The sequence below is a fragment of the Butyrivibrio sp. genome, from assembly GCF_015056685.1.
Classification (GTDB): Bacteria; Bacillota; Clostridia; order Lachnospirales; family Lachnospiraceae; genus Butyrivibrio.
Genome location: NZ_SVFW01000001.1, coordinates 1 through 115,343 on the forward strand (window position 1 = coordinate 1; position 115,343 = coordinate 115,343).

A 115,343-nucleotide genomic window follows, 5' to 3' on the forward strand; every position below is an offset into this window, starting at 1 on the left:
ATGGACGTCAAGGATGGCGAACACAGCCACTACTTTTAAATCAGGAAATCATTTTACACCACATTTAGGACTTGACCGTTTTATCCTATATCTCAGAAAATCGTTGTTAATAAAATCATTCCTTACGTATAACGATCAATATAATAGAAAAAATACCGTTTTGGGCATATAGCAGCTTTTTGCGATGCCAACCACCCCGATATTGTCTTTATAAAAGAGAAATTGGGCATATAGGCCGATTTCAAAACTCGAGCCACCTGTTAAAAGGTGGCTGCGGACGGATAATTACCGTATATGCCCAATTGCCTACGATAAAAGCTATAATTAAGGGTGGCTGAAAGCCTGAAATCAGGCTATGAGCCCAAAACCGGTTTAATTGCAGGTGGCTGAGATATTGAAAACGAGCTATATGCCCAAAGCAGAATTGCAGCTCTCCTACAGCGGGAACCACGGGCATATAGCCCTATACATTTTGGAAAGTATCCGTACCTGCAATTCTTAGTCCTACATATTCTAGGAAGTATCCGCATCTACTATTCTTAGCCATACTCAGCCTTAAAAGTAGCCGCCCCTACTGTTCTCGGAGTCAGAGCCCGAGGCAATAACGCCCAGCCACACCGAAGGTGCTTGCCATTGACGGGTTCTGAGGAAAACGCTACAATGCTGAATCCGACGGTGCATGAATCTAACTACTGTTCCCATCATCCTCACCGTCTGCTCGCAGACCAAGGCGTTTTCCTCAGGTTCAGTCAATGGTGGCGGACGGAGCCAATTACTTACGCATATACAATGGGAGAGTATTTTGATATAAGCAAAAGCCTAATTTCAAAATACTCTCCCAATTCTACACTTCAAAGCAAATCACATTTCTTTTAAAAACTTAAATGATAGTAAATATCTCATTATCCTGTAACTTTTGTTGATTTTTGTTCCAGTGCATTTGGCTCTAACAGCTGTGTAAGCTTAGCAGAATTCTCTTTTTCCATAGCTGCAAGAATATCGCCTCTATTTTCAACACTCATCTGAGCAAGTATCCTGGCAACAAGTTCAATCTGATTCTCTGCAACCATCTCATCGAAAATTTCAGCTGCTTTTTTTGCTTTCATACCTGAATAGGTAGTTGCAAATGCCTTTATAGCAGCATCATCCACATCTCCCTGGATGATCTTTTTATAGATCTCAGCAGCTGTATCAGGATCGATCATAGCATAATACGAAGCATAGGCTGCTGCATCAGGAGCATAATCGCCATAAACTATGCTCTCGTAAAAAGATGCACGCTCCTCATAGAATTGCTTTTGCTGCTGCTCAAAGGGTTCAAGTCTTGCAACCTCAGCCTGAAGCTTTTCAATTGAAGAAGCATAGCTGCTGTTCTGTTCCATCTCAGCCTGCAGTGCCTGCTCAAGTCGTTTTATATATGCCTGGGCTTCATCAATACTTTCAATTCCAGCAGCGCTGGACCCGGCATTACTGTAATCCACTACCGCTTCAGGATTTGTAGTCTGTACTGATCCTTCTGGAAGGATCAGATTGACATAAGGAATATCCCTAAGTAGTGGTGCCAAAATCTCAGAACCAAAATGACCAACATCCAGTTTGATCAAAAGTGCCATTATGGCAAGCCAGATGAGGACTATGAGAAAAGAAATAACTAAAGTAGCAAGACCTCCGGCATTATCACCATTGATCTCTGCTGATCGTTCAGCAAATTCCTGCTCCTTTTCCTTTTGCTCTTTTCTCTGTTCTTTTAGTCTTTTCTTATATTCTTTTTTATCAGCTGCAAGTTTTTTCTTGGCCGCCTTAGGATCATCAGGCGTCATAGTCAAATTGTTATCAGCCATTATCTGGTCTTATCTCCTCTTTGTCCATAGGTAAAGCTGGTTCGCTGATCATTCTCTTTAGCTTCTTCCTGTTTTTCTTCTTCCAAATACTCTGCATAAGCCCTGTCGCGAAGGGTCTCCTGCATTTTTCTCTCCTGTATTGCCCTTGTTAATCTTACTCTTACTCTTTCGACTCTTTGTTCATATTCCTTAACCACTTTTGTCTGAGATGCGATCATTACATCCATCTGAGCAGTGGCATACTGGTTATCCAATATATCCTGAAGCTTTAAACTATCAGCATTTCTAAGTTCTTCGGCTTCCAAAAGATAATTCTCTTTTCGTCTGATATATTCATCCAGAATATCAAGCTGTTTATTCAATTCTGACTGAGCGGCAGCAAATTCCATTTTCACCTGCCCCTCAGTTTTCTGCTTGATATTAAGGACACTCTGCATACGGTAGTTAAATCTTGCCATAGGCTATCAATCCCTGAACATATCTATAAGAGTCTGTCTTATTTCTTCAAAGGTAAACTTTTGATCAGTCTCCTGCATTAGAAAAGAATTGACAAGCTCTATTTTAGAAACTGCGTAATCAATATTTTTATTGGCTCCACTCCTGTATGCACCAATATTTATGAGGTCCTCAGCATCATTATAAGTAGCAAGAACATTTTTAAGCTTTCCTGCAGCTTTTTTATGCTCAGGATCCGCAATTGCTGACATACATCTGGAAATACTTGCAAGAACATCTATCGCAGGATAATGGTTCTTTTGCGCAAGCTTACGATTAAGGACTATATGCCCATCCAATATGCCTCTGGCAGTATCAGTGATGGGCTCATTCATATCATCACCATCAACAAGAACAGTATAAAGACCTGTAATAGAGCCTGTTCTAGACTTTCCGGCTCTTTCAAGGAGCTTGGGCATTTCTGCATATACACTTGGCGGATACCCTCTTGAAACAGGGGGCTCACCACTTGCCAGTCCTATTTCCCTCTGAGCCATTGAAAAACGGGTAAGGGAATCCATCATAAGAAGCACATCTTTTCCCTTGTCTCTAAAATACTCCGCAATAGAAGTTGCCGTCTTTGCAGCTTTTAATCTCTCAAGAGCCGGTTTATCAGAGGTGGCACAGACAACAATAGACCTCCTCATACCTTCTTCTCCGAGATCTCTTTCTATAAACTCTCTGACTTCCCTGCCTCGCTCTCCAATAAGAGCAATAACATTTATGTCAGCCTGAGTGTTTCTTGCAAACATTCCAAGAAGTGTGGATTTACCAACACCAGATCCTGCAAATATACCGATTCTCTGGCCTTTACCAACTGTTAAAAGGCCATCAACAGCTTTTACACCAAGAGGCAAAACATCAGATATTGGATCTCTTGTCATGGGATCCGGTGGTTGATTCTCAACAGAATATGCGACACCACCTTCAAGGGCTACTCCTTTTCCATAGCTTGTGCCATCAATTCTCCCAAGACCATCAAGCGTTTTTCCAAGAAGTCCATCTCCAACATTTACTCGTAGAGGTGAATCTGTATTTTCAACTATAGACCCATTTCCAATGCCACTTGTGTTCTCGTAAGGCATCAGCTGCACATGATTGTCCTTAAAGCCCACAACTTCGGCCATAGCAGGCTTAGGCTGATTCTCATTTCCTGTATCAGAGTCCTTCTTTTTGGGATAGATAAGACATATGTCGCCAAGCTTTGCATCCGGACCTGCAGACTCTATTGTCAGCCCAATAACATTGACAACTTTACCACGAGTGCGGTAAAATGGCGCATTTTGCATCTTTTTATATTTTGACAAATCAACTGAAGATACCAGCATATCTATCTCTTCTTTCTGTCAAAAGATAATAATTTAAGCTTTCTGGAAATCTCTGAAAGCTCAACTCCGAGGCTACAATCAAATACTCCGCTGTCTGACTCTATCATGCATTCATTTTCCTTTAGAAGAGGGTCTTCTATGATTTCCATTGTAGTGTTCGGAGACGTAACACATGCATTCAAAGCCTCTTTTTCATCCATTACTTCATCGTAATCATCAGACGAAACATGGACTATAAGGTCATTTCCCGGCTCTATCCTGGAAAGTGTATTCTTAAGAAGATGAAGGATTATCCCCTTATCATCCCTAAGCTCTATTCCAAGCACGTGCTCATAAATCTGTGTGAGAACATCGACCATTTCAGGTTCAAGCTCATCAACAAGCATCTGATATTCCTTCTCAAGCCCATCTCTTTGAGCTTCAATATCAGCTTTAAGGCTTTCTACAGCAGCCATACCTTCCTGGTAACCAGCATCATAACCTTCCTGATGACCCTGTTCTATAGCTCCCTGTTTTATTTCCTCTGCCTGATTTTGTGCGTCGTTTATAATGGCTTCAGCCTGCTCTGAGGCCTGCTGAAGTTTAAAATCAATTTCAGCCTGCATGGCTTCCATATCGAATTGAGGATCCTCGTTAGGAGCGCCAAGAATACTCTGATCTTCTGTGAGCTGATCAAGCTGCTCCATATCAATCCCGGGAGAAAAATCAGAGTTTTCGTCTCCCTCAGGTGAAAAGCCTTCATCTTCGGCCATCATTGCTCTTTGTCTTTTGAGCTCCTGCTCCTGAAACTCTTCGATCTTCTTATTTGCAAGCTCATTGTTGTCAATTATCCGGGCGTCTGATTCATCAAAGCTTATAAAAGCTCCTTTAAAAAGATTAGACAACTAGCTCATCACCTCCGCCTCTGGAAATAACAATTTCACCGGAATCTTCAAGCTTTCTGATAACGTTAACGATCTTCTGCTGAGCTTCCTCAACATCCTTCATACGAACAGGCCCCATGAAGTCCATATCTTCCTTGATCATGGCTGCAAGACGCTTTGAAAGGTTGTTAAAGATAGCAGTCTGTACATTCTCGGTTGCGCCCTTAAGAGCAAGACCAAGGTCAGCATTTTCAACCTCACGCAGCACTCTCTGTATTGAACGGTCGTCCAAAAGAAGTACATCCTCGAATACGAACATTTTCTTTCTGATCTCGTCTGCAAGTTCCGGCTCTTCGATCTCGAGAGTTTCCATGATATGTTTTTCGGTTGCACGGTCTACAGTGTTCAAGATCTCTACGACTGCATCTACGCCACCGATAATTGTAAAGTCCTGATTTACCAAAGAAGCAAGCTTTGATTCTAACACTTTTTCAACTTCCTTTATTGTATCCGGGCTCGTTCTATCCATTGCTGCTATACGCTTTGCAACATCAGCCTGCCTGTCAGGTGGAAGTGCTGACAAAATAAGGGCACTCTGTGCAGGAGACATGTAGGATAAAACAAGAGCAATTGTCTGAGGATGCTCATCCTGAATGAATGTAAGTATCTGAGATGGCTCTGTCTTTCTGATAAACTCGAAAGGCTTAACCTGAAGTGAAGCAGTGAGCTTACTAATAACATCAAGAGCCTTGTCTTCACCAAGAGCTTTTTCAAGAAGTTCCTTAGCATAACTGATACCACCTTCTGCAATATATTGCTGAGCAAGGCAGACGCCATAAAACTCCTCAAGAACAGCTTCCTTGATCTGCGAAGTAACACTTCGTGTATTTGCAATCTCCAGGGTCAGCTCCTCTATCTCCTCGTCCTTTAGATGCTTAAATATAGCAGATGATTTCTCTGGTCCCAACGCAATCAGAAGAATTGCTGCCTTTTGTGTACCGGTAAAGCCCTCGAGTAAGGAGCCTTCTCCAGCAGAAACTTCAGTATCCATCATACCTTTTCCCCTTTAGTTATAGACCGTAGTCTTCATTAAGCCAGTTACGTAAAAGAACTGCAGCAGCTTCCGGATTTTCATCAACAAACTTCTCAATAAGTTTCTTTGTTTCAGAACCCGTATCCATCTCAATATCCTCGAGGGATTCTTCAGGCTGCGATTCAAGAAGCTGTTCCACAGACAAAGGTTCCGGTTCTGCTTCTTCCTGCGTCTGTTTCTTTGTCCACATGCTTCTGACAATAATGAATGCAAGAAGTCCAAGGATTATCAGAATCATTACAATCTGCAGGATATCTGTGACAGTTATGTTTGCTCCTGTTCTGTCAAAAAATACATACTCAGTATATGCAGCCATTGCAACATTTGCGGAATCTATACCCGTTGCTTTGGATACTACATCAATAACTTCAACAGGAACAGTTAAAACTGCTGGTTCTGCATTGGCAAGTTTATATTCTTTCCAGGTCATGTTATTATTGGCTGCGCTGTCGTAATCCTCTTCCTTTACAACAACGTAGTTAATAGCTGTGACAGAAATTGATGAACTTGCATATTGAATAGCTCCAGGCTGATTGGTTCTTGTAGTTATTTTTTCATTTGGAAGATAATCTCTTGATTCTTCAGTTATAGTCGATGTTGAATTAGTATTATCCTGAGTTACATAAGTAGTTTCATCATCTGCATTTGTATCAGTTCCAGGAATACCGCTCACCCCATTAACATTTTCAGCATTATATGTATCTTCATGTGATAAAACGCCCTGTGTCTGATCCTCAGCAGGTGTATAGTTATGCTCTGTTGTTTCCTCATGTGAAAAATCCATCACAAGATTACTTGCAACTTCAATATTATCGTAAAGCTTAGTTCCCAAAAGAACTTTCTTAACTTCATTTTTTACCAGTTGCTCTGCTTTTGCTTTTAAAGAAAGCTGCGTACTTGCCATACCGGAAATAGTACTGTCCTCGTCACCAGCAAAAAGCATATTTCCATTAGTATCAAGGATAACTATATCTTTTGTAGAAGAATTGCCTATTGCCTTGGCAACAGCCCTTGCAAGAAATGCTGCATTGTCTTCATTAAAGGTAGCATTATCATCAAGCTCAAGCAAAATACTTGCTGAGGACTCTTCCTGATTGCCAATAAGTGTGCCATCATTATCAGGAATATGAAGCTGGACATTAGCACTCTTAATATCAGTGAATCTGCTTATAAAATCCGACTCCAGCCGGCTTTCCAGATATAATACATATTTTTTCTGTTTATCTGATTCTGTGGTGGAAAAACTGCCGTCAGTAACATTATCAATAGTGTAAGCATAAGATTGGATGTCATTAGCACCCAAAAGAAGGCTTGCATTGCCCTGATCTTTTTTCAGAACTTTAAATTCCAAGCCATCATCTGACATCTTATAATTTATGGAATTAGAATCAAGAAGCTCTTTTATCTCTGAAGCTTCTTTTGTAGAATTGGCATTGACCAATAACACATATTGAGGTTTGTTCAGAACAGAAACCAAAATGATAATGGTAAGCAGTATTACCGAGCCGGCCCCCACAATCAGGGTCTTTTGCTTGGCAGTAAACTGATTCCACCAGTCGAGAATTTTTTGCCACAGGGCCTTTAATCTATCAGCCATGCATTCTCCCTCCCCATAAACTTAAGAAAACTAATAGTATTGAGCGATATACGGATTGCTCCGCTTCGCTCTCGCAATCCTACGTACATTCAGTCATTTCATAAATATGATGATTTGTGCAAGCACATCATCATATTTACTCATTCCTTATATCGCTCAGATCTGCATCTGAGTGATCTCTCTGTATGCAGAAAGGACACGGTCCCTCACAGCTACTGTGTATTGCAGTGCTGTCTGTGCCTTCTGAAGTGCAATAGAAAGATCATGTGTATTATCCGTCTGTCCCAAAGACCACTTTATCTCTTCATTTTCTGCATCTGACAAATAAGCATTCGTAGTATGAATATTCTCTACAGCTCTGTCAAAAATAATTGAAAAAGCCTGCTCATTCCCCTTGCCATCATCGCCTAGCACGTTGTAAACTCTGCTATTCAACTTTTCTGCATTTTTTACAGCTCCTGATGTTACATTTCGAAGCTGAGAGATATCAATAGATGCCATAAGCTATCCTCCATTAACCCTGTCCAAGTTCAAGGCCTCTTGAAGCCAGGTTTTTGCTTGCATTAAAAGCAGTTGCATTTGCCTCATACGATCTGCTTGCATCGATCAGGTTTGTCATCTCTGTAACAGTATTTACATTTGGATATGTTACGTATCCATTTGCATCTGCGTCAGGATGTGAAGGATCATATACAACATTCATCTGAGTCCAGGTATCATCCTGAACTGTTGTTACCTTAACTCCGGTTCCAGAGTAATGATCCAGTCGTTCATTAAGAATTCTTGAAAAAGGAGTCTGTGTGCCCTTTTCTTCAAATCTAACAACCTTTCTGACGTAAGGAGTACCATCTTCAGTTCTTGTTGTATTAGCATTGGCAATATTTTCAGATATGATATCCATTCTAAAGCGCTGGGCTGTCATACCTGATGAGTTAATGTTAAAAGAATCAAATATGCTCATACCTTAATCCTCCTTTATGAAGATTTCGAAACCAACTGTAGATTTGAAAACTCAGATTTTATTCCGGCCATTAAGCCTTGATATTTAATCTGATTTGCTGCAAGCATTACGTTTTCAGTATCAATATCTACATTGTTCTTATCATATCTGTATGAGAAACCTGAATAGTCATTAACTACCCTTGCCTGTAAATGCTTGTCCTTAAGATTCGAAACTTTGGCATCCATACTTTTGTATCTTGAATGTCCAAGAGCCCTCTCAAGCTCATCTTCAAAATTCAGATCCTGACGTTTATATCCCGGTGTGTCCACATTAGCAATATTGTTGGCAATAATCTCGTTCCTGGTCCAGGAAGCATCTGCCGCCTTATCCATAACATTAATATAGTCAAATACATTACTATTGATCATAGAGCCCCCTTATTAAATCAGAACACAATACGGTCAATTTAACTTATATATATTAATAATATGATTTTTATTAACAAAATACAAGTAAAACATACTTCATATTGTGTTTATCCATGTTTGGTTATACAAAATAAAGTAAACAAAAAAGGATTTACCTTATGTAGATAAATCCTTTCATCAATATCCATCCTGATATATATTTTTCACATATATTATCGGCTGCTTAGAGTTCCTGTTTAAGCTTCTTGATCTCAGAGAAAACAACATCATTTGTGACTTTAATATATGTTCCCTTCATGCCTGAAGATCTTGATTCTATAACACCGGCACTCTCAAATTTCCTGAGTGCATTTACGATCACGCTTCTTGTGATTCCTACTCTGTCTGCAATCTTACTTGCAACAAGTACGCCTTCCATTCCGTCAAGCTCATCAAATATATGAATGATTGCCTGCATCTCAGAGAAAGAAAGTGTACTTATAGCAGATTTTACAACAGCAAGTTTTCTACTCTCCTCTGCATTTTCTTCATTGACAGCCCTGAGCATCTCAAGTCCAACTACTGTTGTCCCATACTCACAAAGAATAATATCGTCTATATCGTATGGTACATCTGTTTTATAGATAAAAAGCGTTCCAAGTCTCTCACCTGCGATCTCAATAGGTGTAATTATCGCCTGGAATTTTGAAGAATCTATTCCTTCAAAGCCAAGAGTTTCAAGGTTAACATTTTCTTTTGTTGAAAGAATCGTAAGAAGTCTTTCATTTAACATTGGATCAATAAAAGAACCAACATTATCTACCAAAAGTTCACTAAGCGACTCAACTCCTGCGCTTTCACCAATACCCAACACTTTACCTTTTTTACTGATAACAAACATATTTGAGGATAAAATGTCGCAAAGAACCCTGCAAATATCGTTAAAAACAACTTTTCCGGAATTGCTGTTATGCAACAGTTTTCCAATTTTGCGGGTTTTATCCAGTAGCTGTACACTACTCATGACGTTTCTCCTTTAGAATGTATTTCCCCCTTAGTTGAAATTGTGTACGTTATTACGTATATTGCACAATTACACTATCGTTATCATATCATAAAAAAATAGGCGCTTCAAACCTTGAAGCGCCTACAATTATGAAAAAAAGCTAAAGATTTCTGAAAATTATTATTTACTTCTTAAGTTCACCGACATATCCGCAATCCGGATTTGTGCAGGTTACCTTGTTACTCTTTGCAACCATAAATGAGCCACACTTAGGACATTTCTCTGCAACAGGCTTTGTCCAGGACATGAAATCACAATCAGGATTATCTATGCATCCATAGAATATACGGCCCTTTCTAGTTCTCTTAAGAACAACATCCTTTCCACACTTAGGACATGCAACACCAATCTTCTCATAATATGGCTTGGTGTTTTTGCACTCAGGGAAACCTGGACAGGCAAGGAATTTACCATGAGGACCATATTTGATAACCATGTTTCTTCCGCAGTTATCACAGATCTCATCTGTAACTTCATCCTGAACCTGTATCTTTTCCATCTCCTGTTCAGCTGCTTTAACCGCTTCCTCAAGATCAGGATAAAAATTCTCAATAACAGTCTTCCATTTAACATTACCATCGGCAATACCATCAAGAAGCGCTTCCATGTTAGATGTGAAGTTTACATCGACGATCTGAGGGAAAGCTTCCATCATCATCTTGTTAACTGCCTGTCCAAGCTCAGTTATATAAAGACTCTTATTCTCTTTTGTAATATAGTGTCTTGCCATGATCGTTGAAATTGTCGGAGCATAGGTACTAGGTCTTCCGATACCAAGGGCTTCAAGATCATGAACAAGTGAAGCTTCTGTATAGTGAGGAGCAGGCTGTGTAAAGTGCTGTGCGCTTTCAAAAGAATCAAAGGAAAGCTTTGTATCTGTATCCAGATTCTTCATGAGCACATTCTTTTCAATCTGATCATCTTCGTCAGTATAAACATTTAAGAAACCATCAAATACTGTCTTTGAAGCTGATACAGTAAATCTGCTCTCTCCTGCATCAATCTTAACTGATGTAGTCTCGTATTTGGCAGCTGCCATACGGCTTGCCATAAATCTTCTCCAGATAAGCTGGTAGAGCCTAAACTGATCTCTTGAAAGGAAATCCTTAACCTTTACAGGAGTATTTGTAATGATTGAAGGTCTGATCGCTTCATGAGCATCCTGAATCTTTACATCGCTCTTTTTAGCTGCCAAACCTTCAGCAATATATTTCTCACCGAAGTTCTCTAAAATATATTCATTGGCTGATGCCACTGCTTCATCAGATACTCTGGTTGAATCAGTTCTAAGATATGTGATAAGACCTACAGTTCCCTGACTGCCAAGATCTATTCCTTCATAGAGCTGCTGAGCAACACGCATTGTCTTTTGTGTTGAGAAATTAAGCACTTTTGAAGCTTCCTGCTGAAGAGTTGATGTTGTAAATGGAAGTGGAGCCTTCTTGGTCCTTTCACCCTTCTTTACATCTGAAACTGTATATTTTGCGCCCTCTAAAGACTTCATTATCTTTTCGAGCTGCTCTTTATTCTCAATCTCTTTTTTATCATTGCCACTTCCGTAGTAGTGAGCAACGAGAGGTTTCTTTTCACCCTGAACTTTAAGATTAACATCAAGTGTCCAGTATTCCTTTGGTATAAAAGAATCTATCTCTTCTTCTCTGTCTGCAATGATCCTGAGGGCTACAGACTGAACTCGACCTGCGCTGAGACCTCTTTTGATCTTGTTCCAAAGAAGTGGTGAAATACTATATCCAACCATTCTGTCAAGGACACGTCTTGCCTGCTGTGCATCTACAAGATTCATATCAATATCTCTTGGATGCTTCATGGCTTCCTTAACAGCGTTTTTAGTGATCTCATTAAATGTAACTCGCTGAATCTTGGCATCTGCCTGATCTAACTTAAGGGCAGAAATAAGATGCCAGGAAATAGCCTCACCTTCACGGTCCGGGTCGGTTGCAAGGTATACTTTATCTGCTTTTTTGACCTGTCTTCTAAGGGCTGCCAAAATATCGCCCTTACCGCGAATTGTTATATATTTAGGCTCAAAATCATTATTTACGTCAACACCCATCTGACTTCTCGGAAGATCTCTTACGTGACCGTTTGACGCAGCTACTTCGTAACCTGAGCCAAGAAACTTCTTGATAGCCTTAACCTTTGTAGGTGACTCAACTATAAGAAGTGATGTTTTCTTTTCTGATGTCTTTTTACTAGTTGCCATTAGGATAGCTTACCCCTTCATAAAAAATTTAAGTTCAACTTTCTTATTAATAAACATTTTTAAGGATTAAGTCAAGTACAGATTATAACGTACCTGACTTAATCCTTAGTTAATTTATCATTTTTCAATTAAATTACTTATCAGAAAGCCATGCTGTCTCTTTAGGAGTCTTTTTAACAAATGGTCTGCTGACTGCCTGCTTAATGCCATTAGGAAGAATATATTTAAGCTTATCTTCCGCCTTACGCATTGTAGAGCAATCAGGGTTATCTCTTGTAAGCTTGATGGCGTCAAATTCGCAACGTGTTGTGCAAAGTCCACAGCCAACACACTTGTTAGGATCAACAATTGATGCACCACAGCCAAGACAACGAGATGTCTCTTTCTTGACCTGTTCCTCTGTGAATACAAGCTTTGTATCACGGAATGAAAGTTTACCATCTTCAGGCTTCTTTATACCTGCCTGCTGACGTCCAACATGATCATAATCCTTAACTAAGATATCATCTTTATCAAGTTCAATGAAGAAGTTAGGATCACGGCCAATTGTAAGTGATGAATGAGGCTGTACAAATCTATGGATTGACTCAGCGCCTTCTTTACCACATGCAATTGCATCGATGGCAAATCTTGGTCCATAGAACATATCACCGCCTACGAATATATCCTTTACAGTTGTCTGGAAAGTAATCTTATCAGCTACAGGAGCGGGTCCTCTAAATTCAACATTCTCGTCCTTAAGAAGATCGCCCCAGATAGTAGCCTGACCAACAGAGAGAATAACGTTGGAACATGCAATTTCCATTGTCTCATTCTCATCATACTTAGGATCAAACTTTCCTTCTGCATTCTTAACCTGAGTACATTTCTTGAATACGATACCCTTAACTTTTCCATTTTCAGTGAGGATTTCTTTTGGTCCCCAACCGCCCTTAAACTCAATTCCTTCAGACTCAGCAATCTCGATTTCTTCAGGAAGAGCAGGCATAATATCACGTGTCTCAAGAGAAACCTGTGTGATCTTAGGTGAGCCACAGCGGATTGCAGTACGGCTGACATCGATAGCAACGTTACCACCACCGATTACAACTGTATCACCTGTAAGCTTGTAGCTCTCATCATCTATTACAGCGTGAAGGATATCAACACCCTTAAGTACGCCCTCAGCATCTTCTCCAGGAACGTTTACACCACGGCCACCCTGACATCCGATAGCGATATAGAAGGCCTTGTATCCCTGCTCACGAAGCTCTTTAAGGGTAATGTCCTTACCAACTTCAACTCCAAGACGAATATCTACGCCAAGTTCTCTCAATACATCAACTTCTGCTTCAACAACATCTTTTTCAAGAACGAATGATGGAATACCATAAGTTACCATTCCGCCAGGTTTCTTATTCTTTTCAAAGATAGTTGGCTTGTATCCCTTAAGTGCAAGATAGTAAGCACAAGAAATACCTGCAGGACCTGCACCGATAATAGCAATCTTTTCATCGAAGCCGCCACCAATCTTAGGAATTACCTTTTCAGGTATGTAACGAGTCTCAGACTTAAGATCACGCATTGATACAAATTTCTTAACTTCATCGATAGCGATAGCCTGATCAATTGTTCCTCTTGTACAAGCATCCTCACAACGACGGTTACATACATGACCACAAACAGCAGGAAGTGGGTTGTACTTCTTTATAAGAGCAAGCGCTTCTTCATATCTTCCCTGAGCAGCCATCTTAAGGTATCCCTGAACAGGAATATGTGCAGGACAAGCAGTCTTACATGGCGCAGTACCTGTTTTGTGAGTATTGATACGGTTGATATCACGATAATCTTCAGTCCACATATCCTGAGACCACTTTTTCTCAGTTGGAAGTGGCATCTTAGGATAAACAACTTCGCTTCCATCCTTTTTGCAGAGCTTCTGTCCAAGAGTTGCTGCTCCGGCAGGACAAACCTCAACGCATCGTCCACATGCAACACACTTCTCCTTATCAACGTGAGCAATATAAGCTGAACGTGACATATTAGGTGTGTTAAAGAGCTGTGATGTACGAAGGGCATAACATACATTTACATTACAGTTACAGATAGCAAAGATCTTGTGTTGTCCGTCAATGTTTGTGATCTGGTGAACAAAGCCATTGTCCTCAGCCTGCTTGAAGATCTCAAGAGCTTCTTCCTTGGTAATATAGCGACCGTCCTTCTGAGTTTCAACTACGTAGTCAGCCATATCGCCTACAGCAATACACCATCCTTCCGGATCATCAGCGCAGCCCTGATCAAATGTTTTTCTTGATCTTCTGCATGAGCATGGAGAAGCTGCATATTTACCTTCATAGTAATCAAGCCAGTATGAAATATGCTCAAGGTCAATTGACTCTCCCTGCATATTGATAGCTTTTTCTACAGGAATAACATGCATTCCAACGCCTGCTCCGCCCATAGGAACCATATGAGTAAGTCCTTCAAGCGGAATACGGCTCATTCTCTCAAAGAAAGGTCCAACCTCTGGATGAGCCTCAATAACTCTTGAGTTCATGTTGCCAAATTCAGCAGAACCAGGAACATACATAGGAAGAACGTACTGTTTCTCACGTTTTTCATTTTCGTAGTTCCACTCTATAACACCGTTATAAGACATCTCATCGAGCTGTTTCTGAAGCTCTTCTTTTGAGTACTCAGGGCAAAGAGCTGCAATTTCCTCAAATGTCTTTGGTTTACGTTTTTCCATCTTAAGTGCAATCTCACACTGAGCGTCAGTGATAAGATTGTAAAGGCCCCAGTATTCAGGGCTTTCTTTTGTTATTTTTTCAATTCCAAGTTTGATATTTTTTCTGTCAGTAACTACCTTCGCAAACTTTGCCAGTGGTTCACGAAAAGGTGCATTCATATCAACCCATTCAGGGATGATTCCAGCCCTTGGATCTACCTTATTACGTCCCGGATCAAGGGAATATGGAGTTGTTAAATCCTTCATATCCATATCATTCATATTCATCTCTCTACCTACCATTTTCCTTTTAAAAACTCATTACGTAGCCGCTATCTCTTTTATCATAAATTCGTTGCCTTTTAAGAGATATGTGTGCTCACTGCCACAGTTAGGGCAGATCTTACCATGCGCTACAGTTTCATATTCACTCTTGCAGTCCTCACAGAATGTGACTGCAGGAAGAGTTTCGATAATAAGCTCTGAGCCTTTCATAAGCTCAGTTTTATCCGAAGCCCATTTCCATGCATCTGTCAAAAGATGTGGGACTACTCCGGACACTTCCCCCAGTTGTAAAGTTACTGAATGAATTTTTTCAAGTTCATTCTCTTTACCTACTTCAGTAAGATCATCAATTATACGAAAAACAACGCCCAGCTCGTGCATAATTATCCTTTACCCAAGAAGATGCCGGGCGAAGTTGATCGCCTGGCATCCCCATCTTGTTATTGCCATTTATTTTATAGCTTCATCAATCTGAGCTGATAGCCAGTCAGCCCATTCCTGCATACCCTCACCAGTCTTTGCACAGATAGGAATTATCTTCGCATTAGGATTTCTATACAGGATATTTTCTTTTACCTTTTCAAGGTCAAAGTCAAAATAAGGCATAACATCAATCTTATTTATTAAAACCACATCACAAATTGAAAACATCAAAGGATACTTAAGTGGCTTATCATGTCCTTCAGGAACAGATAAGATCATAGCATTCTTGGTGCTTCCTGTGTCAAATTCTGCAGGGCAGACAAGATTTCCAACATTCTCAAGAATTGCAAAATCAACATCGCTTGTATCAAGTTCTCTGATTCCCTGTCTTGTCATGTCAGCATCAAGGTGACACATACCACCGGTATGAAGCTGAATTGCCTTAACACCGGTTGCCGCAATTGTCTTGGCATCAACATCTGAATCAATGTCAGCTTCCATGACGCCAATGCGGTATTTATCTTTCAGAAGCTCAATTGTCTTTTTCAAGGTAGTTGTCTTACCTGATCCAGGAGAAGACATTAAGTTCAAAAGAAATGTCTTACTCTCCTTAAGCTCCTGGCGCAGTTTGTCAGCATCCTTATCGTTGCTTTCGAATATGCTGCGCTTTACTTCTATAACTCTAACATTATCCATTATTTAGCACGCTCCATTGCAAGCTTGAAGTCCTTTGTATCGCCGAATACTTCATTTGCATATGGATTCTTACCAAGTTTGATTGATCTCTTGATAATCTCAGTGATGCAAATTACGTTGATAACGATAGCAAGTATAGCAACAACACCCTGAGCTCTAGGATCAGCAGTTATGCCCATGCTAGCGATAATCTCGCCTGCCTGTGCTGTCTTGCCGGCACCTGAGTTGTAAAGGTTAATTGCCTTGTCATAAAGATCCATTGTTGTAATTCCGTTCGCTGTAGCTCCACCGTAAATTGAAGGAAGCGCTGCTGCAAACTTTGAACTAAGCTGGAATGCAGGAACAACCTGAGCCCACATGCACCAGATAGCAAGTGTATTAGCACGGTTCTGGATCCATGCGCCCTTGTTCCAGAATGCATTTGCAAATGTAGGAGCAAGAAGAAGTGCAACACCACAGTACCATGAATGTGTAGGAAGGTTGAGGTATGTATACTCAAAGTTCCAAACGTCGTATGCAAGAATAAACCAGATTGTCATATCAGGCCAGAGCATATCTGACTCGTTCTTGTCCTTAGATGTATAAAGGTGAACGCAACCTGTCATGCAGAAAATGTTGATCATTCCTGCAAGAGCATTAACAACGTTCCACCATCCGCCGTAAATAAATACGCCTTCGTTAGATGCCCACCATGCACCACTTAAGTCTCCTGTGATTGAGAAAGCTGCAAGAGCAGATTCCATATCAGAAACGTTAGCGATCATGATGTTTGCTGCAACGATGAGCCATGGGAACCATGCAAACCATTTTTCCTTGCCGATACCCCATTTGTACTTGATCATCATAAAGCCTACGCAGCCAATATCAGCAGCATAAAGCTTGAAGTAATGGAACCATCCGTCCATGAATGCTACGGTAGGGTTTGATGCACCACCGAACATTCCTAAATGTGCCAGAATAAAATAAATAGTTAAGATACATGGAATCACTACAAATACAACGATTCCACCAGTTTTGGTTCTACGACCAATCTCATTCATAAGAATAAGACCACAGAATACCAACACCCATCCAATGAGCTGCATAGCCGCATGGTTGCTATAAAGTTGGAATAGCATAAAAAAACCTCCTTTGATATTGCATTTAAATTTTTTCTGAGCAATATCGTCATTTATTTATCAATATGATAGCATATTGCACAATATTATTCAATCTCTTTAGAAAATTTAAGGCAAATTGGGGCACTGATTCTTACGAAAACAGTTTCCTCTTTCTGTCTATCATATCATCTATCTGTTCCATGTAAAGTTTTACATCCTTTACATTATCGCATCGCTCTATCCTGCCATCATATCCGTAAACTCTCTTTGTAACGGTACCGGCTCCAAGCGCGACAATAGATTGAACCTCTTCATTGATCAAAATATTATAAATTCCTGCCTTGCCTTTTCTTGCATATCCGGTGTTCTCAAAATTGCCGGATATATTTTTTTGCCTGTAAAGGTAATATGGCTCAAGTCCCATATCACTTGCTCCCTTTAAAGCAATTTCCATCATCTCTTCTGTATTTTTTATATCATCAAGAATATCTTTTTTATCATCAAAAGAGCACATGGCACTTTCATTGCCTCTATGCTTGGCAAGTTCCATGATCTCAGCAAGCTTTGAACCTCTTTTTATAGCAAGTGAATGAACAGTAAGATCATCCGGATCAAGCTTTTTTATCTCTTCCATTGTGTAAGCGACATCACTGGCGCCCTCACCCGGAAGACCCAGGATAATATCCATATTGATATTATCAAAACCCTCTTCTCTTGCCATATTATAAGCATCAATAAGCTGAGAAACTGTATGTCTCCTTCCTATGAGCTTTAAGGTCTCATCCCTCATAGTCTGAGGATTTACAGAAATTCTGGTCACGCCCATCTTTTTCATGGTCTTAAGCTTATCTCTTGTTATAGAGTCCGGCCTTCCTGACTCAACCGTAAACTCTTTTACATTTGAAAAATCAAGTTTTGCCTTAAGATAGCCAATAAGCCTTTCAAGCTGATGAGGCTCAAGGGTTGTAGGTGTGCCTCCGCCTATATAGACTGTGTCCAAAGTTTTGTCTTTAAAATTCTCTGCTACATAATCAATTTCTTTTTCAAGACAAGAAAGATAATCGTCAACAATATTTGAAAAAGCCCCTATTGGATAGGATGTAAAAGAACAGTACAAACATGTTGTGGGACAAAAAGGTATTCCCAAATAAAGGCTGTAACCATTCTTGTAATCTATACATTTAAGTATTTCTTTTTCCCTGTGGGCAATCTTAAGACTAAGAGCAATCTTTTCATCAGATACGCAATAGGTATCTTTCATATACCGGACTATTTCTTCGTCGCTCTTTCCCTCTTCAATGAGGTTCATAACTATCCTCGTAGGTCTTATACCCGTAAGGTTTCCCCAAGGCAGACTCTTACCCGTTTTAGCAGACAGATCCAGGTAGATGCTCTTTTTAAGCTCATTCTTTGAAACGCTGACATCAACATCAGAAACAGTGATTTCAGAATTAAGCCTTTTTACTTCATCTATCTTATCAAGGTCATTCTCTAAAATAACCTTTACATCCTCAGTTGGATAAAAAGCCTTATAAAGGGAATGAATATCGTATGTATACTTATCTTCTTTTATTAAAACAACCTGCATAATAAGCCTCAAATAAATCAAAAAAATATAATCCGCATTAAATAACAAACGGATTATACATTTTTTCGTGTTCTATTGTTGTAATTTCACCATGTCCCGGATAAACTACAGTTTCATCAGGAAGAACAAAGAGTTTTTCTTTTATGGATCTGACTATCTCACTTGTAGAGCCTGTCGGAAAATCAGTTCTTCCAACAGATTCTTCAAATAAGGTATCTCCACTTATCAGAATGCCGCCCTCTTCAAAATAGTAACAACAGCTCCCAGAAGTATGTCCCGGAGTTGCGATCAGCCTGCAGCTCATGCCTGCAGCTGAAATTGTATCTCCATCTTTATATAAGCCATCGGGAGTGATCTTTAGATGCATGTTGTAATCATTAGAGAGATTAAGATATGCATCTTTACACATAGCCTGCTCTTTTTCATAGCAATAGACTTTGGCGCCTGAAAGGCTTTTAAGCTCTTCCACACCACCAATATGGTCAAAGTGCCCATGAGTTAAAAGGATGAGGTCTATAACAAAACCATTTTCTGATAGTTTCTCATATATTTTTTTGCCCTGATCGGCAGGGTCAAAAAAGATTACATGCTTACAATCTTCTGTGTTACATTCGGCATCCGGCTTATAAACAAAGTAGCAATTTGTTCCAACCATGCCAAGAGTAAACATTCCAATAGATAAAGCCTTTTCCATCAACCTGTAGTCCTCTCAATATCAATGACGCTGTCAATCTGCCTGATCTTATCGACAATCTCTCTAAGCTGATTTCTGGAAGAAACCTGGAAAGATGTTTCCATTGTTGCAAGTCCCTGCTTACTGGTCCTTGTATTCATGGAAATGATATCGATATTTTTCTCAGTAAGCGCACGTGATATATCAGCCAAAAGTCCACTTCTGTTATTGGCAAATATCTTGATAGTAGCTGCGTACTTGCCAACGGACTGCGAATCTGACTGCCATCTGGCCTCAATAAGCCTTGATCTGTCCTCTTCCTGCATTTTAATAACATTAACGCAGTCTCTTCTATGAATAGATACGCCTCTTCCTCTAGTAACAAAACCGCATATATCATCACCCGGAACAGGATTGCAGCACTTTGAAAATCTTACAGCCACATCATGAACGCCTTTAACAATTATAGCATTGTCAGATTCTGAAACCTGCGGTGTTACATTGGATTCAGCCACAGCTGCAAGAACTTCTTCATCGGTAATATTGCGCTTGTGCTCTTTATCATTAAGCTCAAGCATCTTATTAACGATCTGGCCTTCCTTAAGTCCGCCGTGTCCAACAGCTGCAAGAACAGCGTTCCAATCATGGAAACCATATTTCTTTATAACTATATTCTGAAACTCAGGTTTTGAAATAGAGAAAAGATCTATGCCCTTACTCTTACAATACTCAATGAGAAGTTCACGTCCCTTGACTATGTTCTCCTCTTTAAGTTCATTTCTAAACCACTGATTGATTTTGTTTTTGGTAGATGTAGATTTAGCGATCGCAAGCCAGTCTCTGCTTGGTCCTCTGGAATTCTGGCTGGTGATAACTTCAATTCTGTCACCGTTTTGAATCTTGTAATCAATAGGAACAAGCTTGCCATTAACCTTGGCACCGATCATCTTATTGCCCACAGCACTATGAATACTGTATGCAAAATCGATAGGTGTTGAACCGGCAGGAAGGTTCTTTACATCGCCGGTTGGAGTAAAGCAGTATACATCCTCGGAAAAGAGGTTGAGATCGCTCTTTAAAAGGCTCATAAACTCCTGGTTATCAGACATGTCCTGTTGCCATTCCAATATCTGACGAAGCCAGATAAGTTTCTCTTCCTCGCCGCTTTCAGACTTTTTACCATCTGAAGCTTCCTTGTATTTCCAGTGAGCCGCAATACCATACTCAGCTGCACGATGCATATCATAAGTACGGATCTGTATCTCAAAAGGCTGACCTGTCTGGCCTATGAGCGTTGTATGAAGAGACTGGTACATATTGGGCTTTGGCATGGCAATATAGTCTTTAAACCTGCCGGGAATAGGCTTATACATCTCATGTATAACACCAAGAGCCGCATAGCAATCCTTAACAGTACCAACTATTATCCTGATAGCAAACAGATCATAGATCTGATCCAGAGTCTTATTCTGGTTGCGCATCTTTTTATATATGCTAAAGAAATGCTTTACCCTGCCGTTTACATCACCCGTGATACCTGCAGCAGAAATAGCATCTCGAACATTTTCACAAATGTCCTCGACGTATTTTTCCCTCTCGCTCTTCCTTGTTGCAACCTTTTCAACAAGATCATAATAAACATCAGGTTTAAGATATTTAAGCGAAAGATCATCGAGCTCAACCTTGATACGGCTGATACCAAGTCTTCCTGCTATAGGTGAGTAAATATCAAGAGTCTCCTGCGCAATCCTGGACTGCTTTTCAGGAGGCATATGAGAAAGAGTACGCATATTGTGGAGCCTGTCCGCAAGCTTTATCAGAATTACTCTGATATCCTTTGCCATGGCAAGAAACATCTTTCTAAGGTTCTGAGCCTGTATATCAAGCTGTTCCTGAGTCTTGCCGGCGCTGTCAGTTGTAAGCTGCAGAGCAGTCAGTTTTGTAACTCCATCTACCAAAAGAGCTACATCCTCTCCGAACTCCTCCTCAATTCCTTCTTTAGTCCATATAGTATCCTCAACGACATCATGAAGAAGACCTGCCGCCAGAGTTTCTTTATCGAGCTCTAAATCTGCAAGTATTATTGCAACACAAAGAGGGTGAATTATGTATGGTTCACCCGATTTACGTCTTTGATCTCTGTGGGCTTCAGCCGCCTTTTGATATGCCTTTTCAATAAGAGAAATATCATCCGATGGATGATATTTTCTTACTCTTTCAATAAGTCCTTCATACAGCACATCCGGCGATTGAAATTCCTCAATGGCTTCAATTTTTCCGTCGTCGAAGTTTTGTACCATTAAAATTACTTCCCTTCGTAGCTGATTGCTGCATCAAGTCTGTATTTGCTAAGTCTTTCTCTTCCCTTTAAGCCTTTTAGCTCCATAAGAACAAGAATACCTGCAACTTCGCCGCCAAGCTGTTCTACAAGCTTGATCATAGCTTCGATTGTTCCACCTGTAGCCATAAGGTCATCAACAAGAAGTACCTTCTGTCCAGGCTTGATTGCATCCTTATGCATCTCAAGAACAGCTTTGCCATATTCAAGATCATATTCAACTTCTATTGTTTCGCAAGGAAGCTTTCCTTTTTTACGAACAGGAACAAGTGCCTTACCTCTCTGATAAGCAATAGGTGCGCTGAAAATAAAACCTCTTGATTCAGCACCGAGAACTACATCAAAATCAAGATCTGCAACAAGCCTTGTCATCTCATCGATTGCAAGCTTAAATCCATCAGGATCCTGTAAAACTGATGTTATATCCCTGAACATAATTCCTTCTTCAGGGAAGTTAGGAATGGTTCTAACGTAATCTTTAAGTTCTTTCATATTCGATCCTCTCTAATAAAAACAATACTTCAATTTAGAATTATAGCACAAATACTGCACATAAGTATAATTAATTCTGAATTTCACTTGTAAATCCATGCCGTGGAATGTATAATTTAATTTGTGCCTTGTGGCAGGCTGGAATAGCGCAGTTGGTAGCGCAACTGATTCGTAATCAGTAGGTCGTGGGTTCAAGTCCCATTTCCAGCTTTATTTTTTTTGCAAAAAAGCTGTGAAATCATGCATCACCAGGTTTCACAGCTTTTTTCATTTTTATTTATTTCTTTTTAGAATTTTTAGTTGTAGTTTTTTTAGAGGTTCTTGCTCCTGTCTTTTTCTTTGCAGAAAGACTCTTTATGGCATCAGCCGATACAATAGTAGAAATTCTCTCTTCTTCTATCTTTTCATATTTTTCTTCTATTGCCTTTTCCTGCTCTAAGAGTTCTCTCTCATATTTTTCTTTAAGTTCTTTTAATAATCTCTCTTCCTCTTTGCTCTGCATTTCCTTAAGAGCAGCGAGTTTTTCCTGTCGTTCAGCCTCTTTCTTGATTTCCTCTTCTTCCTTTATCGCACGGATTTTTTTCTCCTGCTCAGTATAAGGGACATAGCTAAAGATACAAAGAGATACTGCACCAATCTTAATAGACAAAGAGTAGTCTCTTCCATCTACCTCTTTTCTTCTTGCTTCCTTTTTACCTTCATTTAAGACACCAGTTCCGCCATAAGAAATGTCGTCACTATTGAAGATCTCTGTATATCTTCCGTCAGCAGGAACTCCAATTTCAACAGTTCTTTCGACGCCTGCCATATTAGCAACAACAAGAAGCATTTCTGTTGAATCATTGCTTTTCCTGACAAATGAGAGCATGCACTCATCTGTTGCCATGTTGTTGATCCATTCAAAACCTCCATCGGAACTGTCAAGCTGATGAAGTGCATCATGATCATAATAGAGCTTATTGAGTTTTGAGAGCATATTCTCAACAAATACAGACTGATCTACAGTAAGGGCATCAGGTTCCATGTATAAATGCTTTCTTCCTGGATGAACCATCATATAGCTGATTGCAAGGCGCAGATTAGCCATCTTTTGGACTGAGTCGCCAGGCATCAGATAATAAAGCCCCTCAAGGCCCTTTTCAAGTTCTTCATGTGTGAATCCAAGAATAAATCTTTCAGTATAGCTGTAAATAATGCTGAAAGTAAGCTCATCATGGTGACCGGCCCTAAAGAGCGGATCATTTTGCATATATGAAAGGAAATCCCTTGTCCAGCCGTTATTCCACTTATAATCAAATCCAAGCCCGCCATCATCTACTGAATCCGTAACCTGTGGCCAACAAGCTGTTTCTTTTGTAAGAAGGATCACGCCAGGATTGTTTTTATGAATGACAGTTGTGAGCTGTTTAAGGAATTCCAGTGCTTCCAGGTTCTCATTGCCGCCATATATGTTAGCAATCCATTCACCCGGCTTCCTGTCATAATCAAGATAAAGAATCCTTGAAATGTCAGAAGTTCTAAGGCCATCAATGTGGTAATTCTCAATCCAGTATAAGGCATTGGAAATAAGGAAGTTAGTAACTTCCTTTCTGCCGTAATCGAATATCAAATCCCCTGACTTTGGATGAACACCGATCCTTGGGTCCTCATACTCATAGAGGCACTTTCCATCAAAACTACTAAGACCGCAAGATGACTTAGGGAAAAATGTAGGAACCCAGTCAAGGATAACTCTTATACCTGCAGTATGGCATGCATCGATAAATTTCATGAACTCTTCAGGAGTGCCATTTGAATCATCAAGAGCAAAGAAATCCAGAATATGATAAAAATGTCCCGGAACGTGTTTCATTACAGGCATGAGCTCAATAGTATTAAAGCCATGATTCTGTACATACTCGAGAATATCAGAAGTGATTTCTTCGATTGTATTCCTGCCTTCATGTCTTCCGGCAAAAGCATCGATAGAAATCTCACAGATTGAAAGTGGCGCTTCATCAAGATCAAATTTTCTTCTCTGTGTAAGCCACTTGGAATCGTTCCAGACAATAGATTTTCTCTCACTGATAACAGAGATCATGCCATTCTCACCGCGGCTAAGCATTGCATATGGATCAGGTCTCTTGAAGATAAGACCGCTCCTGGTCTTGATCTCAAACTGATATCCATCATTTTCCTTAGCACCTGGGACAAAGATCTCAAATACGCCAATTGGGTCAAGCCTATGCATCTGGCATACTCTTCCATCCCAATTATTAAAATCACCAATGACGCTTACTCTTGCAGCAGAAGGCGCCCAAACAGCAAAAAGAGTTCCCTGAACAGTTCCCCTCTTCATAGGATGTGCGCCAAGTTTTTCATAGATATGGTAGTGTATACCACTGCCAAATTTTATAAAGTCCTCTCTGTCCATATACGGTCCAAAAGCATATGGATCATCTACAGCCTTCTCTACCCCATTAACATCTGTGATCACGAGTTTATATCTAAACTTCTCGATGTATGGAACCAAAACAGCATAAAACCCAGCCTCATCTGCAAGTTCCATAGGATAAGTCTTTTTGGTATTCTCAACCAAAACACTTATCTCTTTTGCATCAGGATAAAAAGCCTGAATAAGATAATTTGAGCCAACTTTATGAGCCCCCAGAATTCTGTGTGGATTGTCGCCATCAGAATAGATAATTTCCTCAATCTCAGGCCAATTCATCATCTTGTAAAGCTTATTATTCATGTCTCCCTCCCCATTGGGTAATTTATAATAAGAAAATATGATCAAAAAACGTGAATTTCACTATACAATTGTACCACAGATATCATGAATAAATAACCCACTTAAGAGCTTAGGTTCAAACCATGTTGACTTAGGCGGCATGAGCAACCCTTCATCTGCAACCGCAAAGAGTTCCGATATGGATGTCGGATACATAGAAAAGCCCACTTTGCAGTCCTTGCTGCATCTTTTCTCTATCTCTGAGAGTCCTCTAATACCACCAATAAAATCAATTCTTTTATCAGTTTTTGGATCACCTATACCAAGGACAGGTGAAAGAACATTATCCTGAAGTATAGATACATCAAGTCCTGCAACAGCATCGTCTGATTTTATGCTTTCTTTTGCATTTAGTCTGTACCAGGCGCCATCAAGATACATGCCAAACTCTCCCTTGCAAGAAGGTTTTACAGGAGCATCTTCCTTTTTAACATCAAATTTCTCAGAAATCTTTTCCATGAACTCAGCCTCAGAAAGGCCATTTAAGTCCTTTACAACACGGTTGTAGTCCATTATTTCAAGCTCATCATCAGGGAAAAGAACTGACAAAAAGTAATCAGATTTAAGTTTTCCTCTTACCTTTCCTTCTCCTTCTTTTCTCTTCATAAGTCCAACTTTGACAGCTGAAGCACATCTATGATGGCCGTCAGCTATATATATTGAATTTATGGTAGTAAAGATCCTACTTATGGTATTAACTTCCTCTTCATCAGAAATGACCCAAACTCTGTTCTTAACACCATCTTTAGATTCAAAATCGTAAACAGGCGCATCGCATTCCTTTATTTTCATAACAAGCTCAGATAAAAGCCTGTTTTTTCTATAGCAAAGGAAAATAGGACCAGTCTGGGCATCACAGGTATAGACATGTCTGATTCTGTCTTCCTCCTTGTCAGCTCTGGTATTCTCATGCTTTTTGATCACACTGTTTAAATAATCATCAATAGATGCGCAGGCAACAATTCCCGTTTGGGTTCTGCCTTTGAAAGTCTGCTCATAAATGTAAAAGCATTTGTCTTCATCCTTGATAAAAGTCCCATCAGAAATTTGGTCTCTTAGCATATCCCTGGCTTTTTCATATACTTCAGGAGCATACATATCCTGATCCTTAGGAAACTGAGTTTCAGGTCTGTCTATTGCAAGAAAAGACTTGGGATTCTTCATCACTTCTTCATAAGCTTCTTCCCTGTTATAAACATCATAAGGCAGTGCAGCCTTTTCTTTTACAATGTCTGTATTTGGTCTTATTGCACTAAATGGTCTTATATCAGCCATCTTTATTCCTCCGCATATTAAAATCGAGTAGGATTTTACTCCTACCCGATATTATAATACATTTTCTTATTAAACGTCTTTTCTTACAACTCTTACTCTGATAACTCCATCAATTTTTTCAAGTTTACTTACAAGAGCATCCTCAATTCCATCCTCAAGGTCAATCAAAGTATAAGCATAATCGCCGCGAGATTTATTTGTCATATCCGAAATGTTATATCCGGCCTCACCAATTTCTTTTGTAAACTGGCTGATCATGTTAGCAACATTCTTGTGATAAATAGCAATTCGAGGATTATTGCAAATTCCCATATCGCAGTTAGGGAAGTTAACCGAATTGTTGATATTTCCATTTTCAAGGAAATCCTTCATTTCAAGAACAGCCTTAACTGCACAATTATCCTCAGACTCCTCTGTTGAAGCTCCAAGATGAGGAATTACTATGCAGCCGTCATGTCCTGCTGTTGTAGGATTTGGGAAATCCGTAACATATTTTCTGATCTTGCCTGAATTAATGCCGGCCAGGATCGCAACCTCATCACAAAGAATGTCTCTTGCAAGGTTAAGGATGATAACACCCTTTTTCATCTTAGCAATTGCTTCCTGTCCGATCATGCCCTTTGTAGAATCCAAAGCAGGTACATGAACCGTGATAATATCGCACTTTGAATAGATATCATCTACATTAGTCACGTGCTTAACATCTGATGACAGTCTCCATGCAGCATCAATTGAAAGATATGGATCATAGCCGTAAACTTCCATGCCAAGCTGTCTTGCTGCATTGGCAACTCTTACGCCGATAGCGCCAAGTCCGATGATACCAAGCTTCTTGCCAAAGATTTCAGTTCCTGCAAACTTCTTTTTTGATTTCTCTGTGAGCTTTGCAATATCAGGATCTCCGGCATTCGCCTTAACCCACTCAGTTCCTCCGATGATATCTCTTGAAGCAATGAGCATAGCTGCAAGTACCATCTCCTTAACGCCATTAGCGTTAGCACCGGGAGTATTAAATACAACGATTCCTTCCTCAGCACATCTGTCTAAAGGAATATTGTTTACGCCTGCACCTGCTCTTGCGATAGCAAGAAGATTATCGGAAAACTCCATATCCAGCATGTTGGCGCTTCTTACAAGAATGCCTTCTGCGTCATCAACATTGTCAACAGCTTCATATTTATCAGTAAAATTATTAAGTCCGATCTTAGCAATAGGATTCAAACATTTGTATTTGTACATGATCACGCTCTCTCCTTTTCAAACTTATCCATAAATTCAACAAGCTTCTTAACACCTTCAATAGGCATTGCATTGTAGATACTTGCTCTCATACCACCAACAGTTCTATGTCCCTTAAGGCTTACAAATCCTGCCTTTGTAGCTTCTGCGATAAATTCTGCGTTAAGCTCATCGCTGTCTGTGATGAAAGGAACATTCATAAGAGAACGATCTTCCTTGCGAACTGTGCCTTTGAACATCTTGCTCTGATCAAGGTAATCGTACAAAACAGCAGCCTTCTCTTCATTTCTCTTTTTCATCTCTTCAAGACCACCCTGGGCTTTGAGCCATTTAAATACCAGGCCACACATGTAGATGCTCCAGCAGTTCGGAGTATTATATAAAGATCCGTTGTCTGCCTGAGTCTTCCACTTAAGCATTGTAGGAGTATAAGCAGGAACATCATCTGTAATAAGGTCTTCTCTAATGATGCTTATTACAAGGCCTGCAGGTCCAACGTTCTTCTGAACGCCGCCATAGATAACTCCATATTTTGTAACATCCACAGGTTCTGATAAGAAGCATGAAGAAACATCTGAAACAAGAATATGTCCTTTTGTATTAGGCAAAGTCTTAAACTTTGTTCCATAGATAGTGTTGTTCTCACAGATGTAGACATAATCTGCATCTTCAGGAATTGGAAGATCTGAACAATCAGGTATATAGGAGAATGTCTTATCAGCACTGGAAGCTACTTCAATGGCCTCACCATATTTCTGAGCTTCCTGATAAGCTTTTTTAGCCCACTGACCGGTAATAATATAAGCAGCCTTACCATTTTTCATAAGATTAAGTGGAACTGCTGCAAACTGCTGACTTGCACCGCCCTGTAAAAAGAGAACCTTATAATTATCAGGAATATTCATAAGATCTCTGATATCCTGCTCTGCAGTCTGGATGACATTGTCGAAAGTCTTGGATCTATGACTCATCTCATTGATAGACATTCCGCATCCGTTGTAATCCAGCATCTCTGCAGCTGCCTGTTTTAATACTTCTTCTGGCAAAACAGCCGGGCCAGCACTAAAATTGTAAACTCTTGACATTTCTCTCCTCCTATAATCCATGTAGATGATTTTTGTAATATTGATAACATTCTTCAGCGAGTTGAATCGCTAAATTTAACCTTTAAATACATTGTAGTCATGATAAAAAAAATGTCAATAATGCAATTCCATAATTAATGTTATTTTATTTTTTTGACTGAAGAAATAAAAAAATATGAAATGGCAAAAAACCATTTCATATTCTCATACCAAGTTTACATATTCCAGACTATATCAGTAATACAAGACAACCGGAGTTCCAACTTCCACAACCTCCCACAACTGCGAAACAGTATCTAAAGGACAGTTTATGCAGCCATGTGAGCCATCTCTTTTATATATTTCTTCTCCAAATTTTGATCTCCAGGTGGCATCATGAATACCTACTCCTTTATGAACTCCTAGCCAATAGTTTACATAAGATACATAGTCAACACCGACTAAATTTGTGTGATATCGTTTATTATAGACAGGAAATATTCCGGTCGGAGTTCCTCTTCCCCTGTTAACATTTCCTGTAACAATTGGCATATTCATAGAAAGCTTCCCTTCAACATAGTAAAAGAGCTCCTGTTTTCCCATATTTACTTCTATATAGGTATCCCCAAGGCTTTCCTTTGCATTAAATACAACTGCTGAGTCAGAAAGCTGCAGAGTTCTGACTTCCTCATTCATTGTAGTACCCGAAAGATAAGCTTCTTTTAAATACTCAAACTCAGAATCTATATCGTAGACAAGCCCATTGCCTTTACTATTATTGTTTATTATGATCTCGGCATTCTCATCGCCACTTCTATACCTTACAAGATTCCATTCAGTGCTGTGAGATGCTGAAAGATCATGAAGAAAATCATACATCTTGCTTTCCCCAAGGATCAGATTTCCATTTGAATCCATCAAAAATCCTTCAACAACAGTAATATCATCTTCAGGAAACTTCTCTTCTTCTGAGCCAGCTATAAACAGACCGCTTCCCGGAAGCTTTTTAGATACTTTTTCTTCCTTTGCACTTTCAAGGTCATCTTCCGTAAGTATAAAAGAAGCTGCTATTTTTTTATCCAGTTTAACTTCTTCATCTGCTATTTTATAGGTGATCATACAGGACTGAAGGGCATCTACCTTGTTATACAGATCAACTATCTTTTGCTGTTCTTCATTTAACTGAATTTCAGTATAACATCCGTCAACCTTATAGAGTTGGACCTCAGTTTGAAGCGCTTTTATACTATCAATTACAGCCTGTGAAATAGCCTCCTGAACAGGGGCTTTACTTAGATTGTCTTTTAATACATAACCACTATCTCTGGTTTTTTCTATACTTATATTAAGTTCATCATCATCAAGGAATATTTCCCATTTGGATATTATGTCTTTTATTGCATCTTTATCAACATATACATCCGGAGACAGGTTCACAATGAGGTTTTCAAAAAAATAATAGCCCCATGCAAAAGGATTTTTGTCAGACAGATACGAATCAAGCATATTTGTAAAATCTATGCGAACGCCCGCATCTTTAGCAGATATAAAGAGCTCTGCTCCGCTAATATCAGTGATGGCAATACCTTCATACTGATATCTCTGGCAGAGCTCTTCATTTACTTCATCAACACTTTTTCCAGTGCAGTAAACTCCATTGATCCAGGTAAAGCAGGGAAAACCATTCATGTAATAAACGCCCAGTCCAATATAAACAGCTATAAAAGCTGCAATTGAAACAGCAAGTGCAATTAATAATCCCTTTAAAGCTCTACTCATGATCTCCCCCAAAATCACTTTTCATTATTTCTAATTATTTTTTCGAAGCAAGATCCCCGGCATCAAATGCTTCGCTGATAGATGCTCCTGCAGGAACCATAGGGAACACCTTATCATCTTCCTCTATTATACAATCAATTACGACAGGTTTGCCTGCGTTTATAGCTTTTTTTAGAACAGGAACCACTTCAGACTTCTTGGTAATTCTGAAAGCATCACATCCAAGAGCTTCAGCCACCTTGCAGTAATCAACCTTGTCCTCAAAGATTGTCTGAGAATAATGCTTTTCATAAAACAGTGTCTGCCACTGTCTGACCATTCCAAGAACATTGTTGTTGATCACTATCTCAATGATAGGAAGGTTATACTTAGACGCAGTTGCCAGCTCGTTCATATTCATTCTAAAGCAGCCATCTCCTGCAATGTTGATGCAAAGTTTATCAGGATTTCCTGCTTTTGCACCAATACATGCTCCAAGACCATAGCCCATTGTTCCAAGACCGCCTGAAGTTAAAAATGTCCTTGGATGCCTGAACTTATAATACTGCGCAGCCCACATCTGATGCTGTCCAACATCTGTAGATATGATGGCTTCACCCTTTGTAAGCTTATCCAGCTCTTCAATGATATATGGGCATGTAAGCTTATCTGTCTCGTAGTTTAAAGGATATTTCTTTTTATAATCCTTTATCTTATCAAGCCATTCAGAATGATCCATAACAGAAATTTCTTTATTTATTTCTGAGAGAACCTCTTTAAGATCACCTACAATAGCAAAATTGGTCCTGATGTTTTTGTTTATCTCTGCAGCATCAATATCGATCTGAAGAATCTTTGCCTTGGAAGCAAAAGTCTTGGCATTACCGGTAACTCTGTCAGAAAATCTTGCTCCAAGTGTGATCAAAAGGTCGCACTCACTAACTCCGAAGTTCGAAGTCTTGGTACCATGCATACCGATCATACCTGTATAAAGCTCATCAGTGCCATCAAAAGCCCCCTTACCCATAAGAGTGTCACATACAGGGGCATCAATCGCATGAGCAAACTTCTTTAGTTCCTCAGAAGCACCAGATATTACAGCACCACCGCCCACATAGATATATGGTCTCTTTGATGCTTTGATCATCTTAATGGCTGTTAATATATCGTCATGGTCGTAAGTTACTTTTCTTTTTTCTTCTGTAATTGCAGCAGCCTTGTAGTCACAGCTCTTTTGTGTAACATCCTTGGTAATGTCAACAAGAACAGGACCCGGTCTTCCGCTTTTTGCAATCTTGAAAGCCTTCCTCAAAGTAGATGCAAGCTCTTTTACATCCTTAACAATATATCCATGCTTTGTAATAGGCATGGTTATGCCTGCTATATCAACCTCCTGGAAAGAATCCTTACCCAAAAGAGGCAGATTCACATTACAAGTAATTGCAACCATAGGAACGGAATCCATATAAGCAGTTGCAATGCCGGTTACAAGATTTGTAGAACCGGGACCACTTGTAGCCATACAAACTCCAACCTTTCCGGTAGATCTTGCATAACCATCAGCCGCATGAGCAGCGCCCTGCTCATGCGATGTTCTGATATGTAAAAAATCATCCTGCTGTTTGTATAGTTCATCATAAATATTTAAAATTGTTCCGCCGGGATAACCAAAAACCGTATCAACGCCTTGTTCCTTAAGACACTCTAAAACAATCTGTGCTCCAGTTAACTGCATGATAAAAAAACTCCTTACTTTCAGTAGTCTTATTCAATAATATTAGAACGATCAAGCTCTTGGAATTTCCAAAATAGCTCCACGGTTACCACTAGTTACAAGCTCACGATAACGAGCAAGATATCCTGTAGTTACCTTAGGCTCTCTAGGCTTCCAGTTCTTTCTTCTCTCAGCAAGAACTTCATCAGAAACCTTTACATTAAGAGAGTTATTAGGGATATCAATGCTGATGATATCTCCTTCTTCAATAAGCGCAATAGGTCCGCCAACTGCAGCTTCAGGAGATACATGTCCTATGGAAGCACCTCTGCTTGCGCCAGAGAAACGTCCGTCTGTAATAAGAGCTACAGATGATCCAAGCCCCATACCGGCAATAGCTGATGTAGGATTGAGCATCTCTCTCATTCCAGGGCCGCCCTTAGGTCCTTCATATCTGATAACCACAACATCTCCTGCTACAATCTTGCCGCCAAGGATTGCTGCGATTGCATCTTCCTCACAATCAAATACTCTTGCAGGTCCCTCATGAGTCATCATTTCAGGTACAACAGCAGATTTCTTAACAATACCTGTGTCAGGAGCAATATTTCCCTTAAGAACTGCAATTCCGCCTGACTGCATATAAGGATTCTCTATTGGTCTGATAACCTCAGGATTAAGGTTCTTTACACCTGCAAGATTCTCTCCAATAGTCTTTCCTGTAACAGTAAGTGCATCTGTATTAAGAAGGTTCTTTTTAACAAGTTCTGACATTACAGCCAGGACACCGCCTGCTTCATTGAGGTCTTCCATGTATGTTGGGCCTGCAGGAGCTAAGTGACAAAGATTAGGAGTTCTGTTTGAAACTTCATTTGCGATCTCCATATTAAGCTCAACACCGGCTTCATGAGCAATTGCAGGTAAATGAAGCATTGTGTTTGTAGAACAGCCAAGTGCCATATCCAGAGTAAGCGCATTCATGAACGCATCCTTTGTCATGATGTCTCTTGGTCTGATATCTTTCTTAACAAGATCCATAACAGCATAGCCTGCATGTTTAGCAAGTCTGATCCTTGCAGAATATACAGCAGGAATTGTTCCATTTCCAGGAAGGCCCATTCCGATCGTTTCTGTAAGGCAGTTCATGGAATTGGCTGTATACATACCTGAACATGAACCACATGTAGGACAAGCCTTCTCTTCATACTCACAGAGCTTCTCTTCTGTCATCTTGCCTGCAGAAACGCTGCCAACAGCCTCAAACATAGATGAAAGTGATGTTTTATGGCCATCTACTCTTCCAGCCATCATAGGACCGCCGGAAACAAATACAGTAGGAATATTAACTCTTGCAGCAGCCATCAAAAGTCCCGGTACATTCTTATCACAGTTTGGAATACATACCATACCGTCAAATGCATGGGCTTTTGCAAGACACTCTGTACTATCTGCTATAAGATCCCTTGTTACAAGAGAATACTTCATGCCAATGTGACCCATAGCAATTCCATCGCATACCGCAATTGCAGGAACTACAACAGGCATACCGCCTGCTTCAGCTACAGCAAGCTTAACTGCTTCTGTAATCTTATCGAGGTTCATATGGCCCGGAACGATTTCGTTATAAGAACTAACAATACCAATTAGGGGTTTTCTTCTCTCTTCTTCGGTAAAACCAAGTGCGTTAAAAAGGCTTCTGTGTGGTGCCTGCTGAAGTCCTTTCATAACTCTGTCGCTGTTCATTGTCATGATATTCTCCTCCTATATAAACAAAAATTATAATAAATTTAATTATTTCACATACAAAATAAAATCTTCACTTTCATATATAACTCTCATGGACTTTAAATAATCCCAATTTATCGTCTCATGAGTCTGATAGAATTTCCAAAAATCCTCGCCACTATAACCGCTTTGAAGCATATCCTTATCAACGATAACCATGTCTGCACCGTCAACATCTGTCTTGGTACAATCAATGTCCCAGCCAAATTTCATAAGGTACTGCTGATCACAGTCCAAAACAGCCGGATTGTTTTTCTTGGTCACATCCGCAATATAAAGGGTATTGAACAATTCGTTTTCTCTATGTCCAAGCTGGCAGTTAAAGTCAGAGCTTGTAACTCTAAGTAGGAACAAAACTGCAATACAAATTGTAGGAATGTAAACCCCAAGTCCAAAGTACCACTTTCCTTCGCGGGAAATGATCTCATTTTCTTTAGACGCAGCGTTTTCACCGCTTAAGCCTGATACTTTTCTATTGTATATCCTGATATGTACATTTATCAGTCTCTCAAAAACAGAGCACACACATAAGACAACAATAAAACTGCTATATCCAAAAACTCTAAGATAAGGTAATTTCTTTTGAAGAATAAGCATTACACCTATAAACAAAAGATTTACGATGGCAACAAGATTTATTACTGTCCTGCTATATTCGAAATGCTTTATGCATTCATAGATCATACAGCCCATTCCAGCCAGAATGAATATGATCAGTACAATTACCATTCCAGGAAGCATGTAGTTTAACATGCTGTAATTCCAGCCCAAGTATCTCTGCCAGAAAACATCAGGTTCAAGGCTCTGAATATATGGCTGAGATAGCATATAATCTACTCCTGTTAAAAGAGCTTTCATAGGAGAACGCAAAAGAACTGCTCCATGTGTCCATCCAAAAAACTCAGATCCTGAAGTCTTAACAAGAAGATTTGAACCAATTGCAAGCCATATTACAGAGTATAAAAACGTAGTTCCGGCAGCAGCAAACAGGCCCGAAAATACAAGATTTATGAGTTTTTTCCTGTATATATTATCTGATGGCTTATCATATACGCTTTTACTTCTTACAGCGTTTATCAGAAGATACAAAGCTCCGGAAAGCCCTACAGGTACAACCCAGTATACGCTGCTTGGTACTGTATAAAGGCCAAGTACGATAACTCCAAACAGCGAAAAGTACAAATACCTTCTCTTTTCACCGAGGCTGCAGATCTGACAAATGCAGTAAATGGATAAGAGGAAACAAAGTGTTGCCAGTGTATACCCTCTGCCCTGAACACTGTACTCATTGACAACCTGCATGGAAGCATATAAAAGAGCTGCCGCAAAAGGAAGTCCATGGGAAAAGAATCTCTTGCATATCCTGTAAACAAGTATCAGATTACTTATGGCACAAACAAATGAAACTCCCCTTAGCCCAAAGTAGGAATTTCCAAAATAATCAACAAATCCGGAAAGCACTGAATATCCAACATGATTATTGGGAAGTGGCCAGTGAATTGCCGCATAAAAAGGCCCCTTACTTATAAAAGTATAGTAAGTATACAGTTCATCATACTGCGGAGTTATGGCAAACATTCTCCACAGATAATAAGCACCCATACCTATCACTAGAAGTGCCATTGCTATTGTTTCCGGCTCATGTGGCAAAATGTCATATATTTTCTTTTCAGTTTTTTCAACCGCTAATTCGTTCAGCAATCAAATCCCCCATTTTTATGCATCCAACTATTTCAAAGCCTCCCTCATCATTAAGGCAAAGATCCTTTGTTCTGTAGCCTTCCTTGAGGACTTTCTTAACAGCTTCTTCAATAGCATCAGCTTCTTTATCCAGATTAAATGAATATCTTAACATCATCGCAGCAGAAAGAATTGTAGCAATTGGGTTTGCCAGATCCTTTCCTGCAATATCAGGAGCGCTGCCATGACTTGGCTCATACAGTCCAAAACTGGAATCATTAAGGGAAGCACTAGGAAGCATTCCAATAGATCCGGTGATCATGCTGGCTTCATCAGATAAGATATCACCAAACATGTTCTCAGTAAGAACTACATCAAATGATGATGGGCTCTTAACAAGCTGCATTGCACAGTTATCAACCAGCATATGAGAAAGAGATACATCTGGATAATCCTTTTTAACTTCCTCAACAACTTTTCTCCAAAGTCTCGAAGAATCCAAAACATTAGCCTTATCGACACTTATAACAGAGCATCTTCTCTTCCTTGCAACTTCAAAAGCTTTAATTGCAATACGACGGATCTCGCTTTCTTTGTAGACAAGTGTATCTGTTGCAACAAGCTCGCCATCTACTTCTTTTGTACATCTGTCGCCGAAGTACAAGCCACCTGTCAGCTCTCTCATAATAAGCATATCAAAGCCTTTTTCAGCCTCTTCTTTTTTAAGAGGGCAGGCTTCTTTCAATTCAGGATACAAATATGCAGGACGAAGATTCGCAAAGAGATTTAAAGCTTTGCGAAGTCCCAAAAGACCAGCCTCAGGCCTCTTTGACGGTTCGAGCTTGTACCATGGAGATGTACTTGTATCTCCACCGATAGATCCCATCAAAACAGCATCTGCAGACTTTGCTGCAGCAATTGTCTCATCTGTCAGAGGCACACCATAGGCATCAATAGAACAACCACCCATTAAAACATCTTTATATGATATTTCATGCCCATACTTTTCACACACTTTATCAAGAACTTTTTTGGCTTCCTTTACTATTTCAGGACCGATACCGTCGCCTGGAATACATGTAACATTAAGCTTCATCCCCATGCTCCTTTGTGTTTTATTTAGTTATAGAATAAGCCTGACCAAGGCGCACCTTGGCCAGGCTTAAATCCGTCAATTACTTTTTCTTTGAATCCTTACTATCTGTAGCAGCAGTTGCAACTGCATCTTCAGGCTTTTCAACTTCAACAATTGCTTCCTTAACCATAGGAATACGACAGTTCTTATTGTTACCAAACTCTACGATCACCATATCATCATTGATATCAATAACTGTTCCGATAAAGCCGCCTGTTGTTCTAACGCTATCACCTACTGCAAGTGATGCAAGTACCTGAGCTTTCTGCTTCTGCTCTTTTCTGTTAGGACGCATGAACAAGAAGTAGATAGCAACCATAAATGCAGCATAAACAAGCATTGTTGTTATAAATGCTGTGCTTGAGCCAGCAGATTCAGTAGTTAAAAATAATCCCATACCTTCCTCCAAAACTTGTAATATATACCAATCAATAATACTAAAAAGAAAAATCAAATTCAAGTGAATATATACATCCATTAAGAAAAATCAATACTGCCTTGATTTTTCTTAACCTTTGCGCCAGTTTCTAGCGATATTATAGCCATCAGCGACGGTTTCGCTGTCAAACTCAAGCATCCCCTCAAGCTTTTTCTTTTTGTATTCCTTATACTCTCCCTTTTCAATAGCCTCTCTTATTTCTGTCATCATGTGATTGTAGAAATAAAGGTTATGAAGCACGCAGAGCCTCATTCCAAGCATCTCACCGGCTTTAAGAAGATGTCTTATGTAGGCTTTGGTATATCTGCGACAGGCAGGACATCCACATCCCTCTTCAATAGGAGTGTCATCCATCTCATACTTGGCATTAAGAATATTGATATGTCCTCTGTTTGTATAAAGGTGACCATGGCGGCCATTTCTACTTGGATATACGCAGTCAAAGAAGTCTACGCCTCTGTCTACAGACTCAAGGATATTGGCAGGAGTACCTACTCCCATAAGATATGTAGGCTTGTTTTCAGGAAGAAATGGTACGACCGTATCAAGCACATGATACATTTCCTCATGGGACTCACCTACTGCAAGACCCCCAACTGCATATCCGTCGAGATCAAGCTCACTTATGCGCTTTGCATGTTCGATCCTTATATCATCAAATATAGCACCCTGATTGATTCCAAAAAGCATCTGATGAGGGTTTACAGTGTATTCAAGACCGTTAAGCCTGTCCATTTCTTTTTTACATCTAAGGAGCCATCTGGTTGTTCTGTCTACAGACATCTGAACATATTCGTGCTCTGCCTTGGCAGAAGGACACTCATCAAACGCCATAGCTATAGTAGAACCAAGATGTGACTGTATTCTCATACTCTCTTCAGGTCCCATAAAGAGCTTGTGGCCATCAATGTGAGAATGGAAATACACGCCTTCTTCCCTGATCTTACGTGTTTTGGCAAGAGAAAAGACCTGGAATCCGCCTGAATCAGTCAATATAGGCTTGTTGCATGACATAAACTTATGCAGTCCGCCCATCCTGTAAACAAGCTCGTCGCCCGGTCTCAAGTGCAAATGATAAGTATTTGAAAGGACAACCTGTGTATCTATCCCTTCAAGATCCTCTGTGGAAACACCACCCTTAATAGCTGCAACAGTTGCAACGTTCATAAATACAGGAGTCTGCACAGTTCCATGAACCGTAGTAAATTCAGCCCTTTTGGCGTTTCCATCTTTTTTTAAAATCTTATACATAAAAACCTCGATCAATTAACATAAGTGCTCCAAAACTCTTCAAGGCACATGCCATTCTCATACATGACTGTGGCAGCATCAACTCCCACGTACCTGAAATGCCATGGCTCAAATTCTATGCTTGTTATATCCTCTTTTCCCAAAGGATATCGGAGGATAAAGCCATATTTATAGCTGTTTTCAGCAAGCCATTTTCCGGCTTTTGTATCTGCAAAGCCTTCATCTAGGCTTGAATATCCATCACAGATAATATCTATAGCAAGTCCGATCTGATGCTCTGAAGATCCAGGAACAGTTACAGCCTGTGAAGCCAGATTGTAAGCTTCCATATAAGACATACCGCCATTCATATATCTGTCTACCTTATTGGTAAAAAGCATAGTCTGTCGGTCCATATCCCTGTATGGTGAGCAGATAATAAGATTAGCACCATCTTTGCTGGCAGCTCTCATCATTTCAAGAAGTGGTGAAATTATTCTCTCATCACATCTCATCGAACCATTGATAGTTCCAAGAGAAACCTCGTAACCTTCAGGTATTGGATGCTGTTTGTTTATAAGAACTATCTGCCAGTCATCACTGGAAAAAGAATGCTCCGGAACAGTATCTGAAAGTGGAACCTCTTCAGCTTCAGCTTCAGTTTCAGAAATCTCTACTTCAGAGCCCTCTTTTGCATCTGAGGCACTACTTGTTGCAGCCAAAATCTCTGATAAAGTAGCTTTATTATCAGATATCATATGCTCTGCTTCTGTGGCGTCAGGGTTAACACTTTCCATAGCCTCTTCAAGGAGAGCTTCATCAACAGTAGTCAATGAAAGCTCCGCTTGAGACTCATAGTCTATAACTTCAGACAATTCTCCCGCAGAGTCACCCGAATAACCATCAATATTCATATCAGAATCAAAACTGATATCAAAAGACATTCCTGGATGCGAAAAACTACTACTTGATACAAAGAAAAGCAAGATACATGCAAGACTTATAAATCTCTTGGCATTACTATAGAAGTAAAACAAAAAGTTGTAGCTCGTAATTGATATAACTGCATAGGCAAGCCCTAAAAAGGAAAGAGCCTTATGTTTTCTATTAAATTTTTTAACTCTGAAAATTATCTTTTCTTTATAAGATAATTTCCTCTGTAAGTTACTGGCATTCATATCAGAAATCCCCTCTTATTTCGGATATCAAGCGCTGACTGTACTTATGATGATATGTTAGACGCAAAAGGCCGTTTTCTTTGGCATCTAAAAGTTATTATATAACTTATTCACATAAAATTCACTATTTTTGCATATTTTTTCTAAAAGCTAACCAAATAATAATTGTAAAAATGCCTCAAGCCATCAGATGATGACCGGAGATATATTGACTCATCTCTAAAAACAACCTACAATAATTATACATCATTATATTATGAGGTTGTTTATGAGTGAATTAAAAGACTTTCTAATCAAAACTAAATCTTCTCTTTTATCAGAAAAGGCATTTCTTCAATGTCTCTCAAAAAAATACGCCATCCCAGGCTATATTTCTGTTAAGAATATCCGTGGTAATAAAAGCGAGTATCTGCAATTTAAAGACACGCATTACCGCCTTGTTTCTGTGTATCTATCAAAAAACAAGAAAAACCTATGCGAACAGTGCTTTGATTTACGACAGGATCTTGAAAAACGGCTTCATGAAATTGAGGAAGACCTGACACTTCTTGATAACATTCAATGCTCGAACTCTATGATTATTCAATATGAACACAACGAAAAAATACTTGAGAATGCTATGGGAATCAGCCCGGACCATAATCTTCTTTTTTATTTGCAGTATTCGGAAGAAAATGACTGCTATGTGATTCATTACTATGGCAAGAAGCAGCTTCATACAGTAAACATGATATATGTCAATGAATCGACTATCGATAAAATAGCTGATTACATGACCACTGCCGGTCTTATTGTTGACAGTGACTGCAACAAGCAGCTTATATCATCACATGATCTCTATCCTGTAAAAAGTAAAAAACAACCTACTGTATCACAGACAAACTCGGGAATAAAATACAGCTTTAAAAAGAATTCCACCGATTACACCATTACTTTTTATCATCAAAAGGAAAAATATGAATTGCAATATGAACCATATTTTAGCGACAGTTCCTCCAAATTTGATGCAGAATGCGCTCGAATGGGCTTTTTTGTAGAAAAATACATAAATCAGATCAATTTCGAAAAAGGGGTATCAAAATATTATGAGCGAAGACAGAATGTTCATACTGAAACATAAAGATATAGATGTTGCAATTTTGCAATTAAACAATGATGGTGAAATCATGAATCACCACATCATCAATCCTATGCATATGCCTTACCTTGGTTCAACCAAAAGCAGGCATTTATATGACTGGTGGAAACAGCGCTCAATTCCTGAAGGAAGAGAGCATCTTCTTTCCCTTCTAAAAGCATATGACTGCTCTTCTCCTTCAGAACTTCTAATGAAAAACCTGGGGTTAAGCCTTACCGATACATATTGGATATGTCCTGCAGAACTTACTTTATTATGGGAAAAAGTTAATCTCTTTAAAAACGGGAATAAAACAATACACTTTCACAGTGGTGAGGGAAGAGCACATTATTCAAACTCGCCAGATGCAGCATTAAACGGATCCTTGGACAAAAAAGCCATAAACATAAAAGGGAAATGGTTTTTGGATAAGTTGAGCAATCCAAAATATGCCAATGGTATCCAAAATGTTAATGAATCATTTGTATCCTTTGTTCATAGGCAACAGGGATTTAGTGAATATACAGCTTATGAAATCCTTGGCGAGGACTCTGAGATCAATAAATACAGCAGATGTCACTTTTTCACCGATGAACATCTGGAACTAATCACAGCATTTCAAGTTACCGGAGGATATAAAAATGAGGAATCATATGATTCCTCAATAGAGTTAAATAAATTCATTGATATCTGCATAAACAATGGTTTAGACCGCGGCTATGTGCAAGGCTTTCTAGATTATATGATCATGATTGATTTTATCACTACAAACGCAGACAGACACTGGGATAATTTTGGAATATTACGAAATCCGGATACTCTCAAGTTCGTCTCAATGGCTCCAATATACGATAACGGAAATTCCATGTTTTTTGACATCCCACAGTACATGAATAGAGCATCACTACTGCGTTTAGAAGATAATGGAATCGATAAGCTTGAGATAAACAGACTTCAGTTAGTACATAACAAAACTTTGGTCAACGCTTCGCTTCTACCTACACCGGAAGAAGTAAAAAAGTATTATCTTGAGCGCAGCATTGAAAGCCAAAAAGCCAAAATGATAGCAGATTCATACAGTAATAAGCTGGATCTTTTCCTGGAGTTCCAACACGATATTCCCATAAGCTATGACAGAGAAATGTACTACTATTTGGATGAAGTGCCATATGTTAAACAAAGGCCAAATCCTAATTATAAAGATTTTTGACAATATCAGGGCAGGAGCCTTTGTTTCACAACACAAGGCTCCTCTTTTCTAATTTCCGATTATTTCTTATAAAATCCAATTATATTCTCTGCTTTTGAGAGCATATTTGACATCAAAAGATCAAGTGTACAAAAAGCACACATGCTTTCAACCACTACAACCGCCCTTGGAACTACGACTGGGTCGTGTCGCCCATGGATACTCACCTGAATATTTTCTCCTGACTTATTAACTGTATTCTGAGTCTTTGCAATACTCGGAGTTGGCTTAAAATAAACTCTGATTACAATTTCGCTTCCGTCAGAAATACCGCCCAGAATACCGCCTGCGTGATTAGTTCTTTTTTCAACAGAACTATCACTCATCACAAACTCATCATTATTTTCTGATCCGTGGTATTTTGATACTCTCGTACCATCACCTATTTCAACTGCTTTAACAGCGCCTATACTCATAACAGCATGAGCAATAACAGCATCGAGCTTGTCAAACACAGGCTCTCCAACTCCTGCAGGAAGACCTGTAACACGGCATTCTACCACTCCACCCACAGAATCCATTTCTTCTTTACACTTGGAAATAAGTTCCATCGCTCTTTTATCTGCTTCAGCATCAGGCATTGCTGTCGAAGTCAAAAGAATATTCTTTTCATCAAATTTCTTTTCATCAATCTCGACATCACCAATTGCTCTGGTAAACGCCATAACTTTAATGCCCATCTCATTAAGGAGTTTGCTGCAAATAGCACCTGCAGCAACTCTTCCTATTGTCTCTCTTCCAGAGGAACGTCCGCCACCTCTGTAATCTCTAAATCCATACTTTTCGTCAAAGCCAAAATCCGCATGCCCAGGTCTGTAATACTGTGCAATCTCGCTATAATCCTGAGATCTCTGGGAAGTATTTTTTACAATAAGAGAAATTGGCGTACCTGTTGTCTTTCCTTCAAAAACGCCGGAAAGAATATCAACAGCATCATCCTCTTTTCTTGGTGTGCTTGCAGGAGACGTTCCAGGCTTTCTCCTGTCAAGAAACTTCTGAATATCTGAAATATCCAGCTCCATTCCAGCCGGAAATCCATCGACCACTACCCCAAGTGCTTTTCCGTGTGACTCTCCCCAGGTAGACATCTTTATATTTTTACCAAATACAGATCCTGACATATTTTCCTCCCAATATAAGCCAAAAGCCCTCGCACCTTGGCGAAGGCTCTGATTTCAAGAATTAAAGTTTATGGAAAACAATACAGTTAGGTCTTGAAACAGGAAGTTCTGGTCCATTCATGACCATTGATCCCTTGTCCATATCAACTGTAAAGAATGTAAGTGTATCTGACTCGTGATTAAGAGATACAAGGTGCTTGTTGTCAGGGAAAAGAGCTGCATCCTTAGGATACTCACCTGCAACAGGAAGCTGGATCTTGTTTGTGATAAGTCCTGTCTCTTTATCTACTTTAAATACAAGTGCATTGTTTTCACCTGCTGTTGAACTCACAAGATAATTGTAGTCCTCTGAGAAGGTAAGTGCGCTGCTTGCAACACCGATTGAATCAGCCTCTTCAGAAGTTGATACTGACTGAATCCTTTCAAATTCAGGATCTCCGTTCTTATCTTCATAAGAATAAACTTCTATAGAGCACTTCTGCTCAAGACAAACATAAAGGAATTTACCTTCCTTTGAGAACTGCATATGTCTTGGTGATGATTCCTGATCGCAGTGGATCACATCAACTTCTTTTATTTTTCCTGTTTCCATATTAAGTGAATAAACATTTATCCTGTCCATTCCAAGATCTGCTGCAAGAAGATACTTGTTGTCTTTTGTAACCTTGATGCACTGAACATGAGGAACATGATTACGTCCTGCTGCAGTACCAAGGCCCTTGTGATATTTCTCATCAGTGATCTCACCGATGCTGCCATCCTCATTAAGTCTCAATATTGTAACCTTGCCATCATGATAGCCTGCAGTAATAAGGAACTTATCACTCTGGTCCATATTGAGGTAGCAACCACGCATACCATTGATAGAAGCCTCATTCAAAAATTCAAGACTTCCGTCAGGAAGAATATGATAAGACTCTACTCCTGCATCAGTTATGGAATAAAGAGTTTTATTGTCATGTGAAATTCCAATATAAGAAGAATTGGTTATTTCAACCTTCTGCTTTTCATAAAGCCTTCCATTCTCAAGATCTACATCATAAATTCTGATTCCATACTTTGTGCCCAGTCCGGATGTATAACTTGACACATAAGCTACGTATTTATCTTTACCAGCCATTACTAGTTTGCCTCCTAGAATTACGTATTTTCTACATTCTATCACAAGAAATCAAAACTTTAAACGTCTTTTGCTTTATACTCTGCAATAACTTCCTTAATTCTATCCTGTGGTCTTACAAGTTTATACATGGATTTTCCTCTGTTTAATGTATCAATTGCAGATGCTATATACCTGTTCATGTTTACGCTGTAATAATACTCTTTACTTAGAAGTTCTTCTTTCTGATAAATAAGATTAGTTGTAAATATCTTTTCAAAAAAGCCCTTTTCATATGCTTCATCAAACTCTTTAAAGCCATAAGAAAACAGACCAAAGGTTGCAAAAATAAATACTCTTTTGGCGCCTCTATCCTTAAGCTGCCTGCACACATCAAGCATACTCTTGCCGGAAACGATCATATCATCAATTACGATCGCATCCATCCCGCTTATATCGCCGCCGCAGAAATCATGCGCAATTATGGGATTCATCCCATCAACAACACGGCTGTAATCCCTTCTTTTATAAAACATACCAAGATTAACGCCATAAACGGAAGAAAGAAATACCGCTCTCTCAGTTGCTCCCTCATCAGGTGCTATGATAAGGAGATGTTCCGAATCAATTTCAATATCATCATACTCAGTCAAAAGAGCCTGGGTAAACTGTAAAGTTGGAGAAATATTCTCAATACCATTTAGAGGAAGTACATTTTGCATTCTTGGATCATGGGCATCAAAGGTGATCAGATTATCAACTCCAAGAAGCTCTAATTCTCTTAGCATAAGAGCACAGTCAAGGGATTCCCTTAAAACCTTTCTGTGCTGCCTGCTTTCATAAAGAAACGGCATAACCACAGTAATGGATTTTGCCTTTCCATTGCAGGCGCCAATAACCCTCTTAAGATCAGCATAATGATCATCGGGAGACATTCTGTTATACTCTCCGTCGAATTTGTACTTTATAGAATTGTTGCACACATCCACCAGGATAAAAATATCTTTTTCCCTGACAGATTCTTTTAACACAGCTTTACCCTCACCACTTGAAAATCTCGGGCATATACATTCAATAAGAAAGCTGTCTGCGCCGCGCCACTCGCAAAGGATCTTATCGATTCTTTTTGCTGATTCTGCAAATGATTCAAGAGCTATAATCCCTAATCCACCACTCATTGGAACACCTCGCATTATTATCAATATTGCATATCTAATTTGATTATATATCATGTGTACATGCAGGTAATCAATAATTAAGCTTTTTTATTATTTTTTTACACACCCGACACAAAATAATGCCATAATAAAACTAATATAAAAAACAAAAAAGGATAACAAATGAAGAAAAACAAATCACGCTCAGGTCTATTACTAATTCTTATCATATGTCTTTTGATCCTATTTATAGGTCTTACTCAGTTTATAGCACATGGCAATTCCAGCACCTCTGATATACCATCAGAAATCGCTGGAGGTAGTCTTACCATAACCAATTTAAACGTAGGAAAAGCTGACTGTGCCGTACTGCAAGCAGGTGACATTGTCGGAATGATCGATACAGGAACCTATGATGCCTATTCTACTATCGATAGTTTCTTAAAGGATAATTCAATTACAGAAATAGACTTTCTTATCCTCACCCACTATGACCAGGATCATATAGGAAGTGCTGTAAAAATACTATCCTCAGTAGATGTAAAGAACATCTATCTTGCCGACTATGTGAGCCAGAAGGAATATTATGCAGGTCTGATGGACAGCATAAAGACAAGAGAAAATGTTTATTTTGTAAATGAAAATATCTCTTTTGACTATAATGACCTTTCTATTGATATTTACCCTGCATCTTCGCCGGAAGTTCTGCTCTCAGACAGCAATAACATGGACAACAACATGTCCCTGGTATCAATGATAACCTTTGGGACAAAAAAATTTCTTTTCACCGGCGATATTGAAAAAGACAGGATCGAACAGGTAATAAATGACGATTACTCTTTGACCGCAGACTGGATCAAAATGCCCCACCATGGAGGTTATACCAAAAACACAGCTGACCTGCTCGCTGTTGTTGATCCTGCTTATGCAGTTATCAGCACTTCAAACGAAAGACCTGCTGAAGAAAAGCTTATGGATCTGTTGTCATCACTTGACATAGAAACTTACGATACCACCTACGGAACAATCGTTACTTACTGTGATAAAAACAGCATAAAAATCGCGCAAAAAAGTAATTGACACTTACTACAACTTTATTAAAATAAAGTAAGTCAGTTTTTATACTTTTTTAATAATCAGGAGCAGGAAATGGGTAAAGACTTAATTACACTTGAACATATCAGTAAGTCATATGATGGTCAGTTGATCTTGGATGACCTTAGTCTTTCTATATATGAGAATTCTTTTGTTACACTGCTTGGACCAAGCGGATGTGGCAAGACTACAACTTTGCGTATAATAGGTGGTTTTGAAACGCCTGATAAGGGACGTGTTATATTTGACGGAAAAGACATAACAAGTCTTTCTCCCAACAAAAGACAGCTTAATACTGTCTTTCAGAAGTATGCTCTTTTTACACATATGACAGTAGCGGAAAATATCGCTTTTGGTCTTAAGATAAAGAACAAATCTGACAGCTATATAAAGGATAAGATTAAATATGCCCTTAAGCTTGTAAATCTTGAAGGCTACGAAAACAGAAGTCCTGAATCTTTATCAGGTGGTCAGCAGCAAAGAATAGCTATTGCAAGAGCTATTGTAAATGAGCCAAAAGTTCTTTTGCTTGATGAGCCTTTGGGCGCACTTGACCTTAAAATGCGTCAGGACATGCAGTATGAGCTTAAAAGACTTAAAGAAGAACTGGGAATTACCTTTATTTATGTAACACACGATCAGGAAGAAGCCCTCACAATGTCTGATCACATCGTTGTCATGAACCAGGGCTACATTCAGCAGGAAGGTTCTCCCGAAAAAATATATAACGAACCTGAAAATGCCTTTGTTGCAGACTTTATCGGCGACAGTAACATTATCAGATCAACAATGATCCGCGATGAACTTGTAGAGATTCTAGGAGCTAAATTCGCATGCGTAGACAAAGGTTTTGGTGAAAATAAGCCTGTTGATGTTGTAATAAGACCTGAGGATATTGAGCTGGTTTCTCCTGAAAACGGAACGTTAAAAGGCATAGTTACTGACCTTACCTTCAAGGGAGTCCACTATGAAATGGACGTTGAAGTCGGCGGACGCGAGCTTTTAGTGCACTCAACAAAACTTTCACCTGTAGGTACTAATGTTGGTATAAATGTTGACCCATACAATATTCAGATAATGAACGTTCCTGAGTCAGAGGACGAGGAGGCAATAAGTGAAACTATTTAAAAACAAAAATACCGCCCCTCTTCTGTCCTCACCCTACATGGCCTGGGCTCTTATCTTTATACTTGTTCCACTTGGAATGGTCATCTATTACGGTTTCACAACTGAGGACGGCTTTTTTACCTTTGAAAATATAGCAACTATTGCAAAGCCGGGTTACTTGAAGGCTCTGATAAGGTCTATAAGACTTGCCCTTATCAGCACTTTGGTGTGCCTTCTTTTGGCATACCCTCTTGGAATGATCCTCTCATCCATGAAGCTTACAAGAAACACATATATAGTTACTCTTTTCATTCTTCCTATGTGGATGAACTTTCTTTTAAGAACTCTGACATGGATGACATTGCTTGAAGGAAAAGGTGTTATCAATACTGTTTTGGAATCACTTCACCTTCCTACCATAAATATAATAAATACGCCTTCAGCCATAGTCCTTGGCATGGTTTACAACTTTTTGCCCTTTATGATACTTCCAATCTACAATTCTCTTAGCAAAATAGATGAAAATGTCATAAATGCTGCAAGGGACCTGGGAGCTGATTCTCTTCAGACTTTCCTTAAGATAACATTCCCATTGTCACTTCCTGGCGTTTTAAGTGGAATAACAATGGTATTTATTCCTGCCCTCACAACTTTTGCTATTTCTTCTATGCTTGGAGGTTCCAAGATCCTTCTTATCGGAAATATCATTGAGCAGGAATTTACACAGCTGTATGATTGGCACCTTGGAAGTGGTCTTTCTATCGTGCTTATGATCTTTATCTTCATAAACATGATCATCGAAGCTCTTTCAGGCAATCAGGGAGGTAAGTAAAAATGAGAAAAGTTCTTGAAAGATTATATCTGGGGCTTTTACTTATCTTTATGTATGCCCCCATTATCACACTAATTGTTTTATCTTTTAACTCAAGTAAATCCAGAGCAAAATGGGGAGGATTCACTCTCGAATGGTATGTTAATCTACTTTCTGATGAAGCCGTTGCCAGCGCTCTTATAAACACTTTGTCAATTGCAGTACTTGCCACTATCATCTCAACCATCATCGGCACGGTATCCTGCATTGCAATGATAGGCCTTAACAAAAAGCTTCGTTCATTTATAATGAGCATCACAAATATACCAATGATCAACGCTGATATTGTAACAGGTATATCACTTATGCTGCTCTTTAGGTTTTTACATATAAGCTCCGGCTTTACTACTATTCTTTTGGCCCATATTACATTCAACATTCCATTTGTTATGCTAAGTGTAATGCCCAGAATAAAGAACATGAATGTCTATGTATATGAGGCAGCCCTTGACCTTGGTGCAGCACCTTTGTATGCCTTTTACAAAACTGTTCTCCCTGATCTATGGCCTGGAATCGTATCAGGAGCACTTATGGCTTTCACAATGTCTCTTGATGACTTTATAATCACCTACTTTACAAAAGGCTCTGGTTTTGAAACACTTTCAACTCTTATTTATAACGAGGTAAAAAGAGGTATTCAGCCTGAAATCTATGCTTTGTCTGCAATTATATTTGTAGTAGTTTTGACTCTGCTCATGCTTGTCTACAGAGTCCCTGCAAAGAAGAATAAAGACTAACTTTGGAGTTACATATGAAAAAGAAATTCTTAAGTATATTTCTATCTCTCACTACATTAAGTACACTGATATCCGGATGCGAAGTAAAAAACAGCGCTTCATACCCAAACGGCAAATTGTATGTATACAACTGGGGGGAATATATAGATGAAGATGTCATAAAAGAATTTGAAGACGAAACCGGAATTGATGTTATATATGATATGTTTGAAACTAACGAAATAATGTTTGCAAAGCTGGCTCAGGACACCTCCGCTTATGATGTTATATGCCCGTCAGATTATATGATTCAAAAGCTTATTGAAAATGACATGATACAGGAGCTTAACTTTGACAATATTCCAAATATTGTAAACATTGGTGACCAGTACTTTGAATCATCCAAAGATTTCGATCCCGAAAACAAGTATTCAGTGCCCTACTGCTGGGGAACAGTCGGAATCCTGTATAACAAGACTATGGTTGACGAAACTGTAGACAGCTGGGATATTCTATGGGACAGCAAATATTCAGGACAGATTCTCATGCAGGACTCTGTCAGAGATGCATTCATGGTGGCACTTCTCAAAAACGGTTTTTCAATGAATACAAAAGATGCTTCAGAAATTGATATTGCAACAGATGATCTTATAGCTCAAAAGCCTCTTGTACAGGCCTACGTAGTTGACCAGGTAAGGGATAAGATGATCGGTGGTGAGGCAGCTCTTGGTGTGATCTATTCAGGAGAAGCAATCTATACAGCCCGCGAGAATCCTGATCTTGAGTATGTAGTACCAAAGGAAGGCACCAATGTATGGATTGATTCCTGGGTAATAACCAAAGGTTCCAAAAATGTTGAAAATGCTGAAAAGTGGATAGACTTTATGTGTCGCGGAGACATAGCTCTTAGAAATTTTGAGTATATAACCTACTCCACTCCTAACACAGTAGCTCAGGAAAACATTGAAGATGACGCGATCCGTAACTCCAAGGTGGCATTTCCTGACCTAAATGAAATAAACACAGAGTCGTATCAGTATCTTGGAACAGAAACAGACAGACTCTACAATGATGCCTGGATGGAAGTAAAATCTGCTGATTACTAAAAAATAAAAAAAGCATGTTGCTTAAATTACGGAGCAACATGCTTTTTATTATCTTTTTTTATTTATGGCCAGTTTTTATAATTACCGTTTACACAAACACCTGCAAAGCCATTAGCAATAAATACACTCTTGTCTGACTCAGAAACAACCGGTGTTGCATTGGGATTACTGGATACTACATCAAAATATTTAGCTCCATTTTCAACAACCCCTTTTAAGCCATTGGTAGCATTATGTCCATTGTTATTGGAAAGAGCAAAGGAAGCCATTGCAACGTTATCCTGATTATACAAAATAGCTGTGTTACCATTTTTAGATACAGTACCTGTTTTTCCATCGCCTAGAGTTACAGAAATGCTATCATAAGTAGTCTTTATATTCTGTACATATACCTCTACATTATCCTGTATATCTTTATTCTGCACTCTGTCGTCATCAACATAGAAATAGAAAAATACATTCTTTACAGTCTCATCTGCTCCAATATGAAATGTAACATTCTGAGTTCCACTTGCATACGAGCACTCAAGATATGTGGCTGCACTTGAATGTGGTCCCAGGTAATAGGTGTAATTGTAATTGGCCCTCATACTCATGGTCTTGGTCTCGCCAGCATTTATTGAAAGTACAGTATCCTGAAAATCAAAGTAATCAGGAACATCACTCATGGCAAATGCATTTAGATTCATAGTGAAAATAGTAATTGCAACAGTTAATACAGATAATAATAATCCTTTAAATGTTTTTTTCATTTTGCACCTCTCTACAATACAAAAAATTGTTTATTTTCACATATTATACATGTTCTCAGGTACTTATATTATAGTGTTTGTTTACTTTATTGCGTATAAATATTTCCTAAACAGAATTAATTTTCTATGTACTTGATTCTTAAGTCATTTCCCTTTGCGGACACAATTGCTTCTGCCCCCATGATTACAGGAAGCATGGGAGAAATATGTCCAATATCAGCGTCCATTATGATAGGAACACCAAAGCCTTCCAAAATATCAGTTACAGCGTTGTATTCATCAACTCCTGTAAATTCTTCGCCTCTTGCTCCTCTTGCCCTTCCGATGATAAAGCCCTTTGCATCATCAAACCATCCAGCTTCTCTGAGGTTCCAAAGCGCTCTTCTGTATGACATAACATTAAGATCGCATTCTTCCAATACCCAGATTATATTCTTGTGCTCTTTCTTAAACTCCTTCATATTGTCAAACCTGGTACCAACAAGGTCAAAGAGCACATCAAGGCAACCGCCAAGAAGTATTCCTTCACACTTAAGTTCTTTATCCTCCCCCACTTTCACAGCCTTCTTGCTACTGCAGTCAAAAGAACTCAATATCTTTTTCTGGTTAAGATCGTAGGTCATGAGTTTATCGTAATCTATAGGAGCATCAGGATCAGATGGCTCATCGCTATAGGAATACATATCATAGCCCTTAAAATCTGTCTTTGTTCCTTCCAAAAGTGCGAAAGCATCATTTTCTGTATCCTCCCAGGTTTTACCATAGCCGTTTATGCAAGGTCCATAGATTCCCATTGTCCCGGATATAGTTACAAGAGGAAAAATAAAATGAGTATTATCTGAATAGCCTATATACCACTTGGGTTTACAGTTCTTAAGCTCTTCAAAATCTACGTAAGTGATGGTTTCGTTCATAAGTTCTCCACCACCGGCAGATATAATGGCATCTATGGCATCTGATTTGTAAAACTCCATAAGTTCAGCACTTGTGACTTTTGGGTCTGTACTTATTCCCTTACCATCGCCCATTCGTGCCGTCTTGCCTTCTATGATGTTATAGCCTCTCTCTTTTAGATTTTTTATGGCTATATCAATAAGAACACTATATGGTTCTGTTGCTGCTCCAAAAGAAGGTGCTGTTATTCCTATCGTATCTCCTTTTTTGATACTTTCCGGCCTTCTGATCATTTTATGCGCTGCCTTTCAATTTATTTTTTTACAATTTCTGATCTCTTTGAGTAAGATTTTCTGTAAAATCTATTCATCTTTATGCATTCTAAAAGTGACAAAAAGTGCCCTTCGCCATGCCTCATTACAGCGACATGAGCAATGCAGCCCTTATCAAGAACATCTGCCACATCCATGGCATCGTCATAAGAAGCGCCAAGGCAGTATGCTCCATCATATAGTGAAAAGACAACATTGACGTTCTTTTTAATATTGTGATAGCTCATACCGTCTTTGCCATGTTCATTGCTTGGGACCTTTACGCTTACGCCAATAAGCTGCGCAAAGTCATACAAAAGAGGCCGCATATGATTGGCGCGTCTTGATACTGTCATGACAGCTTCCGACTTGTTGTGAATGATGTATTTTACATCTTTCCTCTTGGCATAAATAAGCTCATGGATATGCCTTACACGCTTAGGAGTATCAGGAATATCATAAACTATCTCACCATTTTCAAGATGAGAATTAAAGCCAAACTCAACGCCATGTTTAATATCTGTCTTGCAGACATCAATAAGGAAATTGTTGCAGGCAACTTCCATTTTTTCTGCTTCATAAATAGCTTCTTTTGAATTCTTACCAAAGCACAGTGTTCCATGGTTAGCCATAATAAATCCATTGCAATCAGGGAACTTTTTTATGGCTTTAACTGTATTTTCAACAAGCTTTTCACTTCCGGGAAGGGCAAAAGCTGCGACAGGGATCTCAACATCCTCATCATCAAGATATGAAAATACTTTCTTAATTCCAAGTGTTCCCACACAAGAGGCGTAAACCTGATGTGTATGAATAATAAAATCTACATCTTCTCTTTCTTTATAGCAAGCTGCATGAACACACTTTTCTGTAGAAGGTAAAATATCTCCCTCATAAGAGAGATCGTCAATATTTACCTTTACTATCATATCCGCAGTAAGATCTTCATATTTGATACCGCTTGGTGTTATCAAAAAGCTCTTGTCATCAATCCTCTGACTTACATTTCCCCAAGTTCTAACAAGAAGCCCTATTTCATGAAGCTCTCGTGCAACTTCAATAATATGCTTCTTTGCTTCTAATATTTCCTCATTACCCTGTAACATAAAAAAACCCGCTCCTTCTTATGCCTTATTTTCTAGTCTGACCATTTCCATAGATCTGGTACTTATAGGAAGTAAGCTCTTTTAGCCCCATTGGTCCCCTTGCATGGAGTTTCTGTGTACTAATCCCTATTTCAGCTCCAAAACCAAATTCAAAGCCATCTGTAAATCTTGTGGATGCATTAACATAAACACATGCTGCATCAACAAGTGCCAAAAACTTATCTGCTGTTTCCTTATTTTCAGTGATGATCGACTCCGAATGCCCTGTGCCATATTTATTTATATGATCAATTGCCTCGTCAACACTATTTACAGACTTAACAGAAATAATGTAATCAAGATACTCTTTTCCGAAGTCCTCTTCTGTTGCATCAATGGCAAAAGACAAATATGCCTTACTTGGCTTATCTGCCCTGACTTCAACAGAGTGTTCTTTCATGGCCTTTTCAAATTCTGGAAGGAACTTCTCCATAATATCTTCATGAACGATAAGTGATTCTGCCGCATTACACACGCCAATTCTCTGTGTCTTAGCATTGATTATGATTGGAATTGCCTTCTGGATATCAGCATCCTTATCAACATATATATGGCAGTTACCTGTTCCTGTCTCAATAACAGGAATATTGGAGTTCTCTACAACCGCTCTTATAAGTCCTGCGCTTCCTCTTGGAATCAGAACATCAACGTATTCTTTCATCTTCATGAAATCAGTTGTAACCTGTCTGTCTGTAGCTTCTATGAGCTGAATGGCATCTGATGTAATACCAAGGCTTTGAAGTGTGTTTCTGATAGAATTTGTAATTGCAATATTGCTGTTTATAGCATCACTTCCACCCTTCAGAATAGTCACGTTGCCTGACTTAAAAGTAAGAGCAAATGCATCAGCTGTAACATTTGGACGTGATTCATAAATAATTCCAACAACACCAAGTGGAACTCTAATCTTTTTTATCTTAAGGCCATTTGGTCTCTCAAAATGTTCAATTTCCTGCCCTATAGGGTCTTCAAGTGCGGATACTTCTCTGATGCCTTCAGCCATAGCTTCTACTCTTTTTTCATCGAGTTTTAGCCTGTCTAAAAGCCCTTGATTCATGCCATTTTTTTCACCATTTTCATAATCGATGCGGTTTGCTTCAAGTATCTTGGCACAATCTTTAATAAGACCATCTGCAACCGCCAAAAGAGCCCCATTTTTTTCTTTTGTTGAAAGTTTTATCATTGCTGGCTTTGCAGCCTTCGCATTTTTACAAATATCAAATAATACCATAGCTCCTCCACTTCTAAGATCAAGTAATCAGAAAATTTCGTTATTTAAAATAATACCACAAATGGCTTAAAATACACTACTCTTTGCTCATACTACGTGGAGAATTTCCATAATATTTTTTGAACACATTTGAAAAATAGCTTACATCGCTATAACCAACTTTTTCTGCGATCAAAGACAGTTTTTCATCTGTAGCAGTGATCAGTCTTTTTGCCTCCTGCATACGTACCTGCGTTATATATTCAGAAAGTGTCATATTCATTTCACTTTTGAACATCTTTCTGAGATAAGTCTGGTTAACACAAAGCACTTCTGATATGTCAGCAACTGACAACTCGCTGTTTATATAGTTTTGTTCTATATATTCCTTTGCAGAAAGCGCAACGTCCCTTGACTTGGACTTTTTCTTATCCTTTTCAAATTCAATCCTCTTTTTAAAAAGATATATCACTTTATCCTTCATTTCATCAGAACCTATCGATCCGGAAAAAAAGTCTTCAGGTGAAAAACCATCGCCATAAATCTTCTCTATTGAAAATCCCGAATTGATAATGTTAGTCATAAGTACGCTGAGAGCACTGCTTATAATATTCATATCCGAGATAACGTGGCCATCTTTTGAGGAACGCGCTTCTCTAATATGCTGCCACATCGTATTGATAACATTTTCAACGTCATCTGATAAGAGATTTTCAATATCCTTATTGAGCCTGAAGATTGCGTCAAGTGAAGTAAAAATAAGTGGCTCTGACTCTTCTCTAAGGTCTATAAGTTTTCCATGTCCCTTGACCATCACTGTTCCAAGCGCTCTTTCATAGGCCTTTTTTACACCTTTTAGCTCATCAGCCCTTGAAAGAACTATTGTAATATCAAAGCCAAGCTGGTTCTTTACTACATCGATAATATCTGTAAACTCATATCCCTTGAAACTAGTGATATCAAAAGCTCTATTGAAGCGCATGAGAATAATAATGTTATTTTCAAAATCATTAAAAATCTTTACTTCACCATCTATATCGAGTTTATCCTCAAGCATTTTTGCAATGAGGCGCTCCCAGTTCATTAGTTCTTCCCTTGAACTGTTATTATTTATATCACCGTCAAATTTAACCAGTCCCAGCAAATATCCTGCCCCGGAACCCCATCCAAATATCTTCTCTTCAATCTCATTTGAATGCTCAGAATCTGATATCCCGGCATATATAAGAGCTTTGAGCTCATCTGTCAAAACGTAATCATCTCTAAGAGAGTTCTCTACAGCTTTTCCTATGTTATCCTGTAGCTTTAAAAGACTAAGGATCAGTTCTTCTTTTTCAAAAGGCTTTACTATATAATCGCAAACACCGATCTTTACGGCTTTTCTTGCATATTCAAATTCATTATTTCCTGTTATCAGAACTACTGCAGTGTCAGGATAATCTTTAATGATCTTTTCAGAAAGCTCAAGCCCGTTTAGGTATGGCATAGTTATATCTGTTAGAACTACATCAGGAAGATATTCCTCCATCTTTTGCAGTGCTTCTCTGCCATCATGGGCTTCGCAGCAGATTTCAAAACCATATGCATTCCAGTCAATGCAGCCTCTTAAATACTCCAAAAAAATAGGCATATCATCGACAATCATAATCTTATTCAAAACAATTTACCTCTTTTCGCTTACGTCAGGTATCCTGATTGTAAAAGTCGTCCCCTGATCTTTTTGGCTGTCAACGCTAAGGCCATACTCATCACCAAAGTATAATCTAAGCCTGTGATCAACACTATATACACCAAAATGCTTTCTGTCCGCATCTTCAGGTATCTCATTTTTCTTTAGATTTTCCTGCATGGATAAAAGTTTCTCAGCATCAATACCAACTCCGTCATCTGTTACATAGAGTTTTATAGTGTCTTTGTTTTTATGTCCTGTTATAGTGATCTTGCCCCAGTCTTCCTTGTACTTAAGTCCGTGGTAAATTGCATTTTCTACCAGAGGCTGAAGCGTCATCTTAGGAATATTAATTCCAAATAGCTCTTTAGGAATATCAAAATCATACTTAAACTTATCTCCATATCGCATGGTCTGAAGATCAAGATAATCCCTTGTTATCTGAATCTCCCTTTCAATACTGACAATCTCTTCACTGCCGGATAAAGAATTCTTATAGTAGTTAGCTAGTTTTTGAGTGACTCTTGCAGCTTCTTTTGACCTGTTCATCTCAATAAGCATTATGATAATATCCAAAGTATTATATAGAAAATGAGGCTTTACCTGTTCCTGGATCAAGGCTAGCTCATATTCTCTTTTCTTTTTAGCCTCTTCATCCACCTGATTTAGGAGTTCTAAATTCCTCTGAGTCATATAATTAAAGATTCTTCCAAGTCTTCCTATCTCATCCCTTGTCTTAAACCTGAACCTGTAGCTCATATCACCCTCGGCTATCTGCTGGGCTCCGTCATGCAATATCTTAAGAGGCCTTGTTATTATATTGGTTGAGAAAACAACTGACAAAAGAAGCAGAACAGCAGAAATAGAACCTGTAGTAAGCAAAATAAACCAAAGGTCCTTACCTGTCACATTAAACTTGTTTAAATTTGTGATCCCAACAACCGTCCACTTGAATTCATCAATTGTATCTTTTGCCATAAGATATGTCTCACCGCCATACTTTAAGCGTTCCTTAGGACTTTTGATCAGGCTACTTAAAAAATCTTTATCAGAATAGAACTGCTCTTTACTGTCGCTTTCAGAAATACAGTTTCCCAATGTATCATAAAGAAAATAATAGCTTATCTCACTTTGCGAAGATTCAATAAGATAATCCTTGTCCATATTCACGAAAAGATATCCTATAGGGCTTCCTGTCACAATATTTATGACATGTTTTCCCATTGTTACTATCTCTTTGTCATCCCTGTTCATGATGTTTTCAGCCTGATCCATCATTACAGTTTTACCGCCCATATCCTTTAAATATGATATGTACTCCGAAGCCATTATCTTATCCTTTATATCTTCAAGCTTGGGATCGCTTGAGTAAAATCGCCCTTCAGAGTCAATAAAAACAATAGATGATATTCCATTATAAATAAGCAGTGATTGGGAAAGCTGCGATGTTATCCTGGCATCCCTTGTTACCTGCTTCATGATCCTTTCATTATAGAAATTACTAAACTCGATCGTCAGATTATTTGAGCAAAGCTCGCCATTTTTCAAAACAGATGTGATCCTGTCCGACATGATCCTGATATTTTCTTCAATCTGTTTTTCTGCTCTTTGCATAATTGCTCTGTTATAAAAAATAAGCATCAAAACAGTAAGTAGCACTATTGGTATTAGTGCTACTACAACTGTCATTGATGCTATTTTATACTTTATTGACATGTTGCGGGCTTTATCCTTACCGGAAAGCTTCCTGTCAGAATGCTGCCTCTCCATGTCCTTTAATGTCATATTCAAGATTAACCCTTTACTGCTCCTCCGATAGTCATGGCACTTTCCACCTGCTCAGAGAAGATAGAATAAACTATGATCGCAGGGAATGATGCAATAACCATTGTAGCACCCATTCCGCCCCAGTCTGTAGTAAACTCGCCCTGGAAGAACAACACTCCAAGAGGAAGTGTTTTAAGCTCAGGAATACTTCCAACTACAACATTGGCAAGAATGAATTCATTCCATGCATTTAGGAAAATATATATTACAAGCGTAACTGTAGCCGGCCTTACAAGTGGCTCTATGATCTTGAAAAATGTCTGATAGATATTGGCTCCATCCATACATGCAGCCTCTTCAAGCTCCATAGGTATTCCTTTAAAGAAGCCATAGTATACCATGCAGGCAAATGCAAGATTTATAGCTATATAAGGGAAAATTAAGGACCATCTTGTTCCCATAAGATTGAATCTCTGGACAACCTTAACTACAGGAATCATGATCGCCTGTACGGGAATAAACATTCCAAGTCCCAAAAATAACCTTGTAAAAGTTCTTCCCTTCCAAATCATTCTACTTGTTGCATAGGAAAATAGCAATGCACAAAAAATTGTAATAACTACTGTTCCTACAGATACAAGAAGTGAATTTAAAAAGTATAATGGCACATCATATTTAGTCCATGCAGTTATGTAATTTTCGTAATGTAATGGCCATGGAAATCCAAATGGATTTGTGACAAATATTTCCTGATTGGTCTTAAATGAATAAAAAAGCATCCATATAAGCGGATATAATGAAAAAGCTGCATATATCCAACAAAACAGTACAAAAACTTTATGTAAAATACTTTTATTAGTTTCCATATGACAGCCTCCTCTTCTTTGATTTTTCTTCCTCTTTTAGCTGATTTTTTTCTCTGAAAATAAAATTGATCAAAAGCATAACAAGCATACACTCGATAACCATGACTGATGCAGATGCAAGACCATATCCGTAATCAGACTTCTTAAATGCTGCATTATACATCATGTATGTAAGCGTAAACGTGGATTTATTGGGGCCACCGCCTGTCAGAATGTTCATTTCAGTAAATGCCTTAATACCACCAGTCAGGGATATGATCAGGCAAAACTTATATGTTTCCGCAAGAAGAGGTATCGTGATCTTCATATGTGCTTTTACATTTGAGCATCCATCTATTTTGGCAGCTTCATAATAATCTGCCGGTATTGATTTGATTCCTGCAACAATAAGTGCAAACTGATAGCCCATCCACTGCCATGCATTTACAAATGCAATAACATAGATTGCCTTATATCTGTCTCCTAACCAGTTTTGAGTATAGTCAGAACCAAATGTCTCAAACAATTTATTCAAAAGTCCCTGGCCACTTAAAATCGCGCTCCACAACTGACAAACAACGGTTACTGACAGGATTACAGGGATGAAATAAGCAACTCTCAAAAACTTTCTGCCCTTCATCTTTTTGTCAGAGATTGTTATGGCAAATACTGTTGCAAAAAACATCTGATACAGGGTTATGATAACTGCAAAAATAAGCTGATTTCTGTTAGATGTATAAAAAACTCTATCATTAAAAAGGTCTATGTAATTCTTCAAACCCAGAAATGTCGGTGTTGTAAGACCATTCCAGTCAGTGAAACTGTAAGCAAAAACCTGAATGATCGGAAAAAAATCAAAGATTATAAAAATTGCAAGTGCAGGTAAAACAAATAGAAATATTGCAAGCTTGTTGCCCATGTATTTTTTCATGGTGGTTCTCCCTTATCATAAAATCAGGCGGCCATAGTAAGCCGCCTGGTTTATCAAGTTTTGATAATAATTATTCCATCACGTCTTTCATATCTGCAATGAACTCATCTGCTGTAAACTGACCTGAAACAAGTCCCTGTGACTCAGACTGTATTCCATCGTTAAATGTTGAATTTGTAAGTCCCCATGTGAACTTTGTTGTTGCTGTGATTGAAGGAAGTGTATCTGAAAGCTTCTTCATCATTGCAGGATACTCAGAATCTGGTTCTTTGCCTGTATCAAGAGCAACAAGTGGATTATGTCTGTACATAACCTTTGCTTCGCAGTACTTCTCTGTGATAAACTCTGCTACTTCTGCTGCGAGCTCAGCATTCTCTGAATCAGGGTTAACTGCAAATCCAGATGCACTTCCGCCGCCTGAGAATACGCTCTTACCAGCTTCATAAGAAGCTTCATCTGCTGCAGGATAGAACATCCAGTCAACATTCTCGCCAAGAGCAGCTGTTGCATCTTCAATATACCACTGACCATTTATGAACATTGCAGCATTTCCTGAAAGAAACATCTCAGATGCCTGATCGTAATTTGTTGTTGTTGCTGAATCCTGGAAAAGACCTGCTGCAACAAGTTCTTCCAATGTCTTTGCTGCTGTAAGGTAAGCTTCATCAGTGATGCTTGCTGTTCCCTCATCAAGTGCCTTAATACCGCCCTCTGTGTATCTTGTAGCTACAACATCATAAGCAGCTGTTGTGTTCCAGCCTTCCTGTCCAAAAAGTGCAAGAGGAGTAATTCCCTTTGACTTAAATACTTCAATACAATTCTTTAATTCATCATATGTCTTTGGAACTTCAAGGCCATTTTCTTCAAAGAGAGCCTTGTTGTAATACCAGAGCACATATTCCTGACCAGAGAATGGGAATGCGTAGATATTTCCATCATCTGCATATGCAAGATCCTTATTTGCTTCATAAAGCTTATCAAGGAAGCCTGTTGACTTTGCAACATCATTTAATACCATGATCTGATTTGACTCGCGGAAAGTATTGATAATATCAGTACTTGCCTGGTAAATATCAGGTAACTGTCCTGTAGCTGCAAGAGTTTTAAGTGTCTGTCCGTCATCCTGAGCCTGAACAATAAGATTAAGCTCAACATTAGGATATGCTTCTTTAAGCTGCTCTACTGCAAAATCATATGGAACTTTTGTATCGTCATCTGCATACTGTGTGTAAATTGAAAGTGTAACCTTCTCCCCTGGCTCCTGAGCCTCGGCCTGAGTATTTTCTGCCTCAGCAGTAGCTTCAGCTGTAGCAGCCTCACTTGGTGCTTCGCTCTGAGTCTCTGTAGTTGTTTGTGCGCTCTGCCCACAGCCAATAATTGTTGTAGCCGCAACTGTAGCGCAAAGCAGAGAACTTAAAATCTTCTTTTTCATAATAATTCCCTTCCCTTCTCTAAATGGCTTCCCTTGGGGAAACTCATATATTGATTACAGTATTCAGTATAAGAAATAATAATCTCTAAAAAAATGAAATATTCAAAATTCTTTTTGTAAAAATCGAAATACCAAAAAGCTATTTTTTAATTATTTTTTACAAACTATTTATACTCGTAATAATGGCTAGATGTTATCATTAAAAAGAAGGCGTGACAAATGCATTTATCATGGAGCATGCGATGGCTTACAAGATTGTTGTTGTAGATGACGATCCGGCAATGATAGCCGCAATACGTAATATTCTAATAAGTGCTGATATGAAAGCAATTCCAATGACATCCGGAAGGGTTCTTCTGGATTTTATTGAGATGCAAACAGCAGACCTTATCCTTCTTGATGTTATCATGCCTGAAATGGACGGTCTTGATACTCTCACTGCTCTACGCCAAAAGGAAAAAAAACTTGGAAAAAGAGAGATTCCTGTTATCTTTTTAACTGCCGAAGACAACAGATACATAGAGACAAAAGCTCTTGAGCTTGGTGCAATGGACTTTATAAAAAAGCCCTTTGTTCCTGAGATCCTGACTCTTCGTGTAAGTCGCTGTATAGAACTTATAAAGCTGCAAAATGAGCTAGAAAAAGAAGTAAAAAGAAAGACAAGAGAAAATGAACAGCTCTTTTTGGGGATTGTTGAAAGTCTTGCCGCTGCTATAGATGCAAAAGACACTTATACAAATGGCCACTCTGTAAGAGTCGCAGAATATTCAAAAGAAATCGCCAAAAGAGCCGGTTACGACGAAGACATGCAGCAAAGGATATATATCACAGGTCTTCTGCATGACGTAGGTAAAATAGGTGTTCCAGATGCAATCATCAACAAGGAAGGTAAGCTTGATGATATCGAATACTCTATTATCAAATCTCATCCGGAAAAAGGCTCAACTATTTTAAGAAACATAAAGGACATGCCTGAGCTTACGATTGGTGCAAGATGGCATCATGAGAGATATGATGGAAAAGGTTATCCTGAAGGCCTTGCCGGTGATAAAATACCTGAAGAAGCCAGGATCATTGCTGTGGCAGATTCCTACGACGCCATGACGAGTAACAGAAGCTACAGACGCGGAATGCCCCAGGAAAAAGTAAGAGCAGAGATTGAAAAAGGTAAAGGTACACAGTTTGACCCGTATTTTGCAGACATTATGCTTCAGATGATCGACGAAGATAAAAACTATGAAATGCGTGAAAAAGGCGATGGAGATGCCTGATCTTCAATCGCCTTTTTTATTTTCAAATTAGTTTCTTGCAGCCTTTGATTCCATTTTGTCTTCATACATAAGCTTATCAGCTCTTTTAAATACATCGTTCATAGAAGAATCCTTATCCTTGTCAAATACAGCCATTCCAATTGCTGCCGAGTATTTTTCCCAAGGTTCCCGGCTATCGTCTTCCATAAACAATTTGAAAGCAATCTTAAGCTCCTCTAAAAGTTTCTCCCTGTTTTCGTAATCTCTATTTTCCAAAAGAACAACAAACTCATCTCCTCCTATACGAAATACCGGGGAATGGTCGTAAGTAATGCAGATCTGATGACAAGCACCAAAAATATAGTCATTTCCATGTTCATGACCATAATTGTCATTGATTTTTTTCAAATTATTAAGATCAATCATGATAATTCCAAATCTGGCAATTCCTTTAGAAATATCCTCGTTTACACGTATTTCAGTTTTATCGTACCAAGCCTTGTTTTTCACATGGGTAAGAGCATCCTGATAAGCCAGTATATCCATATGACTTACCTGACTCTTCATATCTTCGACTTTTCCTTCAGCATCAATTACATTTTTTACATATGTTCTCATATCCTGAGACATCTGATTGACAGCATCTGAAAGAGATTCTACTTCATTTTTGGTATGAATTCCCGGATCTTCATAGATTAGAAGCGTAGGATCAAGCTGATAATGACTCCTTTGAGCAAAAGAAACAACACTCTTTTCAAGCTTTCTAATAGGTTCTGTAATATTGCGGTTCATCCATAAAAGAAACAGCACAAAAAACATTGCACCTAAAAAGGCAATCAGGACAATATTTGCTGCTGTATAATTCTGAATGGCACGCTCTACGTCTTCAACTTCGATATCCACGCAAAGAGCTGCAAAATGCTCTCCTTTACTGTTTATAAGAGGCATCATAGCTGTATAATCATAGCCCCATGTACTGAAATTTTTAAAATAGGAAATATTGTTTAGATCAAGATAATGCTGATACCGTTCAAGTTCCTCGAGTTCATATACATCTTTAAGTATAAAGCCAAGATAGTATCCATCAGGATCTGTTTTTCTTCCCTCCGCTGTATCAGCAGATATGACATTCATCATTCCATAGTCATCACCATTCAAATATGGCTTAATTATATATAGGTAATGAATATCAAAATCCTCCATGATTGAATCCATAAAAGAAACAAGTTCTGTATATTTTTCAGATTCAATTCCTGTTTCCACACATTCCGAGAGATTTTCAATATCTATATGACTGTAAACATACTCTAAAACGTCAAGCATCCTCTTATTGTAAGACTCATATAGAGAATAATTGAATGATCTATATGTAAGTATGCTTAATACAAGACAAAGTAGTGTGATAAATGCAAGAATAAACAAAAAAATGCTGCGCTTTAACGGTCTCTTGCTTTTACTTATAAACTGATCATCTTTTTGTAAATCCATATAAACTCTCCATAATTTATCATTTTATACATAATATTATATCAATATTACATTTATATAAGTCAGTTTTATAAATACTTAAGAATTCTTTTTATAATTTTCCAAAAAAGACCTTCCATCAGCAAAGATGGAAGGTCTTTTCCTACGCATTTAATACCATATCTACCGGAATATCATGAATTTCAGAAGGAACAACTTCTATAATCTGCTCTGTAAATGCAAGAGCTACAGACATGATACCATTATATTTTGAAAGAAATCTGTCATAATAACCACCCCTGTATCCTATCCTGTTTCCCTTTTTATCAAAAGCAACACCGGGAATTATCACAAGCGTTTTTTCAGTAGGGCCCAAAAAAATCTTAGAGCTTTCATTTATCTCTGGCTCTCTTATCCCCATATAACCAGCTTTAAGATCAGAAAGCATTTCTATCTGAATAAACTCCATAACTCCATTCTTTTTATCAGTACATTTAGGACAAAATACTTTTTTCCCACTTTCAAGAGAATGCTCTATAATCCCATCAGTGATCACTTCACTTTTCATTGAAGCATAAATCAGGATATTTTCAGCATCCACATACTCTTTTAATCCAAAAAGCTTTTCAGCTATCAAACTGCTTTTTTCTTCAATTGCTTCTACTGAAAGCAGATTTCTTTTCTTTAGTACTTCTTTTCTTATTCTGTCTTTTTTATCAGCCGTTTCTTTTTGCATAATTCTTAAGCGCCACAAAAATAATAACGAAATATATGAAACCAATCAACGCAGTGATAAACTGAACTACTGAAAATGTGTACTGGAATACCGGCATTTTCTGACGAAGTGGTGACTGCTCAGGGACAAATGTTGGCAAAAGCCACAACGAAATAGTCAATCCCATAAATACAGCCTTTAAAAGTGAACACAAAACTGCTTTAATGATAAGCTTAAGGCTATTGATGCCATCCAAGTTCATTGTACCTAAATCTTTTTTCAAAATAAAATGCGTAGACACAACAAGAACAACATTCCCGAGCATGATAAATGGAATTATTGCCGGAACCACCATCATAACAGGTGAAGCCGCTATAAAGTATGCTGTTATCGGAGTAATAACAGATAAGGCGATCGCACATGGCAGATTAACAAGTGAAGCTGTGAGTAGAAGGCACGCATTTATAACCGGCCCTGTAATAAAAACACTTAAAGATTTGAAGATCTGACTTATAAGACAGATTGCCAAAAGAATCGCCGTTATCGCAATCTGCTTTGTTCCAAAAGAATTACTTTTTTTCATTTTTTACATATCCTCCCTGCCACATATTCTGCTATTTTCATTCCGTCCATCGCAGCAGACATTATGCCACCTGCATAGCCTGCGCCTTCACCACAGGGAAAAAGTCCCTTCACATTAACAGATTCCCCGTTATCCCCCCTGACTATCCTGACTGGAGAAGATGTTCTGGACTCCACACCTGATACAAGAGCATATTCGCTATTGTATCCATTAATCATTCGTCCAAATTTTTCCATACCTTGAACAAAAGCATTATTCAGATCATCCGGAAGAATCTCATGTACATTTGCAAATACATAATCTCCTTTCATGGATGGAGTGTTTTCTATCAGTTTAAAATCTTTCTGAGTCTGAACCAATGTATCATCCTCATTAGTCGAATCAGGCTCACCTGATACAGCTTCTTTAAACTTTCCATAATACTCAACAGGAATCTTGCCATTTCCTGCTTTAAAGGCCTTTTCCTCAAGGCCTCTTTGAAACTCTACACCGGAAAGTACATCATCACCGCCAAAATCTTTGGGATCAACTGTAATAATTATGGCAGAATTGGCATTTTTACTGTCACGCTTGCTATAACTCATTCCATTTACAGCAAGTCTTCCCTTCTCAGATGATGCATTGACAACAAAGCCTCCGGGGCACATACAAAACGAATAAACTCCTCTTCCGGAATCTGTAGTTGTTGTAAGCTTATATGGTGCAGGCTCCAAGGCCTTTGGATCAGCTATTTTGTACTGAGAATAATTTATCAGAGCCTGAGGATGCTCAACTCTGAATCCTACAGCGAAAGGCTTAGGATTCATTTCTACATTCTTATCCTTAAGCATATAAAATGTATCACGGGCGCTGTGACCTATTGCAAGAACAGCTTCGCTGCAAGGGATACATTCATCACCAACTTTGAGAGCTTTTATCTCACTGTCTTTTGAAACCTCGATCTCATCGACCTTTGATTCAAACCTTACTTCACCGCCCCATTTTATGATATTGTTTCTCATGTTCTTAACAACATCTCTTAATATATCAGTACCGATATGTGGTTTGGCATCATATAAAATATCTATGGGAGCGCCATTTTCTACAAATATCTTAAGTGCAGCTCTTCCTCTGCCATCCTTATCTTTGACCATGGTATTAAGTTTACCATCAGAAAAAGTTCCTGCTCCGCCTTCTCCAAACTGAACATTGGTGGTTTCGTCAAGCTCTCCGCTCTTCCAAAAATGTTCAACGATTTCTGTTCTTTTATCTACGTCAGAACCTCTTTCAAGAATTAGTGGCTTAAATCCATGTTTAGCAAGTACATATCCGCAAAAAAGTCCTGCCGGACCGGCACCTATAATAACAGGCCTAAGGTCTTCCTCCTTACCATGCTGATACTCATAAGGAAATGCATATCGTACAGGTTCAATTATAGAAACATCCTTATTCCTGCATTTCTTTACGACATCAGCTTCACTAATGTTTTTCAAAGAAACATCAACAATATAAATATGATAGATCTCCGGCTTTTTTCTGGCATCGATCGAATGCCTGATAATTTCAAAGGATTCCATATCATCCACAGAAACTCGCAGTATCTTTGCAACCTTTGCCTTTAAGACATCATTTATTGTATCGTAATCATAGCTCTTATTCTCGTCATGAATTATCTTAATCTGGTTAATTCTTATCATTTACATTTTCCTATAATCATATCATCCAAAAACACAAAATCTTTGCACAGCCAAAACTATATCGATGCCACAGTTCCTGCGATGCTACCTGAAGTAAAGGCCCATTGAAGATTGTAGCCTCCACATCTTCCATCAACATCCACAAGCTCTCCAACCACAAATATTCCGTCATGAGATATAGTGGTCATATCATCCCTCACATCACCAAGGCTTACGCCACCTGATGTAACCTGAGACTGTAAATATCCATAATTGGAATCCAGCTTAATCTTATAATTTCTGTAGCTATCAAGAATACTAAGGACCATGCTTTCAGATATGTTCTTCATTTTCATGGATCTACCCATTTTCATCTTTTTTATGATCATATCTGTAATGTAGCTATTATGAAATCCTGTTAAAAAGTCAGAAAGTGTTCTATCATCCCGAAGCCTAAGCATCTCTTTTTCCAGGGATAGATAATCATCCTCATCATAATCAGGGAAAAAGTTTACTACGGCTGTTATAGGCTTCTTTTCCTCTAACAGTCTTACAACTTTGGAACTTGCCTGCATCACAGGAATTCCTGAAATGCCATCCTTGGTTATCTGAAGCTCGCCATATTCTTTTGCAACAATTTCTGTTCCAAGTAAAAATGAAATCTCAGCAAGACTTCTGACACCGCCTTCAGGCATTATCTCTTCCGGATCAGCCTTAAATCCAACAAGAGCCGGATAAGTATCTTTAATGGAAAGCCCTAGCTTTTTGCATATATAATATCCATCTCCTGTGGACATAGTTGTTTTGGGCCCGGATAAAGAGCCTGTGGCAATAATCACCCTGTCAGCTTCATAAAATGTGTTATTTGTAATAACGCGGTACTTTTTTTCCTGCCCATCAGCAATTGGTTCAACAGATTTTAACTGTTCACCATATATCACAGTGATCCCAAGCCTTTTTATCTCATTTTCAAAAGCCTGCACAACGCTTTGCGCCTGCCCTGATAAAGGATATAAATATCCGTCTTCACTTTTTACAACTATTCCAAGTGATTTAAAAAAGCTAATAACATCTAAAACTCCATAGACAGAAAGCCACTGTTTCATTCTCTTTTCAGCGGCAGCATTATACATTTTCTCAGTCATGTTAAGGTTGGAGATATTGCACCTTCCATTACCTGTCATTGAGAGCTTTTTGCCAAGCTGATTATTCTTTTCAATTATGGTTACTGATGCACCATTTCTGGCAGCATATATAGCGGCACACATTCCTGACGCACCACCACCGGCTACAATTATTCTTCTATCCAATTTTAATCCTCTAAACTTTTTTGAACTCCAAAATTACCGGCCAGCATCATAAACACATTTCCAAATGGAATCCTGCTTATTTCTTTTGCTGTAAGGCCCCTGAAGATGATCATAAGTACAATATAAAGAACTGAATATAAAATAAGTGCAATAAACAAAGTCAATATATCTCCTATCAAATTCAGGAAAATCACATTGATGATAAAAGCAAGAAGTCCTGAAAGTGCAGAACACAAAAGCGGCACTCCTACAGTTCTTATAAATTCCTGTCTGTACTTGAGCATCTTGCAAAGTAAGAAATAGCAGACAACGTCATACAAAACAAATGAAACAATAAGTGATATAAGGATCCCATATGCACCCATATTTGTAACAATCACCAGAATAACCATCATTACAACATGGAGTATCCATGAGAGCAAAATTGAAACAAGCGCAAGTATTGCCTTTCCCATATGGTTTAGGAGCCATGAAAAGAAAATTGCTATTGGCGCAAAAACAATAAGAAGGCTTCCTAGTTCTATAAGGTAATTTGAAAGATCATTATTCTTACCAAATACAGCAATCTCAACCGTTTTGGCCATGACAAATATGAAAACCATAACCGGCACAGATAAAGCAAAGAAACTATGGGCCAGAGACTTCAATCTGTCTTTTGCACCTGTTATCTCATCTCTTTCTATGCGTGCCATTATCCTGTTCCACATTTTTATAAATGGAACGATTGCTAATATAACAAATACAGAGATCAGGCTAAGAACGCGTCCTGCGTATACTCCGTAGTTAAGTATATAATCCCCCTCTGCAGCAATTCGTTTTTGATGTATAACATAAAAAACAATATCAAAAAGGATCACCAGTGCAGGTGTAATATATAAAGGAATTATTGACCTTACGGTAATAAGGACATCATTCTTATTGTCAAGATACCTTGGTGCTCCCTGCTTTACTATTTCTTTTATCTCATTTTTCCTGAGAACAAAGCTTACAACAATTTGAATAAAGCCGGCTATGACACCAATAAGTATTCCGATCATCATTCCTGTTGAACCATAGACGCTGCTTAGTTCATTAACATGGAAAAGATTATTGACCTTAAGTCCATAGTTATAGAGAAGTGCAGATATTATAGTTCCTGATACAAGAGCACACACTGCAATAAGCACATCTGAAACAACTATTGGTTTTGTATAGCCAAGTCCCTGAAGGTAACCTCTTAAAACGCCCTGTATTGACATAAATAAAGCGCATACAGCGACTATAATGCAATGAAATAATGATCTTGTAGAACCAAAGAGAATTTCCGAGCAGTAATAACTACTGATCAAAAGTACAGCAAAAACCATTAAACCACAGACTGCAAAAATTCTAAAAGACCTTACCATATTGGTCTGGGCATTTAAATACTGTGACCTTCTGGCCCTGAGCCTTACCATTATCCAAACTGACTTTTGTACAGCGAGAATAAAAGCCAGGTATAGAATATAGAAAATGGCCATAGGCCCTGCAACAAAGCCAGCCCCCTTGTCTCCATAGATCCTAAGGGTTACGATCTCATAAATCATCATTATAAGAACTGAAAAGAAAAACATTGATGTAATAACATCCGGTCTTATTCTTTTTTCCTCAAAATACTGCTTCATACTTCTGCTCCCAAATATCAGTCCCTGGTAATTCCAAGTGCCTCTAAAACTTCTCTCTGCTTATTTTCCATTACTGCAGCTTCATCCTCTTCCATATGATCATAGCCGCATAAATGAAGCATACTGTGAGCTATAAGAAAGGCAAATTCCCTCTTTTCGCTATGCCCATACTCTTTTGCCTGCTCTCTTACCCTGTTCTCATTGACAACAATGTCCCCAAACATTATATTGCCTGTATCAGGGTTCAAAAGATCTATATTCTGCTCACCATCCATTACGGAAAAATCACCGGGATTCTCGTAACTAACATTAGGAAAAGAAAGAACATCAGTAGGTCTGTCAATTTCCCTGAATTCATTATTCATTTCCCTGATGCCTTCATCATCTGTAATTATAAGACTTATCTCGACTTCATGATCGCACCCCTCTGTCTCAAGGACCTTAGCGGCTACAAGAGTTGCGACCTCTTCTATATCAAAATCAAATTTTGCACCTACTTCATTATCTACGTAAAAAACCATAGTATAGTTTCTCCTTCTTAAGGATTTTCCTCATTTCATTAAGCTCCCTAAAGGTAACATCGTAAGCGTTAAGCTCACCGTTTTCTATTTTTTTATCTATTATTCCATCGATCAGATGATCATAGTCAATATTCACATTAGGATCTTTTTTAATAAGCAGCATTATGGTCGCAATAACTGTCTCCGACAATTGTACTGTAAGAGACTCCTTGGACCTTATTGATGCTTTTGAAGGCACCATATATTCACGTAAAAATTCAATAGCTTCAAGAGGAAAGCTGTTTTCTGTGTAATAATGTGAGACGTCATCATAGTCCATCTTTCCATCAAGAATTCCTATCCTGTGGTAATAGGAGCATGACTTAACAGCTCTGGCATTGAAGCCAAGTCCCATAGCGATTCTCTCGGAGAGGTAAGCTGTATGGATAGCCCTGTAATATTCTTCAGGATTCTTCTCTTTTAATGCCTGAAGTAGTGAGAACTCAGGATCATTGATCTCCATATACATGTCGTTGGACTTTCGGATAACATAGACACCAAACATATTAAGAAAGATCAAAAGGATCAAAAGATTTAACATCAGATTAAGAATTGGCAACAAAAGTACCTTAATTCCCAGAGTTCTGTTCTGAAACAGCACATTAAAAGCCACAAGTAAAACTGCCTGCATGGTCAAAGAAATAAATGTAGGGAAAGCTATCTTCGTGTTCTCATTGAGGTCTCTGAAAACAGCTATAGCCACAGCGCCTGCAAGCACATACATGAAAAGCTCTGAAAAGCTGCCGTTTTCTTCAAGCATCACTGTCAGCATCACAAAGCTGGTACCTGATATCATTCCAATCTCATTATTTGAAAAAAGAGCCAATATCACAAAGAATGACATATATGGCCAAAACTGATCAGGAACAAGAGAAAGCACGCATGAAAGAATAAGAGTTATAACATACGCAATTATAAATCTAATTCTTTTATCATAATTATCATATGAAAAACCGCTCTTTCCTCTGCCGGCAGCGTCTAAAAGCATAAAAATAATTGTTCCTGCCATTATAAGAGAAACTATCACGTTCCGTAAAATTGCTTCATAGCTTTTGCTTAGTATAAAGGAAAATAAGCCCACTAATAAACCGGTAAGTATAAACATACCAGCATATAAAAACTCAATTTTATTGAAAGACAGTTCTTTCTTTTCCATCACTTATGAGACTTCTCCAGTTTTCTAATAGATTTTGTTTTCTGTTTATTTACTGCTTTTTTCTCATAATCCTCATATGCTTTAACTATCTTTTGAACAAGCGGATGTCTTACAACATCATTACTTGTAAGAGTGCAGAAGTCAATATCCTCAATGCCTTTAAGGACACTCTGAGCCACATCAAGTCCTGACTTAACATCCGGTGAAAGGTCCTTTTGGCTGGCATCACCTGTAATAATCACCTTTGAGCCAAATCCGATTCTTGTCAAAAACATCTTCATCTGAGCAGGAGTTGTATTCTGTGCCTCATCAAGGATAATAAACGCATTATCAAGAGTTCTTCCTCTCATATATGCAAGAGGTGCCACTTCAATAAGACCTTTTTCCATATTCTTGATGAAATTTTCCGTGCCCATTATCTGATAGAGCGCATCATACAAAGGCCTTAAATATGGATCAACCTTGCTCTGAAGGTCTCCCGGCAAAAATCCAAGCTTTTCGCCAGCCTCAATTGCTGGTCTTGTCAGAATTATGCGGCTTACTTCTTCTCTCTGAAAAGCTGTGATTGCCATCGCCATCGCAAGATATGTCTTTCCTGTTCCTGCAGGTCCAAGTCCAAATACGATCATTTTATTTCGGATCGCATCAATATACTTTTTCTGGCCAATTGTCTTGGGCTTTATAGGCTTGCCTGATATAGTATGGCAGATCACATCCTTGTCTATATCTACAAGAACATTTTCGCTATAGCGCGGCTTGGAAGAACTTTTCTCCTCTTCTTTTAGTGTTATGGCGTAATTTATTGACTGTTCCTCGATTCCGCCGCCTCTTCTATAGAGCTGAACAAGTTCTCTGATGATACTTGCCGCTTTTCCGGCGCCTTCTTTATCGCCAATGATATGAAGCTCTCCGTTTCTGTCGATTATCTCAACATGAAAACTGTCCTCAATTTTTCTGATATAGCTATCATTCTCCCCAAAAATCCCTCTCTCATCTTCTGCAGAAAGCGATAATCTAAGTTCTGTAATTTCACTCATATAAAACTAATCCCCAATAAATAATCTTTATTTATGATATGGCTCACCACTTATGATCTTGTATCCCCTGTAGATCTGCTCAAGCAGGATTACTCGCATCATCTGATGAGGGAAAGTCATATCAGAAAAACTAATATGCTGATCAGCAAGATCAAGAACACTTTTATGAAGTCCCAAAGATCCGCCAATAATAAACTGAATATGGTTTATTCCCTTTACACCCTGACTGTCTATAAACTCAGAAAAGCTCTCTGAAGTAAACTTCTTACCATTTATGGCAAGTGCACAGACAAAAGCAGAAGGATCGATATTTTTAATTATTCTTTTTCCCTCTTTATCTTTTATCTGCTCTTCAATTGCAGGTGGCGCATTATCAGGAGTCTTTTCATCTGCCACCTCGATTATGCCTAGCTTACAGTATCTGGACAGCCTCTTAGAATATTCAGAAATAGCATCATTCCAGTATTTTTCTTTTATTTTTCCTACACAAATAATTGTTATCTTACTCAAAACTTCAATTAGCCTTTTTTTCGCCTACAATGATACCTGAAACTTTGTTATCCTTTGTTCCTTCCTCTGTCATGTAAACAAAGTCCTTTTCATCATTCTTGTTCTGAAGAACAGGAATCTTACCATCTTTGTCTAAGCGTGTATTTACAACCTGTATTAGAGTGCCATCTTCACAGGTTCCGTACCACTCCTCTGTATTCTGATCTCGATCAACTGTTATGATATACATTTTGCCATCATAATAGCCCTTATCAAAACTGCCAATAGCATTCTGGACATAAATGTCATCACCATTCATTTTGGCAAAGTCATAGTCATAATGCTCCTGACCATCGCCTGATGGAAGATCATCTACCCAGCCGCCAGTATACATATGCTCAGTAACAACATAGTTACTATACTCAGGATAGAAATTTATCCATGTGCCATTTCCGTTTCTTTTTCCATTTTTCCATTCGCCAAAATAGTACTGATCATCTCCATACACAGCAAGGCCTGTTCCCTCCGGAAGCCCGGAAGAATTAAGATCACCGTAATAATAGAAATCAGAAGTACCTGAAAGCTTATAAGACATAGCCTCAAATCTTTCAAGATGAGCCAGATCTCTTACAGCCTCAGTATTGTTATCTGCCCAATATGTATACATTTCCTTAAGCTGTGCATTAGTATCTACAGCAAGCCCCTTGTATACATTCTTTAATACAGCTGCATTTGTTGAATACAGACTGTTTCCTGAAATGTCATTTGTAGTATTTCCAGTCTCATTTGACTGTAAAGCTGTTTCTGTACTACTTCCATTCGCACTTGAGCTATCTTCAGCTTTATCTGAAGATTCACTATTTGCTTCTTCTGAAGACGCCAAAACACCGGAATCCGAATTTTGGTCTAAAGAGCTCTCTAAAGAAGCATACTCGCTTATGTTCTCATCAAGAAGTTTTTCATCACTCTTATTTTTACCTGAAAGAGCTAAAAACAGTACTAAAATCAGTAATATTGCAGCTACTATACCAGATGTAATAGCAACTTTAATTTTTTCATTCTTGTCCATATTATTCTCCAATCCACAATACTACTAATTATAGCATAAAACACAAATCTTCCCAAACCTATTAACAAGGCCTGGGAAGATTTTATTGTTAAAAATAATATTTATTTACTGCTTTGATGAAAGATATTCATCGATACCCTTTGCTGCTGCTTTACCTGCACCCATAGCCAGAATAACTGTTGCAGCACCAGTAACTGCATCACCACCTGCAAAAACACCAGGCTTTGATGTCTGCCCATTTTCTTCCTGTGCAACAATACACTTTCTGCGATTGATCTCAAGTCCCTTAGTAGTTGATGAGATCAAAGGATTAGGTGATGTTCCAAGAGACATGATGACAGCATCGCAATCAATGTCGAACTCAGAACCAGGAATTTCAACAGGGCTTCTTCTTCCTGACTCATCAGGTTCGCCAAGTTCCATTCTGATACATGTAACGCCTGTTACCCAGCCATTTTCATCAGCATGGATCTCAACAGGATTTGTAAGAAGGTCAAAAATGATTCCTTCTTCTTTTGCATGTCCAACTTCCTCTTTTCTTGCAGGAAGCTCTTCTTCGCCACGACGATATACAACATGTACCTCAGCTCCAAGACGAAGTGCTGTTCTGGCAGCATCCATAGCTACGTTACCGCCACCAACAACTACACATTTCTTAGGTCTCATTATAGGTGTTCTTGAATTCTCATCAAAGGCTTTCATAAGATTGCTTCTTGTGAGGAACTCATTAGCAGAGAACACACCCATAGCCTGCTCTCCAGGAATGTTCATGAATCTTGGAAGACCTGCTCCTGAGCCGATAAATACAGCTTCAAAGCCTTCCTTTTCCATAAGTTCATCTATTGTTACTGACTTACCAATAACAACGTCAGTTTCAAGCTTAACGCCTAAAGACTTAACATTTTCGATTTCTTTTTTAACAACAGCAGTCTTTGGAAGACGGAATTCAGGAATACCATATACCAAAACACCACCGGCCTCATGAAGAGCTTCAAAAATAGTTACGTCATAACCCATTTTTGCAAGATCTCCGGCACATGTAAGACCTGAAGGGCCGGAACCGATAACTGCAACCTTCTTGCCTTTCTTTTCCTTTGCGCCCTCTGGCTTAATTCCAAGTTCTCTTGCTGTATCAGCTACATATCTCTCGAGCTTACCAATTGATACTGCATCTCCCTTGATACCTCTGATACATTTTCCTTCACACTGGCTCTCCTGTGGGCAAACACGTCCGCAGACAGCAGGAAGTGCGCTAGACTTGCTGATAGTCTGATAAGCGCCCTCTACATCGCCTGTTTTAACCTGTGAAATAAATGCAGGAATATCAATTGAAACAGGGCATCCCTGAACACACTGAGGATTCTTGCAGTTCAAACATCTAAGTGCTTCTTTTTCAGCTTCTTCTTTATTATATCCAAGGCATACTTCCTCAAAATTGGTAGCACGCACTTTTGCATCCTGCTCTCTAACAGGAACTCTTACAAATCCGTCCATAGTTGATCTCCTTATTTTCTATTTAAAGGTGTTAATGATATACGGATTGCTCCACTTTATTCTCGCAATCCTATCACTCACAGTTTCCGCATCCACCGTGATGAGTATCACCTTCCTGTGCCTTTAAGAACAATCTGCCTTCTTCTGTCTTATACAGTTTCATACGGTTCATAGCCTGATCAAAATCAACCTTATGTCCGTCAAATTCAGGTCCGTCAACACATGCGAACTGAACCTTTCCATCTACTGTAAGACGACATGCGCCACACATTCCGGTTCCATCAACCATGATAGGGTTCATACTTACAACTGTAGGAATTCCAAGTTCCTGAGTTAATTTGCATACAAATTTCATCATGATCATAGGTCCAATTGCTACGCAGTGATCATACTTATTGCCTTCATCCCAAAGATCCTGCAAAGCCTTTGTAACCATTCCGCTTCTTCCATAAGAACCGTCATCAGTTGTGATATGAAGATTACATACCTCTTTAAATCTGTCCTCAAGAATTACAAGGTCCTTAGTCTTTGCACCGATGATAACGTCGCAATCAACACCGTGTTCTTTAAGATATTTAGCCTGAGGATAAACAGGAGCTGTTCCAACACCACCTGCTATAAATACTATTTTCTTTTTCTTAAGTTCATCTACGCTCATCTCGCAGAGGTCAGAAGGTTTTCCAAGTGGTCCAACTACATCTGCAAGTTCATCGCCAGCCTTTAACTTTGAGAGCTTGTATGTTTCAGCTCCGATTGCCTGAGCAACGATCTCAACTGTACCTTTTTCCCTGTTATAATCACAAATAGTAAGAGGAATTCTCTCACCTTCCTCGTCAACTCGAATAATCAGGAACTGGCCGGGTAAACACGCACTTGCTACGCGTGGAGCTTCAACAATCATTTGGTAAATGTTTGTAGTAAGCTCATTTGCCTCTAAAATTTTGAACATAGTCTTCCTCCTACAATTATAAAAATATACATTGCATCAATGATAAAATAAATTGATTAAAAATTCAATTAGTAATTTAAATTGGTAAAGTGTTAAATTATTTATCTGTTAGAAATTGTAATAAGCGTATACTTACCACTTGAATCATATCCAAGTCTGTTAACAGTACCATCATGGGTATTGACAGCATACATAAGCCCTGTTGGTTTAACTGTTCCATCGTTTGAAACATGATTTTCCGTGACAACATAATACTCACCGGCGCCCTGAATCTCAATAACAGAAGTGTAAATATATTCGTTATGTCCATCCTGGCCTCTCACCTTACCGCTTGAATCCAAAAGAATATCAAGCCTTACAAGAGTATTAACAATACTGTTAACAGCCTGTTCTGTAGAAACAAGCCTTGTATAGATAAGGTGGTACTCTCTTTCAACTATCTCACTGCAGTCTCCATCCTGGTTAAAAGCAATAAATTTAAAAACAGAAGTTCCTACAGGCATAGTTATAGGTGAAATATACTGCTTGGATTCAACAGTCGGATCACTGCCGTCAGTTGTGTAGAAAATTGTGCTTCCGGCTTCTGCCACAGCAACGATCATTGTGTTCTGATTATATTCGCCACTTGGTTCCATGATCTCAGGTGGAGCGGGTGCGCCATGTTCTAAAACATAGCTTTGCTGTACCATCTCGCTATAAAGACCATATTCATTAACGCACACAGCCTTTATGTCATACTCACCGTTTTCATCAAGAACTATCTCATTCTCGTATGCGATGCTGCTATTATCAGGATCGTCACCATTTACCGTATAGAAAATACTACAGTTCTCATCTGCCGTAATTTCAACATTTATAGTGCCTTCATATGTCCCTGACACAGGAACCATTTTAGGCGACGCAGGAATGTACTTTTCCCTCAGAGACCTCGTTATATCTGTGTCTTCCTCAGTCAAAAGAACTGTCACTTCCTGATAAGCTCCCTCCTGCTTGTATATAGAGATTATTCCTTCATAAGCAGAAAGAACTTTTTCATCCGAAAATGATGAGCTGCCTGTTATCTGTTTCAGCACATCGACAGCTTCAGCATTTTTGCCAACCTCAAGATAATAATCAGAAAGCCTGAAAATAATATCTGAATCATCCGGAAATGCCTGATTTCCTTCGGCCAGATACTCTATGGCCTGATCCATTTTACCTGAGTTTTTAGAGTCACCTGCAAGTCTTAGATAATACTTTGGTGACCTGCTGTTGTAGCCTGCAAAAGTAACAAAAATGCAAACCACTAAAACAACAGCTAAAGCGCAAACAAGAAATGTAAGCTTTTTCTTCCGGCAAACATTAAGGAAAGACATTAACTTCTTTTTGCGCTCAAGCCATTTCTTTTCATCCTTGGTCAGCTCATTTGCAAGACCTGTGAGACTTTCCTTTATTTTGTTTTCTACTTCCGGCTCAAAATCAGGGACAAAATTAATTTCTGTACCACAATCATCACAGTACATATGCCCCTCTGGAATTTCTTTGCCGCAATTAGGACAAATCATAGGCTCTCTTTCTCGTTATGATTCCATATGCATCAAAGCTGCTTCATAACAGTTGTTCATAAGCATTGCTATAGTCATTGGTCCTACACCACCAGGTACAGGAGTGATAGCAGATGCAATTTCTGATACTTCGTCAAACTTTACGTCTCCACAAAGCTTGCCATCTTCACCTCGATTAATACCAACATCTATTACAACTGCGCCTCTCTTTACATGATCCTTGGTGATCATACCGGCTTTTCCAACAGCTGCAATAAGAATGTCTGCTCTTTTGCAGACTTCCTCAAGGTTTTTGGTCCTTGAATGAGCAATTGTAACAGTTGCATTTTCTCTAAGCATTAAAAGAGACATTGGTTTGCCGACGATATTTGATCTACCAACAATAACGCACTCTTTCCCGGCTATATCAATTTTACCATCACAGCCTCTTTTTAAAAGCTGTATTACACCAGCAGGAGTACAGGATACAAATCCCTTCTCTCCAATGCAGAGTGCACCAACATTCATAGGATGAAAACCGTCTACATCTTTCGAAGGTGAAATTGCGTTGATGACAGTTTTCTCATCAATATGCTTTGGAAGAGGCATCTGAACAAGTATGCCATCAACATCCTTTCTTCCATTGAGTTCATCAATAAGCTTTAACAGTTCATCCTGTGTTGTCTCTGTAGGGAGTTCATAAGATAAAGATCTAAAACCGATGTATTCACATGCTTTTTTCTTATTTCTTACATATACCTGTGATGCAGGGTCCTCTCCTACCAATATTACAGCAAGGGTTACCTCTATTCCTTTTTCTTTTAAAAGAGCTGTCTTTTCTCTTAATTCATCTTTGATCTGTCCGGAAATAAGCTTACCATCAATAATCTGTGCTGCCATATAAATTCCTTTCGTACTGGTATCTACTTTAGAACAATCCTGTTATTTTGCCATCAGCATCAACATCGATATCAAATGCTGCCGGATGTTTAGGAAGTCCTGGCATAGTAACGATCGATCCTGTAAGCGCTACAACAAATCCTGCGCCGGCAGAAACATATGCTTCTCTGACAGTGATCTTATAATTTGTTGGTCTTCCTAAAAGTGATGGATCATCAGACAATGAATACTGTGTCTTAGCCATGCAGACAGGAAGATTCTTAAAGCCCATATCCTCAATCTTAGCAAGCTGTCTTGTTGCGGCAGGAGTAAAGTTTACGTCGTCTGCTCCATAAATCTTTGTTGCAATAGTCTCGATCTTTTCCTTGAGCGAAAGATCATCCGCATATATTGGAGCATAATTTGAAGGCTTAGTATTTATAGTATCAAGAACTTCTTTTGCAAGAGCCTCTCCGCCTTCGCCTCCTTTTGCCCAAACTTCAGAAAGAGCAAATTTGCAGCCTCTCTCCTCACAGAACTTCCTAACGAACTCAGTCTCAGCCTCAGTATCTGTGATAAATGAGTTAAGAGTTACAACAACAGGCACTCCATACTGCTGGATATTCTCTATATGCTTCTCAAGGTTTACTATTCCCTTTTTAAGGGCTTCAAGGTTCTCGGCACCAAGTTCGGCCTTTGGCACTCCGCCGTTATATTTAAGGGCTCTGATAGTAGCTACAAGAACAACTGCATCTGGCTTCAAGCCTGCAATACGGCACTTGATATCGAGAAACTTCTCAGCACCAAGATCTGCGCCAAATCCGGCTTCAGTAACCGTAATATCAGAAATTCCAAGAGCTGTCTGTGTAGCTCTTACAGAATTACAGCCATGTGCAATATTGGCGAATGGGCCACCGTGAACAATTACAGGTGTGTGCTCAAGCGTCTGAACAAGGTTAGGCTTAATAGCATCCTTTAAAAGAGCTGCCATAGAGCCAACTGCCTTCAGGTCGCCTGCAGTAACTGGTTCTCCATTAAAGTTATATGCAACTATTATTTTGGATAATCTCTTTTTAAGATCATCCATATCACTTGCAAGGCACAAAATTGCCATGATCTCAGAAGCAACCGTGATAACAAAGTGGTCCTCTCTGGGTACTCCGTCAGCCTTAGCGCCAAGACCTACAACAATATTTCTGAGAGCTCTGTCATTCATATCCTCAGCTCTTTTCCATATTATCTGTCTTGTGTCGATTCCAAGTTCATTGCCCTGCTGAATGTGATTATCCAAAAGAGCTGCCAGAAGGTTATTGGCAGATGTGATAGCATGGAAATCACCGGTAAAGTGCAGATTTAAATCCTCCATTGGAACAACCTGCGCATATCCGCCACCGGCTGCGCCGCCCTTAATTCCGAAACATGGTCCAAGTGAAGGTTCTCTAAGTGCTATTACTGTTTTGTATCCTAATCTGCTTAAGGCATCGCCAAGTCCAACGCTTGTGGTTGTCTTGCCTTCTCCTGCAGGAGTAGGATTAATAGCAGTTACAAGAATAAGTTTTCCCTTTTTGTTTGCCTTAGCTCTCTTTAAGTAATCCTCAGACAACTTAGCCTTATACTTGCCATAGTACTCGAGGTCATCCTCTGAAATGCCTAATTTCTCAGCCACTTCCCTAATGTGAAGCATCTTTGCTTCCTGAGCAATTTCGATATCACTTTTTACAGCCATTAATAACTCTCCTCCTAGCTCTTTCAAAGTATTTCTTCAAACTGTTCCTTTGTCATAAGTACTTTCCTGGGCTTGGTTCCTTCTTCGTCACCAACAACACCGGCTTCACAGAGCTGATCCATGATCCTTGCTGCCCTGTTAAAGCCAATCTTGAATACTCTTTGGAGCATTCCAATTGATGCTTTTTCTTTTTCTATTATGATCTCGCCTGCCGCAGCGAAGTACTCATCCCTATCGGAGAAGGGGTCACCGGATGAACCATTTGATGATCCACCCTGACTCTGGATGCTGCTTATCTGCATCTCGATTTCTTCTCCATATCCAGTTTCAATTCCTTGATTTCGAAGGAAATCAGTAACAGCCTGTACCTCTTTATCAGATACAAATGCTCCCTGCACTCTGGCAGGTTTTGTATACCCCTGAGGGTAGAACAACATATCACCCTTACCAAGAAGCTTTTCAGCGCCATTGATATCAAGAATGGTTCTGGAATCAACACCACTTGAAACAGCAAAAGCAACTCGGCTAGGCATATTGGCCTTAATAAGGCCGGTAATAACGTCAACAGAAGGTCTCTGTGTTGCAATAATAAGATGGATACCTGCAGCTCTTGCCAGCTGAGTAAGTCTGCATATAGCGTCCTCAACCTCATTGGCAGATACCATCATAAGGTCTGCAAGCTCATCAACAATAACTACGATCTGAGGCATTACTGACATACTTCCATCAGTGCAGCCCTCCGCAATCTTATTATATCCTTTAAGGTCCCTGACTCCGGAATCCGCAAACTTTTTATATCTGTTTGTCATCTCCGCAACGGCCCAGTTCAGAGCTGCTGCAGCCTTCTTAGGATCAGTGACAACAGGTATCATAAGATGTGGAATACCGTTGTATACGCTAAGTTCGACGATCTTAGGATCGATCATGATCATCTGAACTTCTTCAGGCTTAGCCTTGTAGATAAGGCTCATGATAATGGTATTGATACATACTGACTTACCTGAACCTGTAGCTCCCGCAATAAGAAGGTGAGGCATCTTGGCAATATCTGCAACAACTGTTTTACCTGCAATATCCTTACCAACGGCAAATGCAAGCTTTGATGAAAATTCCTTGTATTCCTTGGACTCGATAAGGTCTCTGAAGGCAACAGCCTGATTCTCCTTATTGGGAACCTCAATACCTACAGCCGCTTTTCCCGGAATAGGCGCTTCAATACGAATATCCTTGGCTGCAAGGTTCATCTTGATATCATCAGCCAGTCCGACGATCTTATTGACACGAACTCCGGCTTCAGGCTGAAGCTCGAACCTTGTAACAGCAGGTCCCTGGCTTATGTCTGTGACAGTTACATTGACGCCAAAGGTCTTAAGTGTCTCCTGCAATTTAAGAGCTGTTTCTTTAAGCTGTCTTGCCGAATCAGCATTCTTGTTCTTTGTTCCCTTTTCCAAAAGAGATACCGGTGGAAATACATATTTCTTTGGAATGGCTTTTTTATGAGCCTCGATCTCCTTTTCCATTCCGGGACTTGTAGTAACAGGTCCTGACGCGTTAACTACAGAATGCGAAGCTGAAGGCGCTGATGAATCTATTTTGGTAGAAGCATTTTTGCTCATGGAAATATGATCCTGGGCATGGATAGAATACTCTCCGTTCATACCGTTGCCGATATCCTCTGCATGAATGGGAACATCAGGTAATATATCCTCTTCTTCTACCGGTTCAGAAGTCGCTGCCACAAGCTTGCCATGTGCTGCCGGCATTTCAGGCTCATATTCAGGCTCTTCTATTACAGGTGGCACCTGCCTGATCGTATGTTCAGTAGCTGGTTCTGAATGAATCTCTCTGACATCTGATTCCTCATATGTATCAGGATTTTCATCATCAAATCCCATTCCATGAATAACAGGATCAGTTATAAGAACCCTCTGACCATCAGGCTCAACCTCTGTTCTAACTTCATTATGGTTCAGAACGATCTCATGAATGTCATCATGGAAATCCTCTTCATCAGGAATAAATATATTCTTTGCAGGAGGATCATTTTCGTCATGAACATGGATCTCAGGACGATTTTCTTCCTCATCCTCTTCATCCTTAAGGTCAGTTTCAAGCATAACCCCTCGGACATTCTTTTCCATTCTGAGAATCTTTTCATCCTCTTTCTGCTCGATGGCAAGACGTCTTTCCTCTTCTATCTCAGCGCGTCTTTGTTCCATCTTTTCTCTGCGGCGCTCAGCATAATCCCTATAATTGGCAGCATCTTCCCTGGTGCGCTCAATTATCTTTCTTCCACCCTTTTTAAGTCCTCCAACAAAAGACTGTTCAGTAAACACTACTACGCTGGCAATTCCTATAACCAGCAAAAGCAGTGCTGTTCCGGCAAATGAAAGATATTTATAGATAATATAAGCTAAAGAGCCTGCAAAGAATCCACCGCCGTTCCTTCCGGCGCTGGACTGACTATAAATATAAGCAATATCATATTTAGTTAATGACTGTGGTCTTCCGGTGATCAGATCTGCGATTATTCCGATCACAAAGAATATAACTACTCCGGATACAATTTTCCTCACTGAGGCGCTTGATCCAAAATTAGCTATACCAATAGCAACTGCTCCAAGCATAACCAAAGGAGCAACATAGGCCGTAACTCCAAAGAGTCCAAAAAGAATAGAACTTACAGCGTTGCCGAAATCTCCACATATTCCAAAATTACATAAAAAAAGGAAAATAGTCAGAGCTATCACAAGAATCACAACAAGTTCACTTTTAAGAGAATAATCGAATTCCTCTTCCTGCCTTTTGGGCGCACGAGTGCTTCTGGCTTTCGATGAACTTCTTGTAGTTGTTTTTCTAGACTGTTTTCTCCCCTTACCAGACTGTGTCATATGATCCCCTTATTCCATACAAAACTCTTAATAGTATATCATTTTTAGCAGGTTTATGCTATACTAACAACTGATTTAATATGCATTTGAAACGCATTCAATAATGAATAGGAGAAAAAAATGGAATTTAAACAGGAAGTTGAAACTGGCACATTTAAAATTGTCAGCAACACTGATACAACTTTAAAGATCAAAGAAGTTGCAACAAAGTGCAGATTAGTTAAAACAGATAACGGAGTTAAAGTTGAACTCGCTTATACAGGCCCTAACGCCAGCAAATATATGCAGTATGTAGAAAAGCACAAAGAGGATCTTACAAAATATCTCATGAATCCTGATGAAGCTGATCTCTATGAATGGATGGAGACATCCCACCAGACTCCTGAATCACTTAAAAAGCATGAAAAAGAAAATCTTATTCTCTATGTAAGCTTCGATCCTGACACACACAAGATGTCTACAGGAATAGCTGATGAAAACATCACAATGAAGCTCGGCTCTACTCTTATGAGCGTCAACATAGATGAACTTACAAGAGATGAATTTAAGCTTGCTATTTACAACATGCTTCTTCTTGCAGATGAAATATCTGTAATGATGGGAAATGCAGGACTTCGTAAGATGGCAAACATCCAGATCGTAAAGACTTATCTCACAGAGATATATGATAAGTACCACGAAAACATTGATTGATTGATAATACAAAAGCTGTCAGGTTTTAAATCTGACAGCTTTTTATTTATTATTCTTATTCTACTGTAACAGACTTAGCAAGGTTTCTTGGCTTATCAACGTCAAGTCCTCTTGCAACTGATACGTAATAACCTAAAAGCTGAAGCGGAACAACTTCAAGTGATCCAATAAAATGCTTATCCATCTTAGGAACATAAGTAACGAAATCTGCTGTATCCTCGATCTCATATCTTCCATATGGTGCAAGTCCCATAAGGTAAGCGCCTCTGCTCTTACACTCTACCATGTTGGAAATAGTCTTCTCATAGAGGTTGTCCTGGCAAAGAAGGCCAATTACCAAAGTACCATCCTCAATAAGACTGATAGTACCATGCTTAAGCTCACCTGCAGCATAAGCCTCTGAGTGAATGTAGGAAATTTCCTTCATCTTAAGGCTGCCCTCAAGTCCGATTGCATAATCGATACCTCTTCCGATAAAGAAGATGTCTTTTGAGTTAGCAATCTTAGCTGCAAACCACTGAAGTCTTTCCTTGTCATCAAGAATCTTCTGAATGCATTCAGGTATTCTTGAAATTTCTGCAAGGTATTTATCATAAATATCTTTTTCGATTTTTCCACGTACAGCTGCAAATTCAAGCGCAAGAAGGTATGTAACAACAAGCTGACAGCTATAAGCCTTTGTTGTAGCAACTGAGATTTCAGGGCCTGCTACTGTATAGATCACATAATCAGCTTCTCTTGCAATTGAAGAACCTACTACATTAACGATAGCAAGTGTCTTAACGCCTCTTTCCTTAGCCTCACGAAGAGCAGCTAAAGTATCTGCTGTCTCACCGGACTGTGAAATAACAATAACAAGATGATTATCTGTAAGAAGTGGTCCTCTGTATCTAAACTCTGATGCAAGCTCAACTCTTACAGGTATGCCTGCAATATCTTCTATTACATACTGGGCTGCCATTCCAACGTGCCATGCACTACCGCAAGCAACAATTGTAATTGCTGAGATGGATTTAATTGTTTCTTCATCCATTTCAAACTTGGAAAGATCAACTTTTCCGTTAGTTACAAGTGAATTTATTGTATTCTTTATAGCTGTTGGCTGCTCATGGATCTCCTTCATCATGAAGTGCTCAAAGCCGCCTCTCTCAGCAGCCTCAGCTGAAAACTTGATCTCAACAAGCTCTTTTTCAATAAGATCGCCGTTAAGGTCATAGAACTCAGCCTTACCAGGAAGGAGTCTTGCCATCTCATTGTTGCCAATATAGTAAACATTCTTTGTGTGATTAAGGATTGCAGGAACATCTGATGCAACAAATGTTTCACCGCCTGCGATTCCGATGATCATTGGGCTGTCTTTTCTGGCAACGTAAATCTCATCAGGATAATCAGCGAACATTACTTCCAAAGCGTATGAACCGCGAACTCTCACCATAGTCTTTGCAAGTGCATCGATAGGTCCAACTTTATACTTCTTGTAGTAATAATCAACGAGTTTGATAGCAACCTCAGTATCTGTGTCACTATAGAACTCATAACCATTCTTTAAAAGCTTTTCTTTTAACTCCTGATAGTTTTCGATGATACCATTGTGAACACCTACAACTTCAGATTCTACAGTTCCGGAAGCAGATCCGGTGCAATTTCCTGATACATGAGGATGTGCATTGATCTGTGAAGGGCCACCGTGTGTTGCCCATCTGGTGTGTCCGATACCACAACATCCAACAACGCTCATTCCGTTATCAGTCTTCTCTTCGAGATTCTTAAGTCTTCCTACTGCCTTAACAACCTCTGCCTTATTATTCCCATCACGAACAGCGATTCCTGCTGAGTCGTAACCTCTATACTCCAGTTTTGAAAGTCCTTCAAGCAATATAGGTGCTGCCTGATGCTTTCCGATAAATCCTACTATTCCGCACATACTTTTTTCCCTTTCTTATGAGGATATCCTAAATATAATAAACGATATGCTCCAAAATGGCAAATTTTAAATGAGTTCAAAATGCTTCATGGCATGATAAATACCATCTTCATCAAGGGGCAAAGTGATATAGTCTGCGTAATCAGACAGGTCATGATAGGTGCCACCCATTGCCACGCCCGTTCCCGCTGCTATAAGCATTTCTTTATCGTTTATGCTGTCGCCAAAAGAAAAGGTGTTTTTTATATCTTCTCCCAAAAGCTCACAGACTTTCCTGATTCCTGTGCCTTTATCAAACCCCTTTGGAACCATCTCTACTACAGTGTCGCTGTGAATAATATAACTGTAGAGATCAAGAAGCTCTTTGTAGCAGGCATTTCTCTCCTCCTTAGAAACATCTGTTGCACATGAGAGCTTATTCATTTCCCAGTTGCCCCAGTTTTCCTCGATTCCTCTTAAATGTTCCCCCATCTCCTGCATGACCTTTTCGCCATACATATCGCCGGCAAAGTCAGATTTGTCCATGTACAGGTATTTTGGGCCTTCCAAAATAGGACGAAATCCATATTTTCTGACAGTCTCTACCGTTCTTATTGCATCATCCTTTGGAATTATCCTGTTAAAAATGACTTCACCGTTATATTCAATCATGGTACCACAGGCAGAAACTATTCCGTCAAAACCTATAGATAAGAGCTCCTTGTTAGTAACAAATCCTCTTGCTCTTCCGGTATTTATAAAGCACTTATGCCCATTCTCCCTGGCTGTTCTGATTGCCAGTCTTGTCTTTTCCCTTATATTGTTGTTGTAGTCCCACAAGGTGCCATCAATATCAAAAAATAAAACCATCTTAATAAAAACTCCTGTCAACAATCATCTGATACCAAGATAGATAAAAAGACAAACAAGCGCAAACAGCGCTTCTGTAGCATGCATCAAACTGATGCTCCTCAATACATCTTCTTTATCTATCAGCTTTATATCATCACCGATATAAGGTTTATCCTTAATCTTGCCAAAATATGAAGCAGGACCTGCAAGCCTAAGGCCAAGGGCTCCTGCGCATGCACTCTCGCACTGGGCTGAATTGGGACTTTCATGATTATATCTATCCCTTCGCCATATCCTAAAAGCTCCAAAAGGATCGAAACCTAATATCAGAGCTGAAAAGATCATATATATAGCGCTTATTCTTGCAGGAATGAAAGCAAGAATATCATCCAGTCTTGCTGCAACAGTGCCGAAATACCTGTATTTATCATTCTTATATCCGATCATAGAATCCATAGTACTGACTGCCTTATATAAAAAAGCAAGCACAGGCCCGCCAATAATAAGATAAAACATCGGACATATTACTCCGTCATTGGTATTCTCAGAAACAGTTTCAACTGTCGCGCGAAGTATCCCTGCTTCGTCAAGGCTCTGTGTATCTCTCCCAACGATCATCGAAAGAGCTTTTCTTGCGCTCTCAATGTCTTTTGGAAGTCCGGCAAGAGGCCTGTAAACATCCATCGCTGCATCCCTTAAGCTTTTGCCTGCGATTGTAAAAGATGATAGCACACTCATCACCAAGATACCAAATACACGGTTTATCTTAACTGAAACAAATACAATGACCCCTGTTACTATTCCAGTAACAGCAAGAACTATTATTACCAAAAGTGCTCCCATTGCTCTTTTTTTCTCATCAGAATCCTCTTCTTTAAGCAATCTCTTTTCCAAAAATGAAATAAGCGCACCAATTGCCTGCACTGGATGATAAAGCCACTTTGGATCGCCAAAGCACATATCAAGCGTAATCCCTATCAAAAAAGAAACCAAAAAATCCCTGTAAAATAAAGCCACTATAAACTCCTCAAAACATCAAGAAAGCCCCCATTAACACAACAGATCCCCTACATCAAAATACAGATCATAAAGACAAAAGAGGAAATCAATTCGCAAATACATACAAAGTAGCCTGCCAGGTCTCCAGTTATTCCTCCGAATTTGTCATTTGCCATACGATGATAATATACGAAAACTAATAATGAAGCAATAGTTTCCATTACTCCAGCAATTTTTCCAAAATATATCATAAATAAAGTGCAAATTATAGCCTCAATGATCAACAGAACTCTGCACCTTGCTTTTTCTGCCCCTTCAGCAAAGGTGTACAAAGTCCCATTACTTTTAGCACATTTAAAGCTGACCACCGCTATACCGGAAAGAATACGGGAATAGAAAAATATAAGTCCCCATGCAAAAAACATGTAAGAACCAGCATTGGCACTGATAATTGTCAGCGCTGTAGCAAAGAAAACAATACTGTACAAAAGGAGTCGTATAACAGCAAATGCACCAATATGGGGATCTTTTAGGATCTCAAGCCTCTTTTCCCTATCCCTGTATGAACTTAGCGCATCACTGGTGTCCATATATCCGTCTAAATGGATTCCTCCGGAAACAATAACCGGAATTGCCAAAATAAAAAACGTTTTGGCAACATCAGGTACCATCTCAAAATGCGCTTCAAAAAGATAATATAACAGGGATATAGCAAAAGAAATAGCAAGTCCTACTAATGGAAAAAAGCAGATGCTATATCTCATGTTTTCTTTCTTCCACTCAAATACCGGCATAGGTATCCGTGAATACATGGAAAAAGCAATTGCAATAGATTTTAAGACATTCATAGCTTTATTCCTCTTTTGCAAAATACTCTGTAAACATCTGAATGTACAGCGATCTTCTGCATGAACCTTCCAGCCTCTTCGCGATAGCGCCTTATCAGCTCATCCATAGGCACTACACCGCAAAAAATATCGTCTATTATAATAACAGAATTTTCAGGAAAACTGTCAACAGGCTCTTTCCCCTTCTTAATACATGCATAGACATACCTTTCAATATGCTCATAGCACCTGTATCCCAATGGAATCTCGGCATCATCTTCCTCAAAGGTATATATTTCTTCCGGTAAAATACCAAAATTCTCGATAACATAATCTCTTTTTCCCTGAAAAGCCCCACCTAAAACAAGAATATTTCTGTTTTCCGATTTTATCTCATTATCTTTCTTTTCTCTTATAAGCATCTCTTTTCCTGCAGCAATCTCAATAGCTTTATCAGACAGTCTGCAAAGCCTTTCTTCCAGAAACGCAAGCCCATTTCTATAATGCTGCGTATATTCATCATACATGGCAGCATCGCTTTGAATATAGTCGCTAACTATAACAAGATTTAAAACTCTTTCATTCAAAGCTTCGATATCCTTTAGCACCTTCCCTGCAGCATCCTCGCAAAAGATATACTTTCCGGTATCAGATGTCTTGAACATTTCATTGGACAAAAGAGCTGTGAGGCTGTCCAAAAGAACTGTCGCATTCTCAGGAATTTTTTCTATTACAGCATCAATATCCCTACCTTTTTCTATTGTAAGAAAAGGCATATCTTTCCTGCTGTCTATATGCTTTTTTATGCGCTCTTTGTCCTCATTGTCAGAGGCGATCATAGTCGCAAGGTAGTAGAGGTTTTCACCTTTTGAAAGTTCAAAGGCTATAGCTTCAGCTTTTGAAGACTTACCATTTTTGCAACCACCTGTAATTAGTACAAGCACTCTTATTTCTCCTGTTTTCTTATATCTTCCAGATAATCATCACATATGCCGCCGCTTTTAAATGTTCCCATATTGCAGACAAAAGCACAGGCAGCCTCCATTATCTGAAAGGCTATTACACAGCCGCTTCCTTCTCCAAGGCCCATATCAAGATTAAACCAGGGCTTAAGATCAAGAAGCGAGATTGCAATTTTATAGCCCTTTTCTTTTGATTCATGAGATGGGAAAAGATATCCCGCAACCTTTTCGTTTAATCTGCAGGCACAAAGGGCTGCTACTACTGATATGTAGCCATCTATCACAACAGGAATCCTGTTTTTGGCAGCGCCCAAAAAGACTCCGCACATAGCTGCAATATCAAGGCCTCCCAGTTCAGAGAGGATATTAATTATATCTCCTTTATCTGAGCCGCTACTCAAAAATCTGCTTAGAGCTTTTTCAACAACGCTTATCTTTTTTTGAAAAGCATCATCAGTAAGTCCGCCGCCTCTTCCTACTACGTCTTCAGCCATAGTCCCTGAAATAGCAGCCAAAACCGCGGCACTTGTCGTGGTGTTTCCAATTCCCATCTCTCCAACACCCAAAACATCTACCTTATCCATAGAAGCCCTGTCAGCACACTCCATTCCAACAAGGATTGCTCTTAAAACCTCTTCTCTTGTAAGAGCAGGCTCTATAGCGATGTTCCCGGTGCCTTTCCTTATTTTCCTGTCAAGGACCTCTTCGCAGTTATAATCTGTTGCAATCCCAACATCGACGATCTCAGTCTCAATTCCAAAGTGCCTAGCCATTGAAGACATTCCGGTAATGCCTTTTGTCATATTTACAGCCTGACTTGCAGTTACAGTAACAGGCGCTGAAGAAACGCCCTCACAGGTTACGCCATTATCTGCACACAGCACGATTATGCGCTTTTTCTTAAGTGTATTTTTAACCTTCCCTGTGATACCAGCCAGTGAAATTGCTATCTTTTCAAGCTTTCCAAGGCTTTTTGGAGGTTTGATCAGGCTGTCGATATATCCGTAAGCTTCGCGCATTTTATCAGGATCAACGACCTCTATATCTTTTATTTTTTCTTTAAGTTCTAATTCAAAATCCAATGTCTGCACCTCAGATAAGTTCCTCTAAAACCTCTATGAGTTTTATATTGTCTTTATGCCCTCTTATGGCTATTCTGTAATATTCATCTGTAAGCCCTGGGAAATTGGCACTTTTACGAAGATATATCCCCTTACTCAAAAGCTTCTCATAAAAACCATCTTTTGCATTCGCCTTTATCAAAAAGAAATTTACATCCGAAGGAAATACCCTGATTCCAAGCCTCTCAAATTCTCTTTCAAGGTATTCTCTTTCATTTTTAATATCCAAAAGGCACTTTTTTATATCAAGATCACGATCTAACAGCTTTGCACCTGCAACCTGAGCAAGTCCAGAAATGCTCCATTCAGGCTGCATAAGCCTCATCTTTTCTACGACCTTTTCATCACTACATATGCCATATCCAAGTCTGATTCCCGGTATAGAATAAATCTTGGTAAAAGACCTGATGATAAAAAGATTCTTATATTCATCTATGAAACATACAAGGCTCTTATCCCTTTCGTCATCCGTAAAATCAATAAATGACTCATCAACTACAAGAAAGGCACCATATTTTTTGCATATATCAAGTACAACCTCCAAGGTATCTTTTTTAATTACTTTTCCTGTGGGATTGTTAGGATTACAGATATAAACAGCGCTGTTTCTCTGTCCTTCGTAATCTTTTACAAATCTTTCTATTTCTTCTACCTGGCTCTCACCAAATGAAAAATCATTTTTCTCATCAAGAAACAGATAATTTACCTTTGCACCTTTCGCCAAAAGAGCTCTCTCATATCCTGAAAAAGTAGGCTCTATAATAAGCGCATTTTTTACATCAAGGCAAAAAGGCAAAAGCGTGATGATCTGAGATGCACCGTTTCCCATAACTATGTGATCTGGTGAAATATTATTTTTCTCAGCTACTCTACGAACAAGGTCTTTACTCTCCCTGTCAGGATAAAAAAAGGTAGCCTTTTGAATCTCCTTTTTTGTAAACTCAAGCTCATCTGCAAAAAAATTGGTATTAACGCTAAAATCAATCAGCGAATCACTCTTAATTTCACCGCCATGATAATAATCTTTGTTTTCTTCCATAAATAAACCTTATATCCAATGTGAATACTGCTTTTTCATATACTGCTTAACATCAATATCAAAAGTGTCAGTAAGGTATTTGCTTTTTATAAGCTCCTCTTTACTGCCGTCAGCAAGAATTTTCCCATCTTTAAGCAAAATGAGCTTATCTGCAGCTTCCAGGGCAATATTGATATCATGGAAAACACCTATAAGTGTATGTTTTTGGCTCTCTTTTTTCCAATCAGAAAGGAAACTCAGAAATTCCGACTGATATTTAAGATCCAGATGATTGGTGGGTTCATCCAAAATGATAATATCAGTATCCTGAGCCATAGTCCTTGCCAGAAACACTCTTTGAAGCTGACCTCCGGACAACTGACTTATCTGTCTGTCTCTAATATCTTCAAGGCCATATTCTCTAAGGCTTTTATCTACAATCTCTTTGTCACGGCTATTAGCAATACCAAAAACATTGTTGGAATAAAGATACCTTCCAAGCATGACCGTTTCTTCGACAGTATATGAAAAATAGATGTCAGAGAACTGCATCATTACAGAAATCTTTTTTGCTATATCTTTTCTCTTAAGATTCCTTACTTCTCTATCGCTAAGAAGGATGCTTCCGTCGTATGAGAGCATTCCTGCAAGAGTCTTGATAAGCGTAGTTTTACCGCATCCGTTTGCACCCAAAAGGGCAATACTTTCCCCTTCATTTACACCAAAAGAGATATCCTTTATAACCGGGTTCTCGCCAGGTCTTTTTCCATATCCGCAAATCAGGTTCTTACACTCGAGCAGCATTTATCATCTCTTACCTCTAAAATATATATATGCAAAAAACGGCGCTCCAACAAGGGCTGTAATGGCACCAACAGGTATCTCCTGAGGAGCAAGTACAGTTCTCGATAACATATCTGCAAAAGCCATAAAGGCCCCGCCTAAAACAAAAGACATAGGGATCACATACTTATGCTTTGATCCAAATAAACGCCTTACGATATGGGGAATTGTAAGATCAACAAATCCTATGATCCCGGAAAAACAGACAGCAGCTCCTGTCAAAAATGTTGCAATAGCCAAAAGAAAAACTTTTACTTTCTTTGTCTCAACGCCGATACTCATGGCCTCTTCCTCTCCAAAGGTCATAATATCAAGCTCCCTGACAAAGAGACATATAATAAGTGTTCCCAACACTGCACACACACTCAAAACAGCCACATGTATCCATCTTCTTCCGGAAAATGAACCCATCTGCCATAAAATAAGCCTCTGCATATGTTCACTGTTCAAAGCACTTATAAGAGTCAAAATTGCATTTACAAAAAGAGAAAAGACCATTCCGAAAAGAATGATCGTATGATTGCTCATGTTATGATCCAGCCTTCCGGACACAGCAATAACAAAAAACACTGTAAAAAGCCCTGCCAAAAAACCTGCAGCAGGTAGTAGAAAAAAGCCAAGTAATGAACTTGTTATTCCGGAAGTAATAACGATCGCAGCTCCTAAAGATGCACCGGCAGAAACGCCAAGAGTATAGGATGAAGCAAGGGGATTTTGCAAAAGAGACTGGATCACCGCCCCACTTACCGAAAGAGCTGCTCCAACAAAGAAAGCAGTGAATGCCCTGGGCATCCTTATATCCCAGAGTATTGAGATGTAAGAGCCCTCAATACTCTGAGTTAAAGGCATATTAAAGAGCTTATTTAACAATACTGATACTATATCTGATGCAGGAATATATACACTTCCCAGCCCTATACTAAGAATCAGCACTAATATGGATATCAATACTAAAAATACTATCTTAAGCTCTTTTTCTTTTTTCATATTATGCAGCAGGCTGCTCCTTGCTATCTTCTGCTCCAAACGGATCAACTATTGTCTCGTAGTAATCAGGATATATATCCCTAGCCATCTCGATCATGGCACTTACAACATGATGATTAGGTCTGTTAACTGTATCGTTATCAATCTGATATACTGCCTTGTCCTTAATAGCAGATACATTCTCCCATCCACTCATAGATAGAATAACATTTATAACATCATCTGTGTACATGTCAGCAGTAAGGATAACCTGAGGATCCATAGCTACAGCAGCTTCTTCTGTAAGTGCAGGCCACTGGTCGGCTTCCTCTCCTGCAACATTTGTAGCACCGATAAGACTTATCATTTCATTGATATAAGTATTTGAACCACATGTATAAATTGTTGGTGAATCAGCAGATGGAGTAAAGAGCTCGAAAAGAACTGTCTTTTTCTCTTCTTCCGGAATAGTAGCTGCTATTTTTGATATTTCCTCAATAGCGCTTTCCATCTCACTCACAATTGCCTCTGCAGCATCACTTGTTGATGTAGCAACTCCTATAAATCTGATATCATCTGAAATATCCTGGAGGCTTGCACTGCTTGGAATATCAAGAACGCATACACCAGCCTCTTTTACAGCTGCAAAAACATCATCTCCATGGCTGGCACTCATACCTGTTGTGAAAACAACATCTGCGCCAAGAGCAATGATCTGTTCCTGATCAGGAGTCATCATGTCAAACTGTGGAATATCAGCCTTAAGTGAATCAGAATAGCTTGCATATGAATATGTGTCACATGCAACGATCTTATCACCAAGTCCAAGGTCTATAAGAATCTGTGTTGTTGAAGGAGCCATAGATACAATTGAATTTACTTCTTCAGGAATTGTAACTTCATTACCACTTCTGTCAGTGGTTGGTTTTGCTGATACATCTGTATTTTCAGTGGATTCTGTCTGAAGAGTAGATGCTTCGCTGATAGCTTCAGCGCTTTCCTCTGTTACTGACTCTGAAACATTCTCTGCTGTTGTGCTATTTCCACAACCGACAGCAAAAGTAGACATCATGGCAATAGCCATGACAAAAGATAGAATTTTCTTTTTCATAATTTTTCCTCACTTTCTTTGGTCACGAAGAAATTCTGTGATTTACGCAAAGGCAGGTATCTGGCTTGGGCACTATACCCATCACAGTAGCGGCACTGCTGAAGATTTTCACTTCATTCCCTTTTGAGTAACTCCGGAGAATCCATCCTGGTCACACCATTTGCATTGAAAAAAATATCATCAAATATGCCTGTTGTCAATGAAAACCACCTATTTGCGCTAATTACTTAGCCACAAATAAGGTTCCCACAATCTTTTTCTCAATTACATCATAGAGCTTTTCAGGATTTTTGCCATTTGTAATGATAACATCTATCCCGTGTTCTGTAGCATATTCTGCTGCATCAAGCTTTGTTATCATTCCGCCTGTTCCACGATTTGAACCCGAGCCTGATGCAATTGACTTTAATTCATCTGTAATCTCTTCAACCCTGCTGATGAGCTTTGCATCAGGATTAGTACTTGGATTGCCATCATAAAGTCCATCAATATCTGAGAAAATAATGAGTTTACTAGCATTGCAAAAAGCTGCAACAAAAGCTGACAACATATCATTATCAGAAAAGAGCTTCTTTTCAGATTCAATCTCTGCGTGGCTTACCGAGTCATTCTCATTAACAATTGGAATAATATGATTCTCTAAAAGAGCATCAAAAGTGTTCTTTAAGTTCTTACTCCTTATAGGATCTGCAATATCCTCATTATCAAGCAGTATCTGACCTACCATTCTTCCGTATTCACTAAAGAACTTATCATAAAGGTGCATAAGCTCTGTCTGTCCAACTGCAGCTGCAGCCTGCTTCATCCTGATTTCTTTTGGCTTCTGGGCAAGTCTCATCTTACCTGCGCCAACAGCAATAGCACCTGATGAAACGAGCACAAGATCATACCCTAGATTTTCAACACCTGCCAAAGCTCTGCAGAGATGGTCAAGAGCCCTTATATCAACATTTCCATCACTATTTGTTATTGTGGAAGTACCTACTTTTACAACTATTCTCTTCTTACTGACGCTCATAGTTTTCCCCTTTACCATGCTAAATCATATGTTAATACTATATAAAAAGAACTACCATAAATCAATGGTAGTCCTAAAAAAATGGATTAGAGGGGAGTCGAACCCCTGTCCAAAAATTCATCCCCTGTACTTCTACTATCATAGCTTATTATTCTGAGATTCTGCATCTCTGTTCCCTCTTACCTGCGGTAACAAGCAACTGCAGATAATCGGTAGCTTCATGATACGACCATAACCGCAAAGCTTAGACTATGTCGTTTCCTACAAAGTTTGACGCCAGTTACCGAGTGTGTAGGTGCACACGGGCTGACGGGCTGCACTTAGGCAGCGAGTGCTAAATTATCGTTAGCGTTTAATTTTAATTTGAGGTTTAACGCGACCATCCTGCGGATAGCTTCTCCAGCTTCAAAATCCCTGTCGAAACCTTTACTAACCCTTATTTAGTTGTGCTTACCCATTATATCGGTAAGCACAGATAAAATCAATACACTGGCAGTTTAGTTTTTATTTAAATTTGACCTTAAACTCTTTTTCAGCCTCTCTTTGCTGATCTTTCTTGGCCATATCTGCTCGTTTATCATAGAGCTTTTTACCTTTTGCAAGGCCCACTTCAACTTTCACTCTGCCGTTTTTAAAATAAACTTCAAGTGGTACAAGGGTGTATCCCTGAACCATCTTCTGCTGATCCAGCTTTCTTATTTCAGCTTTATGTAAAAGAAGTCTCTTTACACGAAGGGGATCTTTATTGAAAATATTTCCTTTCTCATATGGACTGATATTCATGCCCATGATAAAAGCCTCACCTTTATCTATGCTGATCCAAGCCTCTTTTATACTGCATTTTCCCTGTCTGATAGATTTTACTTCTGTTCCAAACAGTTCAATTCCTGCTTCGTATTTTTCCTCGATAAAATAGTCATGATATGCTTTTTTATTGTTTGCAACGAGCTTCCTTGCCTTATTATCTTCTGCCATATTACACCTACGTTTTTTTATTAAGCATATACCATTGTATATATTTATTCCATATACCAATAGTTTACTTTTTCTTTTTTCTGCCCTTTCCCTGAGCACTTCTTGCTGCCTTGCTTGTAGCAGACTTTTTATATTTATGAACCTTATATACCTTTCGGGAAGACTTAGCTTTTTCCTTATTGGATGGGGCATTTTTCCTGCCTTTTCCTTTATCGCTTCCTGATTTACGCTTTTTCCTGAACTCACCGGTTAATGCGTCGGGTTCATACTCGCTAAGATCAATAAGCTTGCCGTTATACTCTACAAGGCGTCCCTCAGAGTGGGCTGCATCAATGATTTCGTCGCCACCATTATCCTCGCTGCTTCTTTCTTCCTGCGCAATCTCGCCTAGCTTTCTGACCTTTTTCGCTCTGTCCTGCGCAATCTTTTTGGCCTTTGGAATATCTTCAAATCCATCATAGTCAAACTCATCGTCTTCATCTTCAGACAAAACAAGTTTAAAATCAATAGATTTTGTAAGTCTGTCAGCACCGGCTACCTTGATCATAACTCTCTGACCAAGAGTATACTCCTTATGAGTTCTCTCGCCTACAAGCTTCATGTTTTCTTCATCATACACATAAAAATCATCGCTCATAGCTGCAGCTCTGACCATGCCCTCACAGGAATTCTCAAGCTCAACAAATAATCCCCAGGCTGTAACTCCGGAAACAATGCCTTCAAAGCGCTCACCTATATGGTTTTCCATATATTGAGCCTTCTTAAGTTTATCAGTCTCTCTTTCGGCTTCCTCAGCTCTTCTTTCAGTTTCTGAAGAGTGCTTTGCAACCTCATCAAGAATCTCTTCATAGTGCGAGAACTTGGCCGCTGTCATTCTTCCCCTCAGGTGGTCCTTGATGATTCTGTGGATCTGAAGGTCAGGATATCGCCTTATAGGAGACGTAAAGTGGCAATAATAGTCAAAAGCAAGTCCGAAATGTCCTGTACACTCTGTGCTGTACTTGGCCTGCATCATGCTTCTTAAGGTCATTCTGCTGATAACAGCCTCTTCTTTTGTACCCTCTATGCCTTTTAAGAGCTTCTGAAGCTCTTTTGGCCTTACACCTTCATCCTTTCTGGTTCTGATGTGGTATCCAAGATTATTGACAAATGCAGCAAGGGAGCTGATTTTCTCTGGATCCGGCTGCTCATGGATACGATATACAAAAGGACTCTGCAGGTAAAAGAAATGTTCTGCAACTGTCTGGTTTGCAGCAAGCATAAAGTCCTCGATGAGCTTTGTTGCAGTATTTCTCTCATGAGGAACTATATCGATCGGATTTCCTTCTTCATCCAAAATAATCTTGGTCTCAGGAAAATCAAAGTCAATTGCGCCCTTGGATTCTCTTTTCTTTCTAAGGATACTTGAAAGCTCAGCCATTTCCTCGAACATAGGAACCAGTTCTTTGTACTTCAGAGTTTCCTCTTCATCTTTATCTTCAAGAATCTTGGCAACGCTTGTATAGGACATCCTTTCATTGACATTGATCACAGACTCAACAATATCATGATCTATAACTTTACCACTCTTATCTATTGTCATAAGACAGCTGAGTGCAAGTCTGTCCTCTCCGTGATTCAATGAACAGATGCCGTTTGAAAGTCTGTGTGGAAGCATAGGAATTACTCTGTCCACCAGATAGACACTTGTTCCTCTTTTAAGAGCTTCTCTGTCAAGAGCCGAGCTCTCCTGCACATAATTTGTAACGTCAGCAATATGAACTCCCAAATGATAAAGTCCCTTATCATCTATTGTAAGGCTGACTGCATCATCAAGGTCTTTTGCGTCCTCGCCGTCGATCGTTACCATCATTACATCGCGAAGGTCCTCTCTGCCGTACATGTCGGCTTCGCTTATCTGATCAGGGCATCTGTTGGCCTGATTTATGACCTTCTCAGGAAATTCATAAGGAATATCATAGTTCTTTACAATTGATAATATATCAACTCCGGGGTCATTTATATTGCCGATAACCTCTTTAACCTTGCCCTCAGGCTTTCTATGAAGGGCCTGGTTACCATAATCTGTGATTGTTACAACTACTTTATCACCGGTCACAGCGCTGCCATGATGTTCGATTGGAATAAAGATATCCTGAAGTACTTTAGAATTATCAGGAATAACAAAGCCAAAATTCTTTTCACCCTGGTATGTTCCCACAAGCTCTTCCATTCCTCTTACAAGAATGTTCCTGATACGGCCTTCCTGTCTCTTACCTGTTGATTCAGGCAAAATCTCAACTTCTACAGTATCTGAATGAAAGGCGCCATGAACATACTCTTCAGGAATAAAGATGTCTTCATCCATTCCTTCTACTTCAACAAAACCAAAGCCTCTTGGGTTTGCTACGAACTGTCCTACTATATAGTTTTTATGCTTCTTTGAAGTTCCAAAAGAACTTTCTTCTACTCTTTTTAACTTTTTTCCCTTACTCATAAATACCTCAGCAAGTGCCCATAAAATTTTAAAAGGCACCCTATTTCTAGAGTGCCTCACATAGCAAAAATAAAATTTTTAGAACATATTCATGTTGAGAATTACGCTAAATACGATAAACAAAACTGATAAAACAAATGTAGCTTTCTTAAGAACACCCTCTCTTGAACGGCCTTTGTTTTTGCTCCAGTATGTATTCTCTACTGTTCCCTGAATTGCTCCAAGTCCCTGATTCTTGCCTTCCTGTGCAAGTACAAGAACAACCAATGCGGCACATACTATAATAAATACTACTCCGAAAACATAATCTAAAGCACTCACGAAAAACTTCCCTCCCAGTACCTGTATAAAAATAGTCTTGCTAATTTTTTAAAGTCACAAGCACGTATTACTTTATCATATTTATGCAATATCGTCAAACAATACAGTCTTATTTCTTGATAAGAAGTGACTTTCCTGTCATCTCTTTTGGCTGTTCCTCGCCCATACACTCGATAAGTGTAGGAATGATATCTGCAAGGCATCCATTCTCTCTAAGAGTATAAGCCTCATCATAATTAACAAGGATAAATGGAACAGGATTTGTTGTATGAGCTGTCCAAGGCTCACCTGTTTCATAATCGATCATCATATCAGCGTTACCGTGGTCAGCGCAGATAAACATTGTTCCGTTTGTTGCCTTTATAGCATCAACAATCTTGCCAACACACTCATCAACTGTTTCAATAGCCTTTACAGCAGCTGGAATAACACCTGTATGTCCAACCATATCAGGGTTAGCAAAGTTAGCAATGATAACATCATATTTCTGAGAATTTATAGCATCAAGAATCTTCTCACAAACTTCAGGTGCACTCATCTGAGGCTTAAGGTCGTATGTAGGAACATCCTTAGGGCTGTTAACAAGTACTCTGTCCTCGCCCTCGTTTGGCTGTTCAACACCACCGTTAAAGAAGAATGTAACATGAGCATACTTCTCAGTCTCTGCGATACGTGCCTGCTTCATTCCCTTAGCAGCAAGCCACTCGCCAAATGTGTTGTTAAGAAGAACCTTCTTAAATGCAACTTCCTTATTAGGGATAAGAGGATCATAATCTGTGAAGCATACATATGTAACATCAAGACGCTTTCCTCTGTTAAACTTATCAAACTCATCATCGCAGAAGCAATGTGTGATCTCTCTTGCTCTGTCTGGACGGAAATTATAGAAAATAATAGAATCTCCATCCTTAACTGTTGCTACAGGAGCACCATTCTTCATGATAACTGTAGGGATAACAAACTCATCTGTCTTGCCATCCTTATATGACTGCTCCATGCACTCATGAGCACTGTTTGCCTTGTTGCCCTCGCCCTTTGTGATAGCGTTATAAGCAACCTCAACACGGTCATAGTTATTATCTCTGTCCATTGCATAGTAACGACCTGAGATAGAAGCAATCTGGCCAACACCAAGCTCTTTCATCTTGTTCTCAAGCTGTGCTACAAAATCAATTCCACTTTCAGGTGGAGTATCTCTACCATCAAGGAAGCAGTGAACAAATACCTTATCAAGTCCGTTCTTTTTTGCAAGCTCTAAAAGTCCATAGATATGTGTAATGTGGCTGTGTACACCACCATCAGAAACAAGACCGTACAGATGAAGAGCTGAATTTTTCTCTTTGCAGTTATTGATAGCTGCCAGGAGCCCTTCGTTTGTGAAGAAATCACCGTCTTCAATAGATTTTGTGATTCTTGTAAGTTCCTGGTAAACAATACGGCCGGCACCCATATTCATATGTCCAACCTCTGAGTTACCCATCTGTCCGTCAGGAAGACCTACAGCAAGACCTGAAGCATATCCCTTTACAAAAGGATAATCCTTCATAAGACCATCCATTACAGGAGTCTTAGCCATTGCAATAGCATTTCCTTCTGGATTATCATTAAGTCCGTATCCATCAAGGATCAAAAGAACTGTTGGTTTAGAACCTCTCATTATATATCCTCCATTTCACGTGTAATACGTTAAAAGCAATTAAAAAGCTTTGTAATTCCTTGCATAGTATATATCAATTGTTAGCATTTTGACAAGCCATTTACTTAAGGGCAACTTCCTGCTCAGTGCCATTCATGCTGACTATCATTCCAAGTGACTTGATAGATGTGGAATCATCTTCGCTTATCTGAGTAAGTATAACAAGGCTCTCATGGGCCTTTGACTCAATCTCACCAATATATGACGACAGATCATTAGGTAAAAAAGTAACAGCCGAATAGCCCAAATTCTTGCCATTTAAAAGTATCTGGAAAAGAAGCTTTTGATTTATCATATTGATCTTTTTGGTAGAACCTGATGCATTATAAAGGTCAAATCTCAAAACCAGAAGTTTTTTGCCCTTATCAGCATTTACAACATAGCTCTTTGAGCTTTCAGGATATGTACTTGAAACAGAATATCCCTGGTAAGAAAGGAATATGTCGCTTTCTATTTCCTGAGTCTGATCTGACGAAAGCACAATTGCATTGCTGCTTACTTCAGTTGGTTTTTCTTCCTCATCAGTTTCCTGGGCAGCTGTAGATGCAGTTGTAGCTGCAGCTCCCACTTCAGTATCTGTCTCAGATGAACCGATTGCTGACGCAATATCATCTGTTTTATCCGGTTCTTCAGGAAGCTCTTCGCTTGAATCTGTTGTTGGTACAACCTCTTCCACTCTGACAGTACTGGTCGGCTGAGTGGTTGTAGTCTGACTTTCCTGTTGTTTCTGTTCATCCTTAGCTGCTTTTCTTGCCTCTTTTTCGCGCTCTTTTTGAACTTCTTTCGCATCGACGTAGGTCAGTTTCTCTTTATCGTTATTTGAATACTTCATCAAAAGACCTACAGCAAATTCGACAGTCTGTTTATACTCATCTTCAGTAAGCTCCGGAAATTTTTCTCCGCAGCCTGAAAGTGATAAGACGATCATAACAGTAAGTGAAAGTAATACAGCTCTTTTAACCCTCATAAAAGTACCCTCATATCATTACTTTATTCTGTCTCTAGTTCAAAGTAAAACTCAACACCGTTGTCATAGTTGATCACGCCGTAAGCCTGATTCATACTCTCCATTATAGCCTTTACGATTGACAAGCCTACACCGCTTCCCCCGTACTCTCTGGTTCTGGCCTTATCAACCTTATAAAATTTCTCCCAAATATGTCCAATACTTTCCTTGGGAATAGGTTTTCCTGTGTTAAATACTGAAACTCTTGCATGATTATCAAGTTTGACCACTTTTATCTCTATGATCTTTTCGCCGTCAATGTGGTTAAGAGCGTTACTGTAATAATTCTGCAAGACCTCCTCTACCTTGAATTCATCACCCCAAACAAATATAGGCTCCTCAACATCAAATTGTATTGTAGCTTCTTTTTGCCTTGCCAGTAGCTCTGCAGATTTAATATAGTTACGGACCAATTCGACAATATCAAATCTGTCCATATTGGCTTTCTCATTACCAAATTCAAGCTGATTCAAGGTAAGAAGCTTTTTTACCATTATATTCATCTTGGACGCTTCGTCCATGATGACATCGCAATAAAAATCCCTGCTCTCAGGATCGTCATTTATTCCTTCCCTGAGTCCCTCTGCATAACCTTGTATCAGAGCAATTGGTGTCTTAAGCTCATGGGATACGTTAGAAAGAAATTCTTTTCTCATTTCATCAATTTCTTCCTTCTGAGCGATATCCTGTTTCAAGGTAATATTCGCATTTTTGAGCTCTTTGATAGTCTGCTCAAGAGTCTCAGAAAGTTCGTTCATGTTTTGCCCAAGAATATCAATCTCGTTGTTATAGTTCTCTGTATTTTCATACTTGGCTTCAAAGTTCAGGTTCTTCATCTTATCAGAAATAAGATAAAGACGCTTAATAGGATCGGTTATCTTTTTGGATATATAAAGAATAACCACAGAACCTACAACAATAGCAATAACACCTACATATGCCATGAAGGTGTTAGATATCGATACACTATCCTTGATACTTTCCATAGTGGAGCGAACAAGAATAAGGTTTCCTGCACCTACAACGCCCCACATTTCCAGATATTTTCGCCCGGTAGCGCGGTCTTTTTCAATCTGAAGAGTGTAGCCCTCTCCAATATCAATGATCTCCTTATCATTGTTATTATCTGAATCAAGGATATTGTCCCACAAGATCTTGGTCAGCTGCTCAGCATTATTGGCAGAAGATTTTATAGTTAAAGAATCAGCATCAAGAACTATCATCTCAATATTGTATCGCTCACAGATGTGGGTGATCTCAACATCGAATTCCTCTGAGGTAATGTCACCGTCGCTTATGGCCTGTGCAATGCTTCTATAAGCCTGAATGATCGCTTCTCTCTTGTTTTGAACATAAAACTGTTCCATGAAGAAAAGATTTATTACCAGGCAAAAACCAAACGCCATTATCAAAGTAAAAATAAATGCTGAACTGATTTCAAATCTTATGGAATGAGTTTTGGTTTTTTCTATAGGAGCATCAGTTTTCTTCAAATTTATACCCCATTCCCCAAATTGTCTTGATCATATCGCCCTTAGATCCCAGTTTGCCACGAAGCTTTTTAACATGGGTATCGATAGTACGGGCATCTCCAAAATAGTCATAATTCCAAACGTTGTTAAGGATCTTTTCTCTTGAAAGAGCAACTCCCTTATTTTCAAAGAAGAATGAAAGAAGCTCGAATTCCTTATAGCTAAGTTCAATCTCTTTTCCATCCACAAATACGCTATGTGCAACCTTGTTTACAACAATACCGCCAAGTTCCATGACCTGGTTATTTGCTGCCTGATTAGTTCTTCTAAGAATAGCTGAAACTCTTGCAGCAAGAATCTTTGGACTAAATGGTTTTGAGATATATTCATCTACTCCAAGTTCAAATCCGAGAAGCTCATCTCTTTCCTCAGATTTTGCTGTAAGCATAATGATCGGAACCTTGGAATTAGTTCTGATCTCTCTGCAGACTTCCCATCCGTCACGCTTTGGCATCATAACGTCCAAAATGATAAGAGCTATATCCTTATCCTCATAAAACATATCAAGTGCCTGCTGTCCATCGCCTGCTTCAAGAACTATATATCCATCTTTTATCAAAAAGTCTTTGACGAGTTTTCTCATTCTGCTCTCGTCATCAACAACAAGTATCTTAAGATCATCCATTAATTATGTCCTCCTAAAATCAGTAACTTACATCTCCCTCATCATACCCTTTAGAGTCAGCGATGCCAAGCCTTTTTTCTGCTTCACGCACAGCCTTTTCTCGCTCTTTTAGTTCTTCATCCCAAGCAGAGTAGCGGTTTGTGATATTTCTTTTGTAATTAATGATATTATCATTTTCGCTGGTAGAAGCAATTACAAACATTAAGATTACCACAATAATAAGCGCTACGTTAAGAACAATAGATAAAATTCTTCCAAAATGTACTTTTTCTCCTGATGGATTCTCCTTCTTTTTCGAGGAAAGCTTATCAAGAGAAGACTGCCTGGTCATAGGAATCTCCAGTGGTATAGGAATCAGGTCCTGCTCTTCAAAACCTTTTTCAAGAAGCTTTTCTCTAAGGTCAGTCAGATATCTCCATCCAAGAGGAGTTTTAAAAATTCTGTTTTGAATTGCCTTTTCATAAACTGCCAGCATATCATCAGGTCTGCTGACCTTAACCTTGGTCTCCAGAACTTTTATCTTTGAAAGATCAAGTGTGCCCTTTTCAGCATCTGTTTCTGTTAAAAACTCGTAGCCACCGACTATAAACTTGTCTTTATTTTCTTTATTAGACGCCATACTCCGCTCCAAAAGAAACAATAAATACGTTTACACTTCTGGCTTTCAATGTCCTGTTTCTCCAGGTAAGAGGCTTAGGTCTGTTATAAAAATGCTTGCCGCTCTCATCACCTGTATCAACGCAAAGTGACCAATACGCACCTTCCGGAGGATTCGGAAGCATGATCTGAATATCCTCCCAGTATGCATTGATCGCAACATAAACTATATCATCATGATTCTTTTTTTCAATAAATCCGGCGTATCTTACACAGATTACCCTCGAATCCTTTGTAATGTTCCCATTATCAGGATTTTCTGTATGAATACTAATATGAGGGTAGCCACAATGTGAAGGCAGTAAATCCTTTCTTATAGCCGGATGTTTTCTTCTAAACTGGATCATATTTCTATAGAAGTCAAAATAGTTTTTGTTCTTTTTTAAAAGATCCCAGTTAAGCCAAGATATCTCATTATCCTGGCAATAAGCATTATTATTGCCAAACTGAGTATTGCCAAATTCATCTCCCGCATAGATCATCGGAGTTCCACGGCTGCACATAAGAACCGTTATGGCATTTCTCATCATTTTGAACCTGAGGTCCAGGATATTTTTATCTGTGGTCTCTCCTTCAGCTCCGCAGTTCCAGCTTCTGTTATCATTGGCTCCATCTGTATTATTCCAGCCATTATCTTCATTGTGCTTACCATTGTAAGAATACAGGTCATAAAGAGTAAATCCGTCGTGACAGGTAATGAAGTTTACTGAAGAATCATATCCAAGGTATGAGCCGCCATACATGTCCATGGATCCTGTGATGCGCTTTACAGCTTCAGGAGCAGCCCATATATCGCCCTTTAGATAAGATCTTATATCATCTCGGTATTTTCCGTTCCACTCAGCCCATCTTTTCCATGCAGGGAAATTACCAACCTGATACATTCCGCCGGCATCCCATGCCTCAGCGATAAGCTTTACATTTCCAAGAATGGGGTCATAGGCAAGTCTCTGGATAAGAGGTGGTCTTTCCATTGGAGAACCATCCTGGTCTCTTCCAAGGATACTTGCAAGATCAAATCTGAATCCATCCACTCTGTATTCAATAGCCCAGTATCTAAGGCACTCTACTATCAGTTCCTGTACCATGGGATGATTACAGTTCATGGTATTTCCGCAACCACTGAAATTGTAATATTGTCCATAAGGTGTCAGCAGATAATAGATATTATTATCAAAGCCTTTAAATGATATAAATGGTCCGTTTTCATTACCTTCAGCTGTGTGATTGAACACAACATCAAGGATAACTTCAATTCCGTTATCCTTAAGAGCTTTTATCATGCGTTTTAATTCTACGCCCTCTTTATTGTACTCACTTTCAGAAGCATAGCTTGTATTGGGGGCAAAAAAACTGATGGTATTATATCCCCAGTAATCAAGGAGAGTCTTACCATTTACAATTCGTTTATCCCTTGTTTCATCAAATTCAAAAATAGGCATAAGCTCCACAGCCGAGATACCAAGCTTTCTAAGGTATTCAGCCTTTTCTTTTATGCCTTCGAATGTGCCTCTGCACTTTACACCTGATGAAGGATCCATGGTAAATCCACGAACATGCATCTCGTAAATAACGGTGTCATTCATAGGTGTACACAGACTGTTTGTATCATTCCATTCAAAATTATTTCTTACGATCCTGGCTCTGTAAGCGCCATCCTTATTGGGGCTCTGTCCCCATATTCTTTGGCCTGAAACCGCCTTTGCATAAGGATCCAAAAGAAGATGGTCTTTATTGAATAAAAGGCCTTTTTCCGGGTCCCAGGGACCATCAACGCTATAACAGTACTCTATATTCTCAATATCAAGGCCAAATACTATCATCGAATACACATTTCCTATCCTGTAGCTCTCAGGGAAAGGAATATGTGCAAAAGGAGTTGCCTCTCCTCGGTTATACAAAAGAAGTGTAATTGATGTTGCGCCCTTAGAATAAGCAGTAAAGTTTACACCATCTGCCAACATGGTCGCACCATTCATATTATAAAAGCCTGGTCTGATCCTGAATCCATTGCATTCATCTAAGGCCAGCATCTGTCGGTTGAGATCTGTTTTTCTAAGTTCTCTTACCTGACGCTCGCCTATTTCGACCGGTTTTCTATTTTGTCTATGACGTCTATACTCATTCATACTAATATTTTAACATATGCTTGTTCAAATGAATCATGTAAAAAAATTAAAAAAGATGGAATTTTGTATGTAAATATAACAAAATTCCATCTTTTATTATTCATTTATCCCGTTACAATATGTGATTGATCACACTGGGTATGCACCATTCTTTGTATCAGCAGCTGTAACATCAACTTTTTCCTGCTGTGCAAGACGATACTTGAAGAAGTCTGTAGCAACCTGTGGGAACAATGCATAAGAAAGAGTATCCTCATCCTGCTGTTTCCACTGTGCAACTTCTTTCTCAAACTTCTGAAGTCCTGGCTCGAGCTTATCTGCAGGTCTGCATGTGATAACCTCTCTGTCGCCAATGATCTTCTTCTGAACTTCTGGATTGAATGGCTTAATTGTCTTACCATACTCACCGGCAAGAAGGTCCTTAGTCTGGTCAGTAGCAACCTTGTATCTCTCACCCATAAGTACATTCATAACGGCCTGAGTACCAACGATCTGTGATGATGGTGTAACAAGAGGTGGCTCACCAAAGTCCTTACGAACACGTGGGATTTCCTCAAGAACTGTATCATACTTATCGCTTGCGTTCTGCTCTTTAAGCTGTGAAACCATGTTTGAAAGCATTCCACCAGGAACCTGATACATAAGAGTCTTGATATTAACACCAAGAACCTTAGGGTCCATAAGTCCGCTAGCAAGGCACTCTTCTCTGTATGGTCTGAAGTGATCTGCGATCTTAGCAAGAAGTTTCTGATCAAGACCAGTCTCGAAAGGTTGTCCCTTGAATGCTTCTACCATAACTTCTGTAGCTGGCTGTGATGTTCCAAGTGCAAATGGAGAAATAGCACAGTCAATAATATCAACACCTGCTTCAGCAGCCTTCATGTAAGTCATGCTGGCAACACCTGAAGTGTAATGTGTGTGAAGGTCAATAGGAAGTTTTGTAGCACTCTTAAGTGCCTTAACAAGCTTCTCTGCCTCGTAAGGAAGAAGAAGTCCTGCCATATCCTTGATACAGATAGAATCTGCACCCATTGACTCGATTTCCTTTGCAATGTTCATCCAGTACTCTTCTGTATAAGCATCACCAAGTGTGTAAGCAAGAGCTATCTGAGCATGACCGCCCTCTTTCTTACAAGCCTTAACTGAAGCCTCAAGGTTTCTAAGGTCATTAAGACAGTCAAAGATTCTGATGATATCAATACCGTTTGCAATAGACTTCTGTACGAAATACTCTACTACGTCATCTGGATAATGCTTGTAACCAAGGATATTCTGTCCTCTTAAAAGCATCTGAAGTTTTGTGTTCTTAAAGCCGTCACGGAGTTTTCTAAGTCTCTCCCATGGGTCTTCCTTAAGGAATCTCATGCAAGCGTCAAATGTAGCACCGCCCCAGCACTCTACTGCGTTATATCCAACCTTATCCATTGTATCAATGATAGGCAACATAACCTCTGTAGGCATTCTTGTTGCAATAAGTGACTGATGAGCATCACGCAGAACAGTCTCATTGATACGAACTGGTTTTCTCTCTAATTCTGCCATATCTATTACATCCTTTCTAAATTATAAAAAGTCTTTTTATACACCGAAGACAGCCATGAATGTTCCAGCAACAACGGCTGTACCAATAACACCGGCTACGTTAGGTCCCATAGCATGCATGAGCAGGAAGTTTGATGGATCATACTCTGCACCAACCTTCTGTGATACACGTGCAGCCATAGGAACAGCAGATACACCCGCTGAACCGATAAGAGGATTGATCTTGCCCTTTGTAATAAAGCAAAGGAGCTTTCCTAAAAGACATCCGGCTGCTGTACCAAATGCGAATGCTATAAGTCCAAGTACTACTATGATAAGAGTTGTTGTGTTAAGGAAGGCCTCAGCACTTGTTGTAGCACCTACTGATGTACCAAGAAGGATAACTACGATATACATAAGTGCATTAGAAGCTGTTTCCTGAAGCTGACGAACAACTCCTGACTCTCTAAAGAGATTTCCCAGCATCAACATACCAATAAGAGGTGCTGTTGTAGGAAGAATCATGCTTACTACGATAGTAACGATGATAGGGAAAAGAATCTTCTCAAGCTTAGATACTTCACGAAGCTGAGACATTCTGATCTTTCTCTCTTTATCTGTAGTAAGAGCCTTCATGATAGGTGGCTGGATCATAGGAACCAAAGCCATGTATGAATAAGCAGCAACGGCAATAGGTCCTAAGATTGAAGTCTGATGAAGCTTACTTGCAAGGAAGATTGAAGTAGGGCCATCTGCACCACCGATAATAGATACTGCTGCAGCCTGCTGATCATTAAAGCCAAAGAAAATAGCCATGAAATAAGCAGCGAAAATACCAAACTGAGCACCTGCTCCCATAAGGAAGCTGATAGGGTTTGCAATAAGTGGTCCAAAGTCTGTCATCGCTCCAACACCAAGGAATATCAGTGAAGGAAGAATTGCATATTCATCCAGGATATAGAAATAATGTAAAAGTCCGCCGGCTGCTCCGCCTACAGGCTCTGCCATAATATCCGGATAGATATTAACAAGAAGCATACCAAATGAAATTGGTACCAAAAGTAAAGGCTCAAATCCCTTAGCTATAGCAAGATACATAAACACAAGAGCAACAACTACCATGATATAGTTACCAGGAGTCATGGTTGTAAATGCAGTTTGCTGCCAGAGATTAGATAATGTATTAACAACGTAATCCATTTTTTATCCTCATTTCTGTTTTTATAAAACAACAATAATATTCTCTGACAATTTAATTAGTTAAGAGTTGCAAGAACAGTTCCAGCCTCAACAGAATCGCCAGCAGCAACATCAACACTTGCTACAGTTCCATCTGCAGGAGCAACCATAGGGATCTCCATCTTCATTGATTCGATAGTAACAACTGTGTCACCCTTCTTTACAGCCTGACCAACACTAGCATTGATCTTAAGTACTTTTCCTGCTGCACCAGCTTCAACCTTGATTGAACCTGCGCCAGCGCTTGCCTTCTTTGCAGGAGCTGCTGGAGCCTTAACTGCAGGAGCTGCAGCTGCTACAGGAGCTGCTCCTGAACCTGCGCCTTCTTCTACTGTTACATCATATACGTTTCCGTTAACGGTTATTGTATAGTTCTTCATTGTGTATACTCCTTATCTTTTCCAATTTTTATTTACTTTTCTGATTGATCTAACCTGGAAGCCATCTGTGCTTGCACTTCCTTCATAAGCTGCAATAGCAGCTGCTATAACTGCAACAAGCTCAGCATCACCAACAAGATCTTCTTTCTCTTCGATCTGGCTGATTGTGTTGTCCATTGCTTCTTTTGCAAGTTCTTTATCATTAACTTTCTTTTTCTTGTTTCCACCAATAAAGATAGGGAACAGAGATATAATAAGTGAAATGATAATAAGAACCGAGAAAGCCATTCCCATACCAAGAAGTGTATTAAGACCGGCATTCTCAAGTTTCTCAGCGCTTGACTTATTAACTGTGATACCCATATCAGTAGCCATTGTCTCATTGTTCATATATACCTGGAACAATGCGGAGTGCTTTGTGCCCTGAAGTGTAGCATCAATTACAAGCTGCTCATCATCGTTAGTGTAGTAATTAACATCTGAAATATAAAGCTCATCAGCAAGTGTTGCATCACTGGTATAACCGATCTCATCAAGGGCTTTATACCAGCTTGTGTAACCAGACTTTATAGCATTGTAAAAATCTTCATCAACGCCATCAAGTACAGTTCTCTCCATTCCGTTTGAAGTTTCAGTTCTAAACTTCATGGCAAGTGCAACATAAAGTTTTTCTTCGAAATTGTCAGGAGTAATTCCGTCCGCGTACCATGCTTCGAAATTCTGATCCTCTAAGTTATTCATGTAAGAAACAATAGAAGACTCGTTGAACATTTCAGCTGGGTACTTGCTGCTATCGATTGTCTTTGTCTTTGTTTCCTGTCCACAGGCACTCAGACTTAGGAAGCAGCTAAGAACAACTCCCAAAACCAAAAATTTACTCTTCATTTTGAGTGCTCCCTTCATTAAACTGTGCCGTGTTTCTTAGCAGGACGCTCATCTCTCTTTGTAAAAAGCATCTCGAATGCGCCAATAACATACTTTCTTGTATCAGCAGGCTCGATGATCTCATCAACATAGCCTCTTGCTGCAGCACTCTTAACATTGTTCTGAAGCTGTGCATAATCAGATGCAGCCTTTGCTACTGTCTCAGCATCTTTTCCATCGCACATGATCTTGGCAGCAAGATTTGCATCCATTGTACCGATCTGTGTATCAGGCCAGCTGATAGTTACATCTGCACCGATTGCCTTAGAGTTCATGATAACGTAAGCACTACCAAAAGCCTTACCAGTTACAAGGTTAACCTTAGGAACTGTAGCATTTGCAAGTGCATAAACAAGCTTTCCTGCAGCCTTAGCTACATGTCTCTCATCACACTTTGATGAGCCAAAGCCTGTTGCGTTTGTAAGTGTAAGAACAGGGATATCAAAAGCATCACAGAAATTAACAAAATCTGCAGCCTTCTCACAAGCATGTGCAGTAAGCTTGTCTTCAAACTTCTCTGCCTCTTTGCCGTTTTCATCAAAAATAGCTGTACGGTTACCAACAAGGCCTACTGTTGCGCCATTAAGTCTGATAAATCCAGTAACCATCTCTTTTGCATAATCTCTCTTTGTCTCAAAGAAAAGACCATTATCAGAAACCTGTGCAGCAACAAGTGCAGGATCTGCAGCTGCGCCGTCAAGGTTCTCGCATGCTCTGTTAAGATCATCAGTGCATTCCTGATATGAATCGCTGTCCTCATTGTTTGAAGGAAGGATTGAAACAAGCTCTCTGATCTGAGTATAGATAGATGCCTCATCTGTTACAACATCAACATTACCTACCTCTGAAGCCTGCCATTTAGCAGCTGATGTATCGCATTTCTCTTTGTAATTTCCTGCAAGTACGTTAGGAGAATTAACAAAAAGTTTTGCCTTATCAGCTTCCATGAATGTAAAGTCAGTGATCGAAGGAATAAGTGCAAGTCCTCCACCACATGTGCCGAAGATGGCTGTTATCTGTGGAACAACTCCGGAAGCCTCCACCTGCTTAAGATAAATTTCTCCAAATGCATTAAGTGCATCTGTTGCCTCCTGAAGACGAAGTCCTGCTGAATCGATAAGACCGATCACAGGTGAACCTGTCTTGATTGCCAGCTCATACAGGCGAACGATCTTCTTTGCATGCATTTCGCCAATAGAACCGCCAAGTACTGACGCATCCTGACTGTATACATATACAAGATTGCCGTCGATAACACCATATCCGGTAACTACTCCATCAGATGGTGTTTCTTCCTGTTTCAGATTGAAATCTGTGTTTCTGGCTGTCACAAGGCCGCCAATTTCAACGAAACTGTTTTCGTCGAGCAAAGCATTTATTCTTTGACTCGCTTGTGAAGAACTACTCATGTGTTTAACCTCCAATAAATTTTATGTGAATGTGTGCAACTATGTTATTTGATTATTGTGCATTTTTTCACAATCTCAAATCGCATAAACCCGCAACTTAAGTCAGAGTATAGTATATCATAAAAAAAGCCAAAAAAAAGAGAAAATACATAAAAATTCAGTATTTTCCCTATCTTTTAATAAATTAGATATCCAATTTTACATTTACTTCCTCTTCAGCCTGTGCCTTGAACTCTTCAACCTGCACAGGGCCTATTGTTGGAAGCTCTTCAAGGCTCCTTACTCCAAAGCTCCTTAAGAACTCTTCTGTTGTTCCAAAAAGCAGTGGTCTTCCGGGAGCATCCAGTCTGCCAAGCTCCTGAACAAGTCCAAACTCCACAAGCCTGTTAACTGCGTGATCACTGTTTACTCCTCTTATTTTTTCCACTTCAAGCCTTGTGATTGGCTGCTTGTACGCGATTATGGAAAGTGTTTCCATTAGAGAGTCAGTCAGAACCGCCTTTTTAGGAGTTTTCGCAATCTTTACCAAATATTCATACATTTCTTTTTTGGTACAAAGCTGAACAGCGTTCTCAAGTTCTATGATACCTATACCGCTGTCCTTTTTCTCATATTTCTCTTTTAAATACTCAATATATTTCTTTATCTCTTTTGATTCAGTCTCCATTGCCTTGGCCAGAGCGCTTATCTCAACTGAATCACCCATGGTAAAAAGAATAGCCTCTACTATTCCTGCGCCTTCTTCTTTTGTCATAATATCAGCTTGCCTTTCTGGAAGTAATTATTATATCTGCAAAGGTTCCGTCCTGCTGTATCTCTATTTCTCCAAGCTTCATTTCCTCAAGCACTATAAGGAACGTAACAATAACCTCTGTCTTACTGTGTTGTTTTTCCAAGAGCTGTCTAAAGCTAAAACTCTTATGCTCTCTAATATATGCCTTGATATAAAGCGTCTTGGCATCCATATCCACAGTTTCTTTCTCAATATTTCCAAACTTACTACGGATTGGATCCACCTTATCTTCCTGCCTTTTTAAAAGTTCCTGGAAGATCTCGTTGAGCTTTGTGAGAGTCGCATCACCAATAAGATCGCTAAAATCTATTGGCGCCTCGTATTCTTTTACCTCTTTGGGAATATCCTTATGTCTGAACCAGGACAAGCCCGCATCCATCTGCCTGTCTTTAAGTTCATAGGCCATATATTTGTACATTTTATACTCAAGAAGCTTTTCAACAAGTTCAGCTCTTGGATCCTCTTCCTCTCCGTCCTCGTTGACTTCTTTAGGAAGAAGCATTTTGCACTTGATATCAATAAGAGTTGCAGCCATTACCAGGAACTCGCTGGTAACTTCCATATCCTCTTTTTGCATGGCATTGATGTATTCCATGTACTGTTCCGTAATGGTCACAATAGGAATATCATAGATATCTATCTGGTTTTTATCTATCAGGTGCATCAAAAGGTCCATTGGCCCCTCAAAGACCTGAAGCTTAATCTCTAGTGACATAAAATCTCCTCACAAAACAATTCATACCAAATATCTCAAATCCCGCCTTTTATATTCACTACGCAAACTTCCCCGGGATTAAAAAATCTCACATGTATAGTATGAGTTCCAAGTCCTCTGCCAAGGATCATTGTCTTATCACCTTTTCTATACAAACCTCCATCATACTTTGGAAAAAGAGCTATCGACGGAGAAATTACACCGCCAAGAATAGGAAGTCTCACAATGCCGCCATGAACATGTCCTGACACGGTAAGATCAGCTCCCCACGAAGCATAATTTTCAAAATACTGAGGATTATGGGCGATTAAAAGTCTGAACTCCCCTTTTTCTTTGTCATTAATATTGCCGACAAGTCTTCCCATCAGTGAAGGATCCATTTTTCTTTTCACTACTTTTCTAAAGTAATCAAGATTCAGGTCAAGACCTGTGATCCTTATGTTTTTATCTTCAATCAAAACAGAGTCATTCTCCAAAAAGACAACTCCCTCTTTTTTCAGTCTGCTCTTATACCTATCATAGAAATTACCGAATTCTTTCGTGAAGGCCTTCACCTTGTACTCATGATTACCATTTCCATAATAGACCTTATATTTGCCGGAAAGATTCTTGATAAGATCAAATCCAGGCTCGAATTTAATCTTTCCGTCTTTGGCATGGGCTGTAAACATATCTCCGCCGCAAATTATAGCATCAGGATTTATCTCATCTATAGCAGCTATAAGCTTTTCATTATTTTGGCCCAAAACATAACCATGAAGGTCTGAAAGAAAAACAAACTTAAAGTTGCCTTTTACTTTGTCAGAGCTTACCTCGTAATTCCTCACAACAAAACTATGTGTATCATGATAAATAATCAGAACGCATATTATGATCAGCACGATAAGTGCAATTACTAAATATATAGCCATACTCTTTTTTCTTTCTAAGCATAAATGACATACGACGATTATTTTATCATAGATAAAACCCCAAGGTCAAAAAACATATTATCCTTGTGCAGCAAAAAAGCCTTTGGCATAAACCAAAGGCTTTTTATTAGATTTAGTTATATTTGCGCTTTCTTGCTGCTTCAGACTTTTTCTTGCGTCTAACGCTAGGCTTCTCGTAGTGTTCTCTCTTACGGATCTCCTGCTGGATACCAGCCTTTGCGCAACTTCTCTTAAAACGACGCAGTGCGCTATCCAAAGTCTCGTTTTCTTTTACTACTACA

At 39.1% G+C, this 115,343-nt stretch carries 97 protein-coding genes, 1 tRNA gene, 1 other RNA gene, 1 pseudogene and 1 riboswitch (1 of these 101 running past the window's edge); of the genes and pseudogenes, 10 read left to right on the forward strand and 90 right to left on the reverse strand.

Annotation, left to right across the window (positions count from 1 at the left end; all coding sequences use genetic code 11):
- Positions 1-902: 902 nt before the first annotated feature.
- From E7303_RS00005 to E7303_RS00095, 19 genes are all read right to left on the reverse strand, one after another.
- The gene (locus tag E7303_RS00005; RefSeq protein WP_292143265.1) at positions 903-1,841 is read right to left on the reverse strand and encodes a hypothetical protein; all 939 of its coding nucleotides are present in this window, start codon (positions 1,839-1,841) and stop codon (positions 903-905) included.
- The gene (locus tag E7303_RS00010) at positions 1,841-2,299 is read right to left on the reverse strand and encodes a flagellar export protein FliJ (RefSeq protein ID WP_292143266.1); all 459 of its coding nucleotides are present in this window, start codon (positions 2,297-2,299) and stop codon (positions 1,841-1,843) included. Before E7303_RS00010 ends, E7303_RS00005 begins: the two co-directional genes overlap by 1 nt.
- Before the next feature lie 6 nt (positions 2,300-2,305).
- Positions 2,306-3,664: a flagellar protein export ATPase FliI gene (gene fliI / locus E7303_RS00015; RefSeq protein ID WP_292143267.1), complete on the reverse strand. Its 1,359-nt coding sequence runs from the start codon at positions 3,662-3,664 to the stop codon at positions 2,306-2,308.
- A gap of 2 nt (positions 3,665-3,666) precedes the next feature.
- Entirely contained in the window at positions 3,667-4,548 is an 882-nt protein-coding gene (locus E7303_RS00020) for a FliH/SctL family protein (protein ID WP_292143268.1), read from the reverse strand.
- Positions 4,541-5,581 (reverse strand): flagellar motor switch protein FliG, encoded by a 1,041-nt coding sequence (gene fliG, locus E7303_RS00025; protein ID WP_330601592.1) that lies wholly within the window; start codon positions 5,579-5,581, stop codon positions 4,541-4,543. Before fliG ends, E7303_RS00020 begins: the two co-directional genes overlap by 8 nt.
- A gap of 16 nt (positions 5,582-5,597) precedes the next feature.
- Positions 5,598-7,217 (reverse strand): flagellar basal-body MS-ring/collar protein FliF, encoded by a 1,620-nt coding sequence (fliF, locus tag E7303_RS00030; RefSeq protein ID WP_292143269.1) that lies wholly within the window; start codon positions 7,215-7,217, stop codon positions 5,598-5,600.
- Positions 7,218-7,373: 156 nt separating this feature from the next.
- Positions 7,374-7,718, reverse strand: a complete 345-nt coding sequence (locus tag E7303_RS00035) for a flagellar hook-basal body complex protein FliE (RefSeq protein WP_292143270.1) — start codon at positions 7,716-7,718, stop codon at positions 7,374-7,376.
- 13 nt (positions 7,719-7,731) lie between these two features.
- Positions 7,732-8,178, reverse strand: a complete 447-nt coding sequence (gene flgC / locus E7303_RS00040; RefSeq protein WP_022775649.1) for a flagellar basal body rod protein FlgC — start codon at positions 8,176-8,178, stop codon at positions 7,732-7,734.
- A 14-nt stretch (positions 8,179-8,192) separates the two neighbouring features.
- Positions 8,193-8,588 carry a flagellar basal body rod protein FlgB gene (gene flgB, locus E7303_RS00045; RefSeq protein WP_292143271.1) on the reverse strand — a complete coding sequence of 132 codons (396 nt, stop codon included), beginning with the start codon at positions 8,586-8,588 and terminating at the stop codon, positions 8,193-8,195.
- Between the two features lie 223 nt (positions 8,589-8,811).
- Positions 8,812-9,591 carry a GTP-sensing pleiotropic transcriptional regulator CodY gene (gene codY, locus E7303_RS00050; protein ID WP_103867860.1) on the reverse strand — a complete coding sequence of 260 codons (780 nt, stop codon included), beginning with the start codon at positions 9,589-9,591 and terminating at the stop codon, positions 8,812-8,814.
- A 166-nt stretch (positions 9,592-9,757) separates the two neighbouring features.
- The gene (topA, locus tag E7303_RS00055) at positions 9,758-11,857 is read right to left on the reverse strand and encodes a type I DNA topoisomerase (RefSeq protein WP_292143272.1); all 2,100 of its coding nucleotides are present in this window, start codon (positions 11,855-11,857) and stop codon (positions 9,758-9,760) included.
- Between the two features lie 133 nt (positions 11,858-11,990).
- Complete coding sequence (locus E7303_RS00060; protein ID WP_292143405.1) at positions 11,991-14,744, reverse strand: FAD-dependent oxidoreductase; 2,754 nt, start codon at positions 14,742-14,744, stop codon at positions 11,991-11,993.
- 141 nt (positions 14,745-14,885) lie between these two features.
- Entirely contained in the window at positions 14,886-15,230 is a 345-nt protein-coding gene (locus E7303_RS00065; RefSeq protein ID WP_022775641.1) for a hydrogenase maturation nickel metallochaperone HypA, read from the reverse strand.
- A 69-nt stretch (positions 15,231-15,299) separates the two neighbouring features.
- Positions 15,300-15,968, reverse strand: coding sequence for a hydrogenase nickel incorporation protein HypB (gene hypB, locus E7303_RS00070; RefSeq protein ID WP_022775640.1), 669 nt, complete (start codon positions 15,966-15,968; stop codon positions 15,300-15,302).
- Complete coding sequence (locus E7303_RS00075) at positions 15,968-17,086, reverse strand: DUF5692 family protein (protein WP_292143273.1); 1,119 nt, start codon at positions 17,084-17,086, stop codon at positions 15,968-15,970. Before E7303_RS00075 ends, hypB begins: the two co-directional genes overlap by 1 nt.
- A 133-nt stretch (positions 17,087-17,219) precedes the next feature.
- A complete protein-coding gene (hemZ, locus tag E7303_RS00080) occupies positions 17,220-18,656 on the reverse strand; it encodes a coproporphyrinogen dehydrogenase HemZ (RefSeq protein WP_292143274.1) in 1,437 nt (478 codons plus the stop codon).
- Between the two features lie 37 nt (positions 18,657-18,693).
- Positions 18,694-19,350, reverse strand: coding sequence for an MBL fold metallo-hydrolase (locus tag E7303_RS00085; protein ID WP_292143275.1), 657 nt, complete (start codon positions 19,348-19,350; stop codon positions 18,694-18,696).
- Entirely contained in the window at positions 19,350-21,629 is a 2,280-nt protein-coding gene (locus E7303_RS00090; protein WP_292143276.1) for a RelA/SpoT family protein, read from the reverse strand. The genes E7303_RS00085 and E7303_RS00090 overlap by 1 nt, the downstream gene beginning before the upstream one ends.
- A gap of 5 nt (positions 21,630-21,634) precedes the next feature.
- The gene (locus tag E7303_RS00095) at positions 21,635-22,159 is read right to left on the reverse strand and encodes an adenine phosphoribosyltransferase (RefSeq protein WP_292143277.1); all 525 of its coding nucleotides are present in this window, start codon (positions 22,157-22,159) and stop codon (positions 21,635-21,637) included.
- Between the two features lie 137 nt (positions 22,160-22,296).
- Between E7303_RS00095 and E7303_RS00100 the strand changes: the two genes are divergently transcribed.
- A tRNA-Thr gene (locus E7303_RS00100) sits at positions 22,297-22,369 on the forward strand.
- Between the two features lie 67 nt (positions 22,370-22,436).
- Here E7303_RS00100 and glgB read toward each other — a convergent pair.
- The 12 genes from glgB to E7303_RS00160 all read right to left on the reverse strand — a co-directional run bounded on the left by glgB (position 22,437) and on the right by E7303_RS00160 (position 39,429).
- Positions 22,437-24,893 carry a 1,4-alpha-glucan branching protein GlgB gene (glgB, locus tag E7303_RS00105; RefSeq protein ID WP_292143278.1) on the reverse strand — a complete coding sequence of 819 codons (2,457 nt, stop codon included), beginning with the start codon at positions 24,891-24,893 and terminating at the stop codon, positions 22,437-22,439.
- 60 nt (positions 24,894-24,953) lie between these two features.
- Positions 24,954-26,207 carry a DUF1015 domain-containing protein gene (locus tag E7303_RS00110; protein ID WP_292143279.1) on the reverse strand — a complete coding sequence of 418 codons (1,254 nt, stop codon included), beginning with the start codon at positions 26,205-26,207 and terminating at the stop codon, positions 24,954-24,956.
- 69 nt (positions 26,208-26,276) lie between these two features.
- Positions 26,277-27,446 (reverse strand): phosphoglycerate dehydrogenase, encoded by a 1,170-nt coding sequence (locus E7303_RS00115; protein ID WP_292143280.1) that lies wholly within the window; start codon positions 27,444-27,446, stop codon positions 26,277-26,279.
- Between the two features lie 2 nt (positions 27,447-27,448).
- On the reverse strand, positions 27,449-28,531 hold the full coding sequence (gene serC, locus E7303_RS00120) for a 3-phosphoserine/phosphohydroxythreonine transaminase (protein ID WP_292143281.1): 1,083 nt from the start codon (positions 28,529-28,531) through the stop codon (positions 27,449-27,451).
- 234 nt (positions 28,532-28,765) lie between these two features.
- The gene (locus tag E7303_RS00125) at positions 28,766-30,289 is read right to left on the reverse strand and encodes a L,D-transpeptidase (protein WP_292143282.1); all 1,524 of its coding nucleotides are present in this window, start codon (positions 30,287-30,289) and stop codon (positions 28,766-28,768) included.
- 34 nt (positions 30,290-30,323) lie between these two features.
- Positions 30,324-32,003, reverse strand: coding sequence for a biosynthetic-type acetolactate synthase large subunit (gene ilvB / locus E7303_RS00130; RefSeq protein ID WP_292143283.1), 1,680 nt, complete (start codon positions 32,001-32,003; stop codon positions 30,324-30,326).
- Between the two features lie 51 nt (positions 32,004-32,054).
- Positions 32,055-33,725, reverse strand: a complete 1,671-nt coding sequence (gene ilvD, locus E7303_RS00135) for a dihydroxy-acid dehydratase (RefSeq protein ID WP_292143406.1) — start codon at positions 33,723-33,725, stop codon at positions 32,055-32,057.
- 48 nt (positions 33,726-33,773) lie between these two features.
- A complete protein-coding gene (locus tag E7303_RS00140) occupies positions 33,774-35,468 on the reverse strand; it encodes a glycosyltransferase family 39 protein (RefSeq protein ID WP_292143284.1) in 1,695 nt (564 codons plus the stop codon).
- Positions 35,446-36,543, reverse strand: a complete 1,098-nt coding sequence (gene leuB, locus E7303_RS00145) for a 3-isopropylmalate dehydrogenase (RefSeq protein WP_292143285.1) — start codon at positions 36,541-36,543, stop codon at positions 35,446-35,448. Before leuB ends, E7303_RS00140 begins: the two co-directional genes overlap by 23 nt.
- Before the next feature lie 79 nt (positions 36,544-36,622).
- On the reverse strand, positions 36,623-36,979 hold the full coding sequence (gene yajC / locus E7303_RS00150) for a preprotein translocase subunit YajC (protein WP_022775618.1): 357 nt from the start codon (positions 36,977-36,979) through the stop codon (positions 36,623-36,625).
- 111 nt (positions 36,980-37,090) lie between these two features.
- Positions 37,091-38,272 carry a tRNA guanosine(34) transglycosylase Tgt gene (gene tgt / locus E7303_RS00155; protein ID WP_292143286.1) on the reverse strand — a complete coding sequence of 394 codons (1,182 nt, stop codon included), beginning with the start codon at positions 38,270-38,272 and terminating at the stop codon, positions 37,091-37,093.
- A gap of 11 nt (positions 38,273-38,283) precedes the next feature.
- Positions 38,284-39,429, reverse strand: coding sequence for a M15 family metallopeptidase (locus E7303_RS00160; protein WP_292143287.1), 1,146 nt, complete (start codon positions 39,427-39,429; stop codon positions 38,284-38,286).
- A gap of 268 nt (positions 39,430-39,697) precedes the next feature.
- Between E7303_RS00160 and E7303_RS00165 the strand changes: the two genes are divergently transcribed.
- Positions 39,698-40,549 carry a hypothetical protein gene (locus tag E7303_RS00165; protein WP_292143288.1) on the forward strand — a complete coding sequence of 284 codons (852 nt, stop codon included), beginning with the start codon at positions 39,698-39,700 and terminating at the stop codon, positions 40,547-40,549.
- Positions 40,515-41,756: a hypothetical protein gene (locus tag E7303_RS00170; protein WP_292143289.1), complete on the forward strand. Its 1,242-nt coding sequence runs from the start codon at positions 40,515-40,517 to the stop codon at positions 41,754-41,756. Before E7303_RS00165 ends, E7303_RS00170 begins: the two co-directional genes overlap by 35 nt.
- A 59-nt stretch (positions 41,757-41,815) precedes the next feature.
- Here the strand turns inward: E7303_RS00170 and aroC are convergent, their stop codons facing one another.
- The 3 genes from aroC to E7303_RS00185 form a co-directional block, all read right to left on the reverse strand.
- A complete protein-coding gene (aroC, locus tag E7303_RS00175) occupies positions 41,816-42,916 on the reverse strand; it encodes a chorismate synthase (protein ID WP_292143290.1) in 1,101 nt (366 codons plus the stop codon).
- Between the two features lie 61 nt (positions 42,917-42,977).
- Entirely contained in the window at positions 42,978-44,036 is a 1,059-nt protein-coding gene (locus E7303_RS00180) for a lactonase family protein (RefSeq protein WP_292143291.1), read from the reverse strand.
- A gap of 59 nt (positions 44,037-44,095) precedes the next feature.
- Positions 44,096-45,193: a ribose-phosphate pyrophosphokinase gene (locus E7303_RS00185; RefSeq protein WP_292143292.1), complete on the reverse strand. Its 1,098-nt coding sequence runs from the start codon at positions 45,191-45,193 to the stop codon at positions 44,096-44,098.
- A gap of 162 nt (positions 45,194-45,355) precedes the next feature.
- On the opposite strand from E7303_RS00185, the gene E7303_RS00190 reads away from it, so the two are divergent.
- The 5 genes from E7303_RS00190 to E7303_RS00210 all read left to right on the forward strand — a co-directional run bounded on the left by E7303_RS00190 (position 45,356) and on the right by E7303_RS00210 (position 50,067).
- Positions 45,356-46,252 carry a ComEC/Rec2 family competence protein gene (locus E7303_RS00190; protein ID WP_292143293.1) on the forward strand — a complete coding sequence of 299 codons (897 nt, stop codon included), beginning with the start codon at positions 45,356-45,358 and terminating at the stop codon, positions 46,250-46,252.
- Positions 46,253-46,321: 69 nt separating this feature from the next.
- Positions 46,322-47,395 (forward strand): ABC transporter ATP-binding protein, encoded by a 1,074-nt coding sequence (locus tag E7303_RS00195; RefSeq protein WP_292143294.1) that lies wholly within the window; start codon positions 46,322-46,324, stop codon positions 47,393-47,395.
- 37 nt (positions 47,396-47,432) lie between these two features.
- The gene (locus tag E7303_RS00200; protein WP_292143407.1) at positions 47,433-48,206 is read left to right on the forward strand and encodes an ABC transporter permease; all 774 of its coding nucleotides are present in this window, start codon (positions 47,433-47,435) and stop codon (positions 48,204-48,206) included.
- Between the two features lie 2 nt (positions 48,207-48,208).
- Positions 48,209-48,982 (forward strand): ABC transporter permease, encoded by a 774-nt coding sequence (locus E7303_RS00205; RefSeq protein ID WP_103867840.1) that lies wholly within the window; start codon positions 48,209-48,211, stop codon positions 48,980-48,982.
- A gap of 14 nt (positions 48,983-48,996) precedes the next feature.
- Positions 48,997-50,067: an ABC transporter substrate-binding protein gene (locus E7303_RS00210; protein ID WP_292143295.1), complete on the forward strand. Its 1,071-nt coding sequence runs from the start codon at positions 48,997-48,999 to the stop codon at positions 50,065-50,067.
- A 62-nt stretch (positions 50,068-50,129) separates the two neighbouring features.
- On the opposite strand, the gene E7303_RS00215 is transcribed toward E7303_RS00210, so the two are convergent.
- From E7303_RS00215 to E7303_RS00255, 9 genes are all read right to left on the reverse strand, one after another.
- Positions 50,130-50,819, reverse strand: coding sequence for a hypothetical protein (locus E7303_RS00215; RefSeq protein WP_292143296.1), 690 nt, complete (start codon positions 50,817-50,819; stop codon positions 50,130-50,132).
- A 116-nt stretch (positions 50,820-50,935) separates the two neighbouring features.
- Positions 50,936-52,006 carry a S66 family peptidase gene (locus E7303_RS00220; RefSeq protein WP_292143297.1) on the reverse strand — a complete coding sequence of 357 codons (1,071 nt, stop codon included), beginning with the start codon at positions 52,004-52,006 and terminating at the stop codon, positions 50,936-50,938.
- Between the two features lie 20 nt (positions 52,007-52,026).
- Positions 52,027-53,130 (reverse strand): class II aldolase/adducin family protein, encoded by a 1,104-nt coding sequence (locus E7303_RS00225; protein WP_292143298.1) that lies wholly within the window; start codon positions 53,128-53,130, stop codon positions 52,027-52,029.
- 25 nt (positions 53,131-53,155) lie between these two features.
- Positions 53,156-54,400 carry a glutamate-5-semialdehyde dehydrogenase gene (locus E7303_RS00230; protein WP_292143299.1) on the reverse strand — a complete coding sequence of 415 codons (1,245 nt, stop codon included), beginning with the start codon at positions 54,398-54,400 and terminating at the stop codon, positions 53,156-53,158.
- A gap of 76 nt (positions 54,401-54,476) precedes the next feature.
- Positions 54,477-56,036, reverse strand: coding sequence for a response regulator transcription factor (locus E7303_RS00235; RefSeq protein ID WP_292143300.1), 1,560 nt, complete (start codon positions 56,034-56,036; stop codon positions 54,477-54,479).
- A gap of 6 nt (positions 56,037-56,042) precedes the next feature.
- Entirely contained in the window at positions 56,043-57,833 is a 1,791-nt protein-coding gene (locus E7303_RS00240; protein ID WP_292143408.1) for a sensor histidine kinase, read from the reverse strand.
- An 8-nt stretch (positions 57,834-57,841) separates the two neighbouring features.
- Entirely contained in the window at positions 57,842-58,681 is an 840-nt protein-coding gene (locus E7303_RS00245; protein ID WP_292143301.1) for a carbohydrate ABC transporter permease, read from the reverse strand.
- The gene (locus E7303_RS00250; RefSeq protein ID WP_292143302.1) at positions 58,671-59,591 is read right to left on the reverse strand and encodes a carbohydrate ABC transporter permease; all 921 of its coding nucleotides are present in this window, start codon (positions 59,589-59,591) and stop codon (positions 58,671-58,673) included. Before E7303_RS00250 ends, E7303_RS00245 begins: the two co-directional genes overlap by 11 nt.
- A 70-nt stretch (positions 59,592-59,661) precedes the next feature.
- Positions 59,662-61,023, reverse strand: coding sequence for an ABC transporter substrate-binding protein (locus tag E7303_RS00255; protein WP_292143303.1), 1,362 nt, complete (start codon positions 61,021-61,023; stop codon positions 59,662-59,664).
- 242 nt (positions 61,024-61,265) lie between these two features.
- On the opposite strand from E7303_RS00255, the gene E7303_RS00260 reads away from it, so the two are divergent.
- Positions 61,266-62,294 carry an HD-GYP domain-containing protein gene (locus E7303_RS00260; RefSeq protein ID WP_292143304.1) on the forward strand — a complete coding sequence of 343 codons (1,029 nt, stop codon included), beginning with the start codon at positions 61,266-61,268 and terminating at the stop codon, positions 62,292-62,294.
- Between the two features lie 27 nt (positions 62,295-62,321).
- Here E7303_RS00260 and E7303_RS00265 read toward each other — a convergent pair whose 3' ends face one another.
- From E7303_RS00265 to E7303_RS00345, 17 genes are all read right to left on the reverse strand, one after another.
- Positions 62,322-63,761: a GGDEF domain-containing protein gene (locus E7303_RS00265; RefSeq protein ID WP_292143305.1), complete on the reverse strand. Its 1,440-nt coding sequence runs from the start codon at positions 63,759-63,761 to the stop codon at positions 62,322-62,324.
- A gap of 142 nt (positions 63,762-63,903) precedes the next feature.
- Entirely contained in the window at positions 63,904-64,476 is a 573-nt protein-coding gene (locus E7303_RS00270; protein ID WP_292143306.1) for a 5-formyltetrahydrofolate cyclo-ligase, read from the reverse strand.
- Positions 64,457-65,038 carry an ECF transporter S component gene (locus E7303_RS00275; RefSeq protein WP_292143307.1) on the reverse strand — a complete coding sequence of 194 codons (582 nt, stop codon included), beginning with the start codon at positions 65,036-65,038 and terminating at the stop codon, positions 64,457-64,459. The genes E7303_RS00270 and E7303_RS00275 overlap by 20 nt, the downstream gene beginning before the upstream one ends.
- Complete coding sequence (locus E7303_RS00280; RefSeq protein ID WP_292143308.1) at positions 65,035-66,714, reverse strand: NAD(P)/FAD-dependent oxidoreductase; 1,680 nt, start codon at positions 66,712-66,714, stop codon at positions 65,035-65,037. The genes E7303_RS00275 and E7303_RS00280 overlap by 4 nt, the downstream gene beginning before the upstream one ends.
- 56 nt (positions 66,715-66,770) lie before the next feature.
- Positions 66,771-68,003 carry an aminoacetone oxidase family FAD-binding enzyme gene (locus E7303_RS00285; protein ID WP_292143309.1) on the reverse strand — a complete coding sequence of 411 codons (1,233 nt, stop codon included), beginning with the start codon at positions 68,001-68,003 and terminating at the stop codon, positions 66,771-66,773.
- A gap of 2 nt (positions 68,004-68,005) precedes the next feature.
- Positions 68,006-69,646, reverse strand: coding sequence for a polysaccharide biosynthesis C-terminal domain-containing protein (locus E7303_RS00290; RefSeq protein WP_292143310.1), 1,641 nt, complete (start codon positions 69,644-69,646; stop codon positions 68,006-68,008).
- A gap of 17 nt (positions 69,647-69,663) precedes the next feature.
- On the reverse strand, positions 69,664-70,167 hold the full coding sequence (ybeY, locus tag E7303_RS00295) for an rRNA maturation RNase YbeY (protein WP_292143311.1): 504 nt from the start codon (positions 70,165-70,167) through the stop codon (positions 69,664-69,666).
- Positions 70,148-71,362, reverse strand: coding sequence for a hypothetical protein (locus E7303_RS00300; RefSeq protein ID WP_292143312.1), 1,215 nt, complete (start codon positions 71,360-71,362; stop codon positions 70,148-70,150). Before E7303_RS00300 ends, ybeY begins: the two co-directional genes overlap by 20 nt.
- The gene (locus E7303_RS00305) at positions 71,362-72,399 is read right to left on the reverse strand and encodes a PhoH family protein (RefSeq protein ID WP_292143313.1); all 1,038 of its coding nucleotides are present in this window, start codon (positions 72,397-72,399) and stop codon (positions 71,362-71,364) included. The genes E7303_RS00300 and E7303_RS00305 overlap by 1 nt, the downstream gene beginning before the upstream one ends.
- Positions 72,400-72,426: 27 nt before the next feature.
- Positions 72,427-72,909, reverse strand: coding sequence for a 23S rRNA (pseudouridine(1915)-N(3))-methyltransferase RlmH (gene rlmH, locus E7303_RS00310; protein ID WP_292143314.1), 483 nt, complete (start codon positions 72,907-72,909; stop codon positions 72,427-72,429).
- A gap of 4 nt (positions 72,910-72,913) precedes the next feature.
- A complete protein-coding gene (locus E7303_RS00315; protein WP_292143315.1) occupies positions 72,914-73,957 on the reverse strand; it encodes a hypothetical protein in 1,044 nt (347 codons plus the stop codon).
- A 105-nt stretch (positions 73,958-74,062) separates the two neighbouring features.
- Entirely contained in the window at positions 74,063-75,451 is a 1,389-nt protein-coding gene (gene gltA, locus E7303_RS00320) for an NADPH-dependent glutamate synthase (RefSeq protein ID WP_292143316.1), read from the reverse strand.
- A 73-nt stretch (positions 75,452-75,524) separates the two neighbouring features.
- Entirely contained in the window at positions 75,525-76,400 is an 876-nt protein-coding gene (locus E7303_RS00325; RefSeq protein ID WP_103867816.1) for a sulfide/dihydroorotate dehydrogenase-like FAD/NAD-binding protein, read from the reverse strand.
- 101 nt (positions 76,401-76,501) lie between these two features.
- Positions 76,502-77,944: a chitobiase/beta-hexosaminidase C-terminal domain-containing protein gene (locus tag E7303_RS00330; RefSeq protein WP_292143317.1), complete on the reverse strand. Its 1,443-nt coding sequence runs from the start codon at positions 77,942-77,944 to the stop codon at positions 76,502-76,504.
- A 15-nt stretch (positions 77,945-77,959) separates the two neighbouring features.
- A complete protein-coding gene (folD, locus tag E7303_RS00335; protein ID WP_292143318.1) occupies positions 77,960-78,823 on the reverse strand; it encodes a bifunctional methylenetetrahydrofolate dehydrogenase/methenyltetrahydrofolate cyclohydrolase FolD in 864 nt (287 codons plus the stop codon).
- A 28-nt stretch (positions 78,824-78,851) separates the two neighbouring features.
- Positions 78,852-80,528 carry a formate--tetrahydrofolate ligase gene (locus tag E7303_RS00340; RefSeq protein WP_292143319.1) on the reverse strand — a complete coding sequence of 559 codons (1,677 nt, stop codon included), beginning with the start codon at positions 80,526-80,528 and terminating at the stop codon, positions 78,852-78,854.
- A gap of 23 nt (positions 80,529-80,551) precedes the next feature.
- Positions 80,552-83,419, reverse strand: coding sequence for an FtsK/SpoIIIE family DNA translocase (locus tag E7303_RS00345; protein WP_292143320.1), 2,868 nt, complete (start codon positions 83,417-83,419; stop codon positions 80,552-80,554).
- 120 nt (positions 83,420-83,539) lie between these two features.
- On the opposite strand from E7303_RS00345, the gene E7303_RS00350 reads away from it, so the two are divergent.
- Positions 83,540-84,112 (forward strand): hypothetical protein, encoded by a 573-nt coding sequence (locus tag E7303_RS00350; RefSeq protein ID WP_292143321.1) that lies wholly within the window; start codon positions 83,540-83,542, stop codon positions 84,110-84,112.
- A gap of 55 nt (positions 84,113-84,167) precedes the next feature.
- Here the strand turns inward: E7303_RS00350 and glmS are convergent, their stop codons facing one another.
- From glmS to rpsU, 30 genes and pseudogenes are all read right to left on the reverse strand, one after another.
- Entirely contained in the window at positions 84,168-86,036 is a 1,869-nt protein-coding gene (gene glmS / locus E7303_RS00355) for a glutamine--fructose-6-phosphate transaminase (isomerizing) (RefSeq protein ID WP_292143322.1), read from the reverse strand.
- A gap of 66 nt (positions 86,037-86,102) precedes the next feature.
- Positions 86,103-86,885 carry a Cof-type HAD-IIB family hydrolase gene (locus E7303_RS00360; protein ID WP_292143323.1) on the reverse strand — a complete coding sequence of 261 codons (783 nt, stop codon included), beginning with the start codon at positions 86,883-86,885 and terminating at the stop codon, positions 86,103-86,105.
- Between the two features lie 24 nt (positions 86,886-86,909).
- A complete protein-coding gene (gene cbiB / locus E7303_RS00365; RefSeq protein WP_292143324.1) occupies positions 86,910-87,884 on the reverse strand; it encodes an adenosylcobinamide-phosphate synthase CbiB in 975 nt (324 codons plus the stop codon).
- 50 nt (positions 87,885-87,934) lie between these two features.
- Positions 87,935-88,714, reverse strand: a complete 780-nt coding sequence (locus E7303_RS00370; RefSeq protein WP_292143325.1) for an adenosylcobinamide-GDP ribazoletransferase — start codon at positions 88,712-88,714, stop codon at positions 87,935-87,937.
- Positions 88,711-89,637, reverse strand: coding sequence for a bifunctional adenosylcobinamide kinase/adenosylcobinamide-phosphate guanylyltransferase (locus E7303_RS00375; RefSeq protein WP_292143326.1), 927 nt, complete (start codon positions 89,635-89,637; stop codon positions 88,711-88,713). Before E7303_RS00375 ends, E7303_RS00370 begins: the two co-directional genes overlap by 4 nt.
- 2 nt (positions 89,638-89,639) lie before the next feature.
- Positions 89,640-90,737: a nicotinate-nucleotide--dimethylbenzimidazole phosphoribosyltransferase gene (gene cobT / locus E7303_RS00380; RefSeq protein WP_292143327.1), complete on the reverse strand. Its 1,098-nt coding sequence runs from the start codon at positions 90,735-90,737 to the stop codon at positions 89,640-89,642.
- Between the two features lie 10 nt (positions 90,738-90,747).
- The gene (locus tag E7303_RS00385) at positions 90,748-91,815 is read right to left on the reverse strand and encodes a pyridoxal phosphate-dependent aminotransferase (RefSeq protein WP_292143328.1); all 1,068 of its coding nucleotides are present in this window, start codon (positions 91,813-91,815) and stop codon (positions 90,748-90,750) included.
- 9 nt (positions 91,816-91,824) lie between these two features.
- Positions 91,825-92,598, reverse strand: coding sequence for an ABC transporter ATP-binding protein (locus E7303_RS00390; RefSeq protein WP_292143329.1), 774 nt, complete (start codon positions 92,596-92,598; stop codon positions 91,825-91,827).
- Between the two features lie 3 nt (positions 92,599-92,601).
- Positions 92,602-93,624: a FecCD family ABC transporter permease gene (locus E7303_RS00395; protein ID WP_292143330.1), complete on the reverse strand. Its 1,023-nt coding sequence runs from the start codon at positions 93,622-93,624 to the stop codon at positions 92,602-92,604.
- A gap of 1 nt (position 93,625) precedes the next feature.
- Positions 93,626-94,714 carry an ABC transporter substrate-binding protein gene (locus tag E7303_RS00400; protein ID WP_292143331.1) on the reverse strand — a complete coding sequence of 363 codons (1,089 nt, stop codon included), beginning with the start codon at positions 94,712-94,714 and terminating at the stop codon, positions 93,626-93,628.
- 34 nt (positions 94,715-94,748) lie between these two features.
- A riboswitch (cobalamin riboswitch) is annotated at positions 94,749-94,891 on the reverse strand.
- 46 nt (positions 94,892-94,937) lie between these two features.
- Positions 94,938-95,732, reverse strand: coding sequence for a glutamate 5-kinase (gene proB, locus E7303_RS00405; protein ID WP_022773202.1), 795 nt, complete (start codon positions 95,730-95,732; stop codon positions 94,938-94,940).
- A gap of 79 nt (positions 95,733-95,811) precedes the next feature.
- Positions 95,812-96,168: a transfer-messenger RNA gene (gene ssrA, locus E7303_RS00410) on the reverse strand.
- Positions 96,169-96,236: 68 nt separating this feature from the next.
- Entirely contained in the window at positions 96,237-96,707 is a 471-nt protein-coding gene (gene smpB / locus E7303_RS00415; RefSeq protein ID WP_074883331.1) for an SsrA-binding protein SmpB, read from the reverse strand.
- Between the two features lie 472 nt (positions 96,708-97,179).
- A pseudogene (rnr, locus tag E7303_RS00420) lies at positions 97,180-99,243 on the reverse strand (ribonuclease R); the annotation flags it as partial.
- An 18-nt stretch (positions 99,244-99,261) separates the two neighbouring features.
- Positions 99,262-99,504 carry a preprotein translocase subunit SecG gene (gene secG, locus E7303_RS00425; protein WP_292143333.1) on the reverse strand — a complete coding sequence of 81 codons (243 nt, stop codon included), beginning with the start codon at positions 99,502-99,504 and terminating at the stop codon, positions 99,262-99,264.
- 109 nt (positions 99,505-99,613) lie between these two features.
- The gene (gpmI, locus tag E7303_RS00430) at positions 99,614-101,161 is read right to left on the reverse strand and encodes a 2,3-bisphosphoglycerate-independent phosphoglycerate mutase (protein ID WP_292143334.1); all 1,548 of its coding nucleotides are present in this window, start codon (positions 101,159-101,161) and stop codon (positions 99,614-99,616) included.
- Between the two features lie 100 nt (positions 101,162-101,261).
- Complete coding sequence (locus E7303_RS00435) at positions 101,262-102,167, reverse strand: hypothetical protein (protein WP_292143335.1); 906 nt, start codon at positions 102,165-102,167, stop codon at positions 101,262-101,264.
- 23 nt (positions 102,168-102,190) lie between these two features.
- Positions 102,191-103,699, reverse strand: a complete 1,509-nt coding sequence (locus tag E7303_RS00440) for a HAMP domain-containing sensor histidine kinase (protein ID WP_292143336.1) — start codon at positions 103,697-103,699, stop codon at positions 102,191-102,193.
- Positions 103,686-104,363: a response regulator transcription factor gene (locus E7303_RS00445; RefSeq protein WP_022773213.1), complete on the reverse strand. Its 678-nt coding sequence runs from the start codon at positions 104,361-104,363 to the stop codon at positions 103,686-103,688. The genes E7303_RS00440 and E7303_RS00445 overlap by 14 nt, the downstream gene beginning before the upstream one ends.
- 19 nt (positions 104,364-104,382) lie before the next feature.
- Positions 104,383-104,982: a hypothetical protein gene (locus tag E7303_RS00450; RefSeq protein ID WP_292143337.1), complete on the reverse strand. Its 600-nt coding sequence runs from the start codon at positions 104,980-104,982 to the stop codon at positions 104,383-104,385.
- Positions 104,972-107,149: a glycogen debranching protein GlgX gene (gene glgX / locus E7303_RS00455; RefSeq protein ID WP_330601596.1), complete on the reverse strand. Its 2,178-nt coding sequence runs from the start codon at positions 107,147-107,149 to the stop codon at positions 104,972-104,974. The genes E7303_RS00450 and glgX overlap by 11 nt, the downstream gene beginning before the upstream one ends.
- 129 nt (positions 107,150-107,278) lie before the next feature.
- Positions 107,279-108,691, reverse strand: coding sequence for an oxaloacetate decarboxylase subunit alpha (locus E7303_RS00460; RefSeq protein ID WP_292143338.1), 1,413 nt, complete (start codon positions 108,689-108,691; stop codon positions 107,279-107,281).
- A gap of 36 nt (positions 108,692-108,727) precedes the next feature.
- Positions 108,728-109,870, reverse strand: coding sequence for a sodium ion-translocating decarboxylase subunit beta (locus tag E7303_RS00465; protein WP_292143339.1), 1,143 nt, complete (start codon positions 109,868-109,870; stop codon positions 108,728-108,730).
- Positions 109,871-109,926: 56 nt separating this feature from the next.
- Entirely contained in the window at positions 109,927-110,289 is a 363-nt protein-coding gene (locus E7303_RS00470) for a biotin/lipoyl-containing protein (RefSeq protein WP_022773220.1), read from the reverse strand.
- Positions 110,290-110,301: 12 nt separating this feature from the next.
- A complete protein-coding gene (locus E7303_RS00475; RefSeq protein WP_292143340.1) occupies positions 110,302-111,174 on the reverse strand; it encodes an OadG family transporter subunit in 873 nt (290 codons plus the stop codon).
- A gap of 17 nt (positions 111,175-111,191) precedes the next feature.
- Positions 111,192-112,622 carry an acyl-CoA carboxylase subunit beta gene (locus tag E7303_RS00480; protein ID WP_022773223.1) on the reverse strand — a complete coding sequence of 477 codons (1,431 nt, stop codon included), beginning with the start codon at positions 112,620-112,622 and terminating at the stop codon, positions 111,192-111,194.
- A gap of 184 nt (positions 112,623-112,806) precedes the next feature.
- A complete protein-coding gene (gene scpB, locus E7303_RS00485; RefSeq protein ID WP_022773224.1) occupies positions 112,807-113,376 on the reverse strand; it encodes an SMC-Scp complex subunit ScpB in 570 nt (189 codons plus the stop codon).
- A 4-nt stretch (positions 113,377-113,380) separates the two neighbouring features.
- Positions 113,381-114,130 carry a segregation and condensation protein A gene (locus E7303_RS00490; protein WP_292143341.1) on the reverse strand — a complete coding sequence of 250 codons (750 nt, stop codon included), beginning with the start codon at positions 114,128-114,130 and terminating at the stop codon, positions 113,381-113,383.
- Between the two features lie 35 nt (positions 114,131-114,165).
- Complete coding sequence (locus tag E7303_RS00495; protein WP_292143342.1) at positions 114,166-115,041, reverse strand: metallophosphoesterase; 876 nt, start codon at positions 115,039-115,041, stop codon at positions 114,166-114,168.
- Positions 115,042-115,174: 133 nt separating this feature from the next.
- Positions 115,175-115,343: the 3' portion of a 30S ribosomal protein S21 gene (gene rpsU, locus E7303_RS00500; RefSeq protein WP_013280615.1), read on the reverse strand. Its footprint extends 8 nt past the window's final position; 169 of the gene's 177 nt are visible here — the last part of the coding sequence; the start codon falls outside the window, past its right edge; its stop codon occupies positions 115,175-115,177.

Excerpts from the sequence above, each read along its gene's own strand:
- E7303_RS00095 (WP_292143277.1), bottom strand. The coding sequence starts at position 22,159 with ATGAAAGAACTTAAAGATTACGTTAGAACCATTCCTAACTTCCCTGAA.
- glgX (WP_330601596.1), bottom strand. The coding sequence starts at position 107,149 with ATGAATGAGTATAGACGTCATAGACAAAATAGAAAACCGGTCGAAATA.
- aroC (WP_292143290.1), bottom strand. The coding sequence starts at position 42,916 with ATGTCAGGATCTGTATTTGGTAAAAATATAAAGATGTCTACCTGGGGA.
- E7303_RS00005 (WP_292143265.1), bottom strand. The coding sequence starts at position 1,841 with ATGGCTGATAACAATTTGACTATGACGCCTGATGATCCTAAGGCGGCC.
- E7303_RS00125 (WP_292143282.1), bottom strand. The coding sequence starts at position 30,289 with ATGAGTAGAGCTTTAAAGGGATTATTAATTGCACTTGCTGTTTCAATT.
- flgC (WP_022775649.1), bottom strand. The coding sequence starts at position 8,178 with ATGAGCATATTTGATTCTTTTAACATTAACTCATCAGGTATGACAGCC.
- E7303_RS00200 (WP_292143407.1), top strand. The coding sequence starts at position 47,433 with ATGGCCTGGGCTCTTATCTTTATACTTGTTCCACTTGGAATGGTCATC.
- fliG (WP_330601592.1), bottom strand. The coding sequence starts at position 5,581 with ATGATGGATACTGAAGTTTCTGCTGGAGAAGGCTCCTTACTCGAGGGC.
- gpmI (WP_292143334.1), bottom strand. The coding sequence starts at position 101,161 with ATGAGAGGTTCTAAACCAACAGTTCTTTTGATCCTTGATGGATACGGA.
- E7303_RS00315 (WP_292143315.1), bottom strand. The coding sequence starts at position 73,957 with ATGGACAAGAATGAAAAAATTAAAGTTGCTATTACATCTGGTATAGTA.
- E7303_RS00480 (WP_022773223.1), bottom strand. The coding sequence starts at position 112,622 with ATGAGTAGTTCTTCACAAGCGAGTCAAAGAATAAATGCTTTGCTCGAC.
- E7303_RS00245 (WP_292143301.1), bottom strand. The coding sequence starts at position 58,681 with ATGGAAACTAATAAAAGTATTTTACATAAAGTTTTTGTACTGTTTTGT.
- E7303_RS00185 (WP_292143292.1), bottom strand. The coding sequence starts at position 45,193 with ATGAGTGGTGGATTAGGGATTATAGCTCTTGAATCATTTGCAGAATCA.
- E7303_RS00270 (WP_292143306.1), bottom strand. The coding sequence starts at position 64,476 with ATGCAAAAAGAAACGGCTGATAAAAAAGACAGAATAAGAAAAGAAGTA.
- E7303_RS00330 (WP_292143317.1), bottom strand. The coding sequence starts at position 77,944 with ATGATTTGTCCTAATTGCGGCAAAGAAATTCCAGAGGGGCATATGTAC.
- E7303_RS00360 (WP_292143323.1), bottom strand. The coding sequence starts at position 86,885 with ATGGTTTTATTTTTTGATATTGATGGCACCTTGTGGGACTACAACAAC.
- E7303_RS00435 (WP_292143335.1), bottom strand. The coding sequence starts at position 102,167 with ATGAGGGTTAAAAGAGCTGTATTACTTTCACTTACTGTTATGATCGTC.
- E7303_RS00260 (WP_292143304.1), top strand. The coding sequence starts at position 61,266 with ATGGCTTACAAGATTGTTGTTGTAGATGACGATCCGGCAATGATAGCC.
- smpB (WP_074883331.1), bottom strand. The coding sequence starts at position 96,707 with ATGGCAGAAGATAATAAGGCAAGGAAGCTCGTTGCAAACAATAAAAAA.
- E7303_RS00085 (WP_292143275.1), bottom strand. The coding sequence starts at position 19,350 with ATGGAAAAGGCTTTATCTATTGGAATGTTTACTCTTGGCATGGTTGGA.
- fliF (WP_292143269.1), bottom strand. The coding sequence starts at position 7,217 with ATGGCTGATAGATTAAAGGCCCTGTGGCAAAAAATTCTCGACTGGTGG.
- leuB (WP_292143285.1), bottom strand. The coding sequence starts at position 36,543 with ATGAAGCTTAATGTTACATGTATTCCAGGCGACGGTATCGGTCCTGAA.
- codY (WP_103867860.1), bottom strand. The coding sequence starts at position 9,591 with ATGAGTAGTGTACAGCTACTGGATAAAACCCGCAAAATTGGAAAACTG.
- E7303_RS00395 (WP_292143330.1), bottom strand. The coding sequence starts at position 93,624 with ATGAAAAAAGAAAAAGAGCTTAAGATAGTATTTTTAGTATTGATATCC.
- E7303_RS00460 (WP_292143338.1), bottom strand. The coding sequence starts at position 108,691 with ATGGCAGAATTAGAGAGAAAACCAGTTCGTATCAATGAGACTGTTCTG.
- gltA (WP_292143316.1), bottom strand. The coding sequence starts at position 75,451 with ATGGACGGATTTGTAAGAGTTCCTGTTAGAGAGCAGGATGCAAAAGTG.
- E7303_RS00215 (WP_292143296.1), bottom strand. The coding sequence starts at position 50,819 with ATGAAAAAAACATTTAAAGGATTATTATTATCTGTATTAACTGTTGCA.
- E7303_RS00300 (WP_292143312.1), bottom strand. The coding sequence starts at position 71,362 with ATGGAAAAGAAAGAACTGTCTTTCAATAAAATTGAGTTTTTATATGCT.
- E7303_RS00325 (WP_103867816.1), bottom strand. The coding sequence starts at position 76,400 with ATGTTCAAAATTTTAGAGGCAAATGAGCTTACTACAAACATTTACCAA.
- serC (WP_292143281.1), bottom strand. The coding sequence starts at position 28,531 with ATGTCAAGAGTTTACAATTTTAGTGCTGGCCCGGCTGTTTTGCCAGAA.
- E7303_RS00250 (WP_292143302.1), bottom strand. The coding sequence starts at position 59,591 with ATGAAAAAATACATGGGCAACAAGCTTGCAATATTTCTATTTGTTTTA.
- E7303_RS00060 (WP_292143405.1), bottom strand. The coding sequence starts at position 14,744 with ATGAATGCACCTTTTCGTGAACCACTGGCAAAGTTTGCGAAGGTAGTT.
- E7303_RS00110 (WP_292143279.1), bottom strand. The coding sequence starts at position 26,207 with ATGGCTGATATAAGACCATTTAGTGCAATAAGACCAAATACAGACATT.
- scpB (WP_022773224.1), bottom strand. The coding sequence starts at position 113,376 with ATGACAAAAGAAGAAGGCGCAGGAATAGTAGAGGCTATTCTTTTTACC.
- folD (WP_292143318.1), bottom strand. The coding sequence starts at position 78,823 with ATGGCAGCACAGATTATTGATGGTAAGCTTATTTCCGGACAGATCAAA.
- E7303_RS00490 (WP_292143341.1), bottom strand. The coding sequence starts at position 114,130 with ATGTCACTAGAGATTAAGCTTCAGGTCTTTGAGGGGCCAATGGACCTT.
- E7303_RS00345 (WP_292143320.1), bottom strand. The coding sequence starts at position 83,419 with ATGACACAGTCTGGTAAGGGGAGAAAACAGTCTAGAAAAACAACTACA.
- hypB (WP_022775640.1), bottom strand. The coding sequence starts at position 15,968 with ATGGATAATGTTAGAGTTATAGAAGTAAAGCGCAGCATATTCGAAAGC.
- E7303_RS00065 (WP_022775641.1), bottom strand. The coding sequence starts at position 15,230 with ATGCACGAGCTGGGCGTTGTTTTTCGTATAATTGATGATCTTACTGAA.
- E7303_RS00180 (WP_292143291.1), bottom strand. The coding sequence starts at position 44,036 with ATGGCTGGTAAAGATAAATACGTAGCTTATGTGTCAAGTTATACATCC.
- glgB (WP_292143278.1), bottom strand. The coding sequence starts at position 24,893 with ATGAATAATAAGCTTTACAAGATGATGAATTGGCCTGAGATTGAGGAA.
- E7303_RS00445 (WP_022773213.1), bottom strand. The coding sequence starts at position 104,363 with ATGGATGATCTTAAGATACTTGTTGTTGATGACGAGAGCAGAATGAGA.
- glmS (WP_292143322.1), bottom strand. The coding sequence starts at position 86,036 with ATGTGCGGAATAGTAGGATTTATCGGAAAGCATCAGGCAGCACCTATA.
- E7303_RS00390 (WP_292143329.1), bottom strand. The coding sequence starts at position 92,598 with ATGCTGCTCGAGTGTAAGAACCTGATTTGCGGATATGGAAAAAGACCT.
- ilvD (WP_292143406.1), bottom strand. The coding sequence starts at position 33,725 with ATGAACAGCGACAGAGTTATGAAAGGACTTCAGCAGGCACCACACAGA.
- E7303_RS00340 (WP_292143319.1), bottom strand. The coding sequence starts at position 80,528 with ATGGCTGTAAAAAGTGATATCGAAATTGCTCAGGAAGCAAAGATGCTT.
- E7303_RS00475 (WP_292143340.1), bottom strand. The coding sequence starts at position 111,174 with ATGAAGAGTAAATTTTTGGTTTTGGGAGTTGTTCTTAGCTGCTTCCTA.
- topA (WP_292143272.1), bottom strand. The coding sequence starts at position 11,857 with ATGGCAACTAGTAAAAAGACATCAGAAAAGAAAACATCACTTCTTATA.
- ilvB (WP_292143283.1), bottom strand. The coding sequence starts at position 32,003 with ATGCAGTTAACTGGAGCACAGATTGTTTTAGAGTGTCTTAAGGAACAA.
- ybeY (WP_292143311.1), bottom strand. The coding sequence starts at position 70,167 with ATGGTTTTTTACGTAGATAATGAAGTAGGTGCAAAATTTGATTTTGAT.
- E7303_RS00090 (WP_292143276.1), bottom strand. The coding sequence starts at position 21,629 with ATGGTACAAAACTTCGACGACGGAAAAATTGAAGCCATTGAGGAATTT.
- E7303_RS00035 (WP_292143270.1), bottom strand. The coding sequence starts at position 7,718 with ATGGCATCTATTGATATCTCTCAGCTTCGAAATGTAACATCAGGAGCT.
- E7303_RS00165 (WP_292143288.1), top strand. The coding sequence starts at position 39,698 with ATGAGTGAATTAAAAGACTTTCTAATCAAAACTAAATCTTCTCTTTTA.
- E7303_RS00225 (WP_292143298.1), bottom strand. The coding sequence starts at position 53,130 with ATGTTACAGGGTAATGAGGAAATATTAGAAGCAAAGAAGCATATTATT.
- E7303_RS00230 (WP_292143299.1), bottom strand. The coding sequence starts at position 54,400 with ATGGTATTATTTGATATTTGTAAAAATGCGAAGGCTGCAAAGCCAGCA.
- E7303_RS00255 (WP_292143303.1), bottom strand. The coding sequence starts at position 61,023 with ATGAAAAAGAAGATTTTAAGTTCTCTGCTTTGCGCTACAGTTGCGGCT.
- E7303_RS00275 (WP_292143307.1), bottom strand. The coding sequence starts at position 65,038 with ATGAAAAAAAGTAATTCTTTTGGAACAAAGCAGATTGCGATAACGGCG.
- E7303_RS00385 (WP_292143328.1), bottom strand. The coding sequence starts at position 91,815 with ATGGAAGAAAACAAAGATTATTATCATGGCGGTGAAATTAAGAGTGAT.
- E7303_RS00190 (WP_292143293.1), top strand. The coding sequence starts at position 45,356 with ATGAAGAAAAACAAATCACGCTCAGGTCTATTACTAATTCTTATCATA.
- E7303_RS00350 (WP_292143321.1), top strand. The coding sequence starts at position 83,540 with ATGGAATTTAAACAGGAAGTTGAAACTGGCACATTTAAAATTGTCAGC.
- hemZ (WP_292143274.1), bottom strand. The coding sequence starts at position 18,656 with ATGCAGGTTGTTTTAATAAAAGAAGATAAGTATACATACGATATTCAT.
- E7303_RS00170 (WP_292143289.1), top strand. The coding sequence starts at position 40,515 with ATGAGCGAAGACAGAATGTTCATACTGAAACATAAAGATATAGATGTT.
- E7303_RS00370 (WP_292143325.1), bottom strand. The coding sequence starts at position 88,714 with ATGAATGTCTTAAAATCTATTGCAATTGCTTTTTCCATGTATTCACGG.
- E7303_RS00305 (WP_292143313.1), bottom strand. The coding sequence starts at position 72,399 with ATGAGTGAAATTACAGAACTTAGATTATCGCTTTCTGCAGAAGATGAG.
- E7303_RS00450 (WP_292143337.1), bottom strand. The coding sequence starts at position 104,982 with ATGGCGTCTAATAAAGAAAATAAAGACAAGTTTATAGTCGGTGGCTAC.
- E7303_RS00240 (WP_292143408.1), bottom strand. The coding sequence starts at position 57,833 with ATGACATTAAAGGACATGGAGAGGCAGCATTCTGACAGGAAGCTTTCC.
- E7303_RS00265 (WP_292143305.1), bottom strand. The coding sequence starts at position 63,761 with ATGGATTTACAAAAAGATGATCAGTTTATAAGTAAAAGCAAGAGACCG.
- E7303_RS00195 (WP_292143294.1), top strand. The coding sequence starts at position 46,322 with ATGGGTAAAGACTTAATTACACTTGAACATATCAGTAAGTCATATGAT.
- E7303_RS00290 (WP_292143310.1), bottom strand. The coding sequence starts at position 69,646 with ATGAAGCAGTATTTTGAGGAAAAAAGAATAAGACCGGATGTTATTACA.
- flgB (WP_292143271.1), bottom strand. The coding sequence starts at position 8,588 with ATGATCAATAGTAATGTATTTGACTATATTAATGTTATGGATAAGGCG.
- E7303_RS00465 (WP_292143339.1), bottom strand. The coding sequence starts at position 109,870 with ATGGATTACGTTGTTAATACATTATCTAATCTCTGGCAGCAAACTGCA.
- fliI (WP_292143267.1), bottom strand. The coding sequence starts at position 3,664 with ATGCTGGTATCTTCAGTTGATTTGTCAAAATATAAAAAGATGCAAAAT.
- E7303_RS00280 (WP_292143308.1), bottom strand. The coding sequence starts at position 66,714 with ATGATAAGAATTAACCAGATTAAGATAATTCATGACGAGAATAAGAGC.
- E7303_RS00400 (WP_292143331.1), bottom strand. The coding sequence starts at position 94,714 with ATGAAAAAGAAAATTCTATCTTTTGTCATGGCTATTGCCATGATGTCT.
- E7303_RS00210 (WP_292143295.1), top strand. The coding sequence starts at position 48,997 with ATGAAAAAGAAATTCTTAAGTATATTTCTATCTCTCACTACATTAAGT.
- E7303_RS00010 (WP_292143266.1), bottom strand. The coding sequence starts at position 2,299 with ATGGCAAGATTTAACTACCGTATGCAGAGTGTCCTTAATATCAAGCAG.
- E7303_RS00495 (WP_292143342.1), bottom strand. The coding sequence starts at position 115,041 with ATGGCTATATATTTAGTAATTGCACTTATCGTGCTGATCATAATATGC.
- E7303_RS00075 (WP_292143273.1), bottom strand. The coding sequence starts at position 17,086 with ATGCTATTCCAACTTTATAGCAACCATGCGGCTATGCAGCTCATTGGA.
- yajC (WP_022775618.1), bottom strand. The coding sequence starts at position 36,979 with ATGGGATTATTTTTAACTACTGAATCTGCTGGCTCAAGCACAGCATTT.
- E7303_RS00205 (WP_103867840.1), top strand. The coding sequence starts at position 48,209 with ATGAGAAAAGTTCTTGAAAGATTATATCTGGGGCTTTTACTTATCTTT.
- proB (WP_022773202.1), bottom strand. The coding sequence starts at position 95,732 with ATGAGCGTCAGTAAGAAGAGAATAGTTGTAAAAGTAGGTACTTCCACA.
- tgt (WP_292143286.1), bottom strand. The coding sequence starts at position 38,272 with ATGTATAAGATTTTAAAAAAAGATGGAAACGCCAAAAGGGCTGAATTT.
- E7303_RS00115 (WP_292143280.1), bottom strand. The coding sequence starts at position 27,446 with ATGTACAAATACAAATGTTTGAATCCTATTGCTAAGATCGGACTTAAT.
- E7303_RS00470 (WP_022773220.1), bottom strand. The coding sequence starts at position 110,289 with ATGAAGAACTATACAATAACCGTTAACGGAAACGTATATGATGTAACA.
- E7303_RS00220 (WP_292143297.1), bottom strand. The coding sequence starts at position 52,006 with ATGATCAGAAGGCCGGAAAGTATCAAAAAAGGAGATACGATAGGAATA.
- E7303_RS00160 (WP_292143287.1), bottom strand. The coding sequence starts at position 39,429 with ATGAATGCCAGTAACTTACAGAGGAAATTATCTTATAAAGAAAAGATA.